This window comes from Corallococcus sp. CA047B (assembly GCF_003612065.1).
Lineage (GTDB): Bacteria > Myxococcota > Myxococcia > Myxococcales > Myxococcaceae > Corallococcus > Corallococcus praedator.
In genome coordinates, this window is sequence record NZ_RAWD01000001.1 from 1 (window position 1) to 115,343 (window position 115,343).

Sequence of the window (115,343 nt, forward strand, 5' to 3'; positions counted from 1 at the left end):
CGCTGGGGGCCTTGCGGGACTGGACGCCCGCGCGAGACCCGTCGCTCCAGCTCGACGCCACGGATCATCCCGTCGTTGCGTGGAGCGAGCGGGTTGGCGAGGGCGGGCCGGTTTGCATCCACGTGCAGCGGTGGTCCGGCGAGACATGGACGAAGGTGCTGGCCCCGCTGTGTCCGACGAACGGAGCCGCCTACGGACCGTCGTTGCGACTCGATGCGGAGGGCCAACCGGTGGTGGCCTGGGAAGAAGGCGTCGGCTCGCTCCCGCAGGGGATCCGGGTCGCGCGGTGGACGGAAGCCGGCTGGGCCTCCCTGGGCGAACCCCTCAGCGCTGAAGCCGGGGACACCGATGCCGTCTGGGCCTCGCTCCAGCTCGCGGCGGACGGCACCCCGTTCGTGGCCTGGACCGAGTCCACCGAAACCCCGGAGGGAACCCTCGGGCCGCGCCGGGTCCACGTGCGGCGCTGGTCCGACGACAGTTGGGAGCCCGTGGGCGGACCGCTCGACGCGCTCGACGGGGAGACGTCCGCGAGCAAGGCCTCGCTCGCGCTCGATGCGCAAGGAAACCCGGTGGTGGCGTGGGCGGAGTACCAGCCCGAGGGGGGGCTCGTGTCCCGGCTCTACGTCCGGCGCTGGACCGGGAGCACCTGGGAGCCATTGGGAGACGCGCTGGGCACCCAGGAGCCCGCGACCCACCTGCGCAACACGACGCTGCGGCTCGACACCTCCGGCAACCCGGTGGTGGCCTGGGACGAGGATGGCCCCGGCGATGTGGCCGACGTCTACCTCCAGCGGTGGACTGGCAGCACCTGGGGCGCGCCCGTCCGCGTGTCCTCCGCGACGCGGTCGGCCTTGCATCCCTCCTTCCAGCTCAACGCCCAGGGGCAGGTGACCATCGCCTGGGGCGAGTTCGCCGACCTCCCGACGGGCACCCCGCAGATCGTCAACTTCGTCCGTTTCCTTCCATAGGACACGACCCCGGGTCCCCTGGGCGGCGCGCCGCATTGCCAGCTAAAGCCAGACTTTTCCCCAGGAGACCCCCAGTGCGTTTCAGCTCCAAGCTCCCCATATTGCCCCGGGCGCCCGCGCCCACCCGCGCCAACTCCACCCCCAATGCGGCGGACGCTCCCCGGACGCGCGCATCTCCAGACACGAAATCGTTCGCCCCCCGGGATGACCTCGCGGGGTTGACGAAGGCGTACACGAAATCGCTTCGCGACCAGCGCCCCGACGCGACCGGCACGCCCGCGGGCTTCAATGCCTTTCTCAAGGAGAAGGGCATGCGCCTCAACGTCAAGGACGAGGGGCAGGTGAAGATGCTGCTGGCCCGCGACAACAGGCCTGCCCAGTACCTGCAGGACGTCAAGACGCGGCGGCAGGACGCCTTCGATGCCCGGCGCAGGCCCGGCATCGACGCCCCCGCGCCGCAGACCCCGCCGCCCTCGGCCGGCAACCCGAACGCCATCAAGCAGATCTCCGAGGAGGAGATCCAGCAGCTCCCCAACCGCGTCCTCCAGGACTTCGCGCGGCTGGGCTACGGCAACTCCGCCCAACTCCTGGCGAAGAGCCCCACGGCCCTGAAGCGCCTGGAGGAGACGTCCGACGCGGACGTCCGCGTCGCGGCGGGCAGCAGCAATGGCCGCTCGATGACCTCGCGCACCACGTCGGGCAACAAGGTCACCGTGTACATGGACGACGTGCTCAAGAGCGGGAACCACCAGGCGGCGGCGGGCACCTTCTTGTTCGAGATGAACAACGCGCACCGCTGGGACCGGTTCGAGACCCTGAACACCCGCGCCAAACAGAAGGTCGGCACCGCGCCCGAGTACGCGCAGAAGAAGATGGAGGTGGAGGTCGAAGGCATGCTGCACACCGGCAAATGCGCCAATGAGCTGCTGGTGGGCAAACACGCGAAGATGGAGGACATGATGACGGGCTGGTATCTGGGCGACTACATCTCCTACGACAAGAAGGTGAAGGACCTGCCCGAGAGCCTCACCAAGGATGAGCGGCGGGTGGCCATCAGCGACCTGCGCTCGGCCATCGCGCTGGAGCGGCTGGATGTGCGCCATGGCACCGGGCCCAGGTCCACGTCACACCGGGAGGTGTACGAGCGGCAGTTCAACACCGCGCGCTGAGCGGGGCCGCCCCAGCGGAGGCCCCGAAAGGGCTAACATCCCGCTCCCATGAAAGTCCTCGATCGAGGCAGTGCTCCCCATGCGCCGCTGCGACTCAGCCCTCTTGTCGGGAGCGTGCAACGCATCCGCGTCCGCACCGAGAGCCATGGCGTCATCAAGGACGCGGGCCAGAAATCGCCGCTCCCTCCCGTCCCGGGCGTCCAGATGGTGCTCGCCGCGGAGGTGCTCGGCGTGTCCACTTCGGGGGAGGTGCGCTTCCACTTCACGCTCGAAAGCGCGGCGCTCCTCATCCAGCCCGGCACTCCGCCCCAGGCCGTGGAGAAGCTCCACGCGCAGCTGGAACCCCTGCCCGGACTGAAGGGCGAAGGCCGCGTGAGCGCGGACGGGCGCGCCCAGGGCTTCACGCTGAAGCTGCCCGCGGACATGGCCCCCCCGCTGCGCGAGCAGCTCCAGCAGGTGACGTCCACCCTCGGGGGCCTGGGGCGCATCCTCCCCACCGAAGCCGTGGGCCTGGGCGCCCGCTGGTCCCCTCCCTTGCCGGGCAAGGGGCCCCTCGCCGGTGCTCGCACCACCCTGGAGCTCAAGACGCGGGAGGCCACGGGCTTCGGCTTGAGGCTGGAGCTGGAGTCCACCTCGAAGCCCCAGCCCGCGCCGGAGAACCTCCGCACGACCCGGGGCGGCGAGTCCCTGCGAACCTATGTGCAGGGCCAGGGCGGCTGCACCTTCAGTCTGGACCGCTTGTGGCCCACGCGCTTCGAGCTGGAAGTCGAAACGCGTCTGGCATTGCGCGCGGAGGACAAGGACTCACCACGTCGCATGGACAGCTTCGCGACCCTCCAGATGCGCCTGCGTGAGCTGTCATTCAGCCCGCCCCAGGCCCGCGTCGCCAACAGCACCGCCCGGCGCTGATGGGGGAGGGGGTGGCGTCCAACCCCCTGGAATTCCAGGGCCCACGTCCGACCGCGGCAAGGGACGCAACCGCGAGGGTGCATTCTTTGATAATCGCTTGAGGGGTTCGGGTGGGCCCGACGTGAGCGGCCCTCCTCATTCTTGCTGCGCCGTACTGGGGGATGCGCATGGGTATCGACGGAACTGGCAACAATCGTCCTCGCGAGCCGCTGACGGCGCGTCGCCCCACGGTGGCTCCGCCGCCGGAGGCCCCGCCCGCGCCCGCGAATGTCGCGCCCAAGCCCGCGGCGAACGCTGTCCCGAGCAACGCGCAATCCACCTTCGACCGGACCACGCCCCGGGAAGGCCCCCAGCTGGCCCCGCCGGCCAGCTCGCTGCTGACGGAGAATGCCCGGGACGCCCAGGCCAACTGCCTGGACAAGGCGGCGGACTGGGTGGACAAGGCGACCCCCGCGCTCAGGGCCCGCTCCGAACTGGTGTTCCTCAAGGACACGCGTCCCGGCCAGGAAGGGCAGTCCGGCCACGTCGTCGTCCGGCAGGGTGAGCGCGTCGTCGACCCCTCCAGCGGCAAGAGCTACGACAACCTCCAGGCCTTCCTGAAGGATCAGCCACAATACCGGCAGTCGGGGACGCTGTCCGCGAACTCGGCTCACAAGATCTTCTCCGCGGCCCCGGGCTCGGCGGAGCGTCAGAAGGCCATCACGGACGCGAAGGTCGCTCCGGAACTCCAGCGGATGATGGTCGCGGATTCGCCTCCGGGCACGACGACCGCCAGCGCCCCGCAGAAGCCCGCCACGCCCCCGTACACCGCCGAGCAGGCCAGCAAGGATGCCACCGCGCTCTACGAGGCCACGGACGGTGGCGTCTTCGGAGCCGGCACCGACGAGGACAAGATCTTCCAGACGCTCGAGGGAAAGACCCCCGAGCAGATCAACCTCATCCGCCAGTCCTACAAGGACCACTACAACAAGGACCTGGACGCCAAGCTCGAGGACGAGCTGGGCGGGGATGACTGGAAGCGCGCCCAGGCGCTGCTGAGCGCGGATGCTCCCAAGAACGACGCGGTCGTCATCCAGTCCGAACTGGACGGCGTGTTCGGCTCCTCGGAAGAGGTCCTCAAGACGCTGGAGAAGCGCTCGCCCGACGAGCGCAAGGCCATTGCCCAGAAGTTCGCGGAGCTGAACGGCGGCGCCCCCGCGGGTCAGTCCGCCGAGGACTTCATGCTGTCCAAGCTCGGCAAGGAGCTGGACACGGACGAGATGTCGCGCGCCCGGAGCCTGCTCGGCGCCAGCCAGGCCCAGACGCCCCAGCAGAAGCTGGAGCTGGAGACCCAGGCCCTCAAGGACGGCCTGAAGCGGGACATGGACGGCCTGGGCACCGACGAGGATCGCATCTTCGAGCGCCTGGAGAAGGCGACGCCCGAACAGCGCGCCCTGCTGGCCCAGGACCCCGCCGTCGCCAGCCGCCTCAAGGACGAGCTGGGCGGCGAGGACTATGACCGCGCCATGGGCCTGCTCCAGGGCAACCCCGGGCAGGCGGACGCGGCGCGCATCCGCGAGTCCATGAGCGGCTGGACGGGCGCGGACGAAAAAGGCGTGCGCAAGGTGCTGGAGGGCAAGACGCCGGATCAGCTCACCGCCATCAAGGCCGAGTACGAGAAGCAGACGGGCAAGTCGCTGGAGAGCGAGATCCGCGGCTGGGGCGGCGCGGACGCGGACGTGACGCTGCGGCTGCTCAACCCTCCCGCGCCGGGCGACAAGAAGGCCCAGGCGGAGGCCGCCGCGGAGAAGCTCCAGCTCGCCATGGATGGCGCGGGCACCGACGAGGAGGCCATCCGCCAGACGCTGGAGGGCAAGTCCAAGCCCGAGCTCGACGACATCGCCGCGGCCTACAAGCAGAAGTACGGCAAGGACCTGCGCGCGGAGCTGGACTCGGAGCTGGATGGCCGCGACCAGTTGGAGCTGCTGAACCAGAACTACGACCTGGGCGCGGTGGATCCCAATGATCCCAACGCGGCGCAGGAGCGCGTGCGCCGCCTGCGCGAACAGCAGGCGAACGAGTCGGGCTTTGGCACCTGGGTGCTCGATGGCGTCCAGCGGACCTTCAAGGGCGAGTCCGACAACGACCGCATCAACCGCGACCTGACACGGGCGGACACCGCCATCAAGAGCGGCGACACGCAGCGGGCCAACACGCTCACCGGCTATGCCGCGGACGACGTGAAGTCGCTCCAGACGAGCAAGGACTCGCTGGCGGATGGCGCCGCCAGCGCCGCCGTCGTCGTGGTCACCACCGCGGCCGTCATCGGCACGGGCGGCGCGGCCACACCGCTGGCCATCGCGGGCTATGCGGCCCTGGGCGCGGCGACGCGCGTGGGAACCTACGCGGCCCTCCAGGGTGACGCGGCCGGAGGCCAGGAGCTGCTGCGCCAGGCCGGCATTGGCGCGGTGGAGGGCGGAACGGCCGTGCTGCCCGTGGGCAAGGGCGCGGGTGCCGTGACGGCCGGTGCCCGCACGGGCGCCACCACGGCGGCGAAGGAGGTCGCCACCACCGCGGTGCGCGAAACGGTGGAGACGTCCGTCAAGGCCGCGGTCGTCCAGGGCGCGAAGGAAGGCGCGGTGGGCGGCGCCGCGGGTGGCGCCTTCGACGCGGCCACGCGCAGCGAGACGTGGGAGAACGGCGTCGGCGATGGCCTGGTCCAGGTGGGCAAGCGGGCTGTCATCGACGGCACCGTGGGGGCCGTGACGGGTGGCGTGGTGGGCGCGGGCACGGCCAAGGCCGGGCAGCTCTTCCGCGAGGTGCGGGGCAAGGGCGGGGCGCTCCAGACCGACGGCCCCAACATCCGCTTCACGACCTCCGAGGGTCGCGTCTTCGAAGGCACGGTGACGCCGGAGAACGCCAAGGACGTCCTCAAGATCGTCAAGGCCGCGGACCTGCGCACGGGGAAGACGACCGGCAGCTACGAGGTCCGTCAGGCCATCCTGGAGCGCTCGGGCGGCAAGGTGGGCACCTTCGAGGCCTTCACCGTCGGAGAGCCCCCCAAGGACGGCTCGCTGTGGAAGTGGCTGGAGGAGCCCAAGAACTGGGTCCCCGAACGGCGTGAGTTCCAGCAGAAGCTGCTCAACACCGAGCTGGACAAGGCGCAGACGCTGTCTGATCGCCTGGAGCCCAACACCGTCTACGCCCTGCGCGGCAACACCGCCGCAGGCAAGACGACGGCCGTGAAGAACGACCCGCACCTCAAGAGCAAGGTCCTGGACGACCAGGGCGAGCTGAGCGGCGCCCTCAACCCGGACCCCATCAAGGCGCAGATCGCCGAACAGCACGGCGGGAAGATCTCCACGTCCCAGGCGCACGTGGAAGGCTCCATCATCTCGCAGCGGGTGGAGAATGAGATGCTCTCCCGGCCGAACAGCTCGGTCGTCTACGACAAGCGCTTCGCTGGTGAGAGCGACATCCCGCGCATGTTGAAGGCCGTGGAAGGCCGCAACGTGAAGATCGTCGACCTGGAGGTCCCGCTGGAGACGTCCAGCGTCCGGGTGCTCATGCGCAACCCGGGCACCGCGGACCCGCTCGTGCCGTTCGACGCCGTGGAGGGCGGCTTCAAGGGCGTGCGCCAGAATCGCGCCGAGCTGCTCGCCGGGCGGCCCGGCGAGTTCAAGGGCGTCATCGAGAACGAGAAGATCACCGACTACAAGCTCCTGGTGACGGACAGCAGCGGCAAGCAGGTGCTGGTGGCGGAGAAGCGCGGCGGCACGTGGTTCGGGCCGGACACGCCGGAGAAGCAGGCCCTCTTCAACAAGGCCGTCACGGAGAACCCCGCCGCCGAGGCCGACCGCGTGAAGAACACCATCATCGACGACGCCTTCATCGACCGGCAGGTGGGCGGCATCACCAACCCCGACTTCGCGCAGAAGATGCGGGCCCGCCTCACCGAGTACAAGGGCAAGACGCTGGGAGAGGCGCTGGAACAGCACTCGAAGAAGACAGCGTGAGCGCAGCGGGTGCCCGCTTCATCCATGGGTTGAAGCGGGCCGCTCGCGGCCTTAGCCTGAATGAGTGTTGCACCCTCGAGGAACGCGCATGCCGACATCAGCCGAAGACACCCTGAAGCAACTCCGCGACGCGCTCCAGCAGCGCAAGGAGACCGAGCGGGAGCAGGTGACGAAGGCCCGGGCCACGTCTGGCAAGGAGCCCTTCGACATCGAGAAGTTCCGCGCCGTCTACAACGTCGCGTGGGACCGCGGAGACGCGCCGCTCACGCCCTCCGCCATCGAGGACTACGAGCGGCGGTACTACCTGGAATCGCCCCAGGTGAAGACGCTCCAGCAGTTCGCGGAGCGCCTGGCTTGGCTGCGCGACAACGACGCGACCTGAAGCACTTCCCCGGGAGGGCACCTACTTCACGGGGAAGAGGTGCAGGTAGGGCCGCGCCTCCTCGAAGACGCGCGCGACCGAGGGCCGTGCGAGGAGCCGCTCGAAGTACGCGGTGAGGTGCGGGTGCTGGAGCGGCTCGACGCGGGCCGCGTAGAAGAGCGCGGGCGCCGCGGCGCAGTCTGCGAGGGTGAACGCATCGCCGACCGCCCAGGCCCTGCCTCGCAGGCGCGCGTCGAGGACGTCGTACGCGGTGCGCAGCGTGCCGCGCGCGCGTTCGACCCCGAGCCTGTCGTGCTCACCGTCGGGCCGCAACAGGTCGGTGACGACCTTGCCCACCGGCTCGTTCACGTTCAGGTCGAACACCCGGTCGAGGAACCTGCACTCCAGGGCCGACTCCCGGTCGGAGGGGATGAGCCCCGGGTCCAGGTGCTCGATGATGATGCTCGACTCGGCGACGACGCGGCCGCCGTCCTCGAGCACCGGGAAGCGGCAGAACGGCCAGAGCCGCGCGAGCGCCTCTCTGTCGGTGGCCGCGCCGAGGTCCACGAAGCGCCGCTCGAACGGCAGCCCGAGTTCATAGAGCGCGATGAGCACCTTCTGGCAGAACGAGGAGAGCGGGTGGAAGTGGAGCGTGCGCATCAGCAGCAGCCCTCGATCCAGAAGCGGTGGCCGTTGGAGCGGAAGGGCACGCCGAGCTCCGTGCACACCTCCGCGAGAAGGTCCGGGCTGAAGAAGGCATTGGCCAGGTGCGCGACGCGGCCCTCCTCGAAGCGCACACGGGTGAGCGCGCGCACGGCGTCTCCGTCCACGTGCGAGTACCAGTGCAGGAGGATCCAGCTGCCGCGGTGCTCGCGGGCCTCCACCCGCGGCGCGACGGCGCGCACGCCCTGGATGAAGCGCGGCTCGATGCCGCCGCGCCGCTCGGCGTCCACCATCCGCTCGACGCCGAAGAGCATGCCGTACAGCACGGTGCGCCGCGCCGCCTCCGGGCCGTACTGCGTCGTCGCCCCCACCACCTCGACGATGGCGCTGTCCAGCAGGAGCCCCGTGAGCGCGTCCAGGTCGCCCGCGTTGAAGGCGGCGCAGAAGGCATCGAGGGCGCCCGGGGCAGGCGCGCGCGCTGACGCCGCCTCGGGGTCCGAGAGCTTGCCACGCCCCCGGTGCAACGCCGTCTTCACCGCGCCGGTCGTCGTCGAGAGCGTCTCGGCGATGTCCTCGAGCGAGAGGTCGAAGACGTCCTTGAGCACCACCGCCGCGCGCTCCTGCGGCGCGAGCCGCACGAGCAGCGTCCCGGCCGCCTCACGGGTGGGGCGCGGGTCGGCTTGAACGGGCGCGGCCTCCGTGGGGGCCTCCTCCGGCCGTGCCCGGCGCGCGCGGTCGATCCACAGATTCGTGGCGACGCGCAGCAGCCACGCGCGGGGGTTGGGCGGAGAGGCGCCCAGTTGGCCCAGCGTGACGAAGGCGCGCGCGAGGGCGTCCTGGGTCAGGTCCTCGGCATCCCACGGGCTGCGGGTGAGGTAGCGGCTGTAGCGGTAGAGCTCCGAGCGGTGCGGCTCGTAGACGTCGAGGAAGCGCTGCCACGAGCTGCGCAATGTCGTCGGGAGTGGGTCTGGCGGTGGGGTCATGCCGGGAGAACGGATGGGGGCACCGGAAGGATACGTCCCCCTCTCTTTTCCAACGACGCGAGGAACCTCCCCACCTTGGCCCACGTGGTGTACCCCCTGGTCCGGGCCACTTGGCGTCCCGGCTTCAGGCCGGGATGAGCTCCACGGGGAGCGTCCGGGGCCCGTGGATGGTGAGCCCCGGGAGCCACTCGATGTCCTGGGAGCGCAGCCGCAGGGCGCGGATGCGCGGGACGAGCGCCTCCAGCGCGAGCCGGGCCTCCAGCCGCGCGAGCTGCGCTCCCAGGCAGAAGTGGATGCCGTGGCCGAAAGAGAGGTGTTGGCTTGCCTTGTCCCGGCCGGGAAGAAAGGCGTCCGGCTGCTCGAAGACGCGCTCGTCGCGGTTGGCGCTTCCCACCAGCCCCATGACGAGGCTGCCCGCCGGAATGGGCGTCCCGGACAGCTCCACGTCCGACGTCGCGACGCGGAAGGCGAACTGCGCGGGGGGCTCGTAGCGGAGCACCTCTTCCAGGAAGCGGGGGATGTGCGCGCGGTCCGCCCGGGCCTGCTCCAGGTGCTCGGGGAAGCGGGCGAGGAGGATGGCCGCGTTGCCGATGAGCTGCGCCGTCGTCTCCATGCCCGCGGGCAGTAGCAGGAAGAGGAAGGAGAGGACCTCCGCGTCGGTGAGCCGCTGTCCCTCCACCTCGGCCCGGAGCAGGTCGCTCACCATGTCCTCCCCCGGCTGGCGGCGGCGCGCGGCGATGACGTCCCCCAGGTAGTCCTCCATCTCCTTCACGGTGTCGCGGATGTCCTGGTGCTGCGCGGGCAACGCGGAGGTGATGAGGCCCATGTTCACCGACCAGCGCTTGAACCCGGTGAAGGTGGACGGCTCCAACCCGAGCATCCGGCCAATGATGTTGCGTGGCAGCACGAAGGAGAAGGCATCCACCAGGTCCACCTCGCGCTGGTGGACGGCGGCCTCGGCCAGCGTCTGGGCCTCGTGGCGCACCTGGGCCTCCAGCCGCGCCATGCCGGTAGGGCCGAAGGCGCGGCTGAGCAGCGCGCGAAGCTGTGTGTGGCGCGGCGGATCCCGGGTGACGAGCGAGCGGGCCACCGGGTTCGGGCCCAGCCAGGGCGGCTCCGCCGTCGTCGCGAGCGCCTCGGAGGAGAAGCGCTGCGCGTCCTTCTGCAAGGTGCGCACATCGTCATAGCGGGCGGCGGCGTAGGCGCCGAAGGGGGCGATGCGGCAGAGCCCGGGCTCCGTGCGCATGCGCGCATACCGGGCGTGGCGCTCGGCCTCGGTGGTGGGGGCGAACAGGTCGTACGTCTGCACCGGCATCTCCGTGGGGGTGGTCGCCGCGACGAGTCCTCTCGCGGCGGAGGTGCCCCGGTGGCCCGGAAGGGCAGGGGGCTCCACGAAGGGATACGGACGATGCCCTCGGGGCTGGCTGTGCGGGCGCGGAACCGCGATCCCCTGGCGCCGACTTATGCTTGCATGTCGCGCGCACCCGCGAAGGTCCGCGGCGCATAAGGCACCCATGGGATACAGGCTGGTCATCTTCGACTTCGACGGCACGCTCGCGGACAGCGCGGACTGGATGCGCGGCATCTTCAACGACGTGGCCCGGCGCTATGGCTTTCGCAGCGTCAGCGCGGAGGAACTCGAGGCGCTGCGGGGGCAGGACACCCGGGCCATCGTCGCGCACCTCGGCGTGCCCGCTTGGAAGATGCCCTTCATCGCCGCGCACATGCGCAAGCTCGTCACGCGCGACGCGCACCGCATCCCGCTCTTCCCGGGCGTGGAGGCGCTGCTTGAGCAGCTCCAGGCGCGGGGCATTGCTCTCGCCGTGGTGAGCTCCAACTCAGAGCAGAACGTGCGCCTCGTGCTCGGGCCGGTGGCGTCCGCGCGCATCCGCCACTACGCCTGCGGTGCGGGCATCTTCGGCAAGCGCGTGAAGTTCCGGAAGGTGCTGAAGGCAGCGGGCGTGCGTCCCTCGGAGGCCCTCTCCGTGGGCGACGAGGTGCGAGACATCGAGGCCGCCGCGGCCGAGGGCATCGCCACTGCCGCGGTGACGTGGGGCTACGCGACGGAGGCGCTGCTGCGCTCGCGCGCGCCCACGCTCGTCCTCACCCGACTCGACGAGCTGTCGCAGGCCGTCGCGCCGTTCCCTGGCGCCTGAGGCGCGGCACCGCCGTTCGCGGACACGCCCTAGCGCGTGGTGTTGCGCAGGTACTGCGCGTAGAAGCGGATGGCGGCGGCGTGGCCCGCGACGGAGAGCCGCTCGTCGCGGCCGTGCATGCGCGCGAGGTCCTCGCGGGTCATGCGCACGGGCATGAAGCGGTACACGCTGTCGCTCAAGGGATGGAAGTGGCGGGAGTCGGTGGCCGCCACGGTGAGGAAGGGCGCCACCAGCACGTCCGGGAACACCTGGCGGATGCTGCGCTGCAACTGCCGCCAGCCCTCCGTGTCCAGTCGCGACACCGGCGAGGCCTCATCACCCTCTGCGAGCAGCTCCACGCGCGCGTCGTCCACCACGTCGCGCACGTGGGCGCGCACGTCCTCCAGGCTGTCACCCGGAAGCGGGCGGACGTTGAGCACCGCGCGCGCCTGTGAGGGCAGCACGTTGGGCTTGGGGCTGCCTTCGAGCATGGTGGCCGCGAAGGTGGTGCGGATGCTGGCGTTCGTGGAGGGCGCCTGGGCCATCTGCCGCTCGATGAGGGGCGCGAAGAGCCAGGTGTTCGCGAAGAGCAGGCGCTTGCCGAAGCCCATCTCCGGCCCCACGTGCTCGAACAGCGACAGGGTCCCGCCGCGCAGCCCGGGCTCGAAGGGGTGTTCCTCCAGGCGCACGACGGCGCGGGCGAGGATGCCCGCGGCCGTCTGCGGCGGCGGCATGGACGCGTGCCCGCCCGCGCTGCGCACCACCAGCTCCACGCGCGCCGAGCCCTTCTCCGCCACCCCCACCAGCGCCACCGGTGCGTCCACGCCGGGCACGAGCCCCACGCCGATGGGGCCTCCTTCGTCCAACACCGACTCGAGGCGCACGCCACGCTCGCGCAGCAGTTTGGCCACGAGGGCGGCGCCGTCGCGCCCGCCCACCTCCTCGTCCGCGCCGAAGGCAAGCAGCACCGTGCGGCGCGGGCGGTGGCCCTGGGCGAGCAGGCCCTCCACGGCCTCCAGGATGGCGAGCACGCTGCCCTTGTCGTCCAGCGCCCCGCGCCCGTAGACGTAGCCGTCCGCCACCACCGCGCCGCCGAAGGGCGGGTGGCTCCAGGTGGCCTCCGCCTCCGCGGGCACCACGTCCAGGTGGCCCATCAGCAGCACGGGCTGCAAGCCGGGCTCCGTGCCCTTCCACGTATAGAGGTGCGAGTGCGCGCCCACGGTCTCGTGCCCGAGCTGCGCGTGCACGAGGGGAAACTGCGCGACGAGCTGGGCGTGCAGGGCCTGGAAGGCGGCGTCCTCCGCGCCCGTGCCGTCGGAGGCGGCGACGGTGCGGTGGCGCAGCGCCTCGGCGAGGCGTTCCGCCGCTCCGGTGGCATCCACGGAGAAAGGCTCGGCGGGCTCGGCGGCCACCTGCCGCGAGCCGAAGCGCAGCGTGCGGACGACGAGTCCGCCGACGAGGAGCAACAGGAGGGCCAGCAGGGCAAGAAGGACACGCTTCATCGGCTCTGAACTCCGGGGAGGGCGCGGCCGAGCGTAGCAGCAGGCGCGCCGTGTGCACCTGCTGCCCTCCGCCTCAGGCCCCCCTCGATACGGGCCCTCTGCGTCGGGGTGACAGAAATGAGGTGCCCCGGTGCTTCGTACGCACACCGTGGATTCACCTGGAAGGCACTGGATGGTTACCCGTCAGTTCGGTCGATGCGTGCTTGGCGTAACGCTGTTGCTGTGGATTTCGGGTTGCGACAAGGACGAGGGCCCTGTCTGTGAGCGGCTCGCGCCCCGCTTGCAGCAAGCGCTGGAGGTGGCCGTCGCGGCCGAGGACCTCCCCGGGGCCACGGCCTCGCTGCGATTCGAGGACTGCACGTGGCGAGGCGCGGCGGGCGTTTCCAGGGTGGAGCCGGCCACCGGATTGAAGGCCGAGGACCGGCTGCGCGCGGGCAGCATCACCAAGAGCTTCGTCTCCGTGGTGGCGCTGCAACTCCAGGCCGAGGGGGCGTTGTCCCTGGATGCGCCACTGGCCACCTGGGTGCCGGACTTCCCCCGCGCGGACCGCATCACCGTGCGCCAGCTGCTCAACCACACGAGTGGCGCGTTCAACTACACCCACAGCCAGGCCTTCCTCACCCAGGTCGGGTCGAACCCCGGGAAGACCTGGAGCGCCGAGGAGCTCATCTCGCTGGGCGCCGCCGAATCCCCCACCTTCGAGCCGGGGGCGCGCTGGGAGTACTCCAACACCAACTACATCCTCCTCGGCCGCATCCTCGAAGCAGTGACAGGGAGGCCGCTGGCGCAGCAGCTTCGCTCGCGCATCCTCGATCCCCTGGACCTGGACAGCACGGGGCTGGAGGGCGCGGAGCCGCTGCCGCCGCTCACCGTGCGCGGCTTCACGCGGGACCCGGGCAATGGCGCGTGGATGGACCTCACCGACTTCGTCCATCCGTCCGCGGCCGGCGCTGCCGGTGCCTTGAGCTCCAGCGCCGATGACCTCAGCGCCTTCTACCAGGCCCTCTTCGAGCGCTCGCTGCTCGCCCCGGCGCAGCTCGCGGAGATGACCGACTGGGTGGAGACGCCCATCCCGGGCATGCCGGGGTATGGCCTGGGGCTGGTGCGCGCCGTCACCCCCGTGGGGCCGGGCCATGGCCATGACGGTGGCATCCCCGGCTTCTCCGCCCTGGCCTTCTACCTGCCCGAGCGCAAGGCCTCCCTCGCGGTGCTGATGAACCGCGAAGGGGCGGACGTGTCGCGTGTCACCGGGAGGCTGCTGGAGGTACTCGCCAAGGAGTGAGGCCTCACGCCCGCGTGGGCCGGGGCGTGTACCTCACGGCATGCGCTCCGGAACTTTCTTGCGAGCATGGTGAGGAGGAATTCCTCCGGTCTCCGTTGAGGACCCGTGGCTGGAAGGACGCGCGGCGGACACCGCGCGCCTCCTGCCGCTGAAGGCCCTACACGCACACCCCAGGCGGGGGGAGACCAGGACCATGAGACTCCGGAAGCAAACGCGGCAGTGGACGCGGGCGGCGGTGGTGGGAGCGCTGTTCCTGCCGGCGGCGGGTGCGCTGGCGAACGAGACCCACGTCTATGGCATCGCCAACTTCGGGGGCGCGGGCCAGTGCGATGCGGACTCGCACTCCGTGCACACGAAGACGGCGCAGGTGTTCGCGGACTACTTCACCGCGCTCAAGAGCGGCGGACAGTGGACGGACGTGCGCACCCTCAACAACGCCAGCGCGCGCACGGACCTGTGGACCGACGCGGCGAAGGGGACGGCGGAGAACGCGAAGGACACCCAGCTCAACGCCGGCGTGGACGACGCGAATGTCCTCTTCGTGCACACGCATGGCGGCCACAACGAGGCGTCCGCGCGGAGCTTCCTGGTGATGGGGACGGATGCGGATTCCTGTCTGGCCATGACGGACGCCCACATGCGTCTGGGAAACGGGAAGCTGAACATCGCCGTGGTGAAGGCCTGCCAGTCCGGCAACATCGAGGTCTGGGAGCAGGGGGGCTACCAGGAGATGCTGACCCACAGCAGCGGCTTCACCGTCTGGAATGCCTTTCACGGTGACTCCTCGTGCGGCAACTTCGTGAAGCGCTACCTGGACGACTACGCGGCGAACTCGAAGAACGACGGCGTGGGCGAGAACTGGATCGACGAGGCCTACGATTGGGGCGCCTTCAAGGACGACTGCCCGGTGTCCATCGTCTTTGGCGAGACCAAGGCGCTGCGCAAGAGCATGTACGCGGCCGGTGGCTGGAAGGACCGCAAGAACACCGGAAGCAAGACCGGCTCCAGCTACTTCTACGTGGGGGGCTGCGACCCCGACAGCGGCCGCAGCCTGCCCTGAGTCCCATCCTCCTCACGCCCTCGAACCGAGAGATTGATATCGCCATGAAGACCTCATTCCTCCGACTCCTGACCGCGCTTCCGCTCACCGCCGTGCTCGGCTGCGACGCCGTGCCGCCTCCCACCGCCGTGGACGTCCCCCAGCAACGGGAACTCGTCGCGTCGGCGGTCAGCACCGGCTTCACCTTCGATTCCACCGCGATCGCCACGCCTCCCTCGGGGGGCCTGCCCTCCGTGCTGCTCACCCGCACCGCGTTCGAGGACGCGGCGGTGCATCGCGCACTGCTGGAAACCAGCGAGTCCTTCTCCCTGACGGGCGGGCTCGCAAGCCGCCGTGACCACGAGTCCCTCACCTGGAAGCTGGAGCGCAACCCGTTCTCCGGGAGCCTGCTGGCGCTGCGCAAGACGGAGAGCGGCCCGGCCACCCCGCAGGAACCCGCGCTCTTGCAGCGAAGGGCCCTGGCGCGGCTGCAGGCCTGGGGCATCCCCTCGGCGGAGATGGGACCGGTGCGGCAGGTGCAGGCCCTCTTCCAGAACGAGGAGAGCCGCGTCGTCGGGGCCCCCGAACTCCTCAGCCACAAGACCTTCGTGCTGCGCGCGCTCAATGGCATTCGCGTGGAGGGCCACCGCGCGGTGGTGACCCACGGCGTGGATGGCGCCTTCCAGCGCACGTTGATCAAGTGGCCTCCGCTCGCCCGCCAGGGCCACCTGCTGCGCACGCGGTTGACCCCGGCGGAGATTGAACAGCGCGCCAGCGAGGTGCTGCTGCGTGAGGGGGAGACGGCGGGGCCCGTGCGCCTCTTCTGGAGGTACGTGCCCACCGAGCTGAGCACGGGCGAGGTGACGCTCACGCTCCAGGTGAGCGCCGCGATGCCCTCGTTCACCGGCGCGAGCAGCACCGAGGAGCCGCGCGTGGTCGATGTGGACGTGAGCGCAGTGCCCTAATCCTTTCTGTCACGGCGTCGGGGCTTCGAAGACAGGATTCCAACATCCAGGTGTCCCGGGGGACGGCTCCAGCGGACGGGCCGGAAGGCTACGCTGGGCCGCAGACATGAGGATGACTCGAACAAGGGCAGTGCTCGTCCCGGACGAAGGGGCATTGGCGCTGTCGGAAGACTATTTCCGTTCCGCGCACCACCTGCGGGCCGAGCGGGTGACGCATACGCTGGTCCTCGAGGACGGGGAGGGCAGGGCGCTGCGGGTGCCGCTCATCGTGCGGCCCATCGAAGGGACGCCGTACCGGGATGCCATCTCTCCGTATGGCTTTCCCGGCGGCGCGCTGGAGGGGCTCAGTGAGCTGTCGAAGGACGCGGTGGACTGGGCCGGCACCGACCTCGTGAGCGTCTTCGTGCGCGACCGCGTCTCCGGCCCCCGTTGCTTCGCGGGCGGCACGGAGCGCAACGAGGTGTTCTTCATCGACCCGCGCCGGCCGGTGGAGTTCCGGGAGATGCACCTGCGCCACATCCGGCGCAACCTCCGGATGGGCTTCGTGAGCACCGCGCGTGAGGCGCGCCAGACGCCGCGCGAGGAGCGGGAGGGCTTCCTGGCGGCCTACCGGCAGACCATGGTCCGCGAGCGGGCGAACCCCCGGTACTTCTTCTCCGACGCCTATTTCGAGGAGCTGTTTGCTTCGCCCAACGCGTGGCTGGTGACCACGCATGCGCCGGAGGGGGGCGTTGCCTCCGCGGCGCTGGGCGTCAGCAGCGACGGCATGCTGCACTACTACCTGGGGGGAACGACGGATGCGCACCTGGCCCGCTCACCGGCGAAGAATGTCTTCGGGACGCTGGTCGAACTCTGCACGCGGCTCGGGGTCCCGCTCCATCTGGGCGGAGGCGTCCGCCCGGGTGACGGCCTCGAGCAGTTCAAGCGGGGCCTCGCCAACGCCAGCTCCCGCCTCTCCACCCACGAGCTGATCTGCGCCCCCACGGTGTACGCCCACCTGTCAGAAGGCCGCACCGGCGACGACTTCTTTCCGGCCTACCGCGCGCCAGGACGTTGAGCGGCAGGCAGGGGCGTTGCCCACCGGGGATGCGGCGCGTGCGTACCTCCGACGCGAGGGCACGACGGGTGCGGAGAACCTGACACCTGGCCGCGACCGTTGGGGCCATGGTGGGGGCACCGGGCGCTCATCACCTTCTGGCACACTCCGCGCGTTCGCCGGAGCAGTCCAGCAAGGATGAACCCGGATGAGAAGCATTGCCGCCGCCTCGGATGCGAACCACCCTCGTCTGGTGGAACTGGACGCCCTCCGAGGCCTCGCGGCGCTGGCGGTCGCGCTGTATCACTTCACGGCCGAGTACAGCGACCTCTACGGTCACTCCGTCCCCCTCTGGGGCGAGGTGCGCTTCGGGAAGTTCGGGGTCCAGCTCTTCTTCGCCATCAGCGGCTTCGTCATCCTGATGTCGCTGGAGCGCATCGAGCGGGCCCGGGAGTTCGTGTTGAGCCGCGCGGCCCGGCTGTACCCGGCCTACTGGACCGCTGTCGTGCTCACCTTCATGGTGGTGTCGCTGTTCGGGCTGCCGGATCGCGAATTCAGCCTCCAGACGGCCCTGGTCAACCTGACCATGTTTCACGAGCTCCTTCGCGTCCCGCATGTGGACACCGTGTACTGGACGCTGACCATCGAGCTGTCCTTCTACCTGTTGATGTTCATGCTCGCGTACGCGCGGGCGCTGCCCAGAATCATCCCCATCTTCATCGTGCTCGTCGCGCTGCAGACCCTGGCCGAGCTGGCCTTCCAGGCGAAGGGCATGCCCTTCGTCGCGCGCCTCGCCAGCCGCCCGCACCTGCAGTTCTTCGCGCTGGGCGTGCTGGCCTTCAAGCAGAGCCGAGGCCAGGTCTCCGTCCCCTCCGCGCTGGCGCTGGTGGGGGTCTGCTTCGCGCATGAGGCGCTGGTGGGGAGCATCGCGCCCCTCCCGGTGTTCGGGGTCGTGCTCGTCCTCACCTATGCGCTCTCCCACGGCGCGCTGCGCTGGCTCACCTGGCGCCCGCTGCTCTTCATGGGGTTCATTTCCTACTCGTTCTACCTGGTCCACCAGAACATCGGTTACGTCATCATCCGGCGGCTCGAGGCCGCGGGGTGGCGTCCCGAGGCAGCCATCGCGGTCGCGTTCGCTGTCGGGTTCCTGCTGGCCACCCTCATCACCTACCGCGTCGAACAGCCCGCGTTGCGCGGCTACCGACAGTGGCGGCGGAAGGCCCAGGCTCGGGCCGCGGTCTCGCCACACGTCGCATGAGGGCCTCCTAGCGCTTGAAGCAGGAGGTTGGAACGGGTGCTCTGCGTCGCCCAGGGATGGGTCGCTCGTCGAAAGGTCGCGCTCGAATGATGAATCATTCCGAAGTCTCGCGGGGCATGGCTCCGCGCCTGAAGCAGTGCCGCGCCGTCCTGGTGCCCGACGAGGGAATGTCAGCCCTGTCGGAGGACTATTTCCGCTCCGTGCACCACCTGCGGGCCGAGGGCGCCTCGCACACGCTGGTCATCGAGGACGGCGAGGGCGGCACGCTGCGGGTGCCGCTCATCGTGCGGCCCATCGCGGGAACGCCGTACCACGATGCCATCTCTCCCTACGGCTACCCCGGTGGGCGGATGGATGGGTTGAGCGAGGTGCCGAAGGACGCCGTGGACTGGGCTGGCACCCAGCTCGTCAGCCTCTTCGTGCGCGACCGCGTCTCCGGTCCCCGCTGCTTCGCGGGCGGCACGGAGCGCAACGAGGTGTTCTTCATCGATCCCCGCCGCCCCCTGGACTACCCGGCGGAGGCCCGTCGGCAGATGCGGCGCAACACCCGGTTGGGCTTCGTGAGCACCTGCAGTCCGGTGCGCGAGGCCTCGCACGAGGAGCGGGAGGGCTTCAAGGACGTCTACCGGCAGACCATGGTCCGCGATGGGGCCCAGTCCCGGTACTTCTTCTCCGACGCCTACTTCGAGGAGTTGTTCTCCTCCTCCGCCGCGTGGCTCGCGACCACCCGTGCGCCGGATGGCCACATCGCCTCCTCGGGGATAGGGGTCGCCAGCGACGGCGTGATGCACTACTACCTGGGCGGGACGGCGGATGCGGACCTGGGGCGCTCGCCAGCCAAGAACACCGTCTTCGGGGCGCTGGTGGAGCTCAGCATGGGGCTCGGGTTGTCGCTCCACCTGGGCGGCGGCGTCCGGCCGGGCGACGGCCTCGAGCAGTTCAAGCGGGGCTTCTCGAACGCAAGCTCCCACCTCTACACGCACGAGCTGATCTGCGATCCCCCCGTGTACGCCCGCCTCTCCGCGAGCAACAGCGACACGGACTACTTCCCGGCCTATCGCGCGCCAAGGGGCTGAGCCGTCCGCCGCCGGACGTCAGCTCTGGCAGACGAACTCGACGTTGTGGCCATCGGGGTCGCGGACGAAGGCGGCGTAGTACGTCGGGTGGATGTCCACCCTCAGCTTGGGGGCGCCGTTGTCCGTGCCTCCTGCTTGCAGCGCGGCGCGGTACGACGCATCGACCAGGGTGCGCGTGGCGCAGAAGAAGGCGAAGTGCGGGCGAGGGGAGGAGGCTTCCCCGGGGCGCAGCCAGAAGTCGAGCCGGGCCGGCTCGGCGCCAAACCCATTCGCCTTGCCCTGGACATGCAGCGCGTATCCCAACGGTGCGAGCGCGCCCTGGTAGAACGCCGTCGCGGTGGCGAGGTCCGGGGTCGAAAGCTCCAGATGATCGATCATCGGTGAGGCTCCTGTGCGACCGCTCTCGCGGCTGGATTGATGCCCGCTAGGATAGGGTGCACGCGAAGGCGTCAAGCCGCGTTGTCGGCCCCCTTCGCGCGGAGATGCCGCAACCGGACCGGCCGCCATGCACAAGGACGACGCAACCCTCGACGACCTCGACCTGAGGATCCTCGAGCGCTACCAGCACGACACGCTGCTCCCGGCGCGCACCATCGGGGAGGAGGTGGGGCTGTCCACCGCGGCCGTCCAACGCCGGCTCAAGCGCCTGCGCGAGGTCGGCGTCATCCGGCGTGAGGTCGCCGAAATCGCGCCGAAGGCCGTGGGTCTGCCCATCACCTGCGTCGTCGCGGTGGACCTCGACCAGGAGCGCGCCGTCGACCTGGAGCGCTTCAAGCACCGGATGCAGGGGCTGCCCGAGGTGCAGCAGTGCTACTACGTCACCGGGCAGGCGGACTTCATCCTCATCGTCCTCGTCGCGAGCATGGAAGCGTACGACGCCTTCACCCAGCGCGCCCTGCTCAGCGACACGAACGTCCGCAGCTTCACCACCAGCGTGACGTTGGAGCGCGTGAAGACCGGCGTGGCCGTCGCGCTTCCCACGACCCCGCCGGCACCCACCGGGCGGCGGTGAGTGCACGGCGGCCGCGGGTGTCTCGCGGTCAGGGCACGGTCACCGTCACCGGGGCGCTGCGCGCGAAGTCGCCGGCGCGGTCGTAGGCGGTGGCGACAATCGTGTGCGTGCCCGACAGGCCCGTGGAGTTCCACGTGCCCGTGTACGGCGCGGTGGTCGCGAAGGGAGTCAGCGTGTTGCCGTCCACCTGGAAGGCGATGGACACCCGCTCCATGTTGTCACTGCCGGTCGCGGAGAGCGTGACGACGCCGCTGACCTGCGCGCCATCGTAGGGGGCGGTGACGGCCAGATAGGCGGGCGGGGTGTTGTCCACGTCCAGGAAGCGCGTGTGGCGGCTGTCGCGCTGGGCAGGCATCTTGGAGGGCGTCGACGGTTGGTGCTTGAGGCCGGACTGGCGGTGGAACAACTCCACCGCGAAGCCGTCCACCCATGAAGCGCAGGCGCTGGCACTGGAAGACTCCATGGACAGCAGTTGCCGCGGCTTCCGCTCGCGCGCCTCCCTGCCCAGGGGCTTCTTCCATGCTGGACGCGGCGGGCGCACGTGGGCAGCCTTGCGCGCCGTTGCATCCCCCCACGTTTCAAACCCAGGAGTCCTGCCCATGAAGCTCAAGGCACTGTGCCTCTCCGTGTCACTGCTGGCCCTCCCTGGCGTGGCCTCCGCGCAGGGCGCGCTGGACGCCCTCAAGAAGACCGCGGGCGACGCCGGCAAGGGGGCCGTCGAGAAGCGCGTCAACACGAAGCTGATGGACGAGGGCCGCAAGAACCAGTGCAGCTTCAAGTCCGGCACCGCCGAGCTGGACCCCGGCTGCGACGCGAAGCTGAAGAAGCTGGCCGCGGCCCTCATCGACGCCAAGAAGCAGCTCGATGGGGCCGGGGTGAAGAGCTACAAGTTCGAGGTCTCCGGCCACACGGACTCGTCCGGTGACGCGGCGAAGAACAAGAAGCTCAGCGAGCAGCGCGCGGACACCCTCGTCAAGGAGCTGGTGACGCGTGGCGTGCCCCGCAACGAGATCATCGCCGTGGGCTTCGGCTCCGAGAAGCCCCTGGTGAAGCCGGACGACACGGCGGCCAAGAAGGCGAAGAACCGCCGCTACGAGCTGCAGGTCCGCCTGTAGCCGTCAGCGGGCCCCCGCGGCCCTGGCGCCATCGAGCGGCCCCGAGGCGAGGTGCCGCTCGATGACGTCCGCCCCCTCCTCGAGTTCGCGCGAGTCGCGGCAACCCTGCTTCATCGCCGCCATGGCCTGGGTGATGTCGTCGCGCGCGAGCAGCGCGTCCACCCGTTCGGTGATGACGCGGGCATCCTTCGTGCGCAGGTCTCCCCGGAGCGCGAGCTGGTGGTGCACCAGCCGCGCCGTCAACCCGGGCTGGTCCGCGCCGTAGGGGAACAGGAGCATGGGGACGCCGAAGTACAGCGCCTCCCGCACGGAGCCGATGCCGCCGTGGTTCAGGAACAGTCGCGCCCGGGGGAGGACTTCCAGCTGCGGAACCGAAGCCTCCACGCGGATGGACGGTGGCACGGCCTGGCTCCGGAGCTGTTCGGCCAGGGCGCCGCAGCTCACGATGAGCTGCCAGCCCTCGCGCCGCCGGAAGGATTCAATGACGGCGGTGAGGAAGCGCAGCGCGGCCGGCTGATCATCGCCAAAGGTCCCCAGCGAGCAGTACGCGAGCGGCCTGGACGCGTCGTAGCCGCTCCAGTCGAAGGTGCCGTCGTGGCGTGAGGGCTCCACGCTCGTGCCCAGGTAGTGCCGGTGGGGGAGGGCGCGCAGCGGTTCGAAATCCAGGGCCCTGGGGCCAATCACCAGCTCCTGCACGTCCGGCCGGTAGCCGAAGTCCCCCCAACGCACGCGGCGTCCCGCGCGCCTGATGCGCCGGAAGGCGTCGTGGCCCGCCCAGCCGATGGAGCGGTCATAGAGGCCCCGGTGCCAGGGGATTCGCGCCTGGAACGTCCACGCCACCAGATTGCGCGCGCGTGCGCTCGCCCCACCGCGTGGGGGAATGGCCGACGAGTGCACGGACGGGTAGTCCAGCGAGAAGGGGGCGGAGTAGGTGGGGTTGAGGCTGAGGTACGGGAGCCCGCGCTCGTGCGCGCCCGCCGCCACGTTCCACACCACCGGATCCACCAGCACCCCGTCGAGCGCATCCGCGTCCACCCACGCGTCGAACGCGGCCGCGAGGTGCTCGTTGTAGCGCGCGCGCAGGTGCAGGAAGCGGACGCCGGGGATCCGCGTCGCCCAGCTTGAGGCGACGCGGAGCTTCTCGGAGTAGCGGGTGCTCTCGAAGCCCTGCCGCGTCACGTGCGCTTCGAAGGCGTCGGGCACGAAGTAGCGGACCCGGTGGCCCCGGCGCCCGAGCGTCCTGGCCAGCGCGAAGGTGGCGTTGAGGCCACCGTATTCGGGCAGCATGTAGATTCCGACCGTGGCCATCGGGCTTGCTCCAGGCGTGTGGCTCCGCGTTCCGGACGCGGTCTCCTTCGCGACGGGGAGCGGGGCTCCCGCCGCACCCGCCGGTCCGCCACGTCGAAGCTACCGGTTGTCGTGGCCGATGACGACCACGGCCCTGCCCGCCGCCTTCAGGCCCGCGTCAGTCGCCGGAGACCCTCACCGCCGTTGCTCAGGAATGGGTTGCCACGGACGATGCCCGTTGTCTTGGAAGGGGGCGCGCACCCTGACGTCACCGGGCAATGAATTGCTAGAGCATCCCCATTTCCGATATTCAGTCAGACGCAGTTCCCACCGAGAGGAGCTCCCGATGCTGATGCGTGTCGTGAAGAGTGCTTTCGCTGTGATGGGTCTGGCCATGGCCCTGGCCTGTGGTGGAGCGGAGACGGCGGACGTCGAGCTGACGGAAGGCGTCTCGACGGAGGCCCAGTCTCCCGCGGCAGAGGCCGTTTCGGCTGACACCTCCGCCCAGGTGCTCCCGGGCTGTGGTGGCTTCAAGCAGCGGTGCTGTGAGCTCAAGTACTGCAACACGGGCTACGAGTGCGACCCGTCGACGCTGAAGTGCCTCCACTGAGACCGTTCCGCTGAAGTCGTCCCGAGGCACCTCGTGGCTCCGCCCGAGGTGCCTCGTCGTTCCGCTGAAGCCCTCTTTTCCGTGTGACACGCCGTTCCCGGTGGACCGGAATCTTCTGCTAAGACACGGCCTGGGGACGGGTGATCCACCCCGTCACAATGAGGGTCGCATGAGAAGTATCGCCGGCTGGTTTCTCGTCGTCCTGGGTCTCACCGGCTTCGGTGTGGAGATCGACAACCTGCGCAGGGGCACGACGGACACAACCGTCATGGGGCTCATCCTGGCCACCGTCTTCGTCCTCGGAGGCCGGGCGCTCATCCGCGCCGCAAAGCGAGCGAAGCTGCCGGCCGGGCCGGCCGAGGCACTCGCCGTGGCGCAGCTCCCCACCCTGTCCCCTCGCGACATCGAGCGGGCCGTCCTCAACTGCGCGAAGCAGCATGGGGGCCGCGTCACGATCGCCGAGGTGGCCGCCGAGAGCAGCCTCAGCTTCACCGAGGCCAAGACGGTGCTCGAGGACCTCTCGCGCGCTGGCGCCTGCACCGTCGACGTCACCGATCAGGGCGCCTTCATCTACGAGTTCAGCGGCCTGATGCCCCGCGAACCCTGAGCGCGCGGAGCCGTTGAACCCGGCCTCAGGCGGGGGGCCGGCCCACCATGAAGTCGAGCACGCTCTCCCACAGTGCGTGGAACTGTTTCTGCTGGAAGTGGGAACCCGACTTCAGCCAGCTGATGAATTCCGGCGGCTGGTCGAAGTGGCCCATGACGTCCAGATGGTCGGCGGTCGCGACGTGGACCACCTGTCCCCAGACCTGGGAGCGGCTCGGGACGACGCCGTCGCTCCAGGACTCGAACTTGTTGCCGAAGGCCGCCTGGAGCGCCTGGGTCTGCGCCGCCGTGCGCTCGGGAATCCTCAACTCCGGGGACAGGGGCGCGCTCATTCCATACAGGAAGGAGAAGATGCCGTAGAGGAGCGAGTCCGGGGGCAGCAGCATGCGGGGAGACAGGCGGCGGAGCAGGTTGGGCGGGGGTGCACCCGCGACGACGCTGCCGTAGCGCACACCCTCCCGGTCCACCGTGTTCGCGTTGAAGGCCTGCACGCTGACCGGCGTGAGGTCCTGGATCAGCGCCTGATCCTTTCCTACCTGGCCGAAGAACCGGAGCAATTCCACGCGCTCGTTGTCGGAGAGGTCCACCGTCAGCCGGAGGATCTGATTGAGGAGGTTGGGTGGGAGCTTCACCTGCTCGCCCATCAGGACGAGCCGGTAGCACGCCTGGAGCAAGGCGGTCCTGAAGGGCATGGCCTTGCGGTGCAGGGTGAGGAAGGTGAAGAGCCACAGGTAGCGCAGCAGCGTCTTGCCCAGTTCGCCCTCGTGGAACCAGGTCGCCAGCGGTGTGCCGTGATGCGGGGTGGCGATCGTCACGACGGAGCGCACGCGCTTCACGAAGGCCGGGGCCTCCTGGGCCATGCGCAGTGAGACGACGCTCCGCGCATCCAGCCCGCCCGTGGAGTGCCCGATGAGGTGGAGCTCCGCGTCGTCCTCGTTCGCGGTCCGGGCCATCTCCCGGAACACGTCGCGTGCGCGCGCCTCGATCCCGGAGGTGGGGGAGGAGGCCACGGAGTGCACCTGCGCGTCGATGCCGCGCTCCCTGAACCGCTGCTGCAGCAGCGCGGGGATGTGTTGGAAATAGGCGATGCGCTCCGTTTCCTTGTCACCCATGTGGGTGAAGCCAAAGAAACCGGGGACAAGATAGACGCGGTGCCTGGTGGCCATCAGGCAAGTCTAGCGTCTTGGCCAGACGTCAAGGCAGGGCGCGGGGCTTCAGCGTGAAGTCCCGAACCCTTGTTCCCAACCACCGCGGGCAGGCTCAGGGCGTCTTGTGTTGCTTCGCCCACGCAGCGACTTCCGGCGTGCGCGTCTCCACCCACTGACGGAACTCGTCGTTCGGGGACACCAGCCCCTGGCTTGGGCCTTCCGACGGAGGGTGGCCGAAGAACCGGTAGTGGACCTCGGCCGCGAGCGTACCGACGTCCACGCCGTGGGCCTTCGCCAGCCGCTCCAGGAACACCGGGTAGTCCGCGCCCTTCATCCCCATCGCGTTGGCGCCCTGGCACAGGCTGTCGAATGCGAGGGGGGCCCGGCCGAGCTCCGGGTGGTCGGTGAGGAACTGCTGCACCTGCTCCAGCGACATGCGCGCTTCCTGCACCAGTCGCTTGTCGAGGAGGCCGGGGCCCAGGTCGATGAGGTTCTGCGCCAGCTTCCCGTCCATGCCGCTTTCGGTGAGCAGGCGCACCTGGGCGCCGCGCGTGGCGTGCTGGTCCAGGTCCAGGTACTTCAGCGTGAGCCCGCCCAGGAACAGGGCGGCGCCGAGGAGCTGGGCGCCGGGGACCCATTCCACCAGCGCGCCTCCTGCCATGAGGATGGCGCCCAGCGACTGGGCGCCGGACGCGCTGGCCTTCCAGTACTTGCCCTCCTGCACGGCCTGGAAGGACTGGATGCCGTCACCCACCGCGCCCAGCAGCGCGCCCGCGGCGGACACCTTGCCGAGCACCTTGGACAGGACCGGCGCCGACTTGTTGAGCGCGTCGAGGATGAACGTCACGCCGTCCCCGCCGACGCTGAGCCCGTCGCCGACAATCTTGAGCTTCGCGGCGAAGTCCGCCTGGCTCCATCCCGCGGCGTCTCCGATGGCCGCCGACGTGGTGACGAGGAGGGCCAGCCCGCGCAGCGCCTGGCTCCGGGGGAGCTCCGGGTTGCCCGGCAGCCCCGTCTCCTGCTCCCCCAGGAGGCTCCGCATGGACTGCGTGATGCCCCGGACCTGCTCCGGCGTCGAGTCCGGGCCAATGCGGCGCAGCAGCTTCACGTACTGCTGCATGGAATCCGGAGCCATCCCGAACAGGTGCGCGTTGCGCGCGAGCCCGTTGAAGATGGCCTCGGCGCCTCCCTTCGACTTGAGGCCGGCCGCGATGATGGCGCCCGAGCCCGCGCTCTTCACGAGCGCGACGGCGAGCGTCTCGTCGAAGTCCTTGAGGTCCTTCAGCTTGCCGACGGTGTCGAGGAACGCGGGATGGTTCTCGCCCTGGGCGGTGAGCTGGGAGGCGAGGTACTCCGCGCCGGATTGCGTCGCCGCCATCCGTGGCAGCTCGCGGGCCAGCGCGGTGACTGCCGGATCATGCGCGCCCGTGGGCGGGCCATCCGGGGCGGCGCTGGCCAACAGCTTGCTGAGCCGCTCGAACTCCGCGAGGTCCTTCTTGCGCTCGGGGTCGTTCAGGAAGGCGGTGGTGAAGGCCTGCTGCTGCTCCGCGGTGAGGACCTTCGCCGGGCCGCTGAGCAGCTCCGTGAGCTGCTTCTGGGGCCGCTCCGCCTTGTCCGCGGCCGCGGAGAACTGGGTGCGAATCCCGTCGATGGCGCTCCACAGCGTCCGGTGGATGGCCTGGACATCCTGGCTGTAGGTCGGCCCCTTGAAGCCTGGCGGACCGACCTCCATCTTCTCCAGCGAGCGCTCGATGTCGAACGCGAGCCGCGAGCCGATGCCGAAGTTGATGGCGGTCCGGATGGCGTGGGTCAGCGAGGTGTTGGCGAGGCCCGGCGCGGTGTCCCGGGTGAAGAACCTGCCCACGAGGCCGGCGGTCGGCTCTCCCAGCCGCTCCGTGGCGCGCGCCAGGCTCAGGTAGGTCTTCTGCTCGATGGCGGACTCCGCCTCCGCCAGCTTCTCGAGCAACGGCCGATCATTCTTGAGGTCGGGCTGGCGCAGCGGCGGACGGGGGTGGAGCACCCGGTCCGTCTCCGGTGACACGCCTGCGAAGAGCTGGCCCATCTTCGCGAGGGAGGGTTCCGCGGCGCGGACGAACGCCTCCTGGTAGGCGGGGTCCGGGTTGCTGGCGATGAGCTGCTCGAACTGCCGGGCCCCCTGTTCCAGGCTGTTCTGGAGCGTGCCCGCCAGGGCCTTCGCGTCCTGCTGCGCGCGCGTCTTGACGTCCGTGCCGGCCGCGTTCGCCGTGGCGACGTTGGCGACTCCGACGCCCGTGGGGAGCGTGAAGGGCTCTGGCTTGATCGGAGGGAAGCGCGCGGCGGCCTGATCCAGCAGTTGTGCGGCGGTGGTGCTCGCGCTGGCCCCGGCGCTTGCGCCCGCAGCCGCCGCGGCACCGGCGCCTCGCGAGGCCCCCTGCAGGGCGTTGAAGGACGGCTGACCCCCGGTGGGAGAGAAGAAGACGCTGAGCTGCTGGCGCGTCATCGCCACCGGGCCCCCGGTGTGCAGCGGGTCGGCGACGAGGTATTTCCCGTCCGGCGTCTTCGCGAGGATGGCGTTGAGGTGGCCGATGTCGCCGCTGCCCATGCGCTCGGGGAACTGCGAGCGCCAGGCCGCGTTCGTGGCGCCGTTGGCGATGACGGGGTTGCCCGCCGCGAGCTGCTGGTCCAGCGACTCCCAGCCCTGCCCGTAGCGCGACGTGAGGCCCGCGTTCTTGATGCCGTCGGACACCATGGTGCCGCCGGTGAGGTCATGGTCCCGGTCCAGCATCGGCACGCGCGTGCCGTCCGACGCATTCACGAAGGTGAACTCCGAAGCGCGGCGCGGGCTCATCAGCGCGCGCGCGTGGTCCACCTGCTGCTCCTTCGTGAGGCCCGGGGGCATGTGGCCCGTGTACGCCAGGGACATGGCGAGGCTGGCGGGGCCGCAGTTGGTGCTGCCGCGCGGGCCATTCGGGTTGTACTGGGAGGTGAACTGCGTGATGAACGCGGCCTCGGCGGACATGGCCCGGCCCTGCGTCTTCCCGCCTGTCTGCGCGGAGCGCGTGAGGGACTTCGACAGCGCCTCGCGGGTTGCTGCCTGGTAGTGACCGTCGGCGGGGACGCCGCTGTCCTTCTGGAACTTCTCCAGCGCGGCCTCCGTCTGCGGACCGAACTGGCCCGGTCCGGTGGCGACCTGCTCGCGCGTCAGATAGCCCAGCTCCACCAGCGAGTCCTGGAGCTGCTTCACGTCCTCGCCGGTGTCGCCGCGCTTCAGGTTCTTCTCCGGGACGGGCCAGGGTTCCGGAGGCGGCTCGGGAGGAGGTGGCGGCGGTGGAGGCAGCAGCCGCTCCCGGTGCGCCGCGGGCGCGTCCTCGAAGCGGGAGGTCGAATCAGGACCTTGCGCGCCGGGTGCCCCTTCTTCCCGGACGACGTTGGACTCGGAGACCTCGCGGGCTTCAGCCTTGCCCGTGTCTCCAGACGAAATTGTTTGAGTTGAATATGACGGACCGTCGACTCGCATGACGTACTTCCCCCCTCGATACATCCGAAGTACTTCTGTCCTGATTATCCGCTGTGATGACGGGAAGTTGCCCGCCACACCCTTCGTGAAATCAACCCGAAGGACGCTGCGAATACGCCATGGACGCGAATCGATTGCGACGCCATGTGGGGACCCGGCGTTCAGGGAGAGGGATGCGCCGTCCTCTCCTGCCGCCATCACGGCGTCTTCGATGCCCGCCCGCCGCACGAGCCCCTTCAGGAAGCGCCGGATGGCCGCCGGCATCGCGTCACGTCAGGGGCCTCCAACGACTCCTCGGGAGAAGAGCCGAACAACCATTCCGTGCTCCGCGATGGGCTGCGCCGCGGAAGCTGCGCCGCGGTGCTCCCCTCCGTCATCACCCCCCCGCGGTCTTCGCGCGCTTGCGTTCGATGAGCTCGCGCGCGGCCTGTTCGCTCGTGACGAAGTCGACGTCTCCCTTGAGTCTGCCCGTGAGATAGAGCGCGAACGCGACGGCCTTGGCGCTCGCGATCTGCAGGCGGTGCGAGCCGACGTAGACGACGCCTCGCAACCGCTCCGGGCTGGACTCCTTGCTGAAGTGCTCGCGAGCGGCCTTGTCGATGGTGGACCCGTCGATGTCCACGACGACGAACACCGGGCCCTGGAGCGCCACCTCCTGAACGATGGAGAGCAGGCGCTTCGCATCTTCCAGCCCCGTGGCGCCGTTGAAGTCGACGAACAGGACGTCGGGCTCCTCGAAGTGCACCCGATGCGTTCCAAACACCCATTCACGTCGCTCTGGCATGAGCCCCTCCGGGCACAAACGCACGACCGGGCCGGAGTTTATCCTCTCGCTCCCAGGAGGCCAAAGGGCCTCCATTCGAGGAGGGCCGCGAAGCCGGAGGGCTTCACGATGGAAGCCGGGCCCATGGTGAAGCCCTCCGTGCAGGTCCCGGGCAACTTGATGAAACCGCGATTGCCTCGGGGGGCGCTGGCGGATCAGGAGACTCCAGACACCTGGGAGTTCTTGTGGACGTCACTGCGAGCGCCAGGCCGCGTTCGTGGCGCCGTTGGCGATGACGGCCGCGATCCAACCCCCATCCCGTGGCCCCTGCGCCCCCCGGCGTGGCGCTCAGGCGTTGTAGTGGCTCACCAGCTCCGACACGTTCACGGAGAGGTCCTTCAGGGCACTGGCGGCCTTCTGGGTGGAGGCGACCCGGGGTGTGGTCTCCACCATCATCGCGTCCAGGCTCTTGAGCGCGGTGAAGATCTCATCCACCCCCAGGCTCTGCTGGCTCACCGCGGCGGCAATCTGCCTCACGCCCGAGGTGCTCTCCGTGAGGATGCCGGACAGCTCCCGGAGCTTGTCGCCGGACACCGCCACCTGGGACAGCCCCACCTGCAGCCGCAACGCGCCGTTCTCCGAATTCTTCACGGCCTGGGCCACGGTGGCCCCCACCTCCGAGAGGATGGCGGTCACCCGGTGCGTCTCGCGCATGGACTGGTCCGCCAGCGCACGAATCTCCCGGGCGACGACGCCGAAGCTGCGGCCGGCCTCACCGGCCCGGGCCGCCTCGATGGCGGCGTTGATGGCCAGCATGTTGGACTGGGCGCCCAGCTGCCGCACGGTCTCCGCGATGTCGTGAATCTGCGCGGTCCGCTCCCCCAGCTGGGTGATGGTCTGCGCCATCTGTTGGACGACGCCCTGGATCTCGTTGAGCCCTCCCAGGGTCTGCTGGAGCGCGTCCTCGCCGGTGCGGACCACCTCGTCCGCGCGCTCCGCCACCTCGAGGATGGACTTCGCGCGGCCTGACGCCATCCGGGAGGTCTGGCTGATCTCCTCGATGGTGACACGCGTCTGCTGCAGGGCCGCGGCCTGACGGTTGATCATCGCGCTCTGCTCGGAGGTGTCCGCGTCGAGCCGGCTCGCCGAGTCCTTCAGCACGCCCACGGACCCACGGAGGCTGGATTGGAACTGCCGCAGCTTCTCCACCATCTTCGAGAACGAGCCCGCCAGTTGGCCCAGCTCATCCTGGGTGGTCACCGACACGACCTGCGCCAGGTCGTTGGACTCGACGATGCGGCCCGTGACGTGCGCCAGGTGCCGCAGGGGCCGCAGCAGCATGAGGGTGTAGGCGAAGTAGCTCAGCAGCACCCCGAGGAACAGGATGACGCCCGCCCAGAGGAGCAGCGCCCACCGCAGGGAGGCGACCTCCGCCGTGATGGCATCGAGGTCCATGCCGACGTGCACCGTGCCCAGCGCGCCGCCGGAGATGGGGGCCGCCACGTCGATGGCGCGGATGGCATCGCCGTAGGCCGTGAACTCCAGTTCGGGGTTCACCTTCACCCGCTTGCCGTCCGACAGCTCACCGAGGGCCACCGGGTTGAGTCGCTCGATGCCCACGGGAAAGGTGGGGACGAAGGTGTGCGCCACCACCGTCCCATCGGACTCCTCGATGTAGATGTAGCGGACGTTGGCGAGCGTCTGTCCGGAGTCGATGGCGCTCTGGAGCAGGGCGATGTTACCGCCCACGCTCTGCTCGGCGGCCGAGGCCAATGACAGCGCGAGCGCCTCTCCATTCACGGCGAACGCGTTCTGCATCGTCCTGGTCAGCCGGGAGGAGGCCTGGAGCATCAACGTCATGCAGACCAGGAGCGTCACGCCGGCACTGATGAACATGAGCTTGGCGGCAAGCCCGAACCGCAATGACAGCGGGTTCCACGGGAACACGCGCTCCTTCCCCGGGCCGCTCATCGGAGCACCGTGCCTGGCGCGGACGTCGTCCGCCAGCCTTCGGCCGTGAAGTGGGTGAACCAGACCTTGCTCAGGACCTGGTGCCGGGTGGGTGACAGCTCGCCAACGGCACGCAGCCCCAGGTCGAACTTCCCCATCGCCTCGGCCGCCTCATGGAAGCGCTGGCGCGTCAGCTCCGGGCCCACCTTGTCCAGGACGGCCAGGAACGCCCGGGCGCTGAGGTAGCCCTCCAGCGAGCCGAAGCTGTAGAGCGCGGGCGCGGTATAGCCTCCCCCCACTCCCGCGGGGGCCGTGGGGCGGTAGCGCTCCATCGCGGCCCGGTACTGCTGGACGGCCTCGAGGTCCGTGTCTTCGTAGGACGGGACGACCTGGGTGAAGATGAGGTTGTCCAGCAGCGGCTTTTGCACGCGCTGCTCCTCGGCGCGCAGGAGCGAGACGAGTGCATCGGCGCCAACCACGGAGGGGCTGTGGATGGGGATGTCCCAGCCGGACAGGCGCGCATCGCGGATCAGCGCGGCGCAGGCCTGGGAGGTCCCGATGGCGATGATGACGTCCGCGCCGCCGGCGCGCAGCACGTCGAGCTGTGGCCGGGTGCTGGTGGCGTACTCCTGCCCCTTGCGGTAGGTGGCATCCGCCACCGGCTTGATGCCGTAGTCCTGGAGGGCGCGGAGGATGGCGTCCCGGCCAATGGCGCCGAACGCGTCGTTCTGGACGAACAGTCCGATGCGGCGGCGGCCCAGGGCGATGAAGGCATCCACGATGGCGCGGATCTCCTGGCGGTAGGAGGCCCGGACGTTGAACACGGCCGGCTCCCAGGGCGGCTCGCGCTGGGGCTGAGCGCCCGATGCCGGGGCGAAGTAGAGGGCCTGCTCCCGCTGCGAGGCGCGCAGCAGCACGGGGAGGACCTTCATCAGCGTGGCATCCCCCACCCCACCAAAGAGCGCGAAGACCTGCTGTTCCTTGAGCAGCCGCAGGGCGGCCGGGGCCGCCTGCTCCGGGTTGAACGCGTCATCTGCGGCGACGATGCGGACCTTCCGGCCGTGGACGCCGCCTGCGTCGTTGGCCTCCGCGAAGGCCGCCGAGGCCCCACGCCACATCTCCACCCCGAGCCCCGCGGACGGGCCGCTGAACGCCGCAGGCTGACCGAGCACCACCTCCGTCGCGCTCACGCCCGGGTCCGCCAGCGCCGCCCCGGTGCACGTCAGGGCGCCCAGCAGCAGCCAGCGGGCCCAGGCCCCAAGGTGCTTCAATTCGCATCGTGAACTCATGCGTCGCTCCGTTTGAAGGGGGGCGGGTGAGGGCGCGGAATGCCCGTCACTTGATGGTGGTGAAGCCCGCCTTCACGGCTGCCTGGTACTGCTGACGGATGTCGTTGTAGTTGCTGTCGTCCACCTCGGCGAAGCGGTCGACGAGCGCGTCATCGAGGATGCGGCGCCCATCCGGGTCCTTGTTCATCGTGAGGAGGGCCTGCTTGATGCGCTGGCGGACCTCCGCAGGCACCTTGCCCGAGACGACCACCGGGGGAATGCCCGCGGGCCCGAGCGAGTCGATGACCTTCACCTCGCTGGCCCAGCCGTTGCCGGTCTCCCGGTCGAAGTCGAGGACCAGGCTGTCCACGTAGCTCGCATCCGCCTTGCCGGTGGCCACCAGGCGGATGGACTCCTCATGCGAGCCCGAGCGGATGACCTTGCCGAAGAAGCCCTGGGTCAGGCCCAGCTTCAACATCTTGTAGCGGGGCAGGTTGTAGCCTGAGTTCGAGGCCTCCTCGTTGAAGACGAAGGTCGCGCCGCGCAGGTCCTCCAGCTTCTTGAACTTGCTGTCCTTGCCGACGACGAGGTCCGAGAAATACTTGGGCTTGTTGCCGTAGCGCGCGGCCTTCATCACCGGCGCGGCGAGGAGGTGCACGGCCCCCTTGTTCGCGTCGTGCTTGAGGACGTAGGGCAGCCCGCAGACGAAGGCGACCTCCACGGCTCCCGCATCGAGCATCTTGTCCACCTCACCGTAGGACTGCCCGGTGATGAAGCTGACCTCCGAGCCCAGCTTCTTGCTGAGGTACGTGGCGATGCGGCCGTAGACCGGCATGCCGCTCTCCGACACGAACGCGGCCGTCATGGCCATGCGCACCTTCGTGGAGGAACCCGGCGCGCTCCTGGCCGCGGAAGCAGCCGGAGCGCTCTTGGGAGCGGGGGCCTGCGCCCAGGCCGGCAGGCTCGCCGCGGACACCCCGAGGGACACGAGCAGCGTGGCCATCCGGGCAAGGGGGTAGCGACGCTTCGAGAAGCGGAGGACAGCACGAGCGGGCGTCATGGAGGACTCAGGGGAAGCAAGCAAGGAAGCAGCCGCTATCCACCGGAAGGCGGATGGAGTGCGGCTGAGGAGACAGGGGCCGTTTTGTTACTCTGTCGTGTCACTTTTGTAACATGACTGAAACAACGCAAACCAGAGGCCGATGCCCATTTTGTGAGAATCCATTGGCTTGGGTCGTGTAGTGCGGGGTCACGAAGGACAGTTTGGTGGGTTTCGACCTGGGTGCGAAAAGCCCGGCCCTCGCGACGTCTTCCTGGCAGCCCTGCGCACCAGGCGGTTCGTGGCCAATCACAACCCATCGGGTGAGCCAGACACGTAAATCCATGGCTGGGACGCCCATCCGCATCTGTCGTTGGGAGAGATGAGGTGAGACGCGACAGGTAGTGCCCGATGACATCCGCACCCCCAGGCCGCTGGGTGCGCTCCGGCCGTCTTCTGGACAGAGGTGGCATATCGGGGCACATGTAGGCACACCGATGGCCTCCCGACCGCCCCCTGCGCGAGCCTCCTCCGTCCGGACGCAGAAGACGAAGCAGCTGACCTCTGGCGCCCGGCGCGTCGTGGGCAAGCGCTCCAGCCCGGGCTGGGGGCGCTGGGCGCTCGGTGGGTGGCTGATGCTCGTCCTCTGGCTCAGCGTGGAGTACGTGCGGCTGCCTGACGTGAGCACGCTGCGGACGCAGAACCCTCCCATCACCGCGCTCATGGCGCAGCGAGCCGAGGAGGCGCGCGAGGCGGGCAGGAAGCCCCGCGTGCGCCAGGCCTGGGTCTCCCTGGGCGCGGTGGCCCCTCACGTGACGGACGCCGTGCTGGTCTCCGAAGACGCGCGCTTCTACCGTCACGAGGGCGTGGACTGGACCGAGGTGGAGAATGCCCTGGAGCAGTCAGTGCGCGAGGCGCGCCTGGGGCGCGGTGCCTCCACCCTCACGCAGCAACTGGCGAAGAACCTCTACCTCTCCACGGACCGCAGCCTGCTGCGCAAGGGCAAGGAGCTGTTGCTCGCGCGCCGGCTGGAGGAGCACCTGTCCAAGCAGCGCATCCTCGCGCTGTACGTGAACGTCGTGGAGTGGGGCGAGGGTGTCTACGGCATCGAGGCGGCGGCGCGCGAACACTTCGGCACTTCGGCCCGGGCGCTCAGCGTGGCGCAGGGCGCGATGCTCGCGGCCATGCTGCCCGCCCCGCGCCGCTGGCTGCCGGCCCAGCGTCCCGAAGCCCTGCGCACCCGAGCCGGAGTCATCCTCGTGAGGCTGGAGCGCGAGGGGCGCATCAGCGCCGCGCAAGCCCGCGAGGCCCAGGCCGAACTCGCGCGCTTCTTCGGCGCAGTGCCCGCGCCCGGCCTGGTGGCGGAGGCTGGCGCCGGGTTGCCCGCGGGAAGCTGAGCCGCAAGCACCGAGTCAGGGCCGCATGAGTGTGCGGCCGGTCGATACAGCCCCGGCGGTAGACGCGACCGTGACGTCCTCTCAGCGCCGGACCGAAAAGAAGAAGGTCGCCGCGCAGGTCGGGCAGTACTCGAGGGTGGCCGGGGCAGGATTCGCACAGCTCCAGCCTTCTGCCTGCCGGAGGAACTCGAGCGGCTGCTGGATGAAGAAGTCGCCCTCGTAGTGGCAGATGCCCTCGCGCTTCAGCAGCGCATAGACGGGGGCGATGTCCTGCAGGTGCTTGGAGGTCTCCTTCCGCCAGCCAATCCTGAAGTCCAGGGGAGGACGTGGCGGCGAGCCCAGGTTCCACCAGGCCACCGCCTGGGTGGCCGCCGCGAAGACGAGGGAGACGGCGAGCAGCCGCGTCCGGATCCGCGGGAGGTGGCTCGGGATGAGCACGGCTCCCGCGTAGAAGAGCGCCAGGGTCAGCAGCAGGTAATGGCGCGGAGACTCCCGGCTGGTGAAGAGCGGGAAGCAGGCCGCGTAGAGGGGCAGCACGAGGGCCCAGAACGCGCCGTGGGGGTCGGTGGCATCCTGACGGAAGGCCCTGACCGTGCGAAGGCACGCGACCACGACGGCGACGATCAACACGCCCACGAAGAGCAGCCCCGCGATGCGGAGCGCCAGCGGCGGCACATAGCCAAACAGCCGACGGTAGAGCACGTCGTTGCCGAGCACGCCCAGGAGCCCGATGGCGTGCATGATCAGGAACGGCACCAGCACCACCATGAGCCAGACATGGGGCTTGCGTACGCGCGAGCCCTCCAAGCGGGCGGAGCACCACGCCTGAAGGGAGGGTGTGTGGCGTTCGAGGACGGGCACCAGCGCCCGCCACAGCCCGGTGGCCAGCAGTGGCAGCGCCACGAGCGATGACAGGACGAGGGTGGGGTGGTGCCGGAAGGAATCATCGTCCAGCCGCCACTGGAGCACGCAGGCGATGAACACCGGGGCCAGGCCCACCGCGTTGAGCACGAAGAAGCGGGAGGTGGGGGCGCTCGCACGGCCACGCCACCAGAGCACCGCCGAGGCCAGCGCGAACGCCAGGCTCCAGGAGACGAAGACGAAGTGGTTCAGCACGCCCACGAGGCTCACCGCGAAGAACAGGAACGCGGTGAGTGCGCTGGTGCTCCCACGGACCAGGAACGCGTGCGCCACCGCGACGAGGCACGCCATGCCGAAGAGGTTCCAGGCCATCACCTCCCAGGCGATCCGGGCCTCCAACAGCAGGAGCAGCGACGTGCAGCACAGCGCCACGAACAGCCCCGCGGAGCGCGCCGACTGGCGGAGCAGCAACAGCAGGAGGATGCCCAGCCCCGCTACGTTCAGGATCAGGCCTGGGAGCCGGAGCGACTCGACCGAAGCGCCTCGCGCCTTGAAGACAAGCGAGAGCGCGTAGGGATAGAGGCTCCCCGCGTAGTACCTCATCCCATGGAGCGTGAAGAAGCCTCGCTCCAGGTGCTCCAGGGCCCGGAGCCCCGCCCACGCTTCATCCGCGTGCAGCCCGGGAAAGGAGGCGAAGTCATGCACCATCATCACGGCGGCGGAGAGCCCGAGCGCGAGGAGGACAGTGGTCTGGAGGACTGCTCGGGTACCCATCGCGCTTCCGCTGCCGGAGCGCGCGCAAGCTAGCGCACGCCTTCTCGAACTGTCGACCCCTCGCGCAAGCCACGACACCCGCGTCCGCTGGGAGCGCCCGCGCGCGTGCCAGTCCTGGCACGTTCCGGAGTGAAGTCCGCGACGGACCGGCCCCCTCCGTCGCGCAAGCGCTGGAGGTGACAGGGGATTCACCCCCGCGAAGGTCCTGGCCCCGGGGTTGCTCAGGGTGCTCGCGTCGCGTCGGAAGCAACCGGCGCGCGTGACCCCGAGTGCAATCGCATGCATCGAGCACCCCATTGGAAGCAGTCCCTGCGGTCCCTGCTCCTCGTCCCCCTCATGGCGGGACTCGTCCCGGGCTGTGACGCCGGCGAAGCGCCCCCCGAGCCAGCCGCGCCGCCACCTGCGACGCGGACCCGGGCCGTCGCGCTCGACACCGCGCCGACGCCCAAGCAGGTCATCCTGGAGCCGGAAGCGGACACGTATGTCTGGTCGAGCCTGTCAGGGACGAACTACGGCACGTCGACGAGCCTGTTTGTGGACCGGAACTCCGGTGAGGCCTACCTGCGCTTCAACCTCAGCGGCATCCCGGCAGGAGCCCACATCGCCTCGGTCATGCTGAAGGCGCTGGCCTACGACGGCTATGCCGATGGCGGCGACGGCAGCGTCTACGCGCACCTGGTGCCCGACGACACCTGGAGCGAGACCGGCATGACCTGGGCCAATCGGCCTCCGGTGAGCGGCAGCGATCTGGGCTCCTGGTGGCTCTGGTACGGCAGCACCAGACCCGCCCCCCTGCAGGTCGGCCTCAACTTCAGCCCGAAGCTGAAGGCACCGGTGCAGCAGGCCCTGGACTCGGATCAGCGCATCTCCCTGCGGCTGAAGTCCCCGGGCTACAAGACGGTGTACCGCTCGCGCGAGCACGCCGTCGCCAGCGAGCGGCCCCAGCTCATCGTCAACTACTTCGAGCCCGGGGACCCGCAGGTGACGTCGGACCTCCAGGTGGTGGCCCTCTACCCGATGGCGGACGCGCAGGTCCTGGCGGGCAGTCCCAACACCAACTCCGGCACATCCCCGGGCCTGACCGTCGATCGGACCGCGGCGGAGACCTTCCTGCGCTTCGGCCTGGGCAGCGTCCCGTCCAACGCGCAGGTGGTCGCCGTCTCCCTGGTGGCCACGTCGTATGACGGCACCGCCTACGATGGGGCGGACGGCAACGTCTACACGCGACTGGTCTCCGACAACACGTGGAGCGAGACCGGCATCACCTGGAACAACCGGCCCGCCGCCTCCAGTGAGGACTTCGGCTCGTGGCTGTTGTGGAACCGCAGTGGCCAGTACACGACCCAGGCGGGCGTCAACTCGAGCCCGAAGCTGGTGGCGCCCGTGCAGCAGGCGCTGGGCTCGGACGGGATGCTCTCCTTGCGGCTGGATTCTCCCGGGTACCGGACGCTGTACCACTCGCGTGAGTACACCAACACCGCGGTCCGCTGGCCGCACCTGCTCGTCTCCTACTTCGTGCCGCCCCCGTGCCCCACGCCCAAAGCCTCCACGCCCACGCAGGTCGTCCTGGAGCCCGAGGCGGACACGTATGTCTCGTCGCGCCTGCCGCAGGCGAACTTCGGCACGTCCGACCTGCTCCTCAGTCCGGACGAGGAGGCGTACCTGCGCTTCAACCTCAGCGGCATCCCGGCGGGGGCTCGCGTCGCCTCGGTCATGCTGAAGGCCCTGGCGTATGACGGCTACGCCAACGGCGGTGACGGCAGCGTCTACGCGCACCTGGTGCCCGACGACACCTGGCTCGAAACGGACATGGTCTGGGCCAACCGGCCTCCGGTGAGCGGCAGCGACCTGGGCTCCTGGTGGCTCTGGTACAACGACGTCGACACGCTGCAGGTCGGCCTCAACTTCGACCCGAAGCTGAAGGCGCCGGTGCAGCAGGCCCTGGACTCGGATCAGCGCATCTCCCTGCGGCTGAAATCCCCCGGCTACAAGACGGTGTACCGCTCACGCGAATACGCCATCGCCAGCGAGCGGCCCCAGCTCATCGTCAACTACTTCGAGCCCGGGGATCCGCAAGTGACGTCGGACCTTCAGGCGGTGGCCCTCTCGCCGGTGGCGGATGCACAGGTCCTGATGAGCAACCCCAACGCGAACTTCGGCACGTCCACGGGCCTGACCGTCGACCGGGCGGACGCGGAGACCTTCCTGCGTTTCAACCTCGGCGCCATTCCCGCCACCGCGCAGGTGGCCTCCGTCGTCCTGGTGACCACGTCCCCTGGCAGCGACGCCACCGCCGGCATGGACGCCAACGTCTACACGCGGCTGGTCTCCAACGACACCTGGAGTGAGACGACCCTCAACTGGAACAACCGGCCCTCCAGCTCCGGCTGTGAGCTGGGCTCCTGGCAGTTCCCCACCCGCGCCGTGCCGTACACGACCCAGGCGGGCATCAACGGGAGCCCGAAGCTCGTGGCGCCCGTGCAGCAAGCGCTGGAGTCGGACCGGATGATCTCCTTGCGGCTCGACTCCGCAGGGTCCCGCTCGCTGTACCACTCGCGTGAGTACACGAACACGCAGGTTCGCTGGCCTCGGCTGCTCGTCTATTACACGGAGCCCACCTTGACGCCTTGAGGTGGGGCCGGTCGGTGCGTCCCGTCCTGATGCTGGAGGAGCGCACCGGACGGCCGCCGTTTCGCCGTGGAGAAGGGGGCTGGGCGTTGGGGTAGCGTGCGCTCCGTTCCCATGCGCTTCTTCCTTCCGTGGCTCCTCCTGACGCTGACCCTGCTGACGGCCACGGGCTGTCCGCTCGACATCCAGGTCCGGGAGGAGGCTGACGGGGGCTGCACCGGGAGCGCGTGCACTCGCTCCTGCGCCAGCGACCGCGACTGTCCGGACGGACAGCGTTGCAATGAGCTGGATGATCAGTGCGAGCCCGGGCCCCGACTCACCGAGCCCTGCTCGGATTCCTTCTCCTGTTCCACGTTCGCGCGCTGCCTGGGCGGGCGCTGCTCCCAGGCCTGCGCCGGGAACTGTCCCGCCCAATACCAATGCGCTCCAGACGGGCCGTGCGTCGAGTCATGTGACGGCCTGCCTCCGCCCGCGACCCTGGGCGACTACTGCGCGTCCTCCCTGGAGTGCGGCCGCTGCGGCTTCTGCGTGGACCTGGGAGGAGGCAAGCAGTGCCATCAACCCTGCCGGGCGGATGACGACTGTCCGGGGGGCGCTTCGGGCGCGTGCGCGGCCATCAGCGGAAGCTCGCTGCGCGCGTGCCGGCGGCCTTGAGTTGGAGCCCGGTGGCCGGGCTCCACAACCGAGGCACGTCACTCCTAGTAGCCGACGTAGCCGCTGCCGCCGTTGAGGCCCTTGATGCCCGGGGTGTTGGACACCGAGCCGTAGCGGTCCACCGCGTAGCGCACGGCCGCGACGATGTTGTCCACCGGGTTGCGGATGTCGTCGTGGCCCGGGAGCTTGAACGCATCGAACGTGGGCTGGATGGTCTGCATCAGGCCGATGGAGGGGTGGCCGTCCTTGGCGTTCTGATCCGTCAGGTTGATGGCGCTGGGGTTGCCGCTGGACTCGTGCTCGACGATCTTCGCGATGTCCTGGGCGTTCATCTTGTCGGCCGGGATGCCCGCGGCGGCGAGCAGCTTCTGGGCCTGCTTGATCCAGTCACCCACCTGGCCCTGCGGAGCCTCACCGGAGGCGCCGGCCGCCTCGGTGGGCCCGGCCTGGTACGAGTCACCCGCGCTGGACGGGCCGCTCGCGCTGGACGCTCCCTCCGCGCCGGACGCGCCGCTCGCGCTGGACGCCCCTTCCGCGCCGGACACGCCCTCGGCTCCGTCCTCGCCGCCCAGGGAGGGCGCTTCACCGATGCCGCTGGCCTGGAGCATCTGGGTGAGCTGCTGCAGCCCCTTCACCACCTCGCTGAGGCCCTCCATGAACTGCTTGAACTCCGCGCCCTTCTGGGGGCCCGCGCTGAAGCCATCCTGCTGGAGCTGGGACGCCACGTTCGAGCCGGGCCTGGGGGAGAAGCACCCCTGAGCGCGGGGGCCAGACACGCCTTCAGGGCGGGAAGCCACATCCTGCGAGGGGGCGCGGAAGGCAACGGAGCGGTTGGACACGGGCGAGAGGGCCATGGGGTTTCCTCGGGGGGATTGAGTGGTGCTGAATGACGAACACCTACAGCAGGAGACATGCCAACCCCTTCGGGCGGCGCACTCGCGAAGCCAAGTGCTTGATCTCCTTGAGGCGAACCTCCATCAGTCCCCAGAGCGTGAGGCGCGGCGGGGCAAACCGGGCCCCTGTCCCTGGTGACTGGAGTCATCCCCTCAAGGACAGCAGTCACCACCCGCCACCACTCACTCGCAGCGCGGATTCTGTCCCCTTGTCAGAGCGCCTCGGGCCCGTTCGTGAGCGGATTCTCTGCATGGTTTTTCAATGAACGGGCTCCTCTCCGTCAATCACGGGGGTCCATCGCAAGAAGGGGTGTATGACAATGATTCTGGAGGAGAAGCGCAGGGCTCTGGCCCTGATGTTGGTGTCGGTTGTGCTGAGCGCTTGTGGTGGTGGGGGGAATGGGGGACGTCCCGATGCAGGACAGGCCAGCCCGAGCCTGTCTGTCTCGACCGGAAGCGTTCGCTTCGAGGCGGAAGAGAGGGGTGCGACTCCCGCGGCCGAGACCGTCACGGTCCGCATCAATGATCCTGGCGAAGCGATGCCGCATGTCCAGGTCGCGGCCTCCTCCCATGGCCTGAGTCAGGTGTCCTACGACACCTCCACCAACCCCTTCACCCTCCACCTCACGCCCAGGGCGCCGGCGGAGGTGGAGGGGACCACCGTGACGGATCAGATCGTCATCAGCGCCTGCCTGGATGTCCCGTGCACGCGCCACATCCCGGGAAGCCCCTCGACGGTGGAGGTCACCTATGCGGTTCGCGGCCACCTCCAGGTCGCCCCACAGACGCTTGCCTTCAGCCATGTGCTGGGCAGCAGCCCCTCGCCGGGCGCCACGCAGCTCTCACTGCGGGGAAGGTCCGTTCACTGGAACGCCTCGGCGAGCCCGAGCTGGATTCAGCTCTCCGGCGCCTCCAGCGGCGTGACCCCCTCCGTCCTGAGCGTCGGGGTCGACCCCGCCAGCGTCCCCATGGGCACGCATGACGGTGGCATCACCCTGACCCAGACCGACACGGGAGAAGTCACCACGGTCCCCGTGGTGCTGCAGGTGGTCGCGCCCTCCCTGGCGGTGAGCCCGAGCACCCTGTCCTTCACGGGCTCGGGCTCCGGGTCCCCGTCGGAGGCCTCTTTGTCCCTCAGCCTCGACACGGGCACCGCCGCGCATGGCTGGACGGTGGCGCTCGACACCGGTGGTGGGGCGCCGTGGCTCAAGCTGAGCAGCACCTCCGGGACGGTGTCCGCGAGCGGCACGACGCTCTCGGTCAGCGTGGACTCCACGGGCCTGCAGATCGGGACCCACTCGGCGAGCCTCGTCTTCACCGCCACGGTGGAGGGGCAGAGCGTGTCCAGGACCGTGCCCGTTTCGCTGAGCATCCACGGCCTCCCGTGGGTGGCGGACAACGGGGTGGGACTGGTCAGCACGCCGTCTGTTTCGAAGTTGAGCCACACGGTGACGGTGAAGGACACCCTGGGCCAGACGACCGGCACCTGGGTGGCCCGCTCCTCTCAAGGCTGGCTGTCCGTCACGGCGGGCGGCGCCAGCGGCGGCGAGCTGACCCTGACCGCCAATCCCGCGGGCCTGGCGGACAACGCCCTCCACCTCGCGGAGGTGTCCATCGCCGATGGCGCCAGCCCGGATCAGGTCAGCGAAGTCATCAAGGTCGGGCTGTGGGTGGGCTCCACCGTGATCAACAGTCAGGACACGCTCCCCATCGCCTTCAAGGTCGTCGAGACGGACCCCGTCCGTCCCTATGCGTACGTCCATGACGGCGCGGGCAGCCTGTCTGTGTACAACCTCTACACGGCGAAACTGGTCACCACCCTCACGGGCCTGGGCAGCAGCCTGGGCGCAATGACAGTCAGCAGCGATGGCTCCACGCTGTACGTGCTGGACGCCACCACCCTGCGCATCGTCCCGGTGGACCTGGGCACGTTCACCGCGGGCACGGCGTGGACGTTGAGCTCGGGCCTCCTGAGCTGGATCACATACGCGCGGCCCGACGGGCACGGGCTCGTGCTGACCAATGACGGCCAGATCCTCGAACCCACCACGGGAGCGGTGGTCACCCTCGTGACGGGCAAGATGCCTTCCGGGATGGCGGCGCTCAGTGCCAGCCAGGATGGGTCCTTGTTCTGCGGCATCAACAGCGGCATCAGCCCCTACACGCTGTCTTGCCATGAGCTGCGGTACACGCGCAGCACCGGAGCTGTCGCCCTCACCTCGCGTGGCTCCGGGCCCTTCGGCGTGGGCAGCAACGGGCGGGACGTGGCCGTCAACCACGACGGGAGCCGGGTGTACGCGGCTTCGGGTTCGCCGTACTCGTTCGCCGTCTACGACGGCAAGACCCTGAAGGTGCTCACCCAGCTGCCCGCCGACGCCTATCCCAACGCCGTCGAGGTGGGGTCGGACAACCGGTTCTATGGCGCGGCGAGCGTCTGGTACGGAGACAAGGACGTGTGGGTCTATGACAACGCGGGCTGGGCCCTGGGCTCCTACGACATGGCCGGCTACGCCCGGAACATCCTGGACCGGCAGCTCAAGGTCTCGGGTGACGGCAAGCGGTTCGTCGCGCTCACCGATGACCCGCGCCTCGTGTTCGTCACCGCTCCGTAGCTGAAACGCAGGAGAGGGGAGGAGGGGCTTCGAAGTCGCCCCTCCACTCCTCGCATCAAGGGGGGCGTCCCGGTCCCTGCCGAGGACGGCCCCGCCCCGTCATCAACACCACCTGTCACGGTGGATTCATCCGGACCGTGAATCCGCTGTGGAGCTTGCCTCTTGTGGCTTCGGTGTCGCTCTCCACTGGGGGGAAGTGTGGTAGGAGTGGATATTTCCTGGAAAATGGAGGCTCGCTGTGACGTTGGTTCGAGTGTGTCTGGCTTCGCTGCTCTTGGTGGTTGCCTGCGGTGATTCGGATCCAGAGGTGACACCTGATGCCGGCAGGACGCCGGATGCAGGTGTCGTGACGCCGGACGCAGGGAGCGAGACGCCGGACGCGGGCACCGAGACGCCGGACGCGGGCACCGAGACGCCGGACGCAGGTAGCGAGACGCCGGATGCAGGCTCCGAGACGCCGGACGCGGGCGGTGGGACGGCGGACGCGGGCAGTGAGACGCCGGATGCAGGTAGCGAGACGCCGGACGCGGGCGAGCCTCCTGTGGGAAACGTCATCGACAACTGGGGCTTCGAGGCCTGGTCCGGTGAGCTTCCGGCGATGTGGTACGGCAGCACGTCGAACATCACCAGCGACGGGGTCCGGCGGGCGACGACGAATGCCTTCGAAGGCAAGAACGCGGCCCAGCTGATCAATGCCGTGACTGCGCACAAGCGCTTCAGCACCCTCGCGAAGTCGATGCGCGCCGGCCGCTACTCCTGCACCTACCAGGCACGGGGCAACGGTGACGTGCGAAACGCCTTCTTCGACGACGACTACTCCTCCTACTCGGCCTACACCACGGTCAACAGCAAGGAGTGGAAGGCGCTGTCGTACAACTTCAACCTCGCCGCTGACGTCTTCGACACCTTCGAGCTCATCTTCAGCGTCCGGAACACCAGCGGGGAGCACCTGTTCATCGACGACGTGCGCTGCGTGCGCGCCGACGAGTCGTGTGATGCGGTCAGTTGCGAGGTCTGGGAACGTTGCGTGAATGCCACCGCGACCTGCGAGCCGCTCTCCGGTCGCTGCCAGGACGCCACGGACTGCAACGAGTGGCAGTCCTGTGATGCGACCCACACCTGTGTGGTCGCCGATGATCGCTGCACCCGTCACGCGGATTGCGCGGGCACCCCGGCGACGCCGGTCTGCGAACAGGCCACGCATCTGTGCGTGGCGGGCGACCCCTGCGCCGGCGTCACCTGCAGCCACGCGGCGACGAGCTGCAACCCCACGACCGGCGTGTGCGAGCTGGCCGAAGGCGCCTGCTTCACCACCTACGATTGTGTCGGTGCGCTGCCCGCATGCGACCCGGCAACCCGGCGCTGCGTCGCCGCCGCTCACCCCGCGAACATCATCCGCAATGGTGGGTTTGAATCCTGGAACACCTACTCCATCCCCTACTACGGGAACCACTACCTCCCTGACTACTGGTACGGCATGGACAACGGCATCTCCGACCCGGGCACGGAGATCAAGCCCTCGCGCCTCGTGCCGTACTCGACCGCGGTGCACGGTGGCTCGCTGGCGCTGCAGTTCGTGGTCCCGATTCAGGTGGCCGAGCGCTTCTCCCTGGAGAAGTTCAACGTCCCGAGCGGAAGCTACTCCTGCTCGTACCGGGTGCGAGGCCACGGCAGCATCCGCCATCGCAGCTATTCGAGCGGCGGCTGGAGCGTGCAGACCGACTTCCTCGCTGTCGACAGCGACGCGTGGCAGCCGGTGTTCTTCCGCTTCACCGGCAATGTGCGCGACTGGCGCCTGTTCCTCTATCCGAGCCGCAGCGAGGCCGACCGCGACCACCTCCAGGTCGACGACGTCGTCTGCACGAAGGACTGAGCGGACGCTGACCCACCTCCGCGGACACCCACGGGCTCGCGTCTCCGCGAGCCCGATGCAGTAGGCTCGCAGGCCAACTCAATTGGCCTGCGCGCCCCGGGTGCCCCGGTGTCGGCACGGAGTCGCGCCATCGGCTGTCTTCAATCCTGCCATGACCACGACCTCCTCCCGTCCCGCGTACACCGTCCAGACCGAGCACGCCCTTTTGCGCTGCTGGTCACCCGCGGACGCCGCTCAGGCTCTCCGCGCCATCGAATCCAGCCTTGAGCACCTGCTCCCCTGGATGGAATGGGCGAAGCGCTACCCGATGAGCGTGATGCAGCAGGCCATGCAGCTGCGCCGCATGCGCGGCCTTTTCGATCTCGGGCAGGACTTCGCCTACGCCGTGTTCTCTCGCGACAACAGCGAGGTCCTTGGGGGGACCGGCCTTCATCCTCGCGTGGGCGAGGGAGGACTTGAGATTGGCTATTGGATCGCGGCCGGGCACACGGGCCGTGGCCTCGCGACCGAGGTCGCGGGGGCGCTCACCCGCGTCGCCTTCGAAGTGGAAGGGGTGCGCAGGGTCGAGATCCATTGCGACCCGCGCAATGCCCGGAGTGCCAGCGTCGCCCGCAGGCTGGGTTTCACCCACGAAGGCACCCTGCGCCAGCGGCTCGTCGCGCCCGACGGCAGCCTCCGGGACACGATGATCTGGACCCTGCTCGCCGCCGAGTACCCGGGCAGCCATGCTGCCGCGATCCCCTTCGAGGCCTTCGACATGCTGGGGCAGAAGCTCCTCTGAGTCACGTCCCTGTGTCGGGACTTCAAGATAGGGCGACGGTGTCACTCACCCGACGCCGCATCCCGTATGCTCGCGCCCGCCATGTCCCCGAACCTGAAAGCCCGAAGCGCGCTCGCCGCGGCCTCGCTCCTGCTGGCGACCCCGGTGCTCGCGCAGGCCCCGCAGTCCGGCGCGCCGCCCACACAAGCCGCGCCACCGTCGCCGCCCGAGGGCGCTCCGCCCGCGCAGGCCCAGCCCGTGATGACGAAGCCTCCGGAGCTGGTGCAGCAGGTGGCGGCCCCATATCCGCCTGAAGCGCTCGCGGAGGGGCTCACCGCCTCCGTGCGCCTCATCATCACCATCGCCGCGGACGGCACCGTGTCGGACGTGCTGCCCACGGAGCCGGCGGGCCATGGCTTCGACGAGGCCGCCCTCGCGGCGGTGCGCCAGTTCCGCTTCTCGCCCGCGGAGGTGGATGGGGTGCCCGCGCCGGTGCAGGTGGAGTACGTCTACCACTTCACCCTCGACGCTCCGCCCACGGAGGGCCCCGGACAGGAACAGGTCCAGGCGGCGCCCAAGGCCACGCTCACCGGCCAGCTCATCTCACGCGGCAGCCGCTCACGGGTGGCCGGTGCCACCGTGCGCTGCGGTGACGATCCGGAGGCGCCCGAGGCCATCTCCGACGCGGACGGCCGCTTCACGCTTGAAGTGCCCCCCGGCGAGTGCGCGGTGCGCGTGGTGGCGTCCGGCTTCCAGCTCTACCAGACGAAGGAGCAGCTCCAGGAGAACGTGACGACGGAGGTGAACTTCTTCCTCGCCCCCGCCGCCGGTGCGCTGGAGACGGTGGTGCGCTCCGAGCGGCCGAAGAAGGAGGTCGTGCGCCGGACCATCACGCGCGAGGAGGCGCAGCGGACGCCGGGCACCTTCGGAGACCCCATCCGCGTCATCCAGACCCTGCCGGGCGTGGCGCGTGCGCCCTTCATCTCCGGCGAGCTGCTGGTGCGCGGCTCCAACCCCGGCCAGACGGCGACGATGATGGACGGGGTCGGCATCCCCATCCTCTTCCACCTGCTCGGCGGCCCCTCGGTGGTGAACGCGGAGTTCATCGACCAGCTCGACTTCTATCCGGGTGGCTACGGCAGCCAGTACGGCCGCGCGGTGGGCGGCATCGTGGAGGTCGGCACGCGCAAGGGCGCCGCCGACACGTTCCACGGCTCGGTGAAGGTGGACGTGCTGGACGCGGGCTTCTTCCTGGAGGCGCCCGTGACGGACGGCATCAGCGTGGCCGCCGCCGCGCGGCGCTCGTACATCGACACGCTGCTGCCCGTCTTCCTCCCCAAGAGCGAGGGCAGCACGCTGTCTGTCGTTCCTCGCTACTGGGACTACCAGTTGCGCGTGGACTTCGGCGCGAAGCGGGGCGCCCGCTCGGAAGAGGAGGCCCAGGCCCAGGCGGGCGGCGCGCGCAGCACCGGCTACGTCATGGCCTTCGGCAGTGACGACCAGCTCCGGGTGGTGTCCTCGGGCCCGAAGACGGAACGGGACCTGTCAATCGACACGCAGACCCTCTTCCACCGCATCAAGGGTGACTGGACGTACCGCAAGGGCGCGCTCACCTCCGTCTTCACGCCGTACCTGGGCTACGACGCGAACAGCTTCGAGTTCGGCGCCGCGAAGCAGGACGGCGTGGGCTACACGGTGGGCGCGCGCGAGGTGCTGGGCCTGGAGCTGTCCTCCGCGCTCACCGTGCGCACCGGCCTGGACCTCGTGTACGAACACCAGTCGTACGACGTGCAGTTCCCCGCGCCGGAGAACTTCGAGTACGTGGCCTTCCCCGGCGCCGAGTCCGTGGGCGAGCTGCTGGTGGAGAAGATCGGCCTGGGCGCCTTCGACGGCGCGCTCTTCGTGGAGGCGGACCTGAAGGTGGGGAAGTTCACCTTCACCCCCGGCGTGCGCGGCAACCTCCAGAGCGCGGGCAACACCCGGAATCTGGCGTTGGATCCACGGCTGTGGGTGCGCTTCGCGGCCACCGAGCGCACCAACCTCAAGGGCTCGCTCGGCCTCTACAGCCAGCCGCCGGAGACGTTCCGCTTCATCGACCTGCCGTACGGCAACCCGGACCTCGTCTACCAGCGTGCGTTCCAGAGCAGCCTCGGCGTGGATCACCGCCTGACGGACGTGCTCAACGTGGACGTGACGGGCTTCTTCAACCGCCGCTTCAACAACATCGCGGCGCCCGGGCAGATCGTCACGCGCTCGGGTGGGGGCGTGGTCCAACTGCCGTACTCCAACGAGGGCATCGGCCGCGCCCTGGGCCTGGAGGTGATGGTGAAGAAGGACCGCGCGTCCGCGTCTGACAAGTGGTCCGGCTGGCTGTCGTACACCTTCAGCCGCTCGCTCGACGGGCGCGCGGGCCCCAAGCCCGACGGCGGCGGTGGCTTCGGCGGGGGCTTCGGTGGCGACGGAGATGAGACGTACGGCCTCAGTCCCTTCGACCAGACGCACATCCTCACGTTGGTGAGCAGCTACGTGCTGGGCAACGGCTGGGAGCTGGGCGGGCGCTTCCGCTACACCACCGGCCGTCCGACGACGCCGCTCAACCACACGTTCGACCTGTACCAGGCGGACCGCAACCGCTTCAACGGCACGTATGGCCCGTATGCCTCGGCGCGCACGGCCGGCTTCCACCAACTGGACGTGCGGCTGGACAAGAGCTGGCAATTCCAGAGCTGGACGCTGGGGGCGTACATCGACGTGCAGAACCTCTACAACGCGGAGAACGTCGAGTTCGTCTTCAACGACTACCGGCTGCGCCAGGAGTACGAGGTGCCCGGCATCCCCATCCTTCCCGTGGTGGGCGTGAAAGGAAGCTTCTGACATGAAGGCCCTGATCAACACCGGAGGCCTGGTCCTGCTGGCGATGACGGCCCTCGCCTGCGTCGATCCCGAAGATCAGCCCTCGCGCGTGCACGACTTCCGGGTGCTCGGCGTCTCCACGGAGCAGCCGGAGCTGATGGCCTCCACCTGCGAGCGCACGCCGGAGGCCCTGGACGCGCTCGCGGCGGAGGTGACGTACCGCGCGCTGCTGGTGGACCCCGCGGGCGAGGGGCGCTCCATCCAGTACACGCTGTGGGCGTGCGCGGATCCGGAGGACCGCACGTGCGCGAACGAGGCGGACCGCGCGCTGCTCGCGGAGGGCACCACGGGCGAGGGTGAGCTGACGCTCCCCATCCGTCCCGGCGCGGCCAGGGTGGGGGAGGACCGGCTGCTGCTGGAGCGCGTGCAGGAGGAGGACCCCTACCAGGGGCTGGGAGGCATCCGCATGCCGCTCGTCCTGCGGGCGGTGGCGGGCGATGAAGAGGTGTACGCGCAGAAGCTGATGGTCTTCTGGTGCCCGGTGGTGGAGGGCATGAAGGCCAACGAGCAGCCGGTGCTGCCGGGCCTGCTCGTGGACGACGTGGCCTGGCCGGACGGCGAGCCGCTGGCGCTGAGCGGCCCCGGTCCCTTCGTGGTGACGTCCGAGGACGTGTCGGCACGCGAGGAGACGTACGTGGTGCCGGGCCTGCGACTGCAGGCCGTCACGCTCAAGGAGGCGTGGGAGATCTCCTGGCACGCCACGCTGGGGGAGTTCAGTCCGCAGGAGACGGGCGGCGCGGACTTCGGTGGCCAGCAGGGACGACACCGCACGGAGTGGGAGCCGGCCGAAGGCGCGGCGGCGCAGGAGGTGACGTTCTGGGCCGTGGTGCGCGATGGGCGCGGCGGCAGCTCATGGCTGGTGCGCCGGGCGCGCTGGAGTCCCTGAGCACCACCGCCCCATCGAGCGCCGCCAGCCCTACGGTGTCCCTTCCTCGCCGACGTGGAAGGTATTGCTGGTCACCGGCTCCCGGTCGGTCTGCCCCTGGGAGTCGGTCCGCAACGTGTCCACATCGTGCACGATGCGGTACTCGCCGGTCGGCAACGCCGCGGGCAGCAGCAGCGTGCCCTGGGCCTGTGCGCCGCCTTTCAGCGTGTGCTGCATGAGCTGGCAGGCCTCGTTCTCGCCCAGGTGCGGCGTATAGACCCACCCGCTGTCCTCCTGGCGCTCCATCCGGACGGTGCAGAGGTTGTAGCCCACCTTGCGAGTGCCCTCGTTCTGGAGCACGAGCTGTACGGTGTCGCCGGGCTGATACTCCGTGGCGTCCGTGGTGAGGGAGACCGCGACCTCCCCACAGGCCACCAGCATCGTGGTGAGCGCCATCAACGAAAGTGCGTGTCGCATCTGCATCCTCCTGAGAATGAGCCCCTGCGCCAATGCAGCCGCCGGGCCATTCTCATCCCACTGTCTTCTCGAAGGTTTGCACAAGAGGCCCACTCAGAAATCCGGAGTCGTGCGTCAGGCATCACGGATCTCCGCGCCGCCCGGCAAACGCGGCCGGTGGTGGCCGACCTTGCCGGCACTTCCGGCCCGGAACACGGCAATGCTTGCCGTCCTGGAGGTCGCCTCTGGGGGAAGGAGTTCCTCGCGGGGATTGGCACCCGCGTTGCTCTGGGGATGGCCTGCTGCCAACCCCAAGGACTCCAGACGCCATGATGAAGCTTCGCACGCTGCTGCTGTTGTTGCCCTGTCTCCTGTGGGGTCCGCTCGCGCTCGCCCAGGCGCCGAACGTCACCACCTATTACGAGCCCATGGAGGGGGGCGCCATCCGCTACCACACCATGGCATCCCCGTCCTCGACCGGGCCGGGTCCCAGCCACCAACTGTCGCTCGCGCTGGCATTGCGCAACAACCAGGCGACGTCCGTGACGTTGACCCAGGTGCTGATTGATTTCCCTGGCACGACGCTGTTGTCGGCCATGTCCACCAGCGTCGCCGTGCCCGCGAACGCGATCCGCAACTGGTCGTTCAGCACCGCCCAGAACATCATCCTGCCCAACCCCGCGCCGGCCACCATCCGCGTCTGGCTCTACTTCACGGGCTACCCGACCCCGGTGATCGAGACGTTCTCGCTCGCCGCCTACCAGGCGCCCACTCCGTCGGGCAGCAACCGCTTCTGGGGCCGGGTGGGTGACCTGCGCCCCCACGAGTACTGGCAGGGCATGGGCGCGGTGCACGGCGCGAGCGTCCAGGGCTGCCAGCTCTTCGCCCATGACGTGGGCGTCTATGGTTGGACGGGCTCCGGCTGGTCCGACCTGCTTCCGGGCACCGACGGTTCGCAGAACGAGCACTACCGGCAGTGGGGCAAGCCCATTTTCGCCGTCTCCGCGGGCACGGTGTCGGCCTTCGTCAACACCGACCCGACCAACTTCCCGGTGGGTTCGGTCAACCCGGCATCGCACGGAGGCGGCAACAGCTTCCTCGTCGACAACGGCACGTATGAAGTCGGGTATGCCCACATGCAGGCCGGCACGCTCAACCCTGCTCTGTTGTCCATTGGCGCGCAGGTCAACGTGGGCGACTACCTGGGCCTGCTGGGCAACTCGGGCAGCTCCTCGAAGCCGCACCTCCACATCGGAGCGATCGCCTCGGACGCGTCGGCGACGCTGTGGTCCCCCCAGTGCGGAGGCCCGCTGCGCCCATTGCCGCTCGACGGTGCCTTCGCCATTGACCAGGCGGTGTTGACGGGCTGGTACGGGATGGAGCAGCTCGCGCCCTGGTCCGTGATGAACGGCGTGGGCATTCCCAGCGGAGCGGCACCCAATCACGTCAACTCGCTCCTCTGGCCCTCCGCGAGCCTGCCGGTGGTGCTGAACCACGCCGTGCTCAACGACTTCGCGCTGGCCCCCAACGGCCAGCTGTGGGCCGTGGGCAACACGAACGCGGTCCGCACCACCCAGGACCGCTTGAACGGCACCTTCCACACCGGCGTCTACCTGGATGTGAACCCGGGCGGCTCCGCGAAGGCCATCGCCGTCTCCGCCGCGGTTCCGTATGTGATTGGGATGAACGACTTCGTCTACCGGGGCACCAGCTCCGGGTGGGTCCAGACGGCGCAGACGGCCAAGCGCCTCACGGTGGATGAGTCCACCGGCAAGGCGTGGGTCATTGGCCTGGACGACAAGGTCTACTCCTTCAACCCCGCCACCCTCCTGTGGAGCGCCCACCTCCCGACCGCCTCGACGGGCAAGGACATCGCGGTCGCCCAGGGCATCCCCTACATCATCGGTATGGATGACCGCGTCTGGAAGTACAACGGCTCCTCCTTCGTGCAGCTGCCCGCCACCACGACGCTCAAGCGGCTGGCGGTGGACGGCACCTCCGGCAAGCTGTGGGGCATCGGGGCCAATGACGGCGTCTGGTCTTCCACGGGCGGCAGCACCTGGGCCGAGCACCCCGGCGGCGCCCGCGCCTATGACATCACCGTGTTCCAGGGGCTTCCGCACGTGCGCGGCCTGGATGGCGGCGTCTGGAAGATCGCGGGCTTCGGCTTCTCCCGCATCAACGTCGTCCAGCCCTGAGCGTCGCTGGGGTCGTGCAAGGTCTCCGCACCTCGCACGACCCTCCCAGGCGGGGGCCACTCCGGCCCCCGCCCGGGGACTCACCTCACGATGCGGTAGATGTGGTGCGTGTATTCCGCGGCGAACGTGTCCGTGAACGTGCTGCCGGAGTAGGGGAGGGTGCGGCCCTCGCCAACCACCCGGGAAGAGTGCCCGCGCCGAAGATGCTGACCTCGCTGTCGACGGCCCGGGTCAGCTCGCCTGTTTCAGTGGGCGCCGGGGTTTCGTCAGCGCAGGCCGTGAGGCAACCCAGCGCAAGGAGCCAGAGCAGGCCGTGGGGCCGGTATCGGGATGAATGCACGTCACATCTCCTGGGGAGTGGCGGAAGGGGGAACCGCCATGTCCAGGATGTCACGTTTTAGAGCTAAAGCGGCTTTCAGTCGCCCCGCTTCTTCTTGCCCCGCGCGACCTCGGTGGCCAGGGCATCCAGCCGTGGCGTCCAGAACGCACGGAAGCGGTTCAGCCAGGCATCCACCTCCGCCAGGGGTGCGGCGTCCACGGCATAGAGGCGCCGGGCGCCATCCACCCGCACCGTCGCGAAGCCGTTGTCCCGCAGGACCTTCAGGTGCTGCGAGACGGCCGACTGGGTGATGCCGAACTCGCGCTGGACCACGGCCACGACCTCACCCGAGGCGTGCTCGCCTTCCGCGAGCAGCTCCAGGATGCGGCGGCGGACCGGATCTCCGAGGACGTCGAAGGCGTGCATCAGCCTCCTGTATAGAACGCGGCCGTGCGGTCGGCCATCCCTCGGGCCACGTCCGGCGCCTCTCCGGCCGCTACGTGGGCATCGGCCCAGGCCTGGGCGCTCACGCGCATGAAGGCCTTGGCCTCGTCGGATGCAGCCCAGGCGGCATTGGCTTCCGGCGCCAGGTCCTGGCCACCCTCGGCGTGGAGGCCCAGTCCGTAGAAGCCCAGGTCCCAGCCCACGCCCGTGGCGCCAGGACCGAACTGGCTCCAGAACTGTTCGACGTCGGCGGCGTGCACGATGTGTTCAAGCGTCAGCCGCGTGCCCTTGCCCTCCGGGGCCAGGCGGACGGTCACCCAGCTCATGCCGCCGTTGAACTCCCAGGTGACATCAAACGCCGTGGGCTTGTCACACCGGGTGATGGTTCCTCCCGCGTTCCCCTTGAGCTGATAGCGGCCGCCCTTGTGCAGCTGCCCTTCGATGGGCAGGAACCAGCGCGGGATGCGCTCGGCGTTGGTGACCGCGTCCCACAGGTCCTCGATGCCGGTGGTGTAGACGCGGTGGGCGATGACCACGTGGGCCGGCTTGCCTTCGTGCTCGCGCTCGACGCATGCACGGAACTGGGCGCCAATGACTTCGTGAAGCATGTGTGTACCTCCCGCTTTCACGGAGTCATTACAGTTCGTGCTCATATTAGTCAAATCTAATATTCCAGCCCGACTCAGCGCGAGTCCACGCCCCACAGCCCGACGGTGCCGTCTCCCTGTCCCCAGGCCAGGAGGCGCCCGTCGGGCGAGAAGAGGACGTCGCTCGTCTGGATGTCGTTGTCGTCGCCCGTGCGGAACAGCTCCGCGCCCGTGTCGAAGCGGTGGACGCTGAAGCCACGGCCGTCATGCGAGGCCGCGAGCAACGTTCCCTCCGGGTTGAAGTCCAGGTTGCAGGCATAGCCGCGGAACCCCGACAGCGTTCGCACGATGCGGCGCTCGCCCACGTGCACCACGACCACGTCTTCCGTGAGCCCGCCCACGGCGAGCAGCGGCTCCGTGGGGTGGAAGGCGACGCTCCAGGCCGGGGACGCATCGATGGACAGACGCCAGGGCCTGGCCCCCGGGGTCGTCTCCCAGAGCCAGAGATTGCCCTGCTGCCCGTCATGGGGAATCGCGGTCACCGCCGCGAAGCGACCCTCCGGAGAGAGCGCGCACGCCGTCACGGAGACATCGATGTCCAGGCCTCCCAGCTCGCATGCCAGCCGCCAGGACTTCACGTCCCAGATGAACGGCGCTCCTCCGTCTGGCACCACCAGCAGGTGCTCACCGCCCCGGGACCTGGCGAGCGTGGTCACCGCATGCTGCACGTGTTCCTCGCCCAGCAGTGCGCCGTCCCTCGCGGAGAGGGCCAGCAGCCGCGGCCGCCAGAGCCCCGCGGGCGACAGGTTCGCCGGCCCCACGCAGACGACCCGCTCTTCGCCGGTGAGGACCGCGGGGGCCGCGGAGGGTGGGGCCTCGAAGGTGCCAAGGGGCGCGTCCGAGGGGCTCCCCACGTCCCACCACCGCAACGGCGCCTCCCCCCGGCCCTTCGCGAGCAGCAGCGTGCCGCCCGGGTCGAAGCCGAGCTGGTGACCCGAGGAGAAGGGGATTCGCCGGGGCCCCAGCTCCCGCACGCGCTTCAGGTGGGGGGCCTGGGCCGGAGTGATGACGGGACGTGAGGCGTTCATGCGCGTTCCCCTAGAAGCAGGTGCCGGTGCTCTGGTCCACGATGCACTCGGGGAGGATGAGGCGCCCCTCCATGATGTCCAGCTCCAGGTGGTAGTTCTTGTAGTACTCGAAGTCATTCGTCGACACGGGCGCCGGAACGGAGCCGGCGCGCAGCTCCAGCCGCACCATCGAGAAGGGCAGGACCATGGCCTCGGCCTCGTACACGTAATACGTCGTGGTGTGCAGGGGATCGTCGTAGACGACCTGGGTCGCGATATCGACCCACTGGTTGAGCGCGTTGAGCTGCTGGAGCGCGAGGATGGCCGTCATGGGCCGGTACGGCAGGTTCCAGGGCTCCCACGGGCGCAGCGAGTAGGCGCGCAGCTTCACCTGGGCCCGGACCTTCTTCGCCGTCTGGTGGGCGAAGAACGCCGGGACCTGCATGAAGACATGGCCGCTGCGGCTGGTCATCAAGGGCAGCGTGTAGATGCCCGTCCCCCACTCCGCGGGGTTCGTGGGGCAGCGGATCTCATTGGAGCGGAAGCCGCTGAGCATGCGCTCGTCGCTCCACTTCCAGCGCTGTCGCGGGCAGCCGTTGTACGGGTCCAGGGGGCACGGCTCGCTGGCCGTCAGGTTGAACGTCGGGTGCGTCGTGGGCGGCGGCTGCGACGGCGCGCCGCACGCGATGGCGTTGCTCCCCGACGCGTCCACCAGGACACAGGTGCTGGTGATGGGCCGGTCCGCCCAACCGCACATGTCGATGGACACCTCCCTCACGTACTGGAAGTTGAAGGCATTGGCCGGAGAGGACGACGAGAGGATTCCCAGGGCGACGAGCGCCGGTGCGAAGGTCTGGAGGAGGGTCTTCATGGAGGGCTCACGGGTTGCCGGGCGCGCGCGTCGGCAGCGACGCCACGCGCCCGGCGGGGTTGAGGGTGTGGGAGGCAAGGGACTGCTGCGTCAGGGGCCCAGGTCCACGTGGGACGCATCCGCCCAGATCTGCTCCAGCATCGCCATCTCGCTGGCGTTCAGGTCACGTTCGGTCAGGCCCTTCGACTTGGCCAGCATGGCCTCGCGGAACCACTTGGTGAATCCGGTACGGGCTTCCTTCTGGCCTTGGGGGACGAGCACGTTGGAGTCCGTCACCTTGGCGGCGATGTCCGCAGGCGCATACTCGCCGGGCGTGTGCGAGACCTCCTTCTTGAGGTGGGGCCGGGGACGACCGGCCGTCCCGTTGGGCGCGATGCGGATGATGGAGCCGTCCGCGTGCGCCCAGACCTCCTGGACGCTGTCGGAGGCCTTCAGGACGAAGCCCTTCTGCGGCAGTAGCGCCTGGACCTCCTCCAGGATCATGCCCTTCATCGAGGGCAGGCTTCGCGCCGACCCGCCCATGTTCTTCTTGATGAGTGTGTCACGCACCCTGGGGTTCCAGATGGTGAGGAAGATGTCCAAGCCGACGACCTTGTTCATCGCGCCGCCGCCCACCGTGGAGGCGAAGTCGGTGACGAACTTGTCGCCGTAGGTGTCCGCCAGGTGTTTGATCTGCTTCCCGGTGAGTTCCTCCAGATGGGACATGGCGTTGTCCCCGATGCGCGCGCGCAGGAACCGGGCCTCGGTGGCCCCCAGGTCCAGCACCAGGTTGTCGAGGATCTTGCCCACGCGCCCGGCGGCGGGGGCTATCGCCATGACGCCGTGCCAGAAGGCACCGCTGCCGATGACGACCCCCAGGCCGGAGGCGATGCGCTCCTCCGTGGACAGCTCCTCCCCGTTTGGCAGGCAGAACTTCCTGCCCGTGACGGCCTCGCACAGGTCCAGCACGTCTCCCACCGGGGTGAAGCCCACGGCGAACCGCCCGACCTCCACGGCGGCGGTGGCCACGGACTGGGTCAGCCGGGTGAGCTCCGACAGCGCGCTCGTGTCCACGCTGAAGATGGCGGCGCCCGCGCCGTGCAGCAGGCCATTGAGGGTCTCCAGCAGCAGCCGCTCCTCGGGGGTCATGTTCGGGTCCCAGCCGGCCAGCGCGTCCTTGAGCGCCGTGGCCGCCTGGGGCGTCCGCGCCATCAACGTCGTGTCCAGCCGGTGGCGGATGTCCTGGGGGATGGGGCTGTCCACGAACCAGCCGGACTCGTCCATGAAGGTGCGCACGTAGGACGCCACGCCCTGGCGCGCGTTGAGGAACGCCGCCCACTCGTCGTTCGACACGGCGGCCCGGGACTCCAGCGAGCGGCGCATCGCGTCCACGTTGGCGCGCCAGCCGCGCACCGTCGTCAGGAAACCCACCCGGTCCTGCGCGGAGCCGGTGCCCATCTGCTGCTCCAGCCGGGCAATCACCTGCTGCGCGAAGGCCGCATACGGATCATGCGCGGGGTCGAAGTCGTCGTTGGGGACGACCTCGGGCACCGTCACGTCCGGCACCTCGTCCAGCCCGCTGCCGGTTTCGAAGCGGTCCGGCGAGCCCAGGTCATGCCCCGCCTGCGCCACCGAGGCCTCGATGAGCGACACGGCCTCGTCCACGTGCAGGCCCAGCTCCGTGGTGATGCGGGCAATCTCCGCCCGCAGTTGCGTCACGTTCGTCTTGAGGTCCGCCACCAGGTTGACCAGGGCCCGGCGCGTGCTGGACGGCACGTCCGGGTAGCGGCGCAGGAGCGCGTCCAGCTCCGCCGCGGTCAGCTCGTCGAAGCCCTTCTGCAAGAGCGTCGTCAGCTCCGCCTCCAGGCTGTCGAGCCGCGCCTGCTGCGCCGAGAGGTCGGCGATGCGATTCGCGTTGCCCAGCAGCTTGTTGCGGTCCTCGGAGAGGGCCCGCTCCAGCTCCGCGATGCGGTCCGCCAGCCCCGGGTTGATCTCCCGCAGCGTGAAGTTGACGTTCGTCCGTCCGGTGAACTCCGTGCCCTGACGGTTGACGTAGAACAGGGGCATCAGGCCCTGCCCGGGTCGGCTCAGCTTGACGAGCTCCGTCGTAAAGGTGTTCGCGTTGCCACCCAGGGTGGTGACGCTGAAGTCGAAGGAGTTGTTTCCGGGCCGCAGCAGGACGGAGTCGAACGGCGCGCTGAACGCGTTGTAGAGGTCCCGGTTCTGGGCCACTCGGTAGGCCCTCGGGATGGTGTACGTGGGCAGGGGGATGCTGTTGACTTTGAAGAAGGGATCGCCCTCCTGCACGATGGTGGCGCTGCTGTTGCTGCCCTTGGAGCCGACGTACGAGACGGTCTCCCAGAGGATTTCGTAGGGGTCGGCCCGCGCGGGGCTCGCGGCCAGCAGCGCGAACAGCAGGGCCAGGGGGGCGCGTTGCATCCGGGAGGCCCCGGTGCGCGGGGGGATGGCAGGTCGGTTGTTCATGTCGGGCCTCACAGTCCGTCGGACACCCGCAGCGCGGCGTCATGCACCATCGCGGCGGTCTTGAGCTGACCTGTGGCCAGCTTCGCTTCCACGTCCGTCAGCAGCGCCGCGGGCACGGTTCCCGCCTGACGCATCATCGCCACGTTGATCCGCAGCGTGCCGGGCAGGGTGGACGTCATCCACGAGCGCACGCGGGAGAAGTCCCGGCGCATGGCCACGCACCCCGCCTCCCGCCAGGAGCGCTGCCCCGCCTGGGGCGGCGCGCACGCGGGCTCGAACTGGAGGTACGCGTCCATCTGGTCGAACTTCTCCGCCAGCAGGGACAGCTTCAGCACGGTGCTCCTGGGCGCCACCTGCCACAGCTTCGTGCTGCGGGAGGTGACGTCGTCCAGGAAGCGCTGCGAGGCGGTGAGGAAGGCGGCATCCGCCAGCGCCTGACGCGTCGCCGCGTTCGCCTCCAGGCCGATGAGCGCGTCCCGCCGCTGCTTCATGCCCTCCAGCAGCGTGTCCACCCCGGTGAGCACCTTGCGCAGCCGCGACCCGGCATAGCCCTCGATGCCGCCGAGCATCTCCAGCTCCCCGTCGACCAGGTCGCCCATCCGCAGGCCGCGCCGCGCGATGAAGTCCTTGTGGGGCGCGAGCTGCTCCACGTAGTCCTCCTGCAGCTCCGCCAGCAGCACGCGCAGCCGCACCGCCTCCATCGCGATCGCGCTCGACTCGGCGCTCTCCTGATGCGCCAGGTCCACCGCGTCGAGCTGCACCGTCACCAGCCCCTGGAGGTCGGCGGCGGAGCCCTGGCTGGCCAGCGCATGGAGCTTCGCGGTGGTGGCGGCCTCGGTGGCCCTGTACGCGCTGAAGCGGTTCGCGAGCGTCACCACCTGGGGCGCCAGCGTGTCCAGCGTCGCCCGTGCCCGGGCCACCGTCTCCTCCAGGTGCTCCATGCCGGCCTTCACGTCCGCTTCCTCGAGCACCACCGGATCGCCGTACGCGCCGGCCTCCTGCTTCACCTTCGCCTCCGCGGCGCCGAGCATCGTCTTCACGCGTTCCGTCACGGCGGCGAGGATGCGCCCCTGGTCCTTGACGTAGTTCCGGGACTCCCCCGCGTGGATCTTCAGGCTCTCCAGCAGCGCGTCCGCGCTCTTGTTGTTGTTCTTCAGGAAGTTCGTCACCTGCTGCTGCGAGTCCATCCACGCCGTCAGGTCCCCGGCGGAGCTGTCTTCCCCCGGTCCCACGGACCACAACTTGATGACCTGGTAGCGGCACGCGAGGTCCGAGCCACAGGTGCTCGCCAGCCGGTTGGCGACGCGGTCGTAGACCACCTGCGGGCTGGCGGGGCTCGGCGCACACTCCGCGAGGGCGCCAGGGCTGTAGGCGCAGAACATGGGGACGTAGGTGGAGTTGTGCTGCCGCTGCGTGGCCAGCGGGGCCTGCGCGGGTGGGGACGGGGGCGGCTGCCCGCAGCCCGTGGCCAGCAGCGCCGCCAGCGCGGTGCCCGGACCCATGCGGAGTCGGAAGGGATTCATGCTCGTGCTTTCGGGTGGAGGGGGACGGCCGCCTACGGCAGCCACGGGTCCAGTTGGGTCAGGGCGAGGAGCTTCTTGTTCTGGAGCCGGATGACCTCGGTCTTCGCGTCCTCGTAGAGCTGCGCGTAGTCGGGCGGGTTCTGCGTCTGCCGGGCGAGGATGGCGTTGAGCCGCGCGAGGATTTCCGCCGCGCCCGTGCCCAGGTGGTCCTCCAGCGTCATGACGGTGCCATCCGGCCGCTGCCAGTCCTCCGGCTTGCCCAGCACCCAGAGCTCGGCGTGCAGCCGCAGCAGGGCCAGACGCTCCTCGATGGAGAGGTCGCCGCAACTGAGGACCATCGACTCCAGCGCGGGCGTGGACTCGAGGGCCGCCGCGCGCAGCTCCTGCATCGTCGGGTTCGACAGCTCCACGCGGAAGCGGTCGGCCAGGCTGTGCATGAACGCGTAGGCCCGCTGGTAGAGCATCAGCTCCTCCATCCGGTCCGAGTGGTCTTGCGCGGTGGCGATCTGCGCGTCGAGGGCGGTGATGAGGGCCTGGGCCTCCGCCGTCGAGACCACGTCCACCTCGTTCCAGCGGACCTCCAGCGAGATGCGGCAGCTTCCGTCCAGCACCGCCGATGGCGTCCAGGTGGAGTTGTCGCTCAGGGTGAGGTTGCCCACCGGCGCCCCGCCCGGCCCGCGCAGCAGGACCTCCGTGCCGCGCAGATAGGGAATGAGGGCGGGTGATGCTCCCGCTGCCTCCGCCCTGGCCTCCAGCGTGTACTGGGTGGAGCAGTTGCCGGAGACCACGGAGCGCAGCGCGGTCTTCAGCGGCACCGCCGTCTCCGCCGTGGGCGTCGACAGCTGCTGGGGATTGATGTGGCAGTTCACCAGCCGGTTGAAGCGCAGCTCGCAGCGCGCCGGAGAGATGAGGTCGACAACGTCCGCCGCATAGGCCGCGGGCGCCATCAGCAGGGCACACGCCGCCCCCGCGATTCGCGTGTTCATGACTTTTCCTGTGGATGGGGTTCTGGAGCGCCCAGAGGAGTACCGGGATGGGGGGACACGGGACATCGCCGTGCCGCCAGCGGACCCAGGCGTGGGACGAAGCGGCCCATGGCGTCCGTGAGCTGGCCAGCGCGACCGCTGGCTCCCTTGTGTGCTCTCGCGACGGTCTCCGGGCCAGCAGGCGTCCGAAGGGTGTGTCAGCCCCTGTTTACATTTGTATCACTGGCGCCGGAGCATCCCTTCCACATGGGTCTCTCCTGCGTCTTCTTCTTCGTGCCCAAGGTGTTCGTCGTTTCCTCGAGGTCCTCCGCGAGTCCGCGTCCGGGGCCGGGCAGGAGCTCACGCCTCGCGGGACTGGGCACCGCGCTGCTCCTTGTCTTGATGTCGGCTTCCCTGGCGCATGCGGCGCCGGTGCGGGCCAGCGTGCCCGCGTTGGACGGATGGCGCTTCCGCTGGGGTGACTCGCCGCTGGGGCCCGAGGGCATCCCCACCTGGGCGAATGCGACGGGCACGGAGGAGGGCTGGCAGCCGGTGGAGGCGCTGAAGGTGCCTCCGGGCCGTGGCATGAACACGCTGCTCTGGCTGAGCATCCCCGTCCCCGAGGGGAAGTGGGTGGAGCCGGCGCTCTACCTTGGAAACGTCGCCAACGCCTTCGAGGCGTACTCCGGCGGCCAGCGCATCTACGCGAGCGGGAAGGTGAACCCCTCTGGCCGCGAGAGCATGGACAGCATGGCCTGGCACCTGGTGCCCCTGCCGCCCGACCTGAAGGACCCGCGCATCCTGCTGCGCATCCAGGGGACCGGGTTCGCCATCGGCGTGACGCTCGACGCGAGGGTGGGCTCGCACCGTGAACTGCTCGCCGCGGCGACGCGCACGGGGCTGGCGCCGTTCGTCATCGGAATGATGTTGCTCGCCATCGCCGGGGTGAGCGCGGGCGCCGCCGTGCTGCGCCGCCAGCGGCGCATGCTGGTGGCACTGACCGTCTTCTCCGGGGGCTCGGGCGTGCTGCTGCTCGGCTTGAGCGGCCTGTTCGCCGCGCTCTGGGACCTGCGCGTCGCCAGCACCCGGCTCACGCTGCTGGGCGCGTACTGCATCCTCCCGGGCCTCGCGTGGTTCCTCTCGGACACGATTGGCGAGGGGCGGATGCGCTGGTTCCGCATCGGCGCGGCGGTGGTCTCCGTCCCGGCCGCGCTCCAGGCCGCCCTCGTCCTCGTGAACCTGAGCCTGGCCCAGGGGCTCCTGCCGTTCATGATCCTCTATTCGCTTCCCGGGATCATGGTCTGCGTCGGCGTCGTGGCCGTGGAGTCCTGGCGCGGCAACTCCGACGCCCGCATCTTCGTCGTCGGCCTGGGCATCCTCTTCTTCTTCTGCGTCCTCAGCACGCTCCCCATGCTCGGCCTCGCGGATGCGGCGGACCTCCAACTGCACTGGGGTTTCTTCGCGCTCACGCTGTCGTTCGTGGGCATCGTGGCAAGCCGCTCGTCGCGGGTGATGCGCTCCCTGGCGCAGCACACGCGCAGGTTGGAGGAGCGGCGCAAGGAGGTGCGTCAGCTCGCTGACAGCATGGGGAGCGGCGCCGGAGAGCTGGCCGCGGTGGTGCAGCAGCTTCGCGCCACGAGCGAGGAGCAGACTTCCGGCATCAGCCGTCAGGCGACGGCGCTCCACCAACTGGAGCAGACGGTGGAGGAGATCCGCCAGAGCTCGCACGTGACGGCCGACAAGGCCCGCCTGATGGCCGCCTCCGCGGAGACGGCCGAGCAGGTGGGGCTGGACGGCGGCGTGGCCCTGGAGCGCACGCTGACGGACCTCTCCGCCATCCGCGCCGAGGTGTCGGAGATGGCCAGCCACATCCTCACGCTCGATGCGCGCACGCGTGAGATCGCCGGCATCGTGGACGTGGTGAAGGCGCTGGCGGACCAATCCAACATGCTGGCCCTCAACGCGGCCATCGAGGCGGTGCGCAGCGGCGACACCGGCAAGGGCTTTGGTGTGGTGGCACGGCAGATGCGCAGCCTCGCGGACCAGTCCATCCACGCCACCCAGCGCATCCGCGAGGTGCTCGAAGGGGTGGGCGCGAGCATGCGCGAGGCCGCGAAGGCGAGCGAGCAGGGCGAGCAGCGGGTGCTGGGCAGCCTCGAAGCGGTGCGCACCTCCGGCGTGCAGCTCCAGAAGCTGGCCTCCATCATCCGCGACACCAGCTCCAGCGTGCGCCAGATCACCGCCGCCGTGGCCCAGCAGGACACGGGCACGCACCAGATTGCCCAGGCCATCCAGGAGCTGTCCGCCCAGATGCAGCGCACGCTGAGGGTGGTGGACGAGACGCAGAACGTCACCCACTCCGTGCAGTCGCTGGCCCAGCGCCTGTCGGGCGTCGCCGACCACGCCCTCCGCTCCGGCACCCTGGACGCGCAGGAGACGCCGGCCCCATAGTTTCCCCGCAACTTCCGGATGCCTCCCGGGTTCACAGGGCATTTCCCGGAGGAATCACCGCATGAAGCAACACGGAAGGACGACCTTCATCTCGGCGTGCGCGCTGTTGGCCCTGGACCTCATCGGCTGTGGAACCGCCGGGGACGCCGCCCTTGAACCCATCGAGGAGTCGTCCCTGGGCACGTCCCAGGCGGCCCTCACGGTGTATGAACAAGCCGCGCTGGACACGGCCAACACCTCGGCGAGCTGCGCGCCGCTCGGGAACTTCTACTGGGAGCTTGGCAATGCAGCGGGGGCGCTCTACGCAATCCCGCGAGGCAGCGGCGTGTCCGCGACGACGGTGATGCCCATCGCGTCCGCGAGCAAGTGGCTGTACGCGGGGGCCTACGTGCAGTCGAAGGGGTACGCGAACCTCACCGCGGACGAGAAGAAGCGGCTCAACTTCACCAGTGGCTACATCGACGAGAGCACCACCTTGTGTGGGGACGCTGGGACGACGGTCTCGGATTGCTATGGCCCCGCCTACAAGGACGTCTCCTACCGCTCGCTCCAGAACGGCCGTTTCTTCTACAACGGCGGCCACATGCAGAAGCTGGCCCTGGACGATATCGGCGCGAGAAAGGGCACCGGTGTGGCCAGCGTCATGGACTGGATCAACGCCCGGCTGGGCACCACCCTGCCGGAGTCCGACAGCGACGTCGCCCCGGCCGGGGGTTTCTCCGCCAGCGCGGCGTACTACCGCGTCTTCCTGATGAAGCTGATCAACAACCAGTACGAGCTGTCCTCCAAGCTGAACGTGGACTCCGTTCCGGCCTGGGAGGGGGGCACCAACGTCTCCTACACGCCGTGGACGGCAGCAGGTCAGGCGTACTACGGGCTGGGGCACTGGATTGAAGGAGAGACCGTCAGTGGCGTGTGGACCGTGACGGGCCACTCCTCGGCGGGAGCCTTTGGTTTCTACCCCTGGGTGAACGCCGCCAGGACCCGGTACATGCTCCTGGCCCGCAGTCGCCAGCTGGGTGGGGATGCGGAGGGCGAGAAGTCACGCGTCTGTGCCCAGGCCATCCGCAAGGCCTACGAGCTGGGCGTGCCGCAGCCGTAGCCGCCACGCGGCTTCGCGCGTCCGTGTCCGCGACGCGCGAGCCGCTCCCGGGCGGTGGGGAAGGGTCAGCGCACCTCGAGTTCGTAGATGCGCGTCGCCGGGTCGCCGTTCTGGGACGGGGTGGTCACGTTGAGCTTGATGTAGCGCGCCGAGGTGGCGCTGATCGCGTGGGTCGACGTGTTGGCGGTGTTGTTGGTCACCGTCACCGGGGTGCTCCAGGTCGTGCCGTTGGTGGAGGTCTGGAGGGTGAAGGCCCGGGTGTTCCAGGTGCTCGATTCGCCGCCCGCGCCGGCATGCTTGACGACGAAGCTGCTGACCGTCTGCGCCGAGCCGAGGTCCACCTGAAGCCACGCAGGAGCGGCCAACGAGCAGAACTTGTCGGTGGTGCCGCCGGAGACGCTTCCGTTGACCGCCTTGGCCGCCGTTTCGCTGGTGTTGCAGGCGCTGGAGCCGGTCGTCGGCTTGTTGAGCGCCATGTTGACGTTGCCGGCGCCGACCGAGACGGTCTGGGTCTTGGTGTTGCTGGCGCCGCCATTGTCGGTCACGGTCAGGGTGACGTTGTAGTTGCCGGTGCTGGCATAGACACGGCTGGGATTGGTCGCGGTCGAGCCGCTGCCGTCGCCAAAGTTCCAGCTCCGCGAGGCGATGCTGCCGTCGCTGTCGCTGGATGCGTCGCTGAAGGTCGCCGTGAGTCCGCTCACGGTGACGCCGAAGTTGGCCACCGGCGGGGTGTTGCCGCTGACCGCGGTGTTGATCGCCGCCGCGTACTGCGCGGCCGTGCCCTGCGCCCCGCACGCCTGGATGTCGTCGTAGAGCCACATGAAGCCGCCGTTGATGCCAGCGGTGCTCTTCCAGTTGCTCATCTTGCTCTGCACCGTGGCCGGACTGTCGCCGCTGCCGCAGCCGGTGCCGTGGCGCGACCACAGGCCCGGGTCGACGGTCATGCCCATCGCGGTGTTCCAGCTCGCCGGATTGTTGCCGGCGCCGCCGTCGTAGACCTGGAGGTAGATGCCGTCGACCGCGCTGCCGAGGTTGTCCTTGAGGCTCCGCCAGAAGGTCTGCTGGGTGTAGGGCGCGAAGGTGATCTTGTAGCCCTGGCCAATCAGCATCTGCCCGAACTGGGTGGTCGGGGCGAGGTCGTAGGCGCTCTCGTCATCGAAGTTGACCGCGTTGGCGCCCGTGGCGGTCTTCAGCGCCTGGAAGTTGCGGTACAGGATGCTGTTGCTGCCGGTGCCGCAGACGAGGGTGCTGCCGCAGCCCGTGGCGGTGCCGTTGACCAGCCGGGCCATGCGCTCGAAGTCGGGAACGCTCCAGGCGCCAATCGACACTTCGATGCGATTGACGGAGGTCGGCGCGGTCTTGAGCGTGGCGAGTCGCGTGGGCCAGGCCGGGTCACCGATGTAGGCGCCGTTCCTGACCACCGGGATGTCGTTGTAGACGAGGTCGCCGTTGTCCTCGATGTGGAAGCTCCACAGGATCACGGTGGTGAAGCCCGAGCCGCGCAGGTCGTCCATCACCGCGGTGCCGCCTGAATAGAAAGGGCCACCGCCGTAGACCGCCGAATCAGCCTGGGCCGCTGGCGTGAATGCAAACAGGGTGAGGGCAGCGAGCGCCGACCCGAAGCGGTGGACGGGAAGGAGGCAGGACGCGAGTGGCTTCGACTTCAGCATGGTGCGATCTCCTGTCGCCGGCTTCGGCGACAGGCAGACATTGCGAGCGCCGAAGCCGGAATGTCCATATTATTCGGACAGTCCGGAATAAGGCGAATCTCTTCGCCTGGGCTCAGCGGAGGCCGACGAAGTCGATACCGGCGGAGGAGATCTGGTCGTTCCAGGGGCCTCCCGCAGCGGCATTGATGTCACTCAGGCTCTGGGTCGTGCTGAAGCACCTGCCCGTTCGCGAAGGGTGTTCGCAGAGGGTCGCGCGATAGGGGCCGAGGATCCTGACGGAGGACAGGATGTCATCGAAGCCCAGGTCGCCCAGATAGTCGACGCCGGAGGTGAGCCGCAGCACGTTGCCTTCGAACTGGCCGTGCTCGTAGAGGTACACGCCGTCCGAGGCGGAGTAGGCCTGGACGGCATACGTGTAGTCGCCCAGGGAGGCCTTGTAGCCCGTCCCGTAATCCGAATACGCCCAGTTGCTGAGTCCGCCGGGCGCCTTCTTCACCACCACGCTCCAGAGCTGGAAGGGGAAGCGGGAGCTCACCCGACCATGAAGCTGGAGGGCCCGGTCGCTCGTGCTTCCTGACAGCGCGCCGAGCTGGGCGTTCACGAAGCCGCCCAGGAAGCCATTGCTCACCGCGCTCGTCACCGTGCGCGAGGTGAAGGCCAGGTGCGTGTAGTCATCCATGGTGTCGGATTGGACGTAGCTTCCATCCGTGTGCATCCAACCGGCCCAACTGCCCTTGAGCGCCAGGGCATGCCAGTACCGTCCCGGGGCGGCGTTCTGGAGGAACGCGTTGAGGCCATACCAGCGGGCCTGGGCGTCACCGCCAAGCGTGTAGGAGATGTTCCTGAACGCAGTGCCGAAATCGCCTGGGAGGATGCTGGCGGAAGGCAGCAGCCGGTAGTTGAGGGCCAGGATGGCGTCAATCAGCCCCGCTCCCGGGAAGTCCATCATCATGACCCCCGCGCGCTGGACGCTGCCTCCCACCAGGTGGTCGATGGCGTAGTCATTGACGCCCCGGATGGAGAGGCCGTCGCCTCCGGCCACCACGTTGGGAAAGGCCGCCACGGAGGAGCCACTGAGGAAGTTCACATACAGCGTGGGAGGGGCCCCCGCGTTCGTCCTCCCCAGGTGGTCCCGGACCTTGTCCCACTTGTTGTCGATGTCGAAGATGGTGGACACGGTCCAGTCATCCTGGAGGGCCAGCGAACCCCAGCTCACGCCGTAGGCGCCACCGCTGAAGTTGTCCAGGACGACGATCTTGCCGCGCACCTCCCCGAGCGTGGGGACGTGGGTGCCTCGCCAGACATAGGGGCTATAGGCGGGCTGGTTGCGATACCACTCGAACGTCTGTTGGAAGCTGCGGCTGTTGCCCTCCGGGGTGTGCTCCTCCTTCACCCGCATGAGGATCGTTTCGCCGGGATGGTCGCGCAGGAACTGGGTGGTGGTCGTCAGCACGTCATCGAAGTTGGCGTTCAGGTAGACGACGCCATGGTGGATGGCGAACCGGTCGCCAATGTGGCGACACCGGATGTCCAGGGCACGCAGGCCCGCGTCCAACTGGGCCCTCAGGCTCAGGGATTGCGTCTGGGTGAGGTCGCCGCCCGTCGAGGTGAACGCCATGGAGTCATGGGTGCCCGGCAGCGACAGGGAGGCGAGGCTCGCGGATCCCGGCATCCAGCTCAACCAGTCCGGATGACTCGTTTCGATGCTACCGGAGTGGTTGTAGTAGCGCCCCCGTGCGGCAGCGGGGGTGGTCGCGAGCAGCGCGAGGAAGAGCACCGCCGCCGCGTCGCGCAGGCAGGGAGCATGGAGCATCCGGTGGGACATGGGGCCTCGGGGGAGGAGGGCGATGCGTGGGTGAAGGACACCGCACTCTATGCTGTCAGGTTTCCAGCCAGAGATCGTCGGGCGGCCGCATGGCCAATTTCTTCGAGAGTCCCTTCAAGGGCATCACGCTGGACCGGCAGGTCACCCATCCCAACATCGTCGTCGGGCGCCACAGCTACTACTCCGGCTACTACCACGGTCACAGCTTTGATGACTGTGCGCGCTTCCTGCTGCCCCATGAGGGTGCGGACCGGCTGATCGTGGGCAGCTTCTGCTCCATCGGCTCGGGTGCGGCCTTCATCATGGCTGGGAATCAAGGCCATCGGAACGAATGGGTCAGCACCTTTCCGTTCTTCTACATGTCAGAGGTGCCGCACTTCGCCGGCGCACGCGACGGATACCTGGCGGCGGGAGACACGGTCATCGGCAACGATGTCTGGATTGGCTCGGAAGCCATCATCATGCCTGGCATCCACGTCGGTCACGGCGCCGTCATCGGCACCCGGGCGCTGGTGACCAGGGATGTCGAGCCCTACAGCATCGTCGGGGGCAACCCGGCCCGGCCCATCCGCAAGCGCTTCTCCGAGGAGCAGATCGCCATGCTGCTGGAGATGAGCTGGTGGGATTGGCCCGACGCGCGATTGCACGAAGCCATGCCTCTTCTGTGCGATGGCGATGTCGCGTCCCTGCATCGCTGGTGGCAGGCCCACCTCCGCGGTACTCCATGAATCATCCCGGATGACCTAACGTGACCGCGCCGGTGAAGCCCACCCCGGCGCGTCCATCTCGAAAGCGTCAGCCCATGCCCCACTTCGAATCACCCGAAGCTTCCTCTCGTGCCGCCCCGCTCATCGTGGCGCTCATGCTCGCGCTCACCGCCTGCGGGCCCGACCTGGTGCAGGAGGGGACATGGGGTCAGGGCGCCGCGACGGCGCTCACCGCCACGGCGAACCTGTCCTCGGTGCGAGAGGACCACACGGCGACGTTGCTGCCAGATGGCCGGGTGCTCGTGGTGGGAGGACTTGTCTCCGGTAACATCGGCCTCGCCAGCGCGGAGCTTTATGATCCGGCCACCGGCACCTGGTCCGTCACCGGCTCGCTCGCGGAAGGCCGCTTCAACCATGCGGCGACGCTGCTTCCCGACGGCCGGGTGCTCGTGACAGGAGGCCGGGGGGGCGGTGAGCTCGGTCCCCGCTCCAGCGCGGAGCTGTACGATCCGGCCACGGGAACGTGGTCCACCACGGGCGCGCTCGCGGTGGCTCGCTACTTCCACTCCGCGACCCTGCTGAGCAACGGCAAGGTGTTGGTGGCGGGGGGCCTTGGCGTCGGCGTCACCGGATCCAACATCCTCGCCAGCGCTGAGCTTTATGATCCAGCCACCGGCACCTGGGCGACCACCGGCGCAATGCCGAACATCCGCTACAGGCATCAGGTGACGGCGCTGCTCACTGGCAAGACGCTCCTCGTGGGCGGACACGCCGCGTCCGGCGCCTACTACTCCTCGTGCCTGCTCTACAATCCGGCGACCGGCACCTGGGCCGCGACTGGCGCGCTCCCCGCGTACCGCGCCTATGCCGGACAGACGCTGCTGTCCGATGGCAGGGTGCTTGTCACGGGAGGAAGCAACGCGAACGTCAGCCTCGCCACGGCCGTGGCGTACAACCCGGCCACGGGCACCTGGGCCGCCACTGCCTCGATGTCGGAGGGTCGTTCCTTCCACACCGCGACGCTGCTGTCCCAGGGCAGGGTCCTCCTCGCGGGCGGAAGCAAGACCGCACAGGTGTATGATCCGGCGACCGGTTCCTCCACGGTGGGGGCTCTCTCGCAGGTCCGTTCCAGCCCCACGGCGACGACGCTGCTCGATGGCCGGGTGCTCGTGGTGGGCGGGCGCGGCCTCAGCGGCGCGCTCGCGACCTCCGAGGTGTTCGACCCGACCACGGGCTCGTGGGCACCGACTCCGACCCTGGCCGAGGCCCGTCAGCTCCACACGGCGACGACGCTGGACGACGGCCGGGTGCTCGTCGTGGGCGGGCTGGGCGCCACCGGTCCCCTCGCCAGCGCCGAACTGGCGGACCCCGCCACGGGCACCGTGTCCGTCACCGGCGCGCTGGCCCAGGCCCGCGACAGCCACACGGCCACGCGGCTGGCGGATGGCAGGGTGCTCGTCACCGGCGGAAAGGACGCCAGCGGCGCGCTCGCCACCTGCGAACTGCTGGATCCGGCCACCGGCACCTGGACGACGACGGGCTCGCTCGCGCAGGCCCGCCGCGTCCACACGGCGACGCTGCTGCCCGATGGCCGGGTGCTCGTCACCGGCGGGCTGGGCGCCAGCACCCCCCTCGCGACCAGCGAGGTGTTCGACCCGGCCACCGGCACCTGGACGACGACGGGCTCCCTGGCGGCGGCGCGCTCGCTCCACACCGCGACGCTGCTGCCCACCGGCAAGGTGCTCGTCGCGGGCGGCAGGAGCGCCACCGCGGCACTGGCCACCGCCCAGCTCTATGACCCGGCCACCGGCGCTTGGACCGCGACGGGCGCGCTGACGGCGCGTTCGGCTCACACGGCGACGCTGCTGGACAACGGCAAGGTGCTCGTGGCCGGTGGAGATGGCGCCACCGTGGCATTGGCCACGGCCCAACTGTATGACCCGGCCACCGGCGCGTGGACCGCAGCGGGTTCGATGGCGGTGGGGCGCTCCAGCCACACCGCGACGCTGCTGCCGGATGGCCAGGTGCTGATGGCGGGCGGCAAGGTCACCACCGGCTTCATCTCCAGCACCGAGCTCTTCGAGCCGACGCTGGGCGCCTGGCACACCTCCGCTCCGCTCACGACGAGCCGCGCCTGGCACACCGCGACCGCGCTGCCCGACGGGAAGGTGCTCGTCATGGCGGGGCTCGGCCCCAGCGGCACCCTGCGCGGCTTCGAGCTGCATGACCCGGCCGTCGAAACCTGGAAGGCGACCGGTCCGCTCGCGCAGGCCCGCCGCTACCACACGGCGACGCTGCTGCCGGACGGCCGGGTGCTCGTGGTGGGAGGGCAGGGGGCCGCTGGCGCGCTGGCGAGCGCGGAGCTGTATGACCCGGCCACCGGCACCTGGGCGACCACGGGCGCGCTCACCGGGGCCCGCTACGGCCACACCGCGACGCTGCTGCCGGATGGCAGGGTGCTCGTGGTGGGAGGCATCGGCACGGCGGCCCTCGCCACGGCGCAGCTGTATGATCCGGCGACGGGCGTCTGGACCTCCACGGGCTCGCTGACCCAGGCCCGGTACTTCCACACCGCGACGCTGCTGCCCACTGGCAAGGTGCTCGTGGTGGGAGGCTATGGCACGGCGGCCCTCGCCACGGCGCAGTTGTATGATCCGGCGACGGGCGTCTGGACCGCCACGGGTTCGCTGCCCACGGTCCGCTACAGCCACACGGCGACGCTGCTGCCCGCGCAGTTCCAGATGACGCCGGGGCAGGTCCTGGTGGTGGGCGGCCAGAGCACCACCGCCGTCACCTCGGCCCTCGCCACGGCCGCGCAATACAACCCGACGACCGGCACCTGGAGCGCGGTGAGCGCGCTGACCCTCGCCCAGGCCCGTGCCTTCCACACCGCGACACTGCTCAATGACGGCAACCTGCTCGTGACGGGTGGGACGGGCACCAGCGCCTCCCTCGCCACGACCGAGCTGCTCAATCCGTTCTTCAAGGCCCCCTCCGTGACGGCCAAGGGGGTGCTCATTCAAGCCCGCGCGCGCTTCACGGCGACGGCGCTGCAGGATGGCCGGGTGCTCGTGGCGGGCGGGACGGGCGCCACCGCCATCCTCGGCAGCGTGGAGGTGTATGCCTCCGGCGCGTGGTCGAACACAGCCACGCTCATCCAGGCCCGCCGGGCGCACACGGCGACACGGCTCTCCAACGGCCAGGTGCTCGTGGTGGGCGGAGAGAACGGCACGAGCCTCCCGTACCTCGCGACCGCCGAGCTGTACTGAGCCGCGGGCCGCGCAGGGGCGTCGCATCGCAGGTCATGCGACGCCCCGCGACAGATGCGGAGGCGCGCCCCCGCCCGCTGCTTCAGGTCCTCGCCCGCACGAAGTCGACGAAGGCCTTGAGCACGGGCGGCAGGTGCCTGCGGCTCGGGTAGTAGAGGAAGAACCCGGGGTAGGGCGGGCACCAGGCCTCCAGGACGCGGACCAGCCGCCGCTGCTGCACCAGGGACTCGATCTGGGACTCAAAGACATACCCCAGCCCCAGGCCCGCGAGCGCGGCCTCCAGGATCTCCACCTGATCGCTCAGGGCCAGGGAGCCCCGCGTCTCCACCTCCAGCTCCTGGCCATTGCGCTCCAGCTCCCAGGCGTAGCGTGAGCCATTGCTGAACCGCAGTTGGATGCAGTCCTGTGTGGCGAGGTCCTTCGGGGTCTTCGGAAGAGGGTGCTTCGCGAAGTACTCCGGCGAGCCGACGATGGCCGAGCGCAGCGGAGGCCCGAGCGGAATCGCCACCATGTCCGCGGCCACGCGCTCGCGGAAGCGCACGCCCGCGTCGAAGCCCTCCTTGACGATGTCCACGAACGCGGGGTTGTCGACGATGTCCACCTCGATGCCCGGGTAGGCCGCCATGAAGGGGCCGAGCACCGGCATCAATCCCAGCCGCGTCGCCACCCGGGCCGCGGTGATGCGCAGCCGGCCCACGGGTGCCTCGCGGAAGGCGTTCAGGTCATCGAGAGCATCGTCGATGTCCCGGAACGCGGGGCGGAGCCGCTCGGCGAGCCGCTCTCCGGCCGCTGTGAGTCCGACGCTCCGGGTGGTGCGGTGCACCAGCCGCAGGCCCAGCTTCTCCTCCAGCCCCCTCAGGCTGTGGCTCAGCGCCGAGGGCGTCACCCCCAGCGCCCCCGCCGCGCGACGGAAGTTCAGGTGCCTGGCGATCTCCAGGAACACCGTCAGCTCACGGACGTCGGCCTGCATGGATGCTCCCTCTCCACTGTTGAGCGGGGCTCAACGGTCTTGTGCATGCTGTATCCATTCCCTCATGGATGGCCAGCGCCTATTTCTATGCGTGTGGAACCCCTCCCAAGGAGCACGCACATGAAGACCTGGCTCATCACTGGAGCATCCCGTGGATTTGGACTTCGCATCGCGCAGGCGGCGCTCGACGCGGGTGACCGAGTCATCGCCACCGCGCGCAACCCCCAGAGCATTCCCCTTCAGGCGCACCCCCGGCTGGTCGTCGCGAAGCTGGACGTGACCGACGAGGCCGAGGCCCGGCGCGTCGTGGCGGACGCGGGGCGCATCGACGTGCTCGTGAACAACGCGGGCTTCGGGCTGCTCGGGGGCGTCGAGGAGTCGAGCGCCGAGGAGATCGAGAAGCTCTACCGGACCAACGTCTTCGGCCTGCTGGCCGTCACCCGCGCCGTGCTGCCCGTCATGCGCCAGCAGCGCTCCGGGCATGTCATCAACCTCTCGTCCGTCGGCGGGTACCGCGCGGGGGCGGGGTTCGGCGTGTACTGCTCCACGAAGTTCGCCGTGGAAGGGCTGAGCGAGGCGCTGCATGAGGAGCTCGCCCCGTTGGGCATCCACGTCACGGTCGTTGAGCCCGGCTACTTCCGCACCGACTTCCTGGATGAGATGTCGCTCACCCGGGCGGCGAAGATCATCCCCGACTACGCGGAGACGTCCGGCGCGACGCGCGCTCGCGCCACCCAGATCAACCACCAGCAGCCGGGAGACCCGGCGAAGCTCGCCACCGCGCTGATGGAGTTGGTGAAGCTGGAGCGGCCCCCGCTGCGCCTCGCCCTGGGCAGCGACACGGTGAAGGGCATCGAGGACAAGAACGCCTTCGTCGCTCGGGAGCTGGCCGCCCACCGCGCGCTCTCCCTCTCCACGGACTTCACTTCGTAAGTCCGGTTTCAGGAACGACGGGTGGAGGCTTGGGGGCGGAGCGTAGGACGCAAATGACCGACTGGTCGTAATCCGGAAGATCGAAGTCACTCAACCCCGGTGCGACCGTCGTCACGAGTGCTTGTCGGGCGGCCATATACCAGTCGGGTGGCTCGATGCAGTAGGTGGAGGATCCACCCGGCATCGCTCAGCGATCCCTGGCGGGCATCGTCCGCCAGTTGCTGCTCAGTCGGGGCACTCACTTCCATTCTGTTGTTATCAATTGATTCTTGGACCAGCGTACGCCGGGCAACTCGAAGGCCTGTTCCTCGGACAGGTCTTCATCCGTGAATCCAAACTCCGTGGTCGTTCCTTTGTGGAAGAGGTTGTAGGCCGTCCACGCATCCTTGGGGCTGGTGCGCGGCGCGCTGACCTTCCACTTCACGAGGTATCGACCGTCGAGCAGTTGCTTGTGGGAGATCACGATGGGGCGCTCCGCTACCTCGACGGGGCACGCATCGAACGCTGGGAGCCCTCCCTTCGACGACCAGAAAAGGCGGCAGGCCGCGCCCTGAATCGTTCCCTTCTCGCTGGTGATGAGCTCGTGATGAGCGACGTGCAAAGGGCCCCGGTCGTGAAGCCGGAAGTTCCCGTCGAACAGCAGGTCGATGACCGCCTCGTGGCAGGGAACAGAAGACTTGTTCTCAAGAATGATGTGCCATGGGTGGATGTCCCGATTCGGGGTGCTGTGTCCGGACAGGGACAGATGAAAGGTGACTCGGAGGTCCGGCACTTCTTGCCGTCGGGACACGTCCCGTATTTCGTATTCCTCCATGGGCTTCGATTGATACTCGAAGCGCTTGTAGAAGAGCTTGTCTCGGGCCTGATGGGGGGCTCGGACGCTCTGGGGCACATGGACCACATAGGCGACGCGCCCCGGGCTCGATTTCGTCAGTGGAATCTGTTGGATCCGAACGCCATCGATGCGCCGCTGGATGCCCGAGTTGATGACCTGATCCAGCCACTCGCGTGTCACCACCGCGGGGTCGACACCTTCGTCGATTCGCTCCGCCATCCGAGTCTGCTTGTTCTCGGGAATCCCGTAGACAAGCGTTCCGCCCGCTGAATTCGCGAGGGCTGAAACATCTTTTGTGATTTCGTCCTTCACCTTCTCGGTGCGGTCAAGTGCCTTGGATGCTTTGTAGTCCAGGGTCAGCGACTCCTGGACCTGGCTGTTGATGAGTTCAAGGAGGTCCTCTTCTGCCCACTCCCAGGGTTTCTTCACGTGACTCCTCTGGCTGGCGCGATGACTGCTTACCCCGTGAGTGTCCGACATCCCTTCGAGGAAGGCACATGGACTCGGGAATGTTTGTCCGCGCGGCGACCGCTATCCGAGGATGAAGTCCTTGGGGCGCAGCGGCTCGGGCTGGGGCTCGCCCAGCGCCTCCAGCATGTTGATCTCCGCCGTGCGGGACATCGCGAGCAGGGGCAGGTCGTTGGGTGTGTTCCCGAACGGCTCCTCCAGCTCTTCGCTCAGGAGGTCCAGGCCGAAGAAGGTGTAGGCAATCATCGCCGACAGCACCGGGGTGAACCAGCCCATCGACTCGGCGAGCCCGAAGGGAAGCAGGAGACAGAAGAGGTAGGCGGTGCGGTGCAGGAGCACCGTGTAGGCGAAGGGCAGGGGCGTGAGGCGGATGCGCTCGCAGGCGGTGAACACGCTCATCATGACGTGGACCCGTTCGTTCAAGGCAGCCCAGGTGATGTCGGTGAGCCGACCCTCCCGCAGCAGGCGGGCCAGCTCCACCTGGTGCTCGCGCAGGAGGGCGTTCGGGCGGTTCCCGCTGGCCAGGACGCGCGAGCGCTCGGGCTCCGAGACATAGAGTCCGATGTCCTCCGTGGCATCCTGCCCCCGCAGGTGCGCGGCGAGTGCGTACGGGAAGGCGATGGTGCGGTGCACCAGTCTCCGGGCCGCCTGCCGCCCCGCGACGGGCAGCTCGGCAGTCCCGTCGTCCAGCAGCGCGATGGCCGCGTGGGTAAAGGCCCTCACCTCGATGATGAGCGCGCCCCACTGCTTCCGGCCCTCCCACCACCGGTCGTAACAGGCGTTGTTGCGGAACCCGAGGAAGATGGAGAGCGCGATGCCGAGCAGTGACAGCGGCGCGGGCGACGTGACGGGGAGCCGCAGGTATCCCTGCTTGAGCGTCAGGACGACGAGCGAGGCGAGTGCCGCGACGCCGAGGACGTGGGGCAGGACGCGCGGCAGGATGGTGCCGCGCACGACGAACAGGAGCTTGAAGAAGCCAGGACGGGGACGGACGATCACGAGGCGTGTCTCGTGCCTCAAATCCCCGTGTATCGCAAGCGTGCCGCCCTGGACTGCCTGCCCCCAGGAGGCTGAATGCACCCGAAAGGACTTCACCGGTTCCCCTCGCCCACGCTTGCGGCGCTCCGTGCAGCTCTTCCCCAGGTGCTCCCGGCTCTGTCTACGTCGCGAACCGCTTCCGGTAGTCCCTCGGCGAAATGGAGAGGTTGCGCTGGAAGGTCACCCGCATCCGTTCCTCGCTTCCGAAGCCGCACATCCGGGCGACCTGGTCGACGTTGCGCTTGGAATCCTCCAGCATCCGCCGGGCCGCCTCCAGCCGCATGACCTCCACCGCCTTCGCCGGGGTGCGGCCCGTCTTCTGCTTGTAGACGCGCGCGAAGTTGCGCGGGCTCATGCGGGCTCGGTCCGCCAGCGTTTCGACGGTGAGATCGTCACTGCCCAGGTGGTCCGTGATCCACAGGTGCAGCTCATCGAAGTCGGCGCTGTCCTGGGTCTGTGATTGCAACAGCTCGCTGAACTGGGATTGACCGCCCGGACGCTTCAGGAAGACGACCAGCTCCCGGGCCACCTTCATGGAGATGTCACGTCCATGGTCCGCCTCCACCAGGGCGAGGGCCAGGTCGATGCCCGCGGTGACTCCGGCGGAGGTCCACACCCGGCCTTCCCGGACGAAGAGCGCGTCCCGGTCGAGCTGGATGGACGGGAAGCGCTCGCGCAGCAGATCGCACAGGGCCCAATGCGTGGCCGCGCGCTTGTCGTGAAGCAGCCCGGCTTGGGCCAGCAGGAAGGTGCCGCTGCAGACCGAGGCGGTACGGCGCGTCGCTTCCGCCTTGCGCCGAAGCCATTCAATCAGGGGCTCGGAGCGGGCCAGCACCTGCTCGATGTCCGGTGAGCCAGGAACGACGACCGTGTCCACGGGGACGTCCGTGAAGCCGGCGAGCGGCACGGTGTGCAACGCGACGCCTTCGGCCGTCTGCACCAGCCCGCCGTCCAGGCTCACGGTGTGGCGGACGTACCCGGGCTCTCCGCGCTCGGCCAGCGCCTTCGTCGCGGCCCAGAACACCGTCTGTGGCCCTGTCAGGTCCAGGAGCCCCATGTCCGGAAAGGCGACGAAGAGCACGGTGCGCGGCCCGTAGGGGTTTGGCAGAAAACCAGGGTTGGTTGGCATGGCTGCCAGAGCCTTTCATCCGTACGTTTCCACCGTCAACTGAAAGGCAAACATGAAAATCGTGGTCATCGGCGGCACGGGCCTCATTGGAACGAAGCTGGCGAAGCGGCTTCGCGAGCAGGGCCATGAGGTGGTGGCGGCGGCCCCCAGCACGGGCGTCAACACCCTGACGGGCGAGGGGCTGGCGGAGGCGCTCGCGGGCGCGCAGGTGGTGGTGGACGTGGCCAACTCACCGTCGTTCGAGGACAGGGCCGTGATGGAGTTCTTCGAGACGTCGGGGCGCAATCTCCTGGCGGCGGAAGAGAAGGCCGGCGTGAAGCACCACGTCGCGTTGTCCGTGGTCGGCACCGAGCGGCTTCTGGGCAGCGGCTACTTCCGCGGCAAGATGGCCCAGGAGAACCTCATCAAGGCCGGCAGGACTCCGTACACCCTCGTGCGCGCGACGCAGTTCTTCGAGTTCATGGGCGGCATCGCGCAGGCGGGGACGCAAGGGGAGACGGTGCGCCTGTCCACGGCGCTGATGCAGCCCATCGCGTCGGACGACGTGGCGGACGCGGTGGCGGATGCGGCGCTGGGCGCGCCCGTGCAGGGAATCGTCGAAGTGGCCGGGCCGGAGCGCGTTCGGCTGGTCGATGTCGTCCAGCGTTACCTGCGCGCGAAGCGGGACGGTCGCCAGGTCATCGCCGACGCGCGTGCTCACTACTTCGGCGTGGAACTGGACGACACGGCGCTCACGCCGAGCGGCAAACCGCGCCTCGGGACGACGCGGTTCGACGCGTGGCTCCGCGCTTCCGTGTCGTAGCCGCGCCTCGTTGGAAGTTCGGGCCCGCGCTCCGGATCAGGACGCGCGACCGGACGTCGTTGCTGTGAAGCGGGCCTTGTCGGTCCGCCACAGCTTCTCGAGGGCGGCGTCGTAGCCCACCACGACGTGCGGCCAGCGCTCGCGCACGCTGTCGAGGAACACGTTGCGCGCCGGCGGGTCACGGAAGGCGACCGAGAGCGAGGGCTGGTCCGTGAAGCGCAGCTTGACGAGGTGGTTCGTCTGGATGAGCACCCCGTTGTGGCGAACCTCCTCCTCGGCGCCGTGCACCCATGCCAGCGACTGCAGCCGCCGGGCCTGAAAGGTCAGCGGCAGCAGGGTGAAGGCGAAGTTCGGCGCCATGATGAGGCCCCAGGCACGCGCCGCGGGCATGGCGGCGGCCAGCTCCCGCTCGGCCTCGTCGAGAGTCCCGGGGCCGCCCCGATGCAGCCAGCGCAGGTTCGGGTGCAGTTCGGGCTTGAGGCGCCAGACGAGCCCGAGCGCGAGCCCCACGAGTCCGAAGGCCCCCACGGAGCCCGTCATCCCGAACAGGAGGACTCCACCTCTCAGGGCGCCGCCGAGCACACTCGAGACCCGCCAGAGCAGCAGCGCTCCGATGAGCACGAAGGCCCCACCCAGGACGATGAAGCGGTTGCCGACGCGGCGGATGTGGGAGCGCAGGTGCGGGGTCGACACGGGGTTCCTCTTCGCAAGGTGCCGCCGCAGCCTACCAGCACACGGCGCATCTCCCGCCGGCCCTCCGGGACGTCGCTGAGCCGCCGCCCAGGCCGCTGCCCCTCTCGGGCGCTGCCGCGTAGAGGAAGGACGGGAGCCCTGATGGAATGCTCGACCGCGACAAGGCGCTGGATCATGCGAAGCAGGGAGGCAGCCCGTTCCTCCCCGATGTCGAACGAGCGCTTCGAGCGAAGGAGGGAGTCTGACCCCGGTGGGCGGGAGTTGGAGCCCGCGCTCCGCATCACGACGCGCGAGCCCGTACGAACCGCCAGGCGAGGAACATGAGCAGTCCGGCGATGGCGGCCTTGAGCAATCCGCCTGGAATGAAGGGAACAAAGCCCTTCTGGAGGGCCGTGGCGAAGTCGAGGGAGGCCGCCACGCAAAGCCAGGACACGCCGACGGCCAGGATGACGAGCTGGCCCGCGATGAAGAGGGGCACCGCCGTCCACGGTCGCCTGTCGTAGCCGTGGCGCGCCGCGAGGCCCACGAGGAAGGCCGCGGGGAGGAAGCCCACCAGGTAGCCGCCGGTCGGTCCGACAAGCTGTCCCCAGCCGCTGGCCGCCTTGGCGAAGAACGGCAGTCCCACGGCCCCCAGCAGGAGATACGCGAGCTGCCCGGCCATGCCGCGCCTGGGTCCGAGCGCGGCGGCCGTGAGGACCACCGCGAGCGTCTGTCCCGTGATGGGCACCGGTGAACCTGGCACCGTGAGGGCGACCTGCGCGAGCAACGCGGTGCAGAGCGCCGCGCCGAGGACGAGCGCAACCTCCTGCGCGCGCGTGAGCACGAAGACATCGGCCAGGACGCGATGAAGTGGAGGACTGGCGCCCGGGCTCAATGCGAACCCACCAGCGAGGCGTGCGAGCGGAGTGACGACGGGGAGGGGCGTGGAGACACGGCTCGATGCTCGGTGAGGACGGGCGCCGGTGCAAGGATGCCGGCGCCCGGGACGTGTCATCGCCGTGAAGCGCCGGAGGCCCGTGCTCGTGGCTTCAGGGCGCGCCGCACGCCGCCGCGCCGAGCGCGGTGACGAGATCGGTCCGGGCGAAGTAGGCGAACCCCGCGATGCGCAGGCCGTTGCGGGAGGGCCGGTCGTCGGCGCGGAAGGCGTCGAGCACGGTCGTCTCCGCGAGTTCGAGCGCGTCGGAGGCGCGGTTCTCGGAGAACCACTTCCCGGAGTAGTCGCACTCGGCGGAGAGGATGGGCCACACCTGGACGGGGCGGCTCCACTCCCGCGAGAGGGATTGGAGTCGCGGACGTCACCCGTTCCGCTGCCTTCTATGACGCGGCCCTGGGGGCGCTGGGCCTCCGCCGGTCCGCGCAGCTTCCCGAGGATCAAGGGACGGATGCCATCGGTTACGGACGCGACTACCCGATCTTCCGGATCGATCGCTTCCACCCGCACAGCGTGGAGCAACACACGGCTCAACCCTCGGACGGGGCGCTGCTCAGCCAGAAGAAGTCGTCTTCGCTGGCCAAAGCCTTCTCCAAGAACTCTCCAAAGGACCGCGCAATGACCCGGGAGTGGACGGGATCCGGGAACGTTCCGTGGTAGCCGTCGCGCAGTGTGTAGCGGGCGTTCTCCTGTTGCCCCACGTCAACCAGGACGAAGTCCGTGTCCTGGAGGTCGACGAGCGCGTACCAGGACGCCGGGCCGTTCGCGTCCTGATCGCGTCCCTGGATGGCCACGCGTGCGCGGCGAATCTCAGCCAGCGGGAGGATCCAGAAGTTGGTATCCGGCCAGGGCCGAAAGAGGGCTGCGCCGTCGCAGGTGGATTCGGGAAGTGGTGTTGGGTGATTTCCGCAAGCAGCCGGGGCATGTGCGTAGTCATCGCGCCGTCCTCAGTCCGAGTACGGGCGAGAAGGGCCCGGAGTCAGCCACTTCCCACCGGGCGCAGCAGGAAGCGTCCCTGCCAGTCGCCCTTGAAATCGGCCAGCCAGATGCAGCCCATGAGCGCATGCCCTTGCGCTGCGCACCTTGCCTCGCACCGGGACATGAAGGCGGCGCTGCAGTGCCATGGCCCGTAATAGATGGTCGTCCGCAACTGACCACCCTCCGGACGGGGGAAGGGCGGGCTCACCCACTTCGCGGTGGCGAGATTGCCAACGGCTCCGACGGTGGCTGAGCCGCACCCGACGAGGGTGAGCGCAAGGGTTGTGCTTACGGCGCGCTGGAGATGGCGGACGGCTGGCATGTCGGAACATGCCAACATGGGCAAGAGAGAAAGTTAAGTCGCGGCAGCGAGTTTTCCTGGTGGTGGAGCGCGGCCCGTCGGTGATGGGGAGGCGGCTCACCTCACCCACTCGAAGGGTGCACCACGGGCAGGTCCTCCTGTTCCTCCTCCTCATCGCGCGAGCGCTTCGACTCGCCCCGCAGCTTCTGCATGAGCACGTAGAGGCTGGGGATGAAGACGAGGTTGACGACGGTGGACACCAACATGCCTCCGAAGACCGCCGTGCCCAGGCTGTTGCGCGCGGCGGCTCCGGCGCCCTTGGCCAGCATGAGCGGCACCACGCCCAGCAGGAAGGCGATGGAGGTCATCAGGATGGGGCGCAAGCGCACCTCGGAGGCCTCGATGGCGGCGTCCATGGCGCTGCGTCCCTGCTCGCGCAGCTGTTCAGCGAACTCCACGATGAGGATGGCGTTCTTGCTCGCCAGCCCCACCAGCATGACGAGCCCCACCTGACAGAAGACGTCGTTGGGCAGCCCTCGCAGCATCTGCAACCCCAACGCTCCCAGCACCGCCAGGGGCACCGAGAGGATGACCACCAGGGGCAGGGTGAAGCTCTCGTGCGGACAGCTTCTCAAGGGCGACGTCTTCCTCTTCGTCGGGCGGTGCCGTCGCCGCGCCAAGGTGCTGTACTTCGACGGCACGGGGCTTTTGCTGCTCACCAAACGCCTCTTCAAGGGACGCTTCGCCAGGCCCTGGGTACAGGCGGGTGCGCTGAGCGTGGAGCTGACGGTGGCCGAGTTGTCGCTGTTTCTGGAGGGCTGCGAGCTGGCCGGGCGCTGGAAGCTATCGCCTCCCGCCTTCGAGGAGAAGGAGCTTGCGGTGGCGCCCGCCGTGTAGCGCTATCGCGGAAGTGTGGTGCGCATCGAGCATGTGACAGACCTGGAAACGGCGAAGCAGATGGCCGCGCTGCTCGAGGCGGAGCATGCGCGCCTGCACCAGCGGCTGGAATTGCTGGTGCAGGAGAATGCCAGGCTCAAGGGTGAGGATGCCCAGGCGCGACTGCAACTGGAGCTCACCCAGCTTGCGGAGCAACTGGCGCTCATGCAGCAGCGCCTCTTCGGCGCCTCCAGCGAGAAGCGAAAGCCAGCAGTGGAAGCGACACCGCCGGCGAGCGCACGCAAGCAGCGCGGGCACGGGCCGCGTGCCCAGCCGCAGCTGCCCGTGCAGGAGGTGGTGCTGCCCCTGGACGAGGCCGACAAGGTGTGCGGCCTGTGCGGCGGTGCGTTGAAGGAGTGCGCGGGACAGACGGAGGACAGCCAGGAGGTGAGCGTGGTGGAGCGCCACTTCGTCCTCAAGCACTACCGTCGGCAGAAGTATCGCTGCCCCTGCGGGTGTGCGCCCGTCACCGCGCCGGCCCCGCCGCGCCTCATTGAGGGGGGCCGCTACTCGGTGGACTTCGCCGTCCACGTCGCCCTGCGGAAGTATGGCTTCCACCTGCCACTGGCGCGCCAGGAGCGCATGTTTCAGCGAGAGGGCCTGGTGGTGGACAGCCAGACGCGCTGGGACCAGCTCAACGCGCTGGCCCACCACCTGCAGCCCAGCTACGAGGCGCTGCCCGCGGTTGTCTTCTCCTCCCCGCTCATCCACGCGGACGAGACGCACTGGTACATGCTGAACAAGGGACCGGGGAAGAAGTGGTACGCGTGGACGGTGGCCTGTGCGGACGCGGTGTACCACCGGATTCTGCCCAGTCGCTCCGGGGCCACCGCGAAGCTGGTACTCGGTGACTACGCGGGCGTCGTCATGGTGGATGGCTACGCCGCCTACCAGACGGTGACGAAGCCTGGAGCGGATGGGCCAGCCTCCTGCTCCCTGGTGTCTTGCTGGGCCCACGTGCGACGCAAATTCGTGGAGGCCGAGAGAGTGGCCCCCGTGTGCGCCGAGGTGCTGTCGCTCATTGGCCAGCTGTATGCCATTGAGGCCGACCTGCTGCACGCTGCGCTCGCCGCCATCGAGACTCCCGGCACCGTCACGCTCCCGTCCAGCTCCGACTGACACCACCGCGCCCATCGAAGCCGGGCGGGGGCTCATCCACGCCCCGTCCAGATGGGGCGCGGCGAGCTGTTACCCATGGGCTTCCCTGGTGGTCTCCGCATTCCTGTAGTTGAGTCAGTCCATGCGAAAACTCCTCCTCCTCTGCTTGCCGCTGTTCGCCTGTGTGACGACGAAGTCCGTCCCGGTCCCGGCTTCTGCCGACTCCAGCGCGTTGCATCAGGTGAAGCGGGTGAAGGTGGCCGAGGGGGTCGAGCTCGAGCTGCTCGACTTCGGAGGCCAGGGACCCGCGCTCGTCTTCCTGTCGGGCCTGGGCAACACGGGCCACGTGTTCGACACCTTCGCGCCGGAGTTCACCGCGGCCCATCACGTCTACGCCGTCACCCGCCGGGGGTTTGGCTCGTCGAGCTGGCCCGAGCAGGGCTACGACACCGCCACCCTGGGCGAGGACGTCGTCCGGGTGCTGGAGGGGCTGGGAATCGCGAAGGCGTCATTCGTGGGCCACTCCGCCGCCGGGCCAGAGCTCACCTGGGTGGCAACCCATCACCCGGAGCGCGTGGAGAAGGTGGTCTACCTGGACGTGAGGACCAACGGTGACCTGCTGGCGGAGCTCCTTACGGTCCTGCCCATGCCTCCTCCGAGCGAGCCCGCTCCCGAGGACGTGGCCTCACGCGCCGCGCTCGCCGCCGCGGTCGCGAGTGACGTCGGAGGAGCGTTCCCCGCGCACGAGATCGACGAGGCGAACGAGTTCGATCCGAAGACCGGGCACTACCTGCGCGCCCGCAGGTGGCCGCACGCGGAGGAGCGGGTGATGAAGGGTTTCTCGAAGGTGGACTTCGCGGCCGTGACGGCGGCCGTGCTCTTCCTCTACGTGGATCAGCCTCGGTTCGGGCGGCCGGAGGACCTCCCAGGCTTCTCCCAAATGGACCTTCCCGTGCAGGAGAAGTTGAGGAACCTGGGCGCCAGGGCGCTCCAGCGGGACGCCGAAATGCTGAGCGTGATGAGCATGCCGAACTGGAAGGGCATCAAGCTCGAGCACGCGCGGCACTACGTCTGGCTCACCAACCATGACGAGGTGCTGCGCGAGATGAAGACCTTCCTCGAGACATTTTGAAAGGGCGGCGAAGGCGCGCTGGATGAGCGCATCTCTTGTTTCCACACTTCGAGCAAGCGAACACGTCCAGCGCTTTCCGTCCTGCGTAGCAGCCTGGCGAGAGTCCAATCGTGGTGTGCGCTCCTTCTTCGGCTCCTCCCTCGTCGCGGCAAAGGACGGGCTCTCTTCCTCCGGCTCCGGCCTCGCCCCTGCTTGGGGGAAATGGCTCGCCTGCGCGGTGAAGACCCGGGATGCTACCTGCTGCGCGCCGCCCTTGCCGCCATCGAGAATCCCGGTACCGTCACGCTCCCGGCCAGCTCCGACTGACGCCACCGCGCCGTGCTTCAATGCCCGGCGGGCTCATCCTCGCCCCGTCCAGACGGGGCGCGGCGAGCTGTTACGATGAAGTAGCCCTGGTCCTCATCCGGGATGAAGCCGGTGGGCACCACGCGGAAGAGCGCCACCGTGGCCCCGAGGAAGGCGACGAAGACGAGCAGCACCAGGACAGGCTGCCGGAGCAGCCGACGCAGCATCCCGCCATAGAGCCGCTTCGTCCCGTCGAGCACCTGATCCACCTTGCGGAAGAAGATCCATTTCTCCGCGTGGTGGCGCTTGAGCAGCAGGGCGGAGAGGGCAGGGGTGAGCGTGAGTGCACACGCCGTGGACAGGGCCACCGGGACGAACACCGCCACCAGCAGTTGATTGACGCCAAGGCCCAGGGCAGGGCGGCCGTTGAAGCGCAGGAACTGGCTGTAGTTCTCGGCGCCCATCTCCGCGTGGCCCACGTCCTTCACGCGGACCAGCTGGCCGTCGGCGCCGCGCAAGACGACGATTTCGTCGAACTCCTCGGGCTCGATGAGACGTCCGCTCGCACGCACCGCCAACTGGTAGTCCTGGTCCGCGCGGCTGGGAGGCTGGCCCACCTGGCCCGCGGCCACCTGCAGGTTCTGCTCCTGGAGCGCGCGCCACGTCCTGGGGCGTGAGCTTGCGGCGGGCCAGCTCCGTGGGATCCAACCACAGGCGCATGCTGAACCGGCGCTCGCCGAACAAGCGCACGTCGTTGACGCCCCGCACGCGCTTCAAGGCGTTCTTCAGGTTGATGTCGGCGTAGTTGCTGATGAACTCGGCGTCGAAGCGCTCATCCGGGCTGTACAGGCCGAAGGAGATGAGCAGCTGGTTGGCGCCCTTGTTGACGACGATGCCCGTCTGGTTCACCTGCGAAGGCAGGCGCGCGGCGGCGCGGCCCACGCGGTTCTGCACGTCCACCGTGGCCACCTCGATGTCGCGGGTGGGCTCGAAGGTGATGGTGATGGCGCTGGTGCCGTCGTTGCTCGACGTGGAGGAGATGTAGCGCATGCCCTCCACGCCGTTGAGCTCCTGTTCCAGCGGGATGGTGACGGCGCTCTCCACCACCTCCGCGCTGGCGCCCACGTAGGTGGCCGTCACCGTCACCTGGGGCGGGGCCAGATCCGGATACTGCGCGATGGGCAGGTTGGGGATGGCGATGCCCCCCACCAGGGTGAGCAGGATCGAGATGACGGCCGCGAACACGGGCCGTCGGATGAAGAAGTTCACCATGGTGGGGAGGCCCGGGCTACTTCAGGGTCGCGATGTCGATCACGAACCGGTACCGGACGTCGGAGGCGAGCACGCGCTCGTAGGCGTCGTTGATCTTGTCGGCCGGGATGACTTCGATGTCGGCGCCCAGGCGGTGCCGGGCGCAGAAATCCAGCATCTCCTGGGTCTGGCGGATGCCGCCAATGAGCGACCCCGCGAACGAGCGGCGGGTCATGATGAGGGAGAACACCTGGAGCGAGAGCGGCTCCGCGGGGGCGCCCACGTTGACGAGCGCGCCGTCCAGGGCCAGCAGGGACAGGTAGGCGTCGAGGTCGATCTTCGCGCTCACCGTGTTCACGATGAGGTCGAACGTTCCGGCGAGCTTCTTGAACGTCTCCGGATCCTTCGTGGCGTAATAGTGGTCCGCGCCCAGGCGCAGGCCGTCCTCCTTCTTGCGCAGCGACTGCGACAGGACGGTGACCTCGGCCCCCATCGCGTGCGCGATCTTCACCGCCATGTGCCCCAGCCCGCCAAGCCCCACGACGGCCACCTTCCTGCCGGGGCCAGCGCCCCAGTGGCGCAGCGGCGCGTACGTCGTGATGCCGGCGCACAGCAGGGGCGCGGCGGCGTCGAGCGCGAGGCCCGCGGGGATCTTGAGGACGAAGTCCTCGGCCACGACGATGTGCGTGGAATAGCCGCCCTGGGTGGTCCTGCCATCCTTCCCGACGGCGCCGTAGGTGCCGGTGAACCCGTTGAGGCAGTGCTGCTCCTCGCCCTTGCGGCAGTTCGCGCACTCGCGGCACGCATCGACCATGCAGCCGACGCCGACGCGGTCGCCCACGGCATGCCGGGTGACCTCGGAGCCGACCCTGGTGACGATGCCGGCGATCTCATGGCCCGGGACGAGGGGGTAGGTCGCTGAACCCCACTCATTGCGAGCGCTGTGGATGTCGGAGTGGCAGATGCCGCAGAACTTGATCTCGATGAGGACGTCGCGCGGGCCTGGCTCACGACGCTCGAGGGTCGTCGGACCGAGGGGCGAGGTCGCGGAGCTGGCGGCGTAGGCGTTGACGGTGGGCATGGGTCTTCGGATCTCCGTGGGGGGACTGTTGAGCCCTGTTCACGAAGAGGAGTACGCCCCGGGGACGGGGATGACTACGCGCGGGGGAGCCAATAGGCTCTTAAGCAAGGCTTAACAGTGGGGCGGAAGCGCTCCGGTAGCGTGGCCGCGTGCAGGCGGTGGAGCGGTCCCTCCCAGCAGCCCTCGAAGGCGGTTCTCGCGAATGAATACGGCTCCCTTCCCCCAGCTCCAGGTGTTCCTCGCCGTGGCCCGCCTGCGCAGCTTCAGCGGCGCGGCGCGCGAACTCGGCGTCTCCACGGCGGCGGTGAGCCAGTCCGTGCGCCAGCTCGAGGGGCAGCTGCGCGTGGTGCTGCTCACGCGCACGACGCGCAGCGTGTCGCTGACGGACGCGGGCCGGCGGCTCGTGGAGGGGGCGGGCCCGGCCATGGGGCAAGCGCTCACTGCGCTCGCCGAGGTCTCCGCGCAGCCCGGAGAGGCCGTGGGCCGGGTCCGGTTGTCGGTGCCTCGGGCGGCGGTGCCCTACCTCATCACCCCGGTGGTCCCCGCCTTCCGCGAGCGCCATCCCCGGGTCGAGGTGGAGGTCGTCGTCGAGGAGCGCTTCGTGGACATCGTGGCGGAGGGCTACGACGCGGGCGTGCGGCTGAGCGAGGCCATCGAGCGGGACATGGTGCAGGTGCGGCTCACCGACGCGTTCCGCTTCGTGGTGGTGGGCTCGCCGGACTACCTCGCGCGTCGCGGGACGCCCCAGCGCCCCGAGGACCTCTTGAACCACGAGTGCATCACCTTCCGCATGCGGACCACTGGAGCGCTCTACGCCTGGGAGCTGGAGCGGGGCCGCAGGAACTGGCGCGTGCCGGTGCGCGGGGGCGTGGTCACCAATGACAGCCATCTGACGGTGCCCCTGGTGGAGCAGGGCCTGGGGCTGGCGTATGTCTTCGAGCCCATGGTGACCGAGCAGTTGCGCACCGGCCGGTTGCTGCGGGTGCTCGAAGCGTACGCACCCACGGTCCCCGGCTTCTTCCTGTACTACCCCAGCCGGGCACAGCGCTCGACGCCGCTGCGCCTCTTCGTGGAGGTCGCCCGGGAGCTGGCCTTGAAGGCGATCTAGGGCTCAGGGTTGTTTCTTCGGCAGCGGCGCCTTGGCGTCGTACTGCGCGTCGCTGACCTTCTCCAGCCATTCAACGACCTTGCCGTCGAGCTGCTCCTGGATGGCGAGATGGGTCATCGCGGTGGTGGGTGAGGCGCCATGCCAGTGTTTCTGACCGGGCGGGATCCAGATCCTGTCCCCTGGCCGGATCTCCTCGACCGGGTCGCCCCACCGCTGGACCCTGCCGACCCCCGCGGTCACGATCAGCGTCTGCCCGAGCGGATGGGTGTGCCATGCGGAGCGGGCACCGGGCTCGAACGTGACGTAGGCGCCAGCGGTGCGCGAGGGAGCATTCGCCTGGAAGAGAGGATCGACGCGGACGGACCCCGTGAAGTTCTCAGCGGGTCCTCGAGTGGACGCCTGTGATCCATTCCGCGCGATGTTCAGCTTCTGCGGGTCACCGCCCTTGGCGCCACCTGGAGGCACGGTCTGCGCGAGCGCGGGAGCGAGCAGCGAGAGCGACAGGATTGTTGTGGTGAGCAGTTTCATCTCCACTCCTTTCGAAGAGAGATACGCCCGGGTCCTCCAGGGGATTAGGCCCCAGGGAGCCAATAGGCTTTTAAGCGCTGCTTGACAGTCCGACGCATGGCGTGTCGCCGGGGCCATCACCCTGCGACGGTGAGTCAAGTCGATGTGACGCTGCTTGTTACAGCTCGCGCGACTCTGTGACAGGCTGCGCTACTCGGCACGGGCCTGTCACCTGATACACGGCGACGCTCCCGAGGACATGCCGCGGTGCGGTGGCCCTGGCTCGGAGGGTGCATGGACCCCGTGCCGGGTCGTCGTCGGACCCGGCATGCAGTCCCCCTCATCCCCCCAACGAGAGGTCCCATCCATGAACATCCAACTGACGTGCCGCCTGATGGCGGCGGCGCTCTTGAGCCTGACCGCCGCGGGTTGCCAGGGCGACGAGGCGCAGTCATCCGCCGGTGACGCGCTTGCGACGCAGGAGGCGGAGGCCACGCAGCAGTGCGTCGAGGGCTTCTCTGGCATCAAGAACTGCGCGACGGGCCGCGCGAAGGTCGCGAAGAGCAGCAAGGGCATCGCGGTCTCCGGGCTCGCGGACGTGAAGACGGACGGCTTCACCAGCGTGTTCCCCCGGGCCACGATCTGGGAGCTGACGCCTGACATCGTCGGGCTTGGAGCGACGGGACAGGGCCTGGAACTGACGGCGCGCGATGGCGACCAGGTGGTCAGCTCGCTCCGCATCGGCCTGACGGGCAACGGGGATCAGGTGGTCCTCCAGCCCACGTTCACGGGCACGCCGGGCGGCTCGGCGTACCGCGTGAACCTGTATCAGAACAACCGCTTCCTGGGGTTCCAGCACTACGAGTTCGACTACGGCGTGAACTCCACCTGGTACGACATCCACATCCGCTTCCACCCCATCAATATCGGCTTCCGGAATCACTCCGCCACGAGCTTCTTCGACTCCACCAGCACGGGCGCCTGCGTCTGGAGCTTCCGCGGCGCGCCGGGTGATTTCTCGCTGGATGTGGATGGCAAGCAGCTCAAGGGCGACTACCTGGAGATCGTCGAAGAGGTGAAGGAAGGCCACTACCCCTACACCGGCTTCTCCGGCATCGACGTGAAGGCCTCCGCCAAGGACTTCACCATCCTGGGTGAGTCCTTCGTCGCCGGGAAGTAGTCGGCTCCGTTGAGCAGGTTCCACGCCGGGCGGGAGTGTCTCCCCGTCCGGCGTGTTGTTTTTGCGGTCTGCCCGCGCGGAGTGGCCGTCACGAAGCGGCAGGGCGCCGCAGTGCCTCGGACAGGGTGACGAGTGCCCGTTCCTGCGCGGGGGACAGCCGCACCGCGGGCCGCACGCGCTGCACCTTCGCGAGCGCCGTCCGCCCATCCGGTGCATCCTCCCGCGCGACGAGGAGCGCGGCGGTGGCGAACACGAAGGTGTATTTCATTCGCCGCGCAGCCTAACCCCGGCCGGCCTCCGCCGGGACGGACCTCTCTTCCGCCCCGGGGGGCTTCCTGCTCCTGACTACATCGGGGTCACGCAGCCCGGCTGCGCGATGGCGCAATACTGGCTGGCTTCACTGACGCAGAGGCTGTCCCAGGCGGTGTTGCAGCAATACGGATCCTGGGAGCACACGGTGTTGACGCAGCCACTGCACGTCCTGCTCAGCGCGGCGCCCGAGGTGCACACGTTGTGCGCGCAGGAGGGGGCGCTCGGAGCGCAGACGTTGTTGCTACCGCAGGCCTGCCCCGAACCACAGGTGCCACAGTTCAGCGTGCCGCCACAGCCATTGGAGATGGAGCCGCAATTCTTGCCCTGCGCGGCGCACGTCGTCGGGGTACAGGCGCAGACGTTGTTGCTGCCGCAGGTCTGTCCGGTGCTACAGGTGCCACAGTTCAGCGTGGCGCCACAGCCATCGGAGATGGAGCCGCAATTCTTGCCCTGCGCGACGCAGGTCGTGGGCGCGCAGGTGGCGGTCGGATCGAAGACCTCCACGCTGGAGATCGCCTGCATGTTGCCCTGGGCGTTGTAGGAGGTGCCTGCGATGAACAGGACGCGCCCGTCCGCCAGCGCGATGGTGGGGTGCTGCGTGCGGCCCTGGGTGATCGCTCCCACCGTGATCCAGCCGGCGGTGGCGGGCGTGTACAGCTCAACACCGTAGGTGTTGAAGGAGCCTCCCGCCATCAGGATGCTCCCGTCAGGTCGCACCACCGACGGCGCCGACGAGTGCGTGACGGCCGTGCTGCCCGTGTTCGTCCAGGTGTTGGTGGCCGGGTCGTACAGCTCCGCGGCCAGGGTGTAGCCCGTCACGAGCGCCTTCCCATTGGCCAGCAGGTGCAGCGTGTGGCCGTTGCGGCCCGCGTTCATCGAGGCCACCATGGTCCATGCCCCCGTGGCGGGGTCCCAGATCTCCGCGTGGTTGCTGGCGGACGTGGTGCTGTTGCCTCCGCCCGCGACGAGCACCCGCCCGTCCGCGAGTCGCACCGCGGCCTGCCCCATCATCCCGGCGTTGAGCGAGCCCGTGGACGTCCAGGTGTTCGTGGACGGCGCGTAGAGATAGGCATTGGTGACGTAGCTCACGCCGCCCACCACCAGCACCCGCCCGTCCGCGAGCAGCGTGGCACTGTGCCCATAGCTGTTGCGCGGCAGGGCAGCGGCGGCGGACCAGGTGTTGGTGGCGGGCTGATAGCGCTCGGAGGAGGCAATCACGCTCCCCCCGCCGATGCCGGCCACGACGAGCACGCTGCCGTCCTGCAGCTGCGTGGCGGTGTGGTAGCGGCGCGCGGTGGCCATGGACGGGCCGCTGCTCGACGTCAGGGTGGCCGGGTCATACAGCTCCGTGGTGGCCATTTCGCCGGAGGGCGTTCCGCCACCCGCCACCAGCACCTTGCCATTGCCGAGCAACGTGGCCGTGTGCTGATAGCGCGCCGACAGCAGGGATCCTCCGCTGACGACGACCGCCGATGACTGGGAGGCTTCGACGCCGTCCTCCGGCATCTCCAGCTCGGTGGGTGTGATTGCGGGCCCGCACGCGAAACAACACAACAGGGGAACGACGACCAATGACTTCCAATACGACAGGGACATGAGGTGCTCCTGGGGGTGAGACCAGGAGCATCGCATGCGGAGTCTCAGTGTAACGCGTGAAACATGAAATCCGGGGGTGTCACTTCGGAACCCAGACGGCGACCCAGTCGATCTGCACGTTGCCGGCCGCGCTGGAGGAGGGTGCGGTGCCACTCAGGTCCGTCTCCGTCTGGAGGACCCAGTGCATCGGCGTGGTGGGCACGCGGCTGGTCTTGTCCAGGATGACCGTCCCATCGAGGATGAAACGGCACCGGCCCGGGGTCCATTCGATGATGGCCGTGTGCCACGACGTGAAGCGCGCGCTGGTGGAGACCGGGTCCTGGTCCCCGCCGGACGTACCGTTCTGCCGGTGCATGAACCCGCCGATGGTGCTGTCGAGGTCGCCTTCCGGGAAGTCGATCTCCCCGTCGCGAGGCCACACCTCGCTGTCCGGCCAGAGCAGCCACGCCGTCTTGTAGCCGGGCACCGCGTCCGCCTTGAACCGCACCGCGAAGCGACCCGCGGGCAGTCCGCCGCTCGCCGTCGCGCCCGGAATCTTCGGGAGCACCGCGGCGACCCGGTGCACGCCGTTCACGGTGTGCAGGTACTTGTTGAGCACGCCGTTCTGGATGCTGACGACCGTGGAGGGGGAATAGGTGCCGTTCTTGCTCGTGTCCTTCCAGCCGTCCAGGTAGGCGCCCCACTTCGACGACACCGCCGCCGGGAACTGGCCCACGGGCACCGGGGTGGTGAAGTCATCGGTGAACACCTGCCGCCAGTTCGTGAGGTCGCCCACCGGCATCGGTTCGCCCGAAGGGCCCGAGCCGCCGCCGGCCACCAGCGTCACGGCATCCACGAGGATGGCATTGCCCGACGTCGCTTGGTTCTGGAGGACATACACATCCACCGTGTCGCCCACGCGCTCCACGGTCCCCGTGATGGTGAGCCGCTGGAAGGCGGTGGTCAGCGTCGCGTCCGTCGTGAAGAGCTTGTAGGTGCTACCGGCGGCGCTCTTCTCCCGGAGGATGAGGCTCACGGTCTTGCCCACCGTGCCGGTGTTGCCCGCGGCGACATACGCCGTCGCCGTATACGCCTGGCCCTGCGGAGCATTGGTGATGGCACTCTGCGCGCCGTCCAGTGAGTACATGGAGGCCGCGCCGCTGACGGTGACGCGGGCGATGTACTGGCCGTCCGGTGCTCCCGTCCGAGCCTCCCGCGTCAGCGTTCCCTGCCACGACGACCAGCCGCTCGTGTTGGTTTCAAAGGATGTGTTGGTGATCGCGGACATGAGCGGCGCCGGGGCCTGCATCGCTTCGGCTTCTGTTTCAGGAGCCTCCGGAGCCGGGCTGCACGCGGAGGCCAGCGGAAGCGCCAGCACCAGGGCCCAGGCGCGACGGAAACGTGACCCACGGCGGATACGGATTTCACTCATCGTGTTCTCCTTGAAAGGCGTGAAATACCCGTCTACTTATAAATCAAGGAAACCATCTGGCCAGTGGGTTTTAATCCTTCGGGGCGTCCAGCCATGCGGCCAGCACGTCCGCGTGACATGGGCCCGGCTTGCACCAGCAGCCCAGCCGCTTGCCGCGCAGGGCTCGCACGTCGCGCAGGTAGTCCGCGTCGTGACGGGTGCGCAGCTCCAGGTACCAGCGGAAGGACTCGAAGGCGTCCGGCTCCGGGCCCATGCGGCGCAGCGCCTCCTCGCGGATCCGCGCGGCCTCGCCGGCGGGCAGGGCGGACAGCCAGGGTTCGAAGTAGGTGCGCAGCATCGCCTTCTGCGTCTTCACGCCCCCGGGCTTGAACGGATTGCCGAAGCGGCCGGGGACGGGGTTGAGGGGACCGGGCTTCGCCCAGACGCGGAAGGCTCGGCCCACGTACACGTCACAGTCATCGTGGACGTGCACGGCGGTGGTGCGGGATCCGGACATGGCCTCGACCGTTACCAGACGGGCACCGCCTGGGCGATCCGGTTGGCAATGCCCTCTGGAAGGGGCAACGTAGGACGCCCGCCTCCTCCCACCCCCAGCAGCCATGATCGCCGACCTCCACAACGCCGACATCCCCAAGCCCGTGCTCGAAGTCATCACCCGCCTGCGCGAGCTGGGCCATGCCACCTACCTGGTGGGCGGCTGCGTGCGGGACATGGTCCGCCAGGTCCACCCCAAGGACTTCGACGTGGCGACGAGCGCGCTGCCCGAGGAGGTCCAGAAGGCGTTCCGCAAGGTCATCCCCACCGGCATCCAGCACGGCACGGTCACTGTCGTCACCGGGGGCAACCACGTGGAGGTGACGACGTTCCGCTCGGAGGGGGACTACCTGGACGGCCGCAGGCCCAGCTCCGTGTCCTTCGAGCGCGACATCGTCAAGGACCTGTCCCGGCGCGACTTCACCATCAACGCCATGGCGTACAACCCGCTGGACAAGGAGCTGGTGGATCCGTTCGGCGGACAGGTGGACCTGCCGGCCCGGTTGATCAAGTGCGTGGGCTCCGCGTTGGAGCGCTTCTCCGAGGACGGCCTGCGCCCGCTGCGCGCCGTGCGCTTCTCCGCCGTGCTGGGCTTCTCGCTGGACCCCGACACCCGCGACGCCATCCCCGCGACCCTGAGTGTCTTCCGCAAGGTCGCCCTGGAGCGCGTGCGTGAGGAGCTCTGCAAGCTGCTGCTGTCCCCGCGCGCCGAGGCGGGGCTCCAACTGCTCGCGGATACCGGGCTCCTGGAGGTCTTCCTGCCGGAGCTGGCCCGCGCGGACGCCGAAGCCGCCCGGCTCGCCCGCGCCGCCACGCAGGCCGCGCCCCTGGAGCTGGATGTCCGCATGGCCACGCTGCTCGCGGACCTCGTCACGGGGCCGCATGCCCGCGAGCTGTGCATGCGGCTGAAGTTCCCGAACAAGTCCGCCGACCTCGTGGGCCTGCTCGTCGAACACGCGAAGCTGGAGACGCGCCTGACGGACACGGATCCGGCCCTGCGCCGGCTGCTCGCCCGGGTGGGTCCGCCACAGCTTCCCGTGCTGCTCGCCGTGGCGAAGGCCCGCGTGCAGGCCCGGGCGCCGGAGCAGCTTCCCGCGCTGGAGTCGCTGGCCGAGCGCCTGGGACTGCTCGCCGCCGCGAAGCCGCCCCTGTCCGCGAAGGAGCTGGCGCTCACCGGGGGCGACATCATGTCCACGCTGGGCATCGGGCCATCCCCGAAGGTGGGCGAGGCGACCCGGTACCTCGTGGAGTCGGTGCTGGACGACCCGTCACGCAACACCGCCGACCAGCTCCGCGCGCTGCTGACGGAGTGGAGCCGGACGCGAAGCGCCTGAAAGGTCACCTTCCCCCGGCAGGAGGGCAGGGAAGGGGGCCTGGAGTGCCATCCGGCCGTGCGTCCCGGGCCGGGGGCGTGTAGGAAGGAGCCCCATGCGAGTCGTCGTTGCCATGAGCGGCGGGGTGGATTCCTCGGCCGCCGCCGCCCTGCTCAAGGAGCAGGGCCATGAGGTCATCGGCATCACCCTGCGCGTCTGGTCCTACGAGGGCAACGCGAAGTGTGGAAGCTGCTGCAGTCCGGACGACATCGACGATGCCCGCGCGGTGGCCCAGCAGCTGGGCATCCCGTTCTATGTGGCCAACGCCGAGGAGATCTTCCAGGACCGGGTGGTCAACCCGTTCGTCCAGTCGTACCTGGGCGGCAAGACGCCCATCCCCTGCGTCGCCTGCAACCGCGACGTGAAGTTCAACTTCCTCCTCAAGCGCGCGCGCGCCCTGGGTGCCCGGCTCGCCACGGGCCACTACGCCCAGGTGGAGGAGGTGGACGGCCGCTTCCACCTGCGCCGCGCCGCGGACGCCGCCAAGGACCAGAGCTACTTCCTCTTCACGCTGGGCCAGGAGGAGCTGCGCGACGTGCTCTTCCCCGTGGGCCACCTGACGAAGGCGGAGGTGCGCGCCGTCGCGGAGCGCCACGCCCTGCCCACCACCCACAAGCCGGAGAGCATGGAGATCTGCTTCGTGCCGGACGGCGACTACGCCGGGTTCGTGGAGAAGGTCGCCGGGCCGCAGCCTTCAGGCGAGGTCGTGGATCCGGAGGGCCGCGTGCTGGGCACCCACAACGGCATCCACCGCTTCACCGTGGGCCAGCGCAAGGGCCTCAACCTGGGCGGTGGTGAGGTGCGCTACGTGCAGCGCCTGGAGCCGGAGACGAACCGCGTCGTCGTGGGCCCCGCGGAGGGCACCGGCCGCGCGCAGTTCGGCCTGCTCCAGCCGCACTGGGTGGACGCGCCGCCCCCGCCCGAGCAGGCCGTGGAGGTGCGGATCCGCCACCGTCACGCGGGGGCTCCGGGCCGGGTGCACATCTCGCCGCACGGGCTGGTGTCGGTGCAGCTGGATGCGCCCGCGCGCGCCGTCACGCCGGGGCAGGCCGCCGTGGTCTACGACCGCGATCGGGTGCTCGGTGGCGGGTGGATCGTCTGACGTCGTTTGACTGCGCCGGGGCCCGACTTCTGGCCTCGCGCGCGTCGCGTACCACCGGCGTCAAGACCCCCCATTCCGTGAATTTGACCCGCCTGGGGGTGGGGCGTAGCTTGCGCGCACGCTGTCGCTACAGGCCGTAACACGGCCCGTGCGCGCGACGAGGTTCGCCCTGCCATGCGTGACGCCCACCGGATGAAGGAGAAGTTCGACGTCTCGTTGGACAATCGCCAGATCGTCAGCCTGTTGATCGCCGGCATTGTCGTGATGGGCGCGGTGTTCGTCCTGGGCGTGGTGGTGGGCAAGAAGCTCTCCGGCGACGCGCAGACGGCCGCCGCCCCGGACCTGCTCTCCGCGCTGGACGCCAACGCACAGGTCCTCCACGACGCGCGCCAGGAGCCGCCGCTCACCTTCCCGGACGAGCTCACCCGCAAGGCCTCCGCGGACCCCCTGCCGCCGCTGCCCACGCCCAAGCCCGCCGCGAAGCCGGAGGCCCCCAAGGCCACCGCCGCGAAGCCGGAGGTGAAGCCGGAGCCCGCCAAGGTCGCCGCGAAGCCCACCCTGGCCCCCACGCCGGACCCGGACACCGGGGAGCTGCCCGCGCAGGACGAAGCCTCCGACGAGGCCCCCGCCGTCGTCGTGAAGCCGGAAGTGAAGCCGGAGGCCCCCAAGGCGGCCACCGTCGTCGCCGCGAAGCCGGAAGTGAAGCCCGAGCCCGTGAAGGGAAAGGTGGAGGAGACGCCGGTCGCCACCCGCACCGCCGCACGTGACGGGGGCATGAAGGAGGCCATCGCGCGGGCCCAGCAGCTTCCGGCGGAGCCTCCGCGCCCGGCGGAGGCCGTGAAGGGTGGGGCGTTCACGCTCCAGCTCTCCGCGTTCCAGAGCCGCCCGGATGCCGACCGCTTCGCCGCCCGGTTGCGCGACCGAGGCTATGCCCCGTATATCCTGGCGGCGGAGGTGCCCGGAAAGGGCACCTGGTACCGCGTCCGCATGGGCTCCTTCGCCTCGAAGGAGGCGGCGGGCCGATACCTGACGGACTTCAAGCGCGAAACCCAGCTCGACGCCTACGTGGCCGGCACGAACTAGCGCTGGGCAAGGAAGAGAAGAAGCACCATGACGACGACGAAGCGGGTGGAGAAGCCCTGGGGCCACGAGCTGATCTGGGCCCACACGGAGCGCTACGTGGGCAAGCTCCTGCACGTGAAGGCGGGCCACAAGCTCAGCCTCCAGTTCCACAACCGCAAGGACGAGACCATCCACGTCCAGAGCGGCAAGCTCCTCTTCGTCGTCGACGAAGGCCAGGGCCTCATCGAGAAGGAGATGAACCCCGGCGAGAGCTACCACATCAAGCCGCTGACCAAGCACCGCATGGTCGCCATCACCGACTGCGACATCCTCGAGGTCAGCACCCCCGAGCTGGATGACGTCGTGCGGCTGGAAGACTCGTACGGCCGCGCCGGCACCAGCAAGGCGTAGCCGTCCGCGGTACCGCTTCCGCGCCGGCGCCCACCCGAGGAGACCCGGGAGCGCGCCGGCCGCGTCGAGGCCTCACTCCGCGGCGGGCTTCGGCTTGGGGTTGCGGGTCCACTGGTCGACGGTGCCGTCGCCGTCCAGGTCCTCGCCGATGCGGTCCACCTGGCCGCCCTCCCAGTACTCCCAGTAGTCCACCCGGCCGTCGTGGTTCGCGTCGCGCTCCTTCCGCACGAGCGTGTCGTTCTCGTAGTACAGCCACGAGTCCGCCTTGCCGTCGCCGTCCAGGTCCCGCTGGCCCTGCGTGCGCTTGCCCTCGGCGTAGTGGTACGTGGCGTCCACCTTGCCGTCGTAGTCCAGGTCCATCACCTCGCGGACCTTCGCGCCCTGCGGATCCATGTACTGGGTGACGTCCACGCGGCCGTCCCAGTTCAGGTCCAGCTCCTTGCGCACCAGCACGTCCTTCTGGCGGAACTCCCAGACGTCCGTCTGGCCGTCGCCGTTCGCGTCCAGCTCCGTGACGGTCTCCCCGGCGGCGGGCTTGCCCCGGATGGCTTCGGCCTCCGGACGCTTGCGCGCCGCGTCAGGATTCTCCGCCGGCTTCTGGGAGGCACAGCCAGACAACGTTCCGGCTACGAGGAATCCCAGGAAAATCAAACGGTTGCTAGGAAACACGCTGCCTCCTGGGCGGGCAGGGCGCCTTGTTCGCGCCGCTCGCACTCCGTGCTTTCGCAGGCCACGTCATTCCATATATTTTCACGTATCGCCATGGCCCGAAAGAAAGTCAGCACCACCATCTACATCACTCCGGAGCAGAACGAACTGCTCAAGGCGCTGAACCAGAAGACGAAGGTGCCCGTGGCCGAGTACATCCGGCAGGGCATCGACCTGGTGCTGGAGAAGTACAAGGCGCAGCTGCCGGGCCAGTCGACCTTCGACGAACTCTCCTGAAGAACGAGGCGTGACGTGACGAGCATGCGTGGCAAGCGGGCGGTGGTGCTGGGTGGTGCCGGATTCGTCGGCTCGCACCTGTGTGAGCGGCTGCTGGATGACGGCGCCGCGTCCGTCATCGCGGTCGACAACCTGATCACCGGCAACGAACAGAACGTGCGCACGCTCAAGCCGCGCGCGGGCTTCCAGTACGTGAAGCAGGACATCATCGACGGCCTGGAGGTGGACGGGCCGGTGGACTACGTCCTCAACCTGGCCTCGCCGGCATCGCCCATCGACTACGCGAACCTCCCGCTGGAGACGCTGCGCGTGGGCTCCATCGGCACGGAGAACGCGCTCAAGCTGGCGGAGAAGAAGAAGGCCGTGTTCCTCATGGCCTCCACGTCGGAGGTCTACGGCGATCCGCTGGTGCACCCCCAGAAGGAGGATTACTGGGGCAACGTGAATCCCATCGGGCCGCGCTCGGTGTACGACGAGGCCAAGCGCTACTCGGAGGCCATCAGCGCCGCCTACGAGCGCAGCCGGGGCGTGGAGGTCCGCATCGTGCGCATCTTCAACACCTACGGCCCGCGCATGCGCCTGAACGACGGCCGCGTGGTGCCCGCCTTCGTGGGCCAGGCGCTCAAGGGCGAGGACTTCAGCGTCTTCGGTGACGGCAGCCAGACGCGCTCGTTCTGCTACGTGAAGGACCTGGTGGACGGCCTGGTCCGGCTGGTGCTGTCGGACGTCCGGGGCCCGGTGAACATCGGCAACCCGCGCGAGATGACCATCAAGCAGTTCGCGGAGGCCGTGCGCACGGCGTCCGGTGGGGGTAGGGAGATCGTCTACCATCCGCTGCCCAAGGATGATCCGAAGCAGCGCCAGCCGGACATCACCCGCGCGCGCACGCTGCTCGGGTGGGAGCCCAAGGTCCTGCTGGAGGACGGTCTGCGGGAGACCATCGCGTACTTCCGAGAGGTTGCCGGTCGTCCCTCTGGGACTTAGGTTGGCCGCGCGCGAGTGAACGCGAAGGTTTCAACGGCCCTGCTCCCCTGGCGGCGGCGGGCCCGGGGGAGAACGGCGTGAAAGTCCTGGTAACCGGCGGCGCGGGCTTCATCGGCTCGCACGTGTGTGACGAGTTCCTGCGCAATGGCCACGAGGTCATCGCGCTGGACGACCTGTCGGGCGGCAAGAAGGAGAACCTGGATCCGCGCGTGCGTCTCGCCGTGCACGACATCCGCAGCCGCGAGGCCGCGGAGCTCATCCGCGCGGAGAAGCCCCAGGTCATCTGCCATCTGGCCGCCCAGATGGACGTGCGCCGCAGCGTGGACGACCCCGGCTTCGACGCGGACGTGAACATCCGCGGCATGCTCAACCTGCTGGAGGCCGCGCGTCACAGCGAGGTGAAGAAGGTCATCTTCAGCTCCACCGGCGGCGCCATCTACGGCGAGCAGGATTACTTCCCCGCGACGGAGTCGCACCCCACGCGGCCGGTGTCGCCCTATGGCGTCTCCAAGGCGGCGGGCGAGCTGTACCTGGGCTACTACCGCGCCCAGTACGGCCTGCCCTTCGTCGCCCTGCGGTACGCCAACGTGTACGGTCCCCGTCAGAACCCGCACGGCGAGGCCGGCGTGGTGGCCATCTTCAGCCAGCGCGTCATCGCGGGGCAGGGCTGCACCATCTTCGGGGAAGGCAAGCAGACGCGGGACTTCGTCTTCGGTCCGGACGTGGCGCGCGCCAACTACCTGGCCTTCCAGAGCGACTACGTGGGCGCCGCCAACATCGGCACCGGCGTGGAGACGGACATCAACCGCCTCTATGAGCTCATCGCGCAGGCGGGCGGCAGCTCGCTGAAGGTGGCGCACGCGCCGGGCAAGCCGGGCGAACAGATGCGCTCCTGCATCGACGCGTCGCTGGCCAAGAAGGTCCTGGGCTGGGAGCCCACGGTTCAACTGGCGGACGGCCTGCGCCACACGCTCCAGTTCTTCCGCGACAAGGCCGCCGGCCCCGCGCGGGCCCGGGGTTAGTCGGGAAACGCCCCGGTGGCGGCAGCTTCCCCCTGGCCTGGGTGGCCGGGGGGAACGGCCGTCGTCAGGTGGGTGGAAGGCCGGGCGGGCGCGTGTGCGCAGTCGTGGATTTTCGGGCGGTTCGGTGTTACCTACGCCCGCTTCGCGACTGATCGAGCGCCCTGAACATGCCGGCTGAAAACGCGCACATCCGCAACTTCTGCATCATCGCCCACATCGACCATGGAAAGTCGACGCTGGCCGACCGCCTCCTGGAAAAGACAGGCACGCTGACCAAGCGTGAGGCGCAGGCCCAGTTCCTCGACAACATGGACATCGAGCGTGAGCGGGGCATCACCATCAAGGCCCAGTCCGTGCGGATGACGTACACCGCCAAGGACGGCCAGAACTACGTCCTCAACCTCATCGACACGCCGGGGCACGTGGACTTCGCCTACGAGGTGAGCCGCAGCCTCGCCGCGTGCGAGGGCGCGTTGCTCGTCGTGGACGCGAGCCAGGGCGTGGAGGCGCAGACGCTGGCCAACGTCTACATGGCGTTGGAGCACGACCTGGCCATCATCCCGGTCATCAACAAGATCGACCTGCCCAGCGCGGACGTGGAGCGCACGCGCTCGGAGATCGAGGACGTCATCGGCATCGACGCGTCCACCGCGGTGCCCACCTCCGCGAAGGAGGGCATCGGCATCCACGACATCCTGGAGTCGGTGGTCAAGCTGGTGCCGCCGCCCACGGGCGCGGTGGACGCGCCGCTCAAGGCCCTCATCTTCGACTCCTGGTACGACAACTACCGGGGCGTGGTCGTGCTGGTGCGCGTGCTGGAAGGCACGCTGAAGCTCAAGCAGAAGATCAAGATGTTCAGCAACAACAAGGCCTTCGAGGTGCAGGAGCTGGGCGTGTTCAGCCCGTTCTCGCGCCCCGTCACGCAGCTCATCGCGGGCGAGGTGGGCGTCCTCGTCGCGAACGTGAAGGAGCTGAACGACGCGAAGGTCGGCGACACCGTCACGGAGGAGCTGCGGTCCACGGCGGAACCCTTCCCGGGGTTCAAGGAAGTCAAGCCGATGGTCTTCAGCGGCATCTTCCCGGTGGACTCGTCCGATTATGAGAACCTGCGCGACGCGCTGGCGAAGCTGACGCTCAACGACTCCGCCTTCACCTACGAGCCGGAGTCGTCCACGGCGCTGGGGTTCGGCTTCCGCTGCGGCTACCTGGGCCTGCTCCACATGGAGATCGTCCAGGAGCGGCTGGAGCGCGAGTACAACCTCAACCTCATCACCACGGCCCCGTCGGTGGTCTACCGCATCACCACCACCAAGGATGAGGTGCTCCTGGTGGACAACCCGGCGAAGCTGCCGCCGACGCAGAACATCACCAAGTTCGAGGAGCCCATCCTCACCTGTCACATCCACGTGCCCAACGAGCACCTGGGCGCCATCCTGAAGCTGTGCCAGGACCGGCGTGGCGTGCAGAAGGACATGAAGTACCTGGGCTCCAGCGGCACGCGCGTGCAGGTGACGTACGAGATGCCCATGGCGGAAGTCGTGTTCGACTTCTTCGACCGGTTGAAGAGCGTGTCGCGCGGCTACGCGAGCCTGGACTACGAGCTGTCCGCCTACGCGGAAGCGGACCTGGCCCGGCTGGACATCCTCATCAACGGGGAGCCGGTGGACGCGCTGAGCGTCATCGTGCACCGCGAGCGCGCGTACCAGCGCGGCCGCGAGGTCTGCGAGAAGCTCAAGGAAGTGATTCCCAAGCAGATGTACGAGGTGGCCATCCAGGCCGCCATCGGCGCGAAGATCATCTCCCGTGAGACGATCTCCGCCATGCGCAAGAACGTGCTCGCCAAGTGCTACGGCGGCGACATCAGCCGCAAGCGCAAGCTCCTGGAGAAGCAGAAGGAGGGCAAGAAGCGCATGAAGCAGGTCGGCACGGTGGAGATTCCGCAGGAAGCCTTCCTCGCGGTCCTCAAGACGGAGCAGTAGCCCTATGAGCACGGCCAGTCCTTCCGCGAAGCTGGGAGCGGCCATGGCCGCGCGTCGCACGCCGGAGCAGCTCAAGGCCCGCCGCCAGCTGCTGTGGCGCGAGCTGCTCACCAGCCTCTGGGCCCCCCTGTGCGGCGTGGGCCTGGCGTTCCTGCCCTACGTCACGCTGATCGAAATGGCGCCGCACACGGCGTCCTGGGCGCAGCCCCTGATGAAGGGGTTCGGCCTGCTGATGGTCCTGGCCTTCGTGGGCCTGCTGGTGTGGCGCACCGCCTCCAGGAAGGAGTCGCTGCTGCGCACGCTGCGGCACGAGGCGCGGGAGCTCATCGCGGAGGACGAGCGCATCCTGGGGCGCGTGAAGGACAAGGTGTCTCCGGCCGTGGCGGAGAAGATCACCGAGCAGGCCCTGCGCGTGGACAACGCGTCGGTGGCGGGTGACGCGGAAGCGCTGCGCGCCGAGGTGAAGACGCTGGAGCTGATGACCCAGGAGCACCTGGGCGCGTACCGCAAGCAGTCCGCGTGGGACTTCGTGGGCGGCTTCGCCAAGGCGCTGCTCATCGCGCTGATCATCCGCACGGTGCTGGTGGAGCCGTACCGCATCCCGTCCGGCTCCATGCTGCCCACGCTGCAGATCGGCGATCAGGTCTTCGTCAACAAGTTCATCTACGGCGTGCGCATCCCGCTGATGAACGTGGTGCCGTTCCGCATCGTGCGGGCGCCCCTGCGCGGGGACGTCATCGTCTTCAACAACCCCGTGAACGAGTCCACGGACTTCATCAAGCGCGTCATCGGCATCCCCGGGGACGTGGTGGAGATCATCGACGGGGTGATCCACATCAACGGCCAGCCGCAGCCGCGCACGCTGGTGTCGGCGGACTACATCGTCCACAACCAGGACGACACGACGGGCCAGTGGTTCGACCAGGAGGAAGTGCTCTACCGGGAGGACATTGGCGGCGTGGTGCACTCGGCGCTCCAGCACCCGCTGCGCCTGCCGGGCCGTGAGCGGGAAGGTCCCTACACGGTGCCCGCGGACAGCGTCTTCGTGATGGGCGACAACCGCGACAACAGCGCGGACAGCCGCTACGGCCTGGGCGCCCCCGGCCACCACGAGGTGGAGTACGTGCCGTACGGCCACATCAAGGGCAAGGCCATGGTGGTGTGGCTGTCGCTCGGTTGGGGCGGCCTGCTGGGCAACCTGTTTGGCGGCACGGGCCTGCGGGTGGAGCGCTTCTTCGAACCGGTGCGCTGAACGTCCCTGTCGGACCGCCGCGCGCCACGCTTGACGCAACGTGCGGCGCGCGGTACGCGGCGGCCCCGGCCCATGAGACATCTTCTCGGAATCGCAGGCTGGCGGCGGGACGAGCTGGAAGCGCTGCTCGACCGCGCACAGGCGCATCTGCCCGGCGGACCGGATGCCTCGCACGTGCTGCGCGGCAAGGTCGTGGCGAACCTCTTCTTCGAGGACTCCACCCGGACGCGCTCCTCCTTCGAGGTGGCCGCGCGCCGCCTGGGGGCGGACGTCCTCAACTGGAGCTTCGTGGGCTCCTCGGTGTCCAAGGGGGAGACGCTCCTGGACACCGCCCGCAACATCGAGGCCCTGGGCCCGGCCATCATCATCATCCGGCACCGCTCCTCGGGCGCGCCGCACCTCGTCGCCCGGCACGTGAAGTGCGCCGTGGTCAACGCCGGTGACGGCGCCCACGAGCACCCGTCCCAGGCGCTGCTGGACGCCTTCACCCTGCGCCAGCGCTGGGGCTCGCTGGAAGGGCGCACGGTGCTCATCGTCGGGGACGTGCTGCACAGCCGCGTGGCCCGCTCCAACCTCGTGTGCCTGAAGGCGCTGGGGGCCCGTGTCGTGCTCTGCGGGCCACCCACCCTCCTGCCCCCCGGGCTGGAGGAGATGGGTGGGGAGGTGACGCATCAGCTGGACGCGGTGCTGCCGCAAGCGGATGCGGTGATGTGCCTGCGGCTGCAGACGGAGCGGATGGCGGAGGCCTTCCTGCCCTCGCAGCGGGAGTACTCGCGACTGTTCGGCCTCACGCCCGCCCGCGTGGAGCGGATGAAGCCGGACGCGCCCGTGCTGCACCCGGGCCCCATCAACCGCGGCGTGGAGCTGTCCCCGGTGGTGGCGGACGGGCCTCGCAGCGTCATCCTGGAGCAGGTGTCCAACGGCGTCGCGGTGCGCCGGGCCATCCTGGAGAGGTGCGCATCATGACGTCGGTGCTCTTCCAGCGGGCGCGCGTCATCGACCCGCGCAATGGGGTGGACGGCATCCGTGACGTGCTCGTGACGGACGGACGGGTGGCCCAGGTGTCGGAAGCCGTGCTCCCCGCGCCGAAGGACGCGCGCGTGGTGGACGCCACCGGCAAGTGGGTGGTGCCGGGCTTCATCGACCTGCACGTGCACCTGCGCGAGCCGGGCGAGGAGGGCAAGGAGACGGTGCTCACCGGCTGCCGCGCGGCGGTGGCGGGTGGCTTCACCGGCGTCGTGGCCATGCCCAACACGAAGGTCGTCAACGACAGCGCGCTCGTCACGGAGCTGGTGCTGTCGCGCGCGCGGGACGCGGCCCTGTGCCACGTGTACCCGGCGGGGGCCATCACCAAGGGCCTCAAGGGCGAGGAGCTGTCGGAGGCGGGCGAACTGGTGGGCGCGGGCTGCGTGGCGCTCACCGACGACGGCCGCCCGGTGATGAACGCGGCGCTGATGCGCCGGGTGCTCCAGTACGCCACGCTCTTCGACGTGCCGGTGATGGTGCACGAGGAGGACCTGACGCTGTCCGCGGGTGGCGCGATGCACGAGGGCGCCACGTCCACGCGCCTGGGCCTGCGCGGCATCCCGGCCTCCGCGGAGGTGGCCATGGTGGCGCGCGACCTGGTGCTCCTGGAGGAGACGAAGGGCCGCCTGCACGTCGCGCACGTGTCGTGCGAGGGCAGCGTGCGGCTCATCCGCGAGGCGAAGAAGCGCGGCCTGCGCGTCACCTGCGAGGTGGCGCCGCACCACTTCACGCTCGATGACCGGGCGGTGGGGGACTACGACACCCACGCGAAGATGGCGCCGCCGCTGCGGGCTGACGCGGACGTGAAGGCGCTGCGCGAGGCGCTGGTGGACGGCACGGTGGACGCCATCGCCACGGACCACGCGCCGCACGGCGTGTCCGACAAGCAGGTGGAGTTCGAGAAGGGCATCAACGGCATCGTCGGGCTGGAGACGGCGCTGGGGCTCACGCTGGCGCTGGTGCACGAGGGCGTGCTCACGCCGCGCCGGGCGGTGGAGCTGCTGTCGGAAGGGCCCGCGAGGGTATTCGGCCTGCCAGGCGGTCACCTGGCGCCCGGGTCACCAGCGGACATCACGGTCGTATCACCTGGGGAGGAGTGGACGGTGGATGCCCACCGGTTCTATTCCCGCAGTCGAAATACCCCCTTCCACGGGCGCACGCTCAAGGGGCGCGTGACGCAGACGTGGGTGGGGGGCCGGTGTGTGTTCGAGGACGGTCAGCTCAAGGAGTCGCGGTGATGACGAAGCGGGCGGTGCTCGCACTGGCGGATGGCACCACCTTCGAAGGGCGCGCCTTCGGCGCGTCCGGCGAGACGGTGGGTGAGGTGGTCTTCAACACGTCCATGTACGGCTACCAGGAGATCCTCACGGACCCCTCGTACGTCGGGCAGATCGTCACCATGGCCTACCCGGAGATGGGCAACATCGGGGCGAACGCCTCGGATGAGGAGTCAGGTCAGCCGCACGCGGTGGGCATGGTGGTGCGCTCGCTCACGCGGACGCCTTCCAACTGGCGCTCGGAGGAGACGCTGGACGCGTTCCTCGCGCGCCATGGCCGCGCCGGCATCGAGGGCGTGGACACGCGCAGGCTGGTGCGCCACCTGCGCACGCACGGCGCGCAGATGGGCATCATCTCCACGGAGAACGTCTCCCTGGCCGCGCTGTCCGAGCGCGCCCGGAACGCCGCGGGCATGGAGGGCATGGACCTGGCGACGGGCGTCTCCTGCAAGGAGCCGTACCTGTTCACCACGCCGTCGCCCGACGTGTTCCTGGCGCCCGGGGACAAGCGCCCGGAGCCGGAGCTGAAGTACGACGTGGTGGCGTACGACTACGGCCTCAAGCGCTCCATGCTCCAGTACCTGGTGGACGTGGGCTGCCGCGTGACGGTGGTGCCGTCCAACACCACCGCGGAGCAGGTGCTGGCGCGCAAGCCGCACGGCGTCTTCCTGGCCAACGGCCCGGGCGACCCGGCCGCGGTGAAGGGCGCGGACCGCACGGTGGCGGCGCTCCTGGGCAAGGTGCCGGTGTTCGGCATCTGCCTGGGGCATCAGATCATGGCGCTGGCGCTGGGCGGCCGGACGTACAAGATGAAGTTCGGCCACCGCGGCGGCAACCAGCCCGTGAAGGACCTGACGACGGGCAAGGTGGAGATCACCGCGCAGAACCATGGGTTCGCGGTGGACGACGCCAGCCTCAAGGGCAAGGCCGTGGTGACGCACATCAACCTCAACGACGGCACGGTGGAGGGCCTCGCTGTTCCGGACGCGAGGGCCTTCAGCGTGCAGTACCACCCCGAGGCTTCGCCCGGCCCTCACGACGCGCGCTACCTGTTCAGCCGCTTCGCGACGCTGATGGCGGGGTAAAAAGGCGCCCACCGCTCATATGGACACCGCGCTGACCCCGTTGTCGTACCAGCCGTACCTGGACCAGCTCATCGCCTTTGGCAGCGAGGAGCCGCGCAAGCCGGACCTGCTCGAGGCGAAGGCGGAGTACTTCCGCCTCACCGGCGAGGTGTTCGAGGACGACAAGTTCTTCGAGCTGCGCATGGCGTCGTTCCTGGACTACTACCTCTACGATCGCGTCTCGCCGCTCACGGGCAAGACGCCGGCCGTGGAGCTGTACGAGCAGCGCACCCAGTCCGCTCCGCCGGAGGAGGCCAACGCCTTCCGCAGCTTCACGGAGACGGTGCACGGCCTCTTCGAGGTGCGGAAGCTGGGCAAGGGCATGGTGCGCCTGCGCGAGCTCTTCACCGGCAAGGACTTCGACGTGACGGAGCGCCGCCACGTCGCGGGCCTGGAGACGGGGGACGTGCTGGAGGCGCGCCTCGTCCCCTTCGGTGGACACCTGCTGTTCTCCTCCGCCTTCTGCTACCACCCGGCCATGGCGCTCAAGTCCATCAAGGCCGAGGTGAAGCGCCGCAAGAAGAAGGAGCCGGAGCGTCCCGCGCGCGACCTCGTGTGGGAGTGCGCGCGCCGGGCCCTCAACGTGGAGCGCTATCGCCAGTTGTCGGTGGAGAAGCTCTACGACTTCACGCAGAAGCCCTTCTGAGTCGAGCAGGGCTTGTGTCCGGTGTCCGGGCGTCCACCGCGCGCTAGACGCGGTGGATGCTCATCAGGTTGGTGTTGCCCGGGACGTTGAGCGGCACGCCGGCCACCACGATGACGGGCGTGCCGGGCTCGCACAGGCGCTCCTCGTGGCAGATGCGGCGCACCTGCTTGAGCATGGCGTCCGTGGTCGCGACGCGCTTCACCAGGCGGCTCGTCACGCCCCAGTACAGCGCCATCCGGTTCACCGTGTCCGCGTTGGGCGTGAGCGCGATGACGCGCGCGCCGGGGCGGAACTCGGAGATGAGCCGCGCGGTGTGGCCGCTCTCCGTGTACGCGATGATGGTCCCGATGTTGAGCTGCCGCGAGGCCGCCACCGCCGCCGCGGCGATGCCGGTGCCCAGGTCCTCGGAGCGCTCGAAGGGGGAGTGCACCAGGGAGGTGGTGCCCGTGCGCTCCGTCTCCTCCACGATGCGCGCCATGGTGGCCGCCGCTTCGGTGGGGTAGCGGCCCGCTGCCGTCTCTCCGGACAGCATCACCGCGTCCGCTCCGTCGAGGATGGCGTTGGCCACGTCGGACACCTCCGCGCGCGTGGGCCGGGCGTTGTTCACCATGCTCTCCAGCATCTCCGTCGCGACGATGACGATGCCCCCCATGCGATTCACTTCCCGCACGGCGCGCTTCTGGATGGCCGGCAGCTGCTCCAGCGGCATCTCCACGCCCAGGTCCCCCCGGGCCACCATCACCCCGTCCGACTCCGCGGCGATGGCCTCCAGGTTCTCCACCGCCTGGGGCTTTTCAATTTTGGAGATGAGGGGCGTCTTGAGCCGGGTCACCAGCGCGCGGGCCTGCCGCACGTCCTGGGCGGTGCGCACGAAGGACAGCGCCACGTAGTCCACGCCCACCTCCTGGCCGAACGCCAGGTCCACCTTGTCCTTCTCCGTGAGCGTTGGGACGGACATGGCCGTGCCCGGCAGGTTGAGGCCCTTGTGGTCCTTGAGCAGCCCGCCCACCTCCACGCGGCAGGACACGTCCCGGCCGTCCACCTTGAGCACGCGCAGGCGCACCCGGCCGTCGTCCAGGAGCACCACGTGCCCCTTCTCCACGTCCCGGGGCAGCGAGCGCACCGGGGTGGGGATGACGCGGCCCTGGCCCAACACGGCCCGGGTCGTCACCGTCACCGTGTCGCCGGCCGTCACCAGCAGCTGGCCGCCCTCGAACTTGCCCAGGCGCACCTTGGGACCCTGCACGTCCTGGAGGATGGCCACCGGCACGCCCAGCTTCTTCGACACCGCGCGGATGCGCTGGATGCGCTGCCGGTGTTCGTCGTGCGTACCGTGGGAGAAGTTCAGCCGGGCCACGTTCATGCCCGCGCGGACCAGCCCTTCGATGACCTCCTGGGAGTCCGAAGCCGGCCCCAGCGTGCAGATGATCTTCGCCTTGCGCATAGGGCTGCGCATCCTAGCCCCACGGGGTGGCCGGCTTGACAGGCTTGCGCCCGAAGGACTAACTCTTCGCCCACGCGCTGGGCGGAAAGTTACCGCCAGCCGGCGCACGCCATTCGTGGCTCTCAGACGCTTGAGACGAAGAAAGCCCGGCTACCCTGGGAGGGGGGGCCGGGCTTTCGCCGTTCAGCGGTGCGGGGTGCGCTAGAGGTCGATCTGTTGACCCTTGCCCACCGGCGTCATCAGCGGGTGCTCCGGGGCGGAGCGGTCCATGCCGATGTCCTCCGAGGGCGGCTTTGGCGAGCCAGCGCTGGGCCCCATGGGCGGCGGCGGGGGCAGGGGACCCACGTCCATGTCCCCTCCCTGGCCACTGCCTCCCACGCCCATGCCCTGCTGCTTCTGGAGGGCCTCGATTTCAGCGCGGGTGATGCCCGCCAGCGCCAGCACCTTGCGCGTCACGCGGATGCGCGCGTTGCTGTGCATGGCCATGGCGATGGAGTCCGAAGGCCGGGCGTCCAGCGCGAGCTGCTTCTGGCCCTGCTGGAGGAAGACGCGGCCGGAGTAGACGTTGTCCCGCAGGTCGTCGATGCGGACCTCGGTGACCTTCCCGCCCAGCTTGGACACCACGTCGTCCAGCAGGTCCTGCGACAGCGGCTGCGGAGGCGGGCGCTCGGCCAGACGGAAGGCGATGGAGACCGCCGCGCCCTCATCCACGAAGAGGGGGAGCACCGTCTGCCCGTCCTTGGTGGTCAGCACGACGGCGTGCGTCTGCGCTTCAATCAGGGGAACCACGTCCTTCACTTCCAGCTCCACCAGCTCCGTGCAGGCCTTGGGGTCGCTGCCCTTCTCGGTGAGACAGGGTTTCTCTTTTCCTTCCGTGAGCCCGGAGGCCGCGATGGCGCCGGGGATGCCGAAAGCAGGAAGGAAGAGCAGTCCTCCCAGCGCCAGCACCACGGCCGTGAACGGAGCGACGAAGAAGTTGGCGCGGTTGGACGTTTTCACATCCCTAACCTACGCACCTCTCCCTTCACCGAAAGGGCACCGCACTCCCGCTGACGCGAGCGGCCCACGGGGCCCTGCCCTCCGGGTTGGAGGGCAGGCGGGCAGGCGGGAACAAGACGTGAGGGGCGACCTAGCGGTCCTGCTCCTCGTCTTCCGCTTCGTCGTCGTAGTCCTCGTCGTCCTCGGACTCCTCGTCGTCGTCGTCCTCATCGACGTCGTCGTCCTCCTCCGACTCCTCGTCGCCTTCGTCGTCATCGTCGTCGAGGTCGTCCTCCAGTTCCTCGGCCTCCAGCGCCAAGGTGACGGCGAAGTACTTCTTGCTCAACGTGGCGATCTGCGCGCGCATCTCCGTCAGCGCGGCGACGAAGTCCTCGGAGAGGTTGGCGGGCGCCTTCGTATCGCAGTGGGGACAGATGATCTTCTCCGTCCCTTCGATGAGGTCCTGGGCTTCCAACTCGAAGCTCGCCTCGCACTTCTGACAGGTGAAGTCGATGCTCATGGTCGGGCGCGGCATACAAAGCAGGTGAACATGCTGTCAACGTCGGAGACGCGGAGACTTGGTTCTGCCCGGGCGCTTCCACTACGTTCAGCCGATGGACCTGCCCAAGACGATGCTGCATGCGCTGCATGACCAGGCCGCCCGGCTGGAACACCGGCCGGCACTCTGGTCCCACAGGGAGGGCACCTATGTGCCCACCTCCTGGTTCGACTATGCCCAGCGCGTCAAGCGCTTCGCCCTGGGGCTGTACGGGCGGGGGTTCCGGGAGGGGGACCCGCTGGGCATCCTGAGCTTCAACCGCGAGGCGTGGCACGTGGCGGCCCTGGGGGCCATGGCCCTGGGCGGCGTCCCGGTGGGGCTCTACACCACCAGCAGCCTGGAGCAGCTCACCTACATCCTGGGACACTGCGAGGCGCGTTTCCTCCTGGTGGAGAACGCGAAGCACCTGGCCACCGCCCTGGAGCTCCAGAAGCGGCTGCCGGCGCTGAAGCACGTCATCGTCGTGGACGAGCCCATGACGCTCCCCGAAGGCGTGGAGACGTACGCGGACGTGGTGGCCTCCGGGGGCAGGGCGGATGAAGGCCCCTACTGGGACGGCGTCCACGCGCTCCACCCGGACGGCCTGGGCACGCTCATCTACACGTCGGGCACCACCGGCCAGCCCAAGGGCGTCGCCTTGAGCCACCGCAACCTCGCGTGGACGGCGAAGCAGCTGGGCGAGACGATGGACTTCCGGAACATGGAGGACGACCGGCTCCTGTCCTACCTGCCGCTGTCGCACATCGCCGAACAGGTGGTGTCCCTGCATGGGCCGCTGCTCATGGGCATGCAGGTGTACTTCGCGGACTCCCTGGACGCGCTGGGCAAGAACCTCCAGGAGGTCCGGCCCACCCTCTTCTTCGGGGTGCCGCGCGTCTGGGAGAAGTTCAAGTCGAAGGCGGAGGAGGGGCTTGCCGCGCAGCCGCCCCTGAAGCGCGCGCTGGTGGCGTGGGCCCGGGGCACGGCCCTGGAGCGCAACACGCGCATCCTCAACCAGGAGCGCGTGCCCATCCTGATGGAGGCCAAGTACGCGCTGGCGAAGAAGCTGGTGTTCACGCCCCTGAAGACGCGCATCGGCCTGAATGAAGCGAAGGTGTTCGCCACGTCCGCGGCGCCCATTGGCCGGGAGGTGCTGGACTTCTTCGCCTCCATCGACGTCGTCCTGCTGGAGGCCTGGGGCATGACGGAGGTGACGGGCCCCGCCACGGTGAACACCGCCGAGTGCGCCCGCCTGGGCACGGTGGGCCGCCCCATGCTGGGCGTGGAGGTGCGCATCGCGGAGGACGGGGAGATCCTCGTCCAGGGCGGCAACGTGTGCCTGGGCTACCACCGCAACCCCTCCGCCACGCAGGACCTGCTGGACAACGGGTGGCTGCACACCGGGGACGTGGGGCAGCTGGACGACGCGGGCTTCCTGCGCATCACCGGGCGCAAGAAGGAGATCATCGTCACCTCCGGCGGCAAGAAGACGTCGCCCGCCAACATCGAGGAGCTGATTAAAGCCGTGTCCCCCGTGGGCCACGCGGTGGTGGTGGGAGACCGGCGCAACTACCTGGTGGCGCTGGTGACGCTGGAGCCGGACCGGGTGCGCAGGCTCGCGAAGGAGCGCGGCTGGCCGGAGGACGTGGCCACCCTGGCGAAGGACGCGCGGCTCCAGCAGCACCTGCACGAGGCCCTGGAGCGGGAGGTGAACCCGAAGCTGTCGCGCTTCGAGACCATCAAGCGCTTCACCGTGCTCACCAGCGAGTTCACCACCGAGAGCGGGGAGCTCACGCCCAGCATGAAGGTGCGCCGCAAGGTGGTGGAGGAGAAGTTCGCGGCGGCCATCGACGCGCTCTACCGCGAGCCGAACGGGGCCGCCGCGCCTCACGACTGAGGCCCGGACAAGCGAAAGGGGCGAGGGACCCTTGCGGATCCTTCGCCCCCCACGTGCTTCAGGGATTCAAGCGACGGCTACTTCTGGCCGCCCGTGCGCTTCTCGCGGGCGACGTAGTCGCGGCGGGTGGCGCCCGTGTAGATCTGACGGGGACGGGCGATCTTCTGCTCGTTGTCCGTGACCATCTCCTCCCACTGCGCGCACCAGCCCACCGTGCGGGGGATGGCGAACAGGACGGGGAACATCTCCGCCTGGAAGCCCATCGCCTCGTAGATGAGGCCCGAGTAGAAGTCGACGTTGGGGTACAGCTTGCGCTTCACGAAGTACTCGTCCTCGAGCGCGATGCGCTCCAGCTCGAGTGCGATGTCCAGCAGCGGGTTCTTGCCCGTGACTTCGAAGACCTCGTCCGCCACGCGCTTGATGACCTTGGCGCGCGGGTCGTAGGACTTGTAGACGCGGTGGCCGAAGCCCATGAGCTTCTTCTCGCCCTCGCCGCCCTTCACCTGCTTGATGAACTCCGGGATCTTCGACACGTGGCCGATGTCGCGGAGCATCCGCAGCACGGCCTCGTTGGCGCCGCCGTGCAGCGGGCCGTAGAGGGCGCCCACGCCCGCGGCGACCGCCGAGTACGGATCCACCTGCGACGAGCCCACCGTGCGCACGGACGTCGTGGAGCAGTTCTGCTCGTGGTCCGCGTGGAGGATGAAGAGCACGTCCAGCGCCTTCTCCAGCACCGGGTGCACTTTGTACGCCCCGCCGATGTGCTTCATCATCGTCAGGAAGTTGGCGACGTAGGACAGCTCGTTGCTGGGGTAGACGTACGGCAGGCCCATCGTGTGCCGGTAGGAGAACGCGGCGATGGTGGGCATCTTCGCGATGAGCCGGGTGATCTGGATCTCGCGGCTGCGCTCGTCACGGATGTTCTTCGCGTCCGGGTAGAAGCCGGACAGCGCGGCCACGGTGGAGCCGAGCATGGACATCGGGTGCGCGTCGTAGCGGAACCCGTCCATGAAGGACTTCACGTTCTCGTGCACGTACGTGTGGTGCGTGACGAGGTTGGTGAAGACCTCCAGCTCCTTCTCCGTGGGCAGCTCGCCCTTCAGGAGCAGGTACGCCACTTCCAGGAAGTTGGACTTCTCCGCCAGCTGCTCGATGGGGTAGCCGCGATACTCCAGGATGCCCTTGTCGCCGTCGATGAACGTGATGGCGCTCTTACAGTTCGCCGTGTTCAGGAACGCCGGGTCGTAGCCCATCAAGCCGAAGTCATCGCTACCGGTCTTGATCTGGCGCAGGTCGGGGGTCCGGATACAGCCGTTCTCGATCGGGACCTCGTACGTCTTCCCGGTCCGATTGTCGGTGATCGTCAGCGTGTCCTTGGGCATGGGCGGAGATTTCACAGGGCGGCGGACGCTTTCAACAAAAAAGAACGATAAGTCCGAGAGGCGAACCTTCGGGGCGTTTCGCCCCGCTCAGGAATAGCGAACGCCCGAACGCGCGAGCTGCCGCCAGAAGCCCGGAAAGCTCTTCTCCACGCACTCCGGCCCCGTCAGTTCCAGGGGCACCCCGGACAGCACACACAGGGTGGCCGCTGACATCGCCAGTCGGTGGTCACCCCGGCTGTCCATGGCGAAGCGCGCGGGCTTCGTCGCCGGAGGCACGATGCGCAGCACTTCTCCCTCGGGGCCGGCCGTCAATTCGGTGGTGCCGCCGTAGGCCGCCACCAGGGAGCGGATGCCCTCCAGCCGGTCGCTCTCCTTGACCCGCAGGATGCCCACATCCGTCAGTGTCGTGGGCCGGGGCAACACGCACGCGAGCGCCGCCAATGTGGGCAGCAGGTCCGGGCACTCCTTGCCCGTCGCGCGCAGCTCTCCGGTCGCGGCGCCTTCGAAGCGCCAGGTATTAGCAGCGCCTGCCGGGACCATTCGCAAACCCACGTCGGCGACCAGCCGGAGGATCGCCTGGTCGGGATGTGCGCTCTCCGGTTCGGCCCGTTCCACCGTGCCGCCGGTGCGCCACGCGATGAGCACCAGGTAGCCCAGGGACGACCAGTCCCCGGGCAGCGACGGCACCGATGCCGGGGCCTGATACGCCGTGACGGCGTAGTGACCTTCGGACTGCTCCACGGTGAAGCCGAAGCGGCGCAGCCATGACACCGTCAGGTCCATGTAGCCGGCGCTGGTGAGCGTGCCTTCAATCTCCACGCTCCACGCGCGCTGCTCGCGCAGGAACCGCTCCGCGCAGCCCAGCAGCAGGCTGGAGGCGTACTGGCTGCTCTGCGCGCCCGGCACGCGGAACACCGGCTTCAGCTTCGACGTGTCCTGGGGCGCGTGCAGCTCCACCGGCCACGGGGTGCCTTCGGTGAGCGTCAGGCCCGAGGCGGCCAGGGCCTCCTTGAGCGACGTGAAGAGCGGGCCATGGGGCCGCTCGCCCAGGCGGGGCGTGCCGGTGAAGCGCACGCGGGCCCCGGGCGTCACCGCGGCCTGGGTGACGAGGATGCGGAACGGAGCACCCCCGTCCGCGCAGTCCACGTCGCGCACGGGGCCGGGGGGCAGGCGCAGGGCTTCCACACCCCGGCGCAGCACGCGCACGTCGGCGGGGAGGTCCTCGTCGGATTCCGCCTGCACCGACGGCAACGGCCAGGCACCCGTGAGGTGTCCCAGAACCAGGGCTCGCTGGGCGTCCGACTTCGACACGGGCGGGGTGAGCAGGGAGGCGCTCAGGGCGCTCGGGTCGACGGTGAGACGGCTCGGCGAGGCATGGCTCAAGGGCGGGCTCCTCGGGTCCAGGCGGGCCACAGGGCGCGCCAGGTTTTCGGCATCACATCCACGACTTCGGCGGTGCCCACGGCCGTGAGCAGCACCATGCGCAGCTCGCCCTTCGCGCCGGCCTTCTTGTCGGCGTCCAGGAGCGCGGCCACGTCCTTCAGCGACTCGCGACGGGACAGCTCCGCGGCGTGGTCGCGGCCCAGCACGCCCGGGCCCCGCGTCAGCGC

Annotated in this window: 95 protein-coding genes and 3 pseudogenes (1 of these 98 running past the window's edge); 50 read left to right on the top strand and 48 right to left on the bottom strand. The window is 69.1% G+C overall.

Translation table 11 applies throughout. The annotated features are described in order from the left end of the window. The 5 genes and pseudogenes from D7X74_RS42845 to D7X74_RS00025 all read left to right on the top strand — a co-directional run. Positions 1–968 (top strand): annotated as a pseudogene (locus D7X74_RS42845) (BNR repeat-containing protein); the annotation flags it as partial. Between the two features lie 74 nt (positions 969–1,042). Continuing rightward, entirely contained in the window at positions 1,043–2,137 is a 1,095-nt protein-coding gene (locus tag D7X74_RS00010; RefSeq protein ID WP_147446405.1) for a hypothetical protein, read from the top strand. Positions 2,138–2,185: 48 nt separating this feature from the next. Then, on the top strand, positions 2,186–3,046 hold the full coding sequence (locus D7X74_RS00015; protein ID WP_147446406.1) for a hypothetical protein: 861 nt from the start codon (positions 2,186–2,188) through the stop codon (positions 3,044–3,046). Between the two features lie 167 nt (positions 3,047–3,213). Further along, positions 3,214–7,041 (top strand): XopAJ/AvrRxo1 family type III secretion system effector zeta toxin, encoded by a 3,828-nt coding sequence (gene xopAJ / locus D7X74_RS00020; protein ID WP_147446408.1) that lies wholly within the window; start codon positions 3,214–3,216, stop codon positions 7,039–7,041. A gap of 88 nt (positions 7,042–7,129) precedes the next feature. Then, positions 7,130–7,423: a hypothetical protein gene (locus tag D7X74_RS00025; RefSeq protein ID WP_120530824.1), complete on the top strand. Its 294-nt coding sequence runs from the start codon at positions 7,130–7,132 to the stop codon at positions 7,421–7,423. Between the two features lie 21 nt (positions 7,424–7,444). Here the strand turns inward: D7X74_RS00025 and D7X74_RS00030 are convergent, their stop codons facing one another. The 3 genes from D7X74_RS00030 to D7X74_RS00040 all read right to left on the bottom strand — a co-directional run bounded on the left by D7X74_RS00030 (position 7,445) and on the right by D7X74_RS00040 (position 10,441). Then, positions 7,445–8,062 carry a glutathione S-transferase family protein gene (locus tag D7X74_RS00030; RefSeq protein WP_120530825.1) on the bottom strand — a complete coding sequence of 206 codons (618 nt, stop codon included), beginning with the start codon at positions 8,060–8,062 and terminating at the stop codon, positions 7,445–7,447. Beyond that, positions 8,062–9,015, bottom strand: coding sequence for an RNA polymerase sigma factor (locus D7X74_RS00035; RefSeq protein WP_233601901.1), 954 nt, complete (start codon positions 9,013–9,015; stop codon positions 8,062–8,064). Before D7X74_RS00035 ends, D7X74_RS00030 begins: the two co-directional genes overlap by 1 nt. Before the next feature lie 157 nt (positions 9,016–9,172). Next, entirely contained in the window at positions 9,173–10,441 is a 1,269-nt protein-coding gene (locus D7X74_RS00040) for a cytochrome P450 (protein ID WP_147446409.1), read from the bottom strand. A 121-nt stretch (positions 10,442–10,562) separates the two neighbouring features. Here D7X74_RS00040 and D7X74_RS00045 point away from each other — a divergent pair, with 121 nt between their 5' ends. Continuing rightward, positions 10,563–11,204, top strand: coding sequence for an HAD hydrolase-like protein (locus D7X74_RS00045; RefSeq protein ID WP_120530828.1), 642 nt, complete (start codon positions 10,563–10,565; stop codon positions 11,202–11,204). A 29-nt stretch (positions 11,205–11,233) separates the two neighbouring features. Here D7X74_RS00045 and D7X74_RS00050 read toward each other — a convergent pair whose 3' ends face one another. After that, the gene (locus tag D7X74_RS00050; RefSeq protein ID WP_120530829.1) at positions 11,234–12,685 is read right to left on the bottom strand and encodes a M20 family peptidase; all 1,452 of its coding nucleotides are present in this window, start codon (positions 12,683–12,685) and stop codon (positions 11,234–11,236) included. A 172-nt stretch (positions 12,686–12,857) separates the two neighbouring features. Between D7X74_RS00050 and D7X74_RS00055 the strand changes: the two genes are divergently transcribed. The 6 genes from D7X74_RS00055 to D7X74_RS00080 all read left to right on the top strand — a co-directional run bounded on the left by D7X74_RS00055 (position 12,858) and on the right by D7X74_RS00080 (position 19,341). Beyond that, positions 12,858–13,967, top strand: a complete 1,110-nt coding sequence (locus D7X74_RS00055; RefSeq protein ID WP_233595211.1) for a serine hydrolase — start codon at positions 12,858–12,860, stop codon at positions 13,965–13,967. 193 nt (positions 13,968–14,160) lie between these two features. Continuing rightward, positions 14,161–15,027 carry a hypothetical protein gene (locus tag D7X74_RS00060; RefSeq protein ID WP_120530831.1) on the top strand — a complete coding sequence of 289 codons (867 nt, stop codon included), beginning with the start codon at positions 14,161–14,163 and terminating at the stop codon, positions 15,025–15,027. A 44-nt stretch (positions 15,028–15,071) separates the two neighbouring features. Next, complete coding sequence (locus D7X74_RS00065) at positions 15,072–15,971, top strand: hypothetical protein (RefSeq protein WP_120530832.1); 900 nt, start codon at positions 15,072–15,074, stop codon at positions 15,969–15,971. A gap of 154 nt (positions 15,972–16,125) precedes the next feature. Further along, positions 16,126–17,028, top strand: coding sequence for a GNAT family N-acetyltransferase (locus tag D7X74_RS00070; RefSeq protein WP_233601902.1), 903 nt, complete (start codon positions 16,126–16,128; stop codon positions 17,026–17,028). Between the two features lie 187 nt (positions 17,029–17,215). Then, complete coding sequence (locus D7X74_RS00075) at positions 17,216–18,265, top strand: acyltransferase (RefSeq protein ID WP_120530834.1); 1,050 nt, start codon at positions 17,216–17,218, stop codon at positions 18,263–18,265. A gap of 116 nt (positions 18,266–18,381) precedes the next feature. After that, the gene (locus D7X74_RS00080; protein ID WP_233601903.1) at positions 18,382–19,341 is read left to right on the top strand and encodes a GNAT family N-acetyltransferase; all 960 of its coding nucleotides are present in this window, start codon (positions 18,382–18,384) and stop codon (positions 19,339–19,341) included. Positions 19,342–19,359: 18 nt separating this feature from the next. Here the strand turns inward: D7X74_RS00080 and D7X74_RS00085 are convergent, their stop codons facing one another. Beyond that, on the bottom strand, positions 19,360–19,719 hold the full coding sequence (locus tag D7X74_RS00085; RefSeq protein WP_120530835.1) for a VOC family protein: 360 nt from the start codon (positions 19,717–19,719) through the stop codon (positions 19,360–19,362). Between the two features lie 127 nt (positions 19,720–19,846). On the opposite strand from D7X74_RS00085, the gene D7X74_RS00090 reads away from it, so the two are divergent. Further along, complete coding sequence (locus D7X74_RS00090) at positions 19,847–20,353, top strand: Lrp/AsnC family transcriptional regulator (protein WP_120530836.1); 507 nt, start codon at positions 19,847–19,849, stop codon at positions 20,351–20,353. Positions 20,354–20,381: 28 nt separating this feature from the next. On the opposite strand, the gene D7X74_RS00095 is transcribed toward D7X74_RS00090, so the two are convergent. Continuing rightward, a complete protein-coding gene (locus tag D7X74_RS00095; RefSeq protein ID WP_147446412.1) occupies positions 20,382–20,894 on the bottom strand; it encodes an Ig-like domain-containing protein in 513 nt (170 codons plus the stop codon). A 58-nt stretch (positions 20,895–20,952) separates the two neighbouring features. Here D7X74_RS00095 and D7X74_RS00100 point away from each other — a divergent pair, with 58 nt between their 5' ends. After that, on the top strand, positions 20,953–21,468 hold the full coding sequence (locus D7X74_RS00100) for an OmpA family protein (protein ID WP_120530838.1): 516 nt from the start codon (positions 20,953–20,955) through the stop codon (positions 21,466–21,468). Between the two features lie 3 nt (positions 21,469–21,471). On the opposite strand, the gene D7X74_RS00105 is transcribed toward D7X74_RS00100, so the two are convergent. Then, positions 21,472–22,776, bottom strand: coding sequence for a glycosyltransferase (locus tag D7X74_RS00105; protein ID WP_120530839.1), 1,305 nt, complete (start codon positions 22,774–22,776; stop codon positions 21,472–21,474). A 325-nt stretch (positions 22,777–23,101) separates the two neighbouring features. Here D7X74_RS00105 and D7X74_RS00110 point away from each other — a divergent pair, with 325 nt between their 5' ends. Further along, the gene (locus tag D7X74_RS00110; RefSeq protein ID WP_120530840.1) at positions 23,102–23,365 is read left to right on the top strand and encodes a hypothetical protein; all 264 of its coding nucleotides are present in this window, start codon (positions 23,102–23,104) and stop codon (positions 23,363–23,365) included. Between the two features lie 169 nt (positions 23,366–23,534). Continuing rightward, positions 23,535–23,972, top strand: a complete 438-nt coding sequence (locus D7X74_RS00115) for a hypothetical protein (RefSeq protein ID WP_120530841.1) — start codon at positions 23,535–23,537, stop codon at positions 23,970–23,972. 25 nt (positions 23,973–23,997) lie between these two features. Here the strand turns inward: D7X74_RS00115 and D7X74_RS00120 are convergent, their stop codons facing one another. From D7X74_RS00120 to phnD, 6 genes are all read right to left on the bottom strand, one after another. Next, complete coding sequence (locus D7X74_RS00120; protein ID WP_158622144.1) at positions 23,998–25,083, bottom strand: triacylglycerol lipase; 1,086 nt, start codon at positions 25,081–25,083, stop codon at positions 23,998–24,000. Positions 25,084–25,231: 148 nt separating this feature from the next. Continuing rightward, positions 25,232–28,615 carry a peptidoglycan-binding protein gene (locus D7X74_RS00125; RefSeq protein ID WP_233601904.1) on the bottom strand — a complete coding sequence of 1,128 codons (3,384 nt, stop codon included), beginning with the start codon at positions 28,613–28,615 and terminating at the stop codon, positions 25,232–25,234. Positions 28,616–28,991: 376 nt separating this feature from the next. Further along, positions 28,992–29,399, bottom strand: coding sequence for a hypothetical protein (locus D7X74_RS00130; RefSeq protein ID WP_147444125.1), 408 nt, complete (start codon positions 29,397–29,399; stop codon positions 28,992–28,994). 327 nt (positions 29,400–29,726) lie between these two features. After that, entirely contained in the window at positions 29,727–31,349 is a 1,623-nt protein-coding gene (locus tag D7X74_RS00135) for a methyl-accepting chemotaxis protein (protein ID WP_120530845.1), read from the bottom strand. After that, positions 31,346–32,617: an ABC transporter substrate-binding protein gene (locus tag D7X74_RS00140; protein ID WP_120530846.1), complete on the bottom strand. Its 1,272-nt coding sequence runs from the start codon at positions 32,615–32,617 to the stop codon at positions 31,346–31,348. The genes D7X74_RS00135 and D7X74_RS00140 overlap by 4 nt, the downstream gene beginning before the upstream one ends. 46 nt (positions 32,618–32,663) lie before the next feature. Then, positions 32,664–33,656 carry a phosphate/phosphite/phosphonate ABC transporter substrate-binding protein gene (gene phnD / locus D7X74_RS00145; RefSeq protein ID WP_120530847.1) on the bottom strand — a complete coding sequence of 331 codons (993 nt, stop codon included), beginning with the start codon at positions 33,654–33,656 and terminating at the stop codon, positions 32,664–32,666. A 476-nt stretch (positions 33,657–34,132) separates the two neighbouring features. Between phnD and mtgA the strand changes: the two genes are divergently transcribed. Next, positions 34,133–35,032 (top strand): monofunctional biosynthetic peptidoglycan transglycosylase, encoded by a 900-nt coding sequence (gene mtgA / locus D7X74_RS00150; protein WP_120530848.1) that lies wholly within the window; start codon positions 34,133–34,135, stop codon positions 35,030–35,032. 81 nt (positions 35,033–35,113) lie between these two features. Here the strand turns inward: mtgA and D7X74_RS00155 are convergent, their stop codons facing one another. After that, the gene (locus tag D7X74_RS00155) at positions 35,114–36,667 is read right to left on the bottom strand and encodes a hypothetical protein (RefSeq protein ID WP_147446414.1); all 1,554 of its coding nucleotides are present in this window, start codon (positions 36,665–36,667) and stop codon (positions 35,114–35,116) included. Positions 36,668–36,946: 279 nt separating this feature from the next. Here D7X74_RS00155 and D7X74_RS00160 point away from each other — a divergent pair, with 279 nt between their 5' ends. Then, positions 36,947–39,298: a DNRLRE domain-containing protein gene (locus D7X74_RS00160; RefSeq protein ID WP_120530850.1), complete on the top strand. Its 2,352-nt coding sequence runs from the start codon at positions 36,947–36,949 to the stop codon at positions 39,296–39,298. Between the two features lie 96 nt (positions 39,299–39,394). Then, positions 39,395–39,949, top strand: a complete 555-nt coding sequence (locus D7X74_RS00165) for a latent transforming growth factor beta-binding protein (RefSeq protein WP_233601905.1) — start codon at positions 39,395–39,397, stop codon at positions 39,947–39,949. Between the two features lie 44 nt (positions 39,950–39,993). Here the strand turns inward: D7X74_RS00165 and D7X74_RS00170 are convergent, their stop codons facing one another. Beyond that, positions 39,994–40,803 carry a transglycosylase SLT domain-containing protein gene (locus D7X74_RS00170; RefSeq protein WP_120530851.1) on the bottom strand — a complete coding sequence of 270 codons (810 nt, stop codon included), beginning with the start codon at positions 40,801–40,803 and terminating at the stop codon, positions 39,994–39,996. Positions 40,804–41,381: 578 nt separating this feature from the next. On the opposite strand from D7X74_RS00170, the gene D7X74_RS00175 reads away from it, so the two are divergent. The 5 genes from D7X74_RS00175 (at position 41,382) to D7X74_RS00195 (ending at position 49,886) form a co-directional block, all read left to right on the top strand. Continuing rightward, positions 41,382–43,454, top strand: a complete 2,073-nt coding sequence (locus D7X74_RS00175) for a YncE family protein (protein WP_120530852.1) — start codon at positions 41,382–41,384, stop codon at positions 43,452–43,454. A 238-nt stretch (positions 43,455–43,692) separates the two neighbouring features. Then, a complete protein-coding gene (locus tag D7X74_RS00180) occupies positions 43,693–45,327 on the top strand; it encodes an invertase recombinase-like protein (protein WP_120530853.1) in 1,635 nt (544 codons plus the stop codon). Positions 45,328–45,478: 151 nt separating this feature from the next. Then, the gene (locus D7X74_RS00185; RefSeq protein WP_120530854.1) at positions 45,479–46,108 is read left to right on the top strand and encodes a GNAT family N-acetyltransferase; all 630 of its coding nucleotides are present in this window, start codon (positions 45,479–45,481) and stop codon (positions 46,106–46,108) included. Positions 46,109–46,189: 81 nt separating this feature from the next. After that, positions 46,190–48,961, top strand: coding sequence for a TonB family protein (locus D7X74_RS00190; RefSeq protein WP_233601906.1), 2,772 nt, complete (start codon positions 46,190–46,192; stop codon positions 48,959–48,961). Between the two features lies 1 nt (position 48,962). Further along, on the top strand, positions 48,963–49,886 hold the full coding sequence (locus tag D7X74_RS00195) for a hypothetical protein (protein ID WP_120530856.1): 924 nt from the start codon (positions 48,963–48,965) through the stop codon (positions 49,884–49,886). A 30-nt stretch (positions 49,887–49,916) separates the two neighbouring features. Here D7X74_RS00195 and D7X74_RS00200 read toward each other — a convergent pair whose 3' ends face one another. After that, a complete protein-coding gene (locus tag D7X74_RS00200; RefSeq protein ID WP_147444124.1) occupies positions 49,917–50,342 on the bottom strand; it encodes an immunoglobulin-like domain-containing protein in 426 nt (141 codons plus the stop codon). A gap of 308 nt (positions 50,343–50,650) precedes the next feature. Here D7X74_RS00200 and D7X74_RS00205 point away from each other — a divergent pair, with 308 nt between their 5' ends. Continuing rightward, positions 50,651–52,519, top strand: a complete 1,869-nt coding sequence (locus D7X74_RS00205; protein ID WP_158620234.1) for a M23 family metallopeptidase — start codon at positions 50,651–50,653, stop codon at positions 52,517–52,519. Between the two features lie 415 nt (positions 52,520–52,934). Here D7X74_RS00205 and D7X74_RS00210 read toward each other — a convergent pair whose 3' ends face one another. The 7 genes from D7X74_RS00210 to D7X74_RS00240 all read right to left on the bottom strand — a co-directional run bounded on the left by D7X74_RS00210 (position 52,935) and on the right by D7X74_RS00240 (position 60,779). Beyond that, complete coding sequence (locus D7X74_RS00210) at positions 52,935–53,264, bottom strand: helix-turn-helix transcriptional regulator (protein WP_120530859.1); 330 nt, start codon at positions 53,262–53,264, stop codon at positions 52,935–52,937. Further along, positions 53,264–53,890 (bottom strand): SRPBCC family protein, encoded by a 627-nt coding sequence (locus D7X74_RS00215; RefSeq protein WP_120530860.1) that lies wholly within the window; start codon positions 53,888–53,890, stop codon positions 53,264–53,266. The genes D7X74_RS00210 and D7X74_RS00215 overlap by 1 nt, the downstream gene beginning before the upstream one ends. A gap of 74 nt (positions 53,891–53,964) precedes the next feature. After that, positions 53,965–54,957 carry a WD40 repeat domain-containing protein gene (locus D7X74_RS00220; protein WP_120530861.1) on the bottom strand — a complete coding sequence of 331 codons (993 nt, stop codon included), beginning with the start codon at positions 54,955–54,957 and terminating at the stop codon, positions 53,965–53,967. 10 nt (positions 54,958–54,967) lie between these two features. Then, positions 54,968–55,807 carry a hypothetical protein gene (locus D7X74_RS00225; RefSeq protein WP_120530862.1) on the bottom strand — a complete coding sequence of 280 codons (840 nt, stop codon included), beginning with the start codon at positions 55,805–55,807 and terminating at the stop codon, positions 54,968–54,970. Between the two features lie 90 nt (positions 55,808–55,897). Further along, entirely contained in the window at positions 55,898–58,270 is a 2,373-nt protein-coding gene (locus D7X74_RS00230; protein ID WP_120530863.1) for a hypothetical protein, read from the bottom strand. Between the two features lie 8 nt (positions 58,271–58,278). Beyond that, positions 58,279–59,793, bottom strand: coding sequence for a hypothetical protein (locus tag D7X74_RS00235; RefSeq protein ID WP_120530864.1), 1,515 nt, complete (start codon positions 59,791–59,793; stop codon positions 58,279–58,281). A 32-nt stretch (positions 59,794–59,825) separates the two neighbouring features. Beyond that, positions 59,826–60,779, bottom strand: a complete 954-nt coding sequence (locus D7X74_RS00240; protein ID WP_120530865.1) for a hypothetical protein — start codon at positions 60,777–60,779, stop codon at positions 59,826–59,828. A gap of 246 nt (positions 60,780–61,025) precedes the next feature. Here D7X74_RS00240 and D7X74_RS00245 point away from each other — a divergent pair, with 246 nt between their 5' ends. Together D7X74_RS00245 and D7X74_RS00250 are read left to right on the top strand one after the other, a co-directional pair. Further along, complete coding sequence (locus D7X74_RS00245) at positions 61,026–63,209, top strand: methyl-accepting chemotaxis protein (RefSeq protein WP_120530866.1); 2,184 nt, start codon at positions 61,026–61,028, stop codon at positions 63,207–63,209. 61 nt (positions 63,210–63,270) lie between these two features. Next, a complete protein-coding gene (locus D7X74_RS00250) occupies positions 63,271–64,311 on the top strand; it encodes a hypothetical protein (protein ID WP_120530867.1) in 1,041 nt (346 codons plus the stop codon). Between the two features lie 65 nt (positions 64,312–64,376). On the opposite strand, the gene D7X74_RS00255 is transcribed toward D7X74_RS00250, so the two are convergent. Together D7X74_RS00255 and D7X74_RS00260 are read right to left on the bottom strand one after the other, a co-directional pair. Beyond that, positions 64,377–65,981, bottom strand: a complete 1,605-nt coding sequence (locus D7X74_RS00255; RefSeq protein WP_120530868.1) for a PKD domain-containing protein — start codon at positions 65,979–65,981, stop codon at positions 64,377–64,379. Between the two features lie 112 nt (positions 65,982–66,093). Next, on the bottom strand, positions 66,094–67,806 hold the full coding sequence (locus D7X74_RS00260) for a phosphatidylinositol-specific phospholipase C domain-containing protein (protein ID WP_120530869.1): 1,713 nt from the start codon (positions 67,804–67,806) through the stop codon (positions 66,094–66,096). 89 nt (positions 67,807–67,895) lie between these two features. On the opposite strand from D7X74_RS00260, the gene catB reads away from it, so the two are divergent. Then, on the top strand, positions 67,896–68,534 hold the full coding sequence (gene catB, locus D7X74_RS00265; RefSeq protein WP_120530870.1) for a type B chloramphenicol O-acetyltransferase: 639 nt from the start codon (positions 67,896–67,898) through the stop codon (positions 68,532–68,534). A gap of 74 nt (positions 68,535–68,608) precedes the next feature. Then, entirely contained in the window at positions 68,609–71,782 is a 3,174-nt protein-coding gene (locus tag D7X74_RS00270) for a kelch repeat-containing protein (protein WP_120530871.1), read from the top strand. An 82-nt stretch (positions 71,783–71,864) separates the two neighbouring features. Here the strand turns inward: D7X74_RS00270 and D7X74_RS00275 are convergent, their stop codons facing one another. Then, entirely contained in the window at positions 71,865–72,752 is an 888-nt protein-coding gene (locus D7X74_RS00275) for a LysR family transcriptional regulator (RefSeq protein WP_120530872.1), read from the bottom strand. Positions 72,753–72,872: 120 nt separating this feature from the next. Between D7X74_RS00275 and D7X74_RS00280 the strand changes: the two genes are divergently transcribed. After that, the gene (locus tag D7X74_RS00280; RefSeq protein WP_120530873.1) at positions 72,873–73,685 is read left to right on the top strand and encodes an oxidoreductase; all 813 of its coding nucleotides are present in this window, start codon (positions 72,873–72,875) and stop codon (positions 73,683–73,685) included. Between the two features lie 238 nt (positions 73,686–73,923). Here the strand turns inward: D7X74_RS00280 and D7X74_RS00285 are convergent, their stop codons facing one another. The 3 genes from D7X74_RS00285 to D7X74_RS00295 all read right to left on the bottom strand — a co-directional run bounded on the left by D7X74_RS00285 (position 73,924) and on the right by D7X74_RS00295 (position 77,155). Further along, complete coding sequence (locus tag D7X74_RS00285; protein ID WP_158620233.1) at positions 73,924–74,949, bottom strand: helix-turn-helix domain-containing protein; 1,026 nt, start codon at positions 74,947–74,949, stop codon at positions 73,924–73,926. Positions 74,950–75,051: 102 nt separating this feature from the next. Continuing rightward, a complete protein-coding gene (locus D7X74_RS00290; protein ID WP_120530875.1) occupies positions 75,052–75,987 on the bottom strand; it encodes a bestrophin family protein in 936 nt (311 codons plus the stop codon). 160 nt (positions 75,988–76,147) lie between these two features. Further along, positions 76,148–77,155 (bottom strand): GlxA family transcriptional regulator, encoded by a 1,008-nt coding sequence (locus D7X74_RS00295; RefSeq protein WP_120530876.1) that lies wholly within the window; start codon positions 77,153–77,155, stop codon positions 76,148–76,150. Between the two features lie 52 nt (positions 77,156–77,207). Here D7X74_RS00295 and D7X74_RS00300 point away from each other — a divergent pair, with 52 nt between their 5' ends. Further along, entirely contained in the window at positions 77,208–77,957 is a 750-nt protein-coding gene (locus D7X74_RS00300) for an SDR family oxidoreductase (protein WP_120530877.1), read from the top strand. A gap of 36 nt (positions 77,958–77,993) precedes the next feature. Here D7X74_RS00300 and D7X74_RS00305 read toward each other — a convergent pair whose 3' ends face one another. The 5 genes and pseudogenes from D7X74_RS00305 to D7X74_RS00335 all read right to left on the bottom strand — a co-directional run. After that, a complete protein-coding gene (locus D7X74_RS00305; RefSeq protein ID WP_120530878.1) occupies positions 77,994–78,650 on the bottom strand; it encodes a hypothetical protein in 657 nt (218 codons plus the stop codon). A 280-nt stretch (positions 78,651–78,930) separates the two neighbouring features. Continuing rightward, positions 78,931–79,473 carry a biotin transporter BioY gene (locus D7X74_RS00310; protein ID WP_233595204.1) on the bottom strand — a complete coding sequence of 181 codons (543 nt, stop codon included), beginning with the start codon at positions 79,471–79,473 and terminating at the stop codon, positions 78,931–78,933. A 205-nt stretch (positions 79,474–79,678) separates the two neighbouring features. After that, complete coding sequence (locus D7X74_RS00315) at positions 79,679–79,897, bottom strand: hypothetical protein (RefSeq protein WP_120530880.1); 219 nt, start codon at positions 79,895–79,897, stop codon at positions 79,679–79,681. A gap of 214 nt (positions 79,898–80,111) precedes the next feature. After that, positions 80,112–80,375, bottom strand: a complete 264-nt coding sequence (locus tag D7X74_RS43850; protein WP_233601907.1) for a hypothetical protein — start codon at positions 80,373–80,375, stop codon at positions 80,112–80,114. Positions 80,376–80,982: 607 nt separating this feature from the next. Further along, positions 80,983–81,480: pseudogene (locus tag D7X74_RS00335) on the bottom strand (efflux RND transporter permease subunit); the annotation flags it as partial. On the opposite strand from D7X74_RS00335, the gene tnpB reads away from it, so the two are divergent. The 3 genes from tnpB to D7X74_RS00350 all read left to right on the top strand — a co-directional run bounded on the left by tnpB (position 81,449) and on the right by D7X74_RS00350 (position 84,026). Then, the gene (gene tnpB, locus D7X74_RS00340; protein ID WP_120530882.1) at positions 81,449–81,757 is read left to right on the top strand and encodes an IS66 family insertion sequence element accessory protein TnpB; all 309 of its coding nucleotides are present in this window, start codon (positions 81,449–81,451) and stop codon (positions 81,755–81,757) included. The pseudogene D7X74_RS00335 and the gene tnpB overlap by 32 nt on opposite strands. A gap of 18 nt (positions 81,758–81,775) precedes the next feature. Continuing rightward, a complete protein-coding gene (locus tag D7X74_RS00345) occupies positions 81,776–82,915 on the top strand; it encodes an IS66 family transposase (RefSeq protein WP_120530883.1) in 1,140 nt (379 codons plus the stop codon). Between the two features lie 121 nt (positions 82,916–83,036). Beyond that, positions 83,037–84,026 carry an alpha/beta fold hydrolase gene (locus D7X74_RS00350; RefSeq protein ID WP_233601908.1) on the top strand — a complete coding sequence of 330 codons (990 nt, stop codon included), beginning with the start codon at positions 83,037–83,039 and terminating at the stop codon, positions 84,024–84,026. Positions 84,027–84,379: 353 nt separating this feature from the next. Here the strand turns inward: D7X74_RS00350 and D7X74_RS00355 are convergent. Further along, positions 84,380–85,583: pseudogene (locus tag D7X74_RS00355) on the bottom strand (efflux RND transporter permease subunit); the annotation flags it as partial. 16 nt (positions 85,584–85,599) lie between these two features. Then, positions 85,600–86,643, bottom strand: a complete 1,044-nt coding sequence (locus D7X74_RS00360; protein WP_120530884.1) for an NAD(P)-dependent alcohol dehydrogenase — start codon at positions 86,641–86,643, stop codon at positions 85,600–85,602. A gap of 202 nt (positions 86,644–86,845) precedes the next feature. Between D7X74_RS00360 and D7X74_RS00365 the strand changes: the two genes are divergently transcribed. After that, on the top strand, positions 86,846–87,751 hold the full coding sequence (locus D7X74_RS00365) for a LysR family transcriptional regulator (RefSeq protein WP_120530885.1): 906 nt from the start codon (positions 86,846–86,848) through the stop codon (positions 87,749–87,751). Positions 87,752–87,754: 3 nt separating this feature from the next. Here D7X74_RS00365 and D7X74_RS00370 read toward each other — a convergent pair whose 3' ends face one another. Next, a complete protein-coding gene (locus D7X74_RS00370) occupies positions 87,755–88,279 on the bottom strand; it encodes a cupin domain-containing protein (RefSeq protein WP_120530886.1) in 525 nt (174 codons plus the stop codon). Positions 88,280–88,625: 346 nt separating this feature from the next. Here D7X74_RS00370 and D7X74_RS00375 point away from each other — a divergent pair, with 346 nt between their 5' ends. Then, a complete protein-coding gene (locus D7X74_RS00375) occupies positions 88,626–89,438 on the top strand; it encodes a hypothetical protein (protein WP_120530887.1) in 813 nt (270 codons plus the stop codon). 88 nt (positions 89,439–89,526) lie between these two features. Here D7X74_RS00375 and D7X74_RS00380 read toward each other — a convergent pair whose 3' ends face one another. The 4 genes from D7X74_RS00380 to D7X74_RS00395 all read right to left on the bottom strand — a co-directional run bounded on the left by D7X74_RS00380 (position 89,527) and on the right by D7X74_RS00395 (position 93,253). Further along, positions 89,527–89,706, bottom strand: coding sequence for a hypothetical protein (locus tag D7X74_RS00380; protein WP_120530888.1), 180 nt, complete (start codon positions 89,704–89,706; stop codon positions 89,527–89,529). Between the two features lie 77 nt (positions 89,707–89,783). Then, the gene (locus tag D7X74_RS00385; protein WP_158622145.1) at positions 89,784–91,346 is read right to left on the bottom strand and encodes a kelch repeat-containing protein; all 1,563 of its coding nucleotides are present in this window, start codon (positions 91,344–91,346) and stop codon (positions 89,784–89,786) included. 79 nt (positions 91,347–91,425) lie between these two features. Next, positions 91,426–92,757: a glycoside hydrolase family 16 protein gene (locus tag D7X74_RS43545; protein WP_199741732.1), complete on the bottom strand. Its 1,332-nt coding sequence runs from the start codon at positions 92,755–92,757 to the stop codon at positions 91,426–91,428. Positions 92,758–92,827: 70 nt separating this feature from the next. Continuing rightward, positions 92,828–93,253 (bottom strand): DUF4326 domain-containing protein, encoded by a 426-nt coding sequence (locus tag D7X74_RS00395; RefSeq protein ID WP_120530890.1) that lies wholly within the window; start codon positions 93,251–93,253, stop codon positions 92,828–92,830. A 103-nt stretch (positions 93,254–93,356) separates the two neighbouring features. Here D7X74_RS00395 and D7X74_RS00400 point away from each other — a divergent pair, with 103 nt between their 5' ends. The 4 genes from D7X74_RS00400 (at position 93,357) to D7X74_RS00415 (ending at position 97,239) form a co-directional block, all read left to right on the top strand. Further along, positions 93,357–94,625, top strand: a complete 1,269-nt coding sequence (locus D7X74_RS00400; protein WP_120530891.1) for a CCA tRNA nucleotidyltransferase — start codon at positions 93,357–93,359, stop codon at positions 94,623–94,625. 94 nt (positions 94,626–94,719) lie between these two features. Beyond that, positions 94,720–95,766, top strand: a complete 1,047-nt coding sequence (gene mnmA, locus D7X74_RS00405) for a tRNA 2-thiouridine(34) synthase MnmA (protein WP_120530892.1) — start codon at positions 94,720–94,722, stop codon at positions 95,764–95,766. Positions 95,767–95,940: 174 nt separating this feature from the next. Next, the gene (locus D7X74_RS00410; protein WP_120530893.1) at positions 95,941–96,849 is read left to right on the top strand and encodes an SPOR domain-containing protein; all 909 of its coding nucleotides are present in this window, start codon (positions 95,941–95,943) and stop codon (positions 96,847–96,849) included. 27 nt (positions 96,850–96,876) lie between these two features. Further along, positions 96,877–97,239 (top strand): cupin domain-containing protein, encoded by a 363-nt coding sequence (locus tag D7X74_RS00415; protein WP_120530894.1) that lies wholly within the window; start codon positions 96,877–96,879, stop codon positions 97,237–97,239. A gap of 72 nt (positions 97,240–97,311) precedes the next feature. Here D7X74_RS00415 and D7X74_RS00420 read toward each other — a convergent pair whose 3' ends face one another. Further along, complete coding sequence (locus D7X74_RS00420) at positions 97,312–97,908, bottom strand: hypothetical protein (RefSeq protein ID WP_120530895.1); 597 nt, start codon at positions 97,906–97,908, stop codon at positions 97,312–97,314. 93 nt (positions 97,909–98,001) lie between these two features. Between D7X74_RS00420 and D7X74_RS00425 the strand changes: the two genes are divergently transcribed. The 9 genes from D7X74_RS00425 (at position 98,002) to D7X74_RS00465 (ending at position 107,494) form a co-directional block, all read left to right on the top strand. Continuing rightward, on the top strand, positions 98,002–98,184 hold the full coding sequence (locus D7X74_RS00425) for a ribbon-helix-helix domain-containing protein (RefSeq protein WP_120530896.1): 183 nt from the start codon (positions 98,002–98,004) through the stop codon (positions 98,182–98,184). Positions 98,185–98,208: 24 nt separating this feature from the next. After that, the gene (locus D7X74_RS00430) at positions 98,209–99,168 is read left to right on the top strand and encodes a UDP-glucuronic acid decarboxylase family protein (protein ID WP_120530948.1); all 960 of its coding nucleotides are present in this window, start codon (positions 98,209–98,211) and stop codon (positions 99,166–99,168) included. 77 nt (positions 99,169–99,245) lie between these two features. After that, positions 99,246–100,190, top strand: a complete 945-nt coding sequence (locus D7X74_RS00435; protein WP_120530897.1) for an NAD-dependent epimerase/dehydratase family protein — start codon at positions 99,246–99,248, stop codon at positions 100,188–100,190. Positions 100,191–100,357: 167 nt separating this feature from the next. After that, positions 100,358–102,169 (top strand): translation elongation factor 4, encoded by a 1,812-nt coding sequence (gene lepA / locus D7X74_RS00440; protein ID WP_120530898.1) that lies wholly within the window; start codon positions 100,358–100,360, stop codon positions 102,167–102,169. A gap of 4 nt (positions 102,170–102,173) precedes the next feature. Further along, positions 102,174–103,421 (top strand): signal peptidase I, encoded by a 1,248-nt coding sequence (gene lepB, locus D7X74_RS00445; RefSeq protein WP_120530899.1) that lies wholly within the window; start codon positions 102,174–102,176, stop codon positions 103,419–103,421. Between the two features lie 72 nt (positions 103,422–103,493). Further along, entirely contained in the window at positions 103,494–104,387 is an 894-nt protein-coding gene (locus D7X74_RS00450) for an aspartate carbamoyltransferase catalytic subunit (protein WP_120530900.1), read from the top strand. Next, entirely contained in the window at positions 104,384–105,685 is a 1,302-nt protein-coding gene (locus D7X74_RS00455) for a dihydroorotase (RefSeq protein WP_199732631.1), read from the top strand. The genes D7X74_RS00450 and D7X74_RS00455 overlap by 4 nt, the downstream gene beginning before the upstream one ends. Continuing rightward, positions 105,685–106,809, top strand: coding sequence for a glutamine-hydrolyzing carbamoyl-phosphate synthase small subunit (gene carA, locus D7X74_RS00460; protein WP_120530901.1), 1,125 nt, complete (start codon positions 105,685–105,687; stop codon positions 106,807–106,809). Before D7X74_RS00455 ends, carA begins: the two co-directional genes overlap by 1 nt. 19 nt (positions 106,810–106,828) lie before the next feature. Next, positions 106,829–107,494, top strand: coding sequence for a hypothetical protein (locus D7X74_RS00465; RefSeq protein WP_120530902.1), 666 nt, complete (start codon positions 106,829–106,831; stop codon positions 107,492–107,494). Between the two features lie 43 nt (positions 107,495–107,537). Here the strand turns inward: D7X74_RS00465 and pyk are convergent, their stop codons facing one another. The 3 genes from pyk to D7X74_RS43550 form a co-directional block, all read right to left on the bottom strand. Further along, a complete protein-coding gene (pyk, locus tag D7X74_RS00470; RefSeq protein ID WP_120530903.1) occupies positions 107,538–108,938 on the bottom strand; it encodes a pyruvate kinase in 1,401 nt (466 codons plus the stop codon). 201 nt (positions 108,939–109,139) lie between these two features. Further along, positions 109,140–109,937: a bifunctional nuclease family protein gene (locus tag D7X74_RS00475; RefSeq protein WP_199732630.1), complete on the bottom strand. Its 798-nt coding sequence runs from the start codon at positions 109,935–109,937 to the stop codon at positions 109,140–109,142. A gap of 130 nt (positions 109,938–110,067) precedes the next feature. Further along, positions 110,068–110,436 (bottom strand): hypothetical protein, encoded by a 369-nt coding sequence (locus tag D7X74_RS43550; protein ID WP_233595201.1) that lies wholly within the window; start codon positions 110,434–110,436, stop codon positions 110,068–110,070. A gap of 94 nt (positions 110,437–110,530) precedes the next feature. Between D7X74_RS43550 and D7X74_RS00485 the strand changes: the two genes are divergently transcribed. After that, positions 110,531–112,351 carry a long-chain fatty acid--CoA ligase gene (locus D7X74_RS00485; protein WP_199732633.1) on the top strand — a complete coding sequence of 607 codons (1,821 nt, stop codon included), beginning with the start codon at positions 110,531–110,533 and terminating at the stop codon, positions 112,349–112,351. 77 nt (positions 112,352–112,428) lie between these two features. On the opposite strand, the gene D7X74_RS00490 is transcribed toward D7X74_RS00485, so the two are convergent. The 3 genes from D7X74_RS00490 to D7X74_RS00500 all read right to left on the bottom strand — a co-directional run. Next, positions 112,429–113,733 carry a citrate synthase gene (locus D7X74_RS00490; RefSeq protein WP_120530905.1) on the bottom strand — a complete coding sequence of 435 codons (1,305 nt, stop codon included), beginning with the start codon at positions 113,731–113,733 and terminating at the stop codon, positions 112,429–112,431. Between the two features lie 87 nt (positions 113,734–113,820). Further along, a complete protein-coding gene (locus D7X74_RS00495) occupies positions 113,821–115,116 on the bottom strand; it encodes a 3-phosphoshikimate 1-carboxyvinyltransferase (protein ID WP_120530952.1) in 1,296 nt (431 codons plus the stop codon). After that, positions 115,113–115,343, bottom strand: partial view of a 3-dehydroquinate synthase family protein gene (locus D7X74_RS00500; RefSeq protein ID WP_120530906.1) — the end only. 840 nt of this gene lie beyond the right edge of the window; 231 of the gene's 1,071 nt are visible here — the last part of the coding sequence; the start codon falls outside the window, past its right edge; the stop codon is at positions 115,113–115,115. The genes D7X74_RS00495 and D7X74_RS00500 overlap by 4 nt, the downstream gene beginning before the upstream one ends.

Coding starts and splice junctions, on each gene's coding strand:
- D7X74_RS00015 (WP_147446406.1), top strand. CDS start 2,186: ATGAAAGTCCTCGATCGAGGCAGTGCTCCCCATGCGCCGCTGCGACTC.
- xopAJ (WP_147446408.1), top strand. CDS start 3,214: ATGGGTATCGACGGAACTGGCAACAATCGTCCTCGCGAGCCGCTGACG.
- D7X74_RS00025 (WP_120530824.1), top strand. CDS start 7,130: ATGCCGACATCAGCCGAAGACACCCTGAAGCAACTCCGCGACGCGCTC.
- D7X74_RS00030 (WP_120530825.1), bottom strand. CDS start 8,062: ATGCGCACGCTCCACTTCCACCCGCTCTCCTCGTTCTGCCAGAAGGTG.
- D7X74_RS00045 (WP_120530828.1), top strand. CDS start 10,563: ATGGGATACAGGCTGGTCATCTTCGACTTCGACGGCACGCTCGCGGAC.
- D7X74_RS00050 (WP_120530829.1), bottom strand. CDS start 12,685: ATGAAGCGTGTCCTTCTTGCCCTGCTGGCCCTCCTGTTGCTCCTCGTC.
- D7X74_RS00055 (WP_233595211.1), top strand. CDS start 12,858: ATGGTTACCCGTCAGTTCGGTCGATGCGTGCTTGGCGTAACGCTGTTG.
- D7X74_RS00060 (WP_120530831.1), top strand. CDS start 14,161: ATGAGACTCCGGAAGCAAACGCGGCAGTGGACGCGGGCGGCGGTGGTG.
- D7X74_RS00065 (WP_120530832.1), top strand. CDS start 15,072: ATGAAGACCTCATTCCTCCGACTCCTGACCGCGCTTCCGCTCACCGCC.
- D7X74_RS00075 (WP_120530834.1), top strand. CDS start 17,216: ATGAGAAGCATTGCCGCCGCCTCGGATGCGAACCACCCTCGTCTGGTG.
- D7X74_RS00080 (WP_233601903.1), top strand. CDS start 18,382: ATGGCTCCGCGCCTGAAGCAGTGCCGCGCCGTCCTGGTGCCCGACGAG.
- D7X74_RS00085 (WP_120530835.1), bottom strand. CDS start 19,719: ATGATCGATCATCTGGAGCTTTCGACCCCGGACCTCGCCACCGCGACG.
- D7X74_RS00090 (WP_120530836.1), top strand. CDS start 19,847: ATGCACAAGGACGACGCAACCCTCGACGACCTCGACCTGAGGATCCTC.
- D7X74_RS00100 (WP_120530838.1), top strand. CDS start 20,953: ATGAAGCTCAAGGCACTGTGCCTCTCCGTGTCACTGCTGGCCCTCCCT.
- D7X74_RS00105 (WP_120530839.1), bottom strand. CDS start 22,776: ATGGCCACGGTCGGAATCTACATGCTGCCCGAATACGGTGGCCTCAAC.
- D7X74_RS00110 (WP_120530840.1), top strand. CDS start 23,102: ATGCTGATGCGTGTCGTGAAGAGTGCTTTCGCTGTGATGGGTCTGGCC.
- D7X74_RS00115 (WP_120530841.1), top strand. CDS start 23,535: ATGAGAAGTATCGCCGGCTGGTTTCTCGTCGTCCTGGGTCTCACCGGC.
- D7X74_RS00120 (WP_158622144.1), bottom strand. CDS start 25,083: ATGGGTGACAAGGAAACGGAGCGCATCGCCTATTTCCAACACATCCCC.
- D7X74_RS00125 (WP_233601904.1), bottom strand. CDS start 28,615: ATGCGAGTCGACGGTCCGTCATATTCAACTCAAACAATTTCGTCTGGA.
- D7X74_RS00130 (WP_147444125.1), bottom strand. CDS start 29,399: ATGCCAGAGCGACGTGAATGGGTGTTTGGAACGCATCGGGTGCACTTC.
- D7X74_RS00135 (WP_120530845.1), bottom strand. CDS start 31,349: ATGAGCGGCCCGGGGAAGGAGCGCGTGTTCCCGTGGAACCCGCTGTCA.
- D7X74_RS00140 (WP_120530846.1), bottom strand. CDS start 32,617: ATGAGTTCACGATGCGAATTGAAGCACCTTGGGGCCTGGGCCCGCTGG.
- phnD (WP_120530847.1), bottom strand. CDS start 33,656: ATGACGCCCGCTCGTGCTGTCCTCCGCTTCTCGAAGCGTCGCTACCCC.
- mtgA (WP_120530848.1), top strand. CDS start 34,133: ATGGCCTCCCGACCGCCCCCTGCGCGAGCCTCCTCCGTCCGGACGCAG.
- D7X74_RS00155 (WP_147446414.1), bottom strand. CDS start 36,667: ATGGGTACCCGAGCAGTCCTCCAGACCACTGTCCTCCTCGCGCTCGGG.
- D7X74_RS00160 (WP_120530850.1), top strand. CDS start 36,947: ATGCATCGAGCACCCCATTGGAAGCAGTCCCTGCGGTCCCTGCTCCTC.
- D7X74_RS00170 (WP_120530851.1), bottom strand. CDS start 40,803: ATGGCCCTCTCGCCCGTGTCCAACCGCTCCGTTGCCTTCCGCGCCCCC.
- D7X74_RS00175 (WP_120530852.1), top strand. CDS start 41,382: ATGCCGCATGTCCAGGTCGCGGCCTCCTCCCATGGCCTGAGTCAGGTG.
- D7X74_RS00185 (WP_120530854.1), top strand. CDS start 45,479: ATGACCACGACCTCCTCCCGTCCCGCGTACACCGTCCAGACCGAGCAC.
- D7X74_RS00190 (WP_233601906.1), top strand. CDS start 46,190: ATGTCCCCGAACCTGAAAGCCCGAAGCGCGCTCGCCGCGGCCTCGCTC.
- D7X74_RS00195 (WP_120530856.1), top strand. CDS start 48,963: ATGAAGGCCCTGATCAACACCGGAGGCCTGGTCCTGCTGGCGATGACG.
- D7X74_RS00200 (WP_147444124.1), bottom strand. CDS start 50,342: ATGCGACACGCACTTTCGTTGATGGCGCTCACCACGATGCTGGTGGCC.
- D7X74_RS00205 (WP_158620234.1), top strand. CDS start 50,651: ATGATGAAGCTTCGCACGCTGCTGCTGTTGTTGCCCTGTCTCCTGTGG.
- D7X74_RS00210 (WP_120530859.1), bottom strand. CDS start 53,264: ATGCACGCCTTCGACGTCCTCGGAGATCCGGTCCGCCGCCGCATCCTG.
- D7X74_RS00215 (WP_120530860.1), bottom strand. CDS start 53,890: ATGCTTCACGAAGTCATTGGCGCCCAGTTCCGTGCATGCGTCGAGCGC.
- D7X74_RS00220 (WP_120530861.1), bottom strand. CDS start 54,957: ATGAACGCCTCACGTCCCGTCATCACTCCGGCCCAGGCCCCCCACCTG.
- D7X74_RS00225 (WP_120530862.1), bottom strand. CDS start 55,807: ATGAAGACCCTCCTCCAGACCTTCGCACCGGCGCTCGTCGCCCTGGGA.
- D7X74_RS00230 (WP_120530863.1), bottom strand. CDS start 58,270: ATGAACAACCGACCTGCCATCCCCCCGCGCACCGGGGCCTCCCGGATG.
- D7X74_RS00235 (WP_120530864.1), bottom strand. CDS start 59,793: ATGAATCCCTTCCGACTCCGCATGGGTCCGGGCACCGCGCTGGCGGCG.
- D7X74_RS00240 (WP_120530865.1), bottom strand. CDS start 60,779: ATGAACACGCGAATCGCGGGGGCGGCGTGTGCCCTGCTGATGGCGCCC.
- D7X74_RS00245 (WP_120530866.1), top strand. CDS start 61,026: ATGGGTCTCTCCTGCGTCTTCTTCTTCGTGCCCAAGGTGTTCGTCGTT.
- D7X74_RS00250 (WP_120530867.1), top strand. CDS start 63,271: ATGAAGCAACACGGAAGGACGACCTTCATCTCGGCGTGCGCGCTGTTG.
- D7X74_RS00255 (WP_120530868.1), bottom strand. CDS start 65,981: ATGCTGAAGTCGAAGCCACTCGCGTCCTGCCTCCTTCCCGTCCACCGC.
- D7X74_RS00260 (WP_120530869.1), bottom strand. CDS start 67,806: ATGTCCCACCGGATGCTCCATGCTCCCTGCCTGCGCGACGCGGCGGCG.
- catB (WP_120530870.1), top strand. CDS start 67,896: ATGGCCAATTTCTTCGAGAGTCCCTTCAAGGGCATCACGCTGGACCGG.
- D7X74_RS00270 (WP_120530871.1), top strand. CDS start 68,609: ATGCCCCACTTCGAATCACCCGAAGCTTCCTCTCGTGCCGCCCCGCTC.
- D7X74_RS00275 (WP_120530872.1), bottom strand. CDS start 72,752: ATGCAGGCCGACGTCCGTGAGCTGACGGTGTTCCTGGAGATCGCCAGG.
- D7X74_RS00280 (WP_120530873.1), top strand. CDS start 72,873: ATGAAGACCTGGCTCATCACTGGAGCATCCCGTGGATTTGGACTTCGC.
- D7X74_RS00295 (WP_120530876.1), bottom strand. CDS start 77,155: ATGCCAACCAACCCTGGTTTTCTGCCAAACCCCTACGGGCCGCGCACC.
- D7X74_RS00300 (WP_120530877.1), top strand. CDS start 77,208: ATGAAAATCGTGGTCATCGGCGGCACGGGCCTCATTGGAACGAAGCTG.
- tnpB (WP_120530882.1), top strand. CDS start 81,449: ATGACCACCAGGGGCAGGGTGAAGCTCTCGTGCGGACAGCTTCTCAAG.
- D7X74_RS00350 (WP_233601908.1), top strand. CDS start 83,037: ATGCGAAAACTCCTCCTCCTCTGCTTGCCGCTGTTCGCCTGTGTGACG.
- D7X74_RS00360 (WP_120530884.1), bottom strand. CDS start 86,643: ATGCCCACCGTCAACGCCTACGCCGCCAGCTCCGCGACCTCGCCCCTC.
- D7X74_RS00365 (WP_120530885.1), top strand. CDS start 86,846: ATGAATACGGCTCCCTTCCCCCAGCTCCAGGTGTTCCTCGCCGTGGCC.
- D7X74_RS00370 (WP_120530886.1), bottom strand. CDS start 88,279: ATGAAACTGCTCACCACAACAATCCTGTCGCTCTCGCTGCTCGCTCCC.
- D7X74_RS00375 (WP_120530887.1), top strand. CDS start 88,626: ATGAACATCCAACTGACGTGCCGCCTGATGGCGGCGGCGCTCTTGAGC.
- D7X74_RS00380 (WP_120530888.1), bottom strand. CDS start 89,706: ATGAAATACACCTTCGTGTTCGCCACCGCCGCGCTCCTCGTCGCGCGG.
- D7X74_RS00385 (WP_158622145.1), bottom strand. CDS start 91,346: ATGTCCCTGTCGTATTGGAAGTCATTGGTCGTCGTTCCCCTGTTGTGT.
- D7X74_RS43545 (WP_199741732.1), bottom strand. CDS start 92,757: ATGAGTGAAATCCGTATCCGCCGTGGGTCACGTTTCCGTCGCGCCTGG.
- D7X74_RS00395 (WP_120530890.1), bottom strand. CDS start 93,253: ATGTCCGGATCCCGCACCACCGCCGTGCACGTCCACGATGACTGTGAC.
- D7X74_RS00400 (WP_120530891.1), top strand. CDS start 93,357: ATGATCGCCGACCTCCACAACGCCGACATCCCCAAGCCCGTGCTCGAA.
- mnmA (WP_120530892.1), top strand. CDS start 94,720: ATGCGAGTCGTCGTTGCCATGAGCGGCGGGGTGGATTCCTCGGCCGCC.
- D7X74_RS00410 (WP_120530893.1), top strand. CDS start 95,941: ATGCGTGACGCCCACCGGATGAAGGAGAAGTTCGACGTCTCGTTGGAC.
- D7X74_RS00415 (WP_120530894.1), top strand. CDS start 96,877: ATGACGACGACGAAGCGGGTGGAGAAGCCCTGGGGCCACGAGCTGATC.
- D7X74_RS00425 (WP_120530896.1), top strand. CDS start 98,002: ATGGCCCGAAAGAAAGTCAGCACCACCATCTACATCACTCCGGAGCAG.
- D7X74_RS00430 (WP_120530948.1), top strand. CDS start 98,209: ATGCGTGGCAAGCGGGCGGTGGTGCTGGGTGGTGCCGGATTCGTCGGC.
- lepA (WP_120530898.1), top strand. CDS start 100,358: ATGCCGGCTGAAAACGCGCACATCCGCAACTTCTGCATCATCGCCCAC.
- lepB (WP_120530899.1), top strand. CDS start 102,174: ATGAGCACGGCCAGTCCTTCCGCGAAGCTGGGAGCGGCCATGGCCGCG.
- D7X74_RS00450 (WP_120530900.1), top strand. CDS start 103,494: ATGAGACATCTTCTCGGAATCGCAGGCTGGCGGCGGGACGAGCTGGAA.
- D7X74_RS00455 (WP_199732631.1), top strand. CDS start 104,384: ATGACGTCGGTGCTCTTCCAGCGGGCGCGCGTCATCGACCCGCGCAAT.
- carA (WP_120530901.1), top strand. CDS start 105,685: ATGACGAAGCGGGCGGTGCTCGCACTGGCGGATGGCACCACCTTCGAA.
- D7X74_RS00465 (WP_120530902.1), top strand. CDS start 106,829: ATGGACACCGCGCTGACCCCGTTGTCGTACCAGCCGTACCTGGACCAG.
- pyk (WP_120530903.1), bottom strand. CDS start 108,938: ATGCGCAAGGCGAAGATCATCTGCACGCTGGGGCCGGCTTCGGACTCC.
- D7X74_RS43550 (WP_233595201.1), bottom strand. CDS start 110,436: ATGAGCATCGACTTCACCTGTCAGAAGTGCGAGGCGAGCTTCGAGTTG.
- D7X74_RS00485 (WP_199732633.1), top strand. CDS start 110,531: ATGGACCTGCCCAAGACGATGCTGCATGCGCTGCATGACCAGGCCGCC.
- D7X74_RS00490 (WP_120530905.1), bottom strand. CDS start 113,733: ATGCCCAAGGACACGCTGACGATCACCGACAATCGGACCGGGAAGACG.